The organism is Mucilaginibacter sp. GW822-FHT03E02, assembly GCF_058801545.1.
The window spans coordinates 57,672-173,014 of the sequence record NZ_JBXANJ010000002.1 but is presented as its reverse complement, the minus strand read 5'-3'; the positions used below and the strand labels follow the sequence as shown (position 1 = coordinate 173,014).

The window sequence follows — 115,343 nt, the reverse complement described above, 5'->3', positions numbered from 1 at the left end:
GGAAATTATAGGCGAGTTTTTGATGTTCCTATGGTCGCGGAAACGACTGTGGCTTTGGCCTTTATTTATTTTTCTGTTTATCCTAAGCCTGTTTTTGTTTCTGGCCCAGGGATCGGTATTGGCGCCTTTTATCTATAGCGTTTTTTAAGCCGGGTATGTACACGCTTGGAATCTCGGCATATTTTCATGATAGCGCGGCCTGCCTGTTAAACGATGATCACATTGTAGCCGCGGTACAGGAGGAACGTTTTAGCCGCAAAAAGAATGATGAAAGCTTCCCGCTGAATTCCATCCTTTACTGCCTCAGGGAAGCCAAAATAACGCTTGGCCAGGTAGATCATGTTGTTTTTTATGAAAAGCCATTCCTGAAATTCGAAAGACTTTTGGAAACCTACCTGGCTTTTGCCCCGGCAGGGTTTCTTTCATTTATGCAAGCCATGCCGGTATGGCTGAAGGACAAACTGTTTTTAAAGAAGAACCTCATTAAACAGTTAAAAAGCATTGATGGTAATTGGAACCCTAAAACAAATAAGCTGCTTTTTACCACGCACCACCAGTCACACGCGTCCTCGGCCTTTTATCCATCGCCGTTTACCAAAGCCGTAATACTAACAGCTGATGGCGTAGGGGAGTGGACAACCACTTCGGTAGCCATTGGTACCAATAACCGGATAGAACAGGTAAAAGAAATCAGTTTTCCCCACTCCATAGGTTTACTTTATTCGGCTTTTACCTATTACCTGGGCTTCAAAGTAAATTGTGATGAATACAAAGTAATGGGCCTTGCACCCTATGGTGAACCTGTATATATCGACCAAATCTTTAAACATCTGATAGATTTGCAAGATGACGGTTCCTTTCGCCTTAATATGCGCTACTTTAACTACTGCACAGGTCTCACCATGACCTCGTCAAACTTTCACCAACTATTTGGCCGTTTGCCAAGGACAGCCGGGGAAGAGCTCAGCCAGTTCCACATGGATATGGCATGCTCTATCCAGGCAGTAACCGAAAAGATCATGCTTACCCTAACATCGACATTACACCGGGAATACCAAATTGACGATTTGTGCATGGCCGGCGGTGTGGCACTAAATTGCGTGGCGAACGGGAAAATATTGAAACAGTCGGGCTTTAAACGGATTTGGGTCCAACCTGCCGCGGGGGACGCCGGTGGGGCATTGGGAGCGGCGTACGCGGTGTATTACGGGTACTCGCAGGATGCGCGAAAGGATACCGGGGGAGGTGATAAAATGCAGAATGCCCTATTGGGCCCGTCTTTTTCCAACGCTGAAATCAGGAAATGTTTGACAGAAAATGAGATCAGCTTTGAAGAGCTGTCAACAGAAAAGCTCAATAAAAAAGTAGCTGACCTGCTGGCTGATGGAAAAGTAGTCGGTTACTTTAAGGGGCGTATGGAATTTGGTCCGCGTGCCCTGGGAGTTCGTAGTATCCTGGCCGATCCGCGGAACGCAGCCATGCAAAGTATTTTAAACCAGAAGATTAAATTCCGGGAATCCTTTCGCCCATTTGCCCCTGCTGTTTTGGAAGAGCACGCAGCAGCATATTTTGAGTTGGCGGCTGCGAGTCCGTACATGTTGCTGGTAACAAGTGTTAAACAAGCGTTGCGGGCAGTGACTAATGAACGTGAAGATAAATTGAACGGTTTTGATAAACTAAAAATCAAGCGGTCGGCAATCCCCGCGGTAACCCACATCGACTATACCGCACGTTTGCAAACGGTTAATCCACAGCAAAATCCTGGGTTTTACAACCTGGTTCTGGCTTTTTACAAGTTAACTGGTTGCCCATGCCTGGTAAATACCTCTTTTAACCGTATGGATGAACCGATTGTAAATACACCCCAGCAAGCCCTTGCCTGTTTTAAAGGAACTGGCATGGACATTTTAGTATTGGAGGATTTTTTGTTGCAAAAATGAGTGGGTTGCTCAGCAGTGACATCGTCAAACTATAGTGGTTACACTTTGTCACATCATAACTACCTGCTGCAAAAATGCCTATGGAGAGACCTTTGCCAGAGTTTTTTTTTGAGCCTCATTAACTCGCTAAATATCAATAATATATAAAAACTTGTGTCCAATGGCGCGTTCTCCTGTATTGTTGAAGCATTACAGTTGGAGGTATCAAATCTGGTTGATGCTGCGGGAAAACATAGGTATGCATAATGATAAACATCACAACCACGCCAAAACTGTTGACTTTTGATAAACCGCCGTATGCCGTGTGAAGGACGGCGGCGGCTCCTTTGGGCGGTAAAAGAACAAGCGATTACATAGATAAATCTAAACCGTTCAAGTATATCATTTTTATAGGTCTTACCAATGGGGATTTCCAGTTCTTCTATCCATAGCCGGTTTTCGTGAATCCGCTTTACGATATCTATATTAATAACATATGACCTGTGCACCCTTACCAGGTTTTTAGCAAAAAGTAGTTTTTCTTCGACAAAACTTAGGTTTTCACTAAACAATACGGAGCCATTGCTGTCCGTTTCTCCGGCTTTTTGCCGGTTCTTATAAAAAAGCCTGCAATAACTACCGTCGGCCTTCAGGAACATGATGTCTTTTACCAGTATCTTTTTAAATCCCAGACCTTCTTTTACAAAAACACTTTCGTTGACGATGTACGGCGAATCGTTAACGGGCTTTATGGCCGGCTCCTGAACCTTTATGGCTTTAATGGCCAGATCAATAGCAATGGATACATCCAACCTGGTAAATGGCTTGGTGATGTATTGCACGGTATTGGTTTCGTAAATGGCCTTTTTCCTGAGATATTCGTCCTGGTTGTCGGTAATATAAATAATAGGGGCGGAGCTCATCTTCCTGATCCCGATAGCGGTCTCCACTCCGTTTGTAGCATCGGCCAAATGGATATCCATCATAATAATATCGGCAAAACCGGATTTGAAATTCTCCAGGTTTTTTTTGCCCGACGTAAAAATTGCACGCACCGCATAGCCCATGCCTTCCAGCATGCTCTTTAACGATTCGGCAATAATCAGCTCAAAGTTCACCGGACAACGCTACCTGGACGAATATCAGCGGGACGGCAAGCACTGGTTACACCAGTGACAACCTTACAACGACCACTTATTACCGCAGAACTGCAACAAGCAACGGCGTGAACGTAAATAGCTCAGACTTCCGGATTTTTATACTGGAACAATTTCAATTGCTGCCGGGTATCCGGAAGCTCTTTTTCTTCCCTCCCGTAAAATAACGCCATCATCCCAAACTGCTTATTCGTGATACCCAGGGGCCCTTAGCAGGTAATGTTTTTGGGCGCACTTAAGGGGAACATCTGCATGTTCGCGGCTTCGTAGCTGGGCGGATTTGGATAATAGACATTCCGGAGCGCTGCCATAGTTCCATTCGCTTCATAGTGATTTGTTTTTTTTTGATGGTGCGTACACCCGGAAACCATCCTGGCATAAAAAAGCCCCGTATTGTAAGACGAGGCACTTAATGTTTACACAACGGAATAATCCTTATTGCGATTTGCATTCAGTGTAAATATATATAATTTAAAAAAGCAAACCATAATGCATGAAGCATACCGTTATCGTTTTTGTATCTGACGAACACCACCTTATTTACCTGGCATCAAGAAAATTCTTGGCCTCTACCTCGGTATTACTGCTATCGGGTGGGCTTGCGTCGAGGAAGCTGAAGATGAGCATGAAGTATCATCTATCTTAAAAACGGGGGTACGCGTAAATCCGCCCACTACAGATGAGCAATCGAACTTTGAAAAAGGCAGGAAATTTTCATTAACCGCAGGCCACCAGGCTGGTAAAATGCTGAGGGAAAAAGGCATTGAGGCCTTACTGATTAACAGCAGATTATAAGGCAAAAAAGAGGGGAAAAGTTGTGTTTTAACAACCTTTCCGCTCAAGTAGCCCCTGGGGGAAGCTTTTCGAACTCCTTTTTAACAGATTTAAAACTGTTGGCAGCATCTTGACTTCAGTCAATATATTGATTTTCAACAATCTAATATTTTTCATGATTTTTAACGAGCGAGTTTTTACTTAACATAACATTTTTTGAGTGTTGCAACACGGACTTCTTTTCTTGTAAGAAAAGAAGCTAGAGAACCAAGTGAGAAACTGTTGATGTTTGGTTCGAATTCCATAAGGTTCACTTAAGGAAATACGCCACCAAGCCTGTTTATTTTTTTATGTCATAATAATCTCATAATCAGACTGTTAGTACGCAGTGAAAAGTGGTTCGACTTTTACTTTTTTAATTTTTATACCGTTTTTATTTTTACGAGGGAAAAACATATACGTCCGTTTCTAACGATCCCTGGCTGCACTACAAGCGGGTGATCTTCGACGATGCCAAATACGCGAAATATTGCGGCAACGATTTTTGGAACCGGTAGTTGCCAACGCGATTACTTGTCCCTGCTCATCAAAAGGACCGAAATCCCGCATAACCAGTGTTATTTTAAGGGTAGCGCAGCCATGGTAACCGATTATCACGCACTTCCGGTGCTCCGGCTTCCCGGCGGCATGGAGCTCACGCTGCTCAGCCTGGGGATAGAAAGCCTCCGGCAACTGGCCATCCGCTGGGAAGCAGAAAGCAAATACATCGATGATATAGAAGCTCTGAGGGAAGATTTCGCGGACGATACGCGTTACCAGCGCCCAGGCGTCCTCGGCGATGCCATCGACATTGAAAGCCTTCAGAATGCGATAGAAGTGCAGGGCCACAGCGTGGCCAATGAGTCGTCCATCGCCTTTATCGGGCGGTACGAAGACAAAAGAGGCCTGTGTTCCGGGGATGCGCCCAGTGACGCATTGCTCCGGGCGATCCTGCCAATGATTAGCCGCCAGGGGCAGGAAAAATTGCGTGTCGAAGCCTGGAAAGTCGCCCACCATGGCAGTAAGAAAAGTACCATTGCCGACCTTATGCTAAAGGTCAGCGCCAAAAATATCCTGATCTCTTCGGATGGCTCTAAGTACGGGCATCCAAATAAGGAAACGGTAGCCAAGCTATTTAAATATGGCGACCAGGAACTGGAGATCTTTTTCAATTACCGGACGATGTTTAACGCGGTCTGGGACAATGCGGATTATAAACGTGATTTCAACTACGCCACCAATTTCCCTGAAGACGGTCATGGGGTAACGCTAAGGCTTTAGGGACCTACTTTGTTACAACAGGCATCGCAATTTCTGCTGGTTGCACCGCAGTATTGTCCTGAATATTAACGATCACTTCGGCGCCCTTTTGCAGGTCATCGTGGATATTCCGGACGCCCTGACCATATAATTCCGTAGGATGTAGAGCACCAATTTGTGTAATTGGATTTTTAAAATCATTGTTTTTAGTCAATAAATTAGCATGGTCAAAGTGTTGCGGAATGATTTATTGTGTTCTCGGAATGACGTGGTCAATGACACCGGAATTTCCAATAAATGTACACTATGTCAATAAAAATGTATGATTTTGCAGCTGTTTTGGAAACTATTATGGGTTCATTTGTATTAACACAAGCAGACAAATAACATAACTAATATATGGCTGCCAGCATATTGAGCAAAAATATTTTAAAGCGCATAGCAATATTTAAAACAGGGGCTGCTATGACACCGTTTTATTAATATGTGGTTTACAATGCCTGTGCAACCAGAAGAAATTGATTAGGATATCCTTTAACCTGCCAGAAAAATAGCGCCTGTAATAAATTATGAGGAAACATATTCTTCTTGCCATCTTAATTTTGTGCTCTATACGTATTGCCCCTGCACAGCAGTCGCCTGTTAAATATGTAAACCCGTTGTTGGGAACTGCTACTTTGTGGGATGCTAAGGATGCAGGCTTTACACCTGCACATCGCGTTTGGGGGGCCGAAGTGTTTCCCGGATCATCGCTTCCCAATGCCATGGTCCAGCTAACGCCGGTTACGCAGTTTCACAGTGGCTCAGGCTATCAATATGAGGATACGGTGATATATGGGTTTGCCCATACCAGCAAAGGTCACTGGAATTTATGTAACATTCCTTTGCTGCCTGCTACAGGTGTTATAGCAGCCGACGATTATAAATCATCCTATGATCATAAAAATGAATCGGCCCATCCCGGTTATTACCAGGTTTATTTAAAGCGTTATGGCATTAATGCCGAATTAACCTCAACCCTGCGTTGTGCATTCCATAAATATACTTTTAAACATGGCGAAAGCAAAAAGTTAATTGCCGACCTGGCCATGGCCAATGAAAGGGTACGGAGCTGGAGTATAAGCCAGGATGGTAGCAATGCGTTTACAGGTTTCCAGCAATGCGGCGAAAAGATGTACTTCTACGCTGTTACTAATCATAAGATTAAAAAGATCGACTCGTTAAGAAAAGATGCTAAAATAGTGCCCGTTGTAAATTTTGTTAACGAAAATAAACCGCTTGAAATCCGGATCGGGTTTTCGTTTGTAAGCTTGAAAAATGCAAAGGAGAACCTGGAGAAGGAAATGCCGGGTAAAAGCTTTGACCAGGTAAGGGCGGATGCCGCTGAAACCTGGAATAAGCTACTCTCAAAAATTACGGTTACAGGCGGTACCGAACGTCAAAAGGGGCTGTTTTATTCGTGTTTATACCGCTCATTTTTATGGCCGGCCTTACGCAGCGATATTAATGGCGATTTTACCGATCAAGGCGGCAACGTAGTAAACAAGGGCTTCAATTACTACACAGAACCCTCGTTATGGGACGATTATCGCAACAAACTTATCTTGTTAGGCCTGCTCTCGCCCAAAGTAACGGCCGATGTTATTCAATCACTCATCGATAAGGGGGCAAAAAGCGGCTTTATGCCAACATTTTTTCATGGCGACCATGCATCTGTGTTTATAACGGGTTCGTACCTAAGGGGCATAAGAGGTTTTGATGTGAAAACAGCCTACACCATGATGTTAAAGAACGCCACTGTTGAAGGCACCAGGAAATATGTGGATGAGTACAACACCAGGGGCTATATAGCCGAACTTGATGTACCCCGGCCGGTTACCGAAACTGTAACCAAAGCTGCGGTCACTAAAACACTTGAATACGCTTATGATGATTACGCCGTCGCTTTGCTGGCAAAAGAATTGAAAGATACCGGTAGTTTCCGCATGTTAATGAAACGCACAGGCAATTACAAAAACGTATTTGATGCCTCAACAGGGTTCATGAGGGGTAGGCTGGCCAATGGTGAATGGGTTAAAAACTTTGATCCTTATTACCCATATTATGAATACATGTACCGCGAAGCCAATGCATGGCAATCGTCTTTTTTTGCCCCGCATGATGTAAAAGGACTTATCGGATTATATAAGAACAATAATGCCTTCGAAAAAAAGCTGGATTCGTTGTTTTCCCTTCCATGGAAAGGGTATGAGGTTTACAACATTTCGGGTTTTATTGGGCAATATTGCCAGGGTAACCAGCCCGATCATAGTTACCCGTTCCTGTACTATTTTGTTGGTAAACAGGAAAAATCGCAGGTGTTGCTGGATAGCATCATGAACCATTTTTATGATATGGGGAAACAGAAATTAGCCTATGCCGGTATGGACGATGCGGGTGAAATGTCGTCCTGGTATGTGTTTAATGCTATGGGTTTTTATCCGTTTTCACCTGCCGATCCCCAATATATCGTCTCTGTTCCTCTTTTTGATAAAGTAGAACTTAAGCTGGATAACAATAAAACGTTTACCATTTTGAAAAAGAATACAGGTAAAAAGATCGGTAGCCTTAGTTACGCAACTCATAAAATTGAAGATTATTTTATAACCGACAATGAGCTGAAACAAGGTGGCCAACTGGTAATAACCACCCGTTGACGGCATTTGATAACCGAAATTATCAATTAATAAAATGTTTCTTATTTAAAACTGTGGTTTATTCAATTTTGACAACGCATAGTATTTTTAGAGCGATGACGTGACTTACATTTTTAAAAATTGCCTTCCCCGGCAATTTTTACATCTGAAAAGTAAGTGAAAACAAATGGGTTTCTTATTTATATTTTTTGAAGGTATAAAGTTTTAAAATAAGTTTCTGATAATAAACAAAAGAAGGACGGTATGTTTAAAACATATCCTTAAATGTTTTAATGCCAGTGCCAATTGATTTTCCACCGAACGCTTGGAAATGTTGAGCCGTTCGGCTATCTCCTGGTTTGATAGGTGTTCAAATCTGCTTAACTCGAAAATTTCCTGGCATCTTTTGGGAAGTTTATCAAGATACAGACTTAACTCGTTGTCAATTTCTTTTTGCCTGATCCTCATTTCGCCGTCGTTGGTATGGCTGAAATTATCGGTGGCCAGATTATCTTTAAAAACTATTTCAAGCTTTACCGCTTTGCGGCGTTTATAGATCTGAAAACGCACTGAAGTTTGCATGAAATTAAAGAATGAAATAATCTCAAGTTCTTTTCTGCGGTTCCAGATGCTTACAAAAACATCGTTAACGGCCTCGGCACAAACTTCTTGGTCTTCCAGATAATAATGAGCTGTTTTATACAAGCTTATCCAGTAACGATCAAATAATATATTGAATGCCAACTTATCGTCCTTTCGTACGGAATTCCATAGATTAATATCTGTTTCTGAAGTATTTAGCATTATATCGGGATCTTAAAAATAAGAATAAAATGTTAAAAAACCTACAATAAAAAATAAAAAAATAATGTGTGTGAGTTTTTTGCTGAATAATGTACTATAGTTATATAAACCAAAAAATGTCGAAGCAGGATTTCATTTCACTGTACAAAAAGTTCCTTTCCGGCCAATGTTCTGACGAAGAAATCAGGCAACTGGAAAGCTACTATTCTGAAATAAAACTCATGGACAATGAATGGGAAAACTCCCTTGGCGATGAGCGGCGGATAAAGGAAATGATTATGTCAAAAATCAAAGCCAGCACAGATATTGACTATCACCAGACAACAAAGAAGCTGATATTTCAACCTTGGATATGGTATGCCGCATCCGTGTTTTTTGCTATAATTACCGGTATTTTTTCATTTCATTATTTAACAAAAGATAGAGCACCAAATCAAACAGCTGTCATTATTCGCCCGGGTAAAAACCAGGCTTATCTTACTCTTGCCAATGGAAAGTCTATTGTGCTGCATGATGCCAAAAATGGCCAGATAGCGGGAGTGTCGGGAGTTATTATAAAAAAAATAAACGACAGTGTTTTAACGTATTATGCAAATAATAGCGAAAAAATACATAAAAATACCGATAGCAATTCACTCACCATACCTCGCGGAGGGGTATTTCAAACGGTGCTGTCTGATGGTACAAAAGTGTGGCTAAATTCGGCCTCATCTTTAAAATATCCCGTGGCATTTGCCGGTAAAGAACGCCGGGTTACGCTCGTTGGCGAAGCTTATTTTGAAGTTGAAAAAAACAAGGCGATGCCATTTAAGGTATCGGTTAACGGCATGGATGTACAGGTTTTAGGTACTCATTTTAACGTGACGGGTTATCCGGAGGATGTCGGTGTAAAAACAACTTTGTTACAGGGCCGGGTTAGGTTGCATTCATCTGCCGGAAGCCAAAACCTGGTCCCCGGCCAGCAGGGGGTATACAATTATCATAATCGCGGTTTTGAGGTGATGCAGGTTAATACCGACGATATAGTAGCCTGGAAAGATGGTTTTTTTGTATTTGACAATGAAAACATTCAAAGCATTATGATGAAAATAGGCCGCTGGTACAACGTAGATGTGGTTTTTAAGAATAAAACAAGCCAAAACAACTTTGGCGGTACTATTTCGCGCTATAAAAATATTGATGCGGTGCTAAAGGCACTTGAGGCAACCGGATCTGTTCATTTCAAAATGGAAGGAAGGAGGGTAGTCGTTATGGATTAACCATTACATAAAGCTTCATAACGATCCTTAAAAAAAAGAGACCAGGAGTAGGTGGAAGTACTCCCGGTCAAAACACCTTTCGGCATTAAGGATCAATAACTGATTATTTCTTACAACCAATTAATTACTAACCTTAACCAAATGTATAAATTTTCGATTGCATTCCCGTGCAAAAGGGATTCCCGTATCCTATTAAAATTTTTGCTGATAATGAAACTCTCCTTTGTTTTATTGGTAACGGCATTGCTTCAGGTAAGCGCCGCTACCTATTCGCAAAACATAAGTCTGAAAGTGAAGGATGCTTCTCTGCTGGCTGTGTTTAAACAACTGCACCGCCAAAGCGGGGTGGAGTTTGTGTACGACAATCAGATGCTTAAAGAGGCCAGGCCTGTTAGCTTAATCGTCGTAAATCAGCCACTTATAAAAGTGCTTGATCAATGCTTTTCGCAGCAGGCTTTAAGCTATGAGATTGTTCAAAATATGATTGTAGTTAAAAGAAAAGCAAGTGGCGAAATGCCCGCTCAGGGCGCCGGCAGCCAAGTGTTACCCATAACTGTTACCGGCAAGGTTGTTGACGAAAAAGGTTTAGCGCTGCCAGGCGTAACTGTAAAGCTCAAAGACGGTACAACCGTTACCTCAACCCGTGGAGATGGTACCTATACTATTAGGGTGCCTGATGGAAGCGGCACACTTATTTTTACATTTATAGGTTACGCCACGCAGGAGGTACCTGTTAATAATGTCAAACAAATTAATGTGACCCTTAAAGAAACGTCAACCGGCCTTAACGATGTAGTAGTGGTGGGGTACGGGCAGCAAAAAAAAGTAAGCCTAATTGGTGCAATAAGCACCATAAAGGCCGAAGAATTGAAGCAGCCTGTTGCTAATCTATCCGATTTGATTGCCGGCCGTGTTGCCGGGGTTATAGGTGTGCAGCGTAGCGGCCAGCCAGGATATGACAATGCCGAAATCTACATCAGGGGCATATCTACATTCACAAGCAGCAGCCCCCTGGTGTTGGTTGATGGTGTTGAGCGGGAACTGTCTAACGTAGATCCTGAAGACATTGGCAGTTTCAGCATCCTTAAGGATGCATCGGCAACGGCTGTATACGGCGTACGTGGCGCAAACGGTGTTATCCTTATCCAAACCAAAAAAGGTAAAGTAGGCAAACCAACCATAAATGCCCAATATGACCAGGGAATTACCGAATTTACAAAAATACCTTCGTTTGCCGATGGCGTTACCTATATGCAAATGGCCAACGAAGCTTACAAAAGCAGTAACCCCGGTGATGCCCTGCCTAAATATTCTGCCGATCGTATCCAGAAGACAGCCGACGGTACCGACCCCGACCTTTATCCCAATGTGGATTGGTTTAAAATTTTGTTTAACAAAACTGGCCAAAACCGTCGGGCCAGGGTTAATGCCAACGGAGGATCCGAAAACGCGCAGTATTATCTGTCTGTTGGTTACTACAACGAAAACGGATTGTACAAAACAGATCAGCTGGCTAACTATAACTCGGCCATTAAGTTTGACAGGTATAACTTTACATCAAACCTTACATTAAATGTAACTAAATCAACCAAAGTAGATTTTGGCGCTTCGGGATGGATAAGCAATGGTAATTATCCCGGAAGTTCTGTTGACGCCATCTGGAGTTCGGCCTATATTATGCCGCCAATAGTAATTCCACCGGTATATTCAAACGGTTTGCATTCGCAAATCCGAACCGGCGATGTGCTCAATCCTTATAACCTGCTTACTCAAAGTGGGTATGTAAACGAATTCAGGAGTCAGTTGTGGAGCAATATCAGGGTAACCCAGGATTTAGGCACTATCCTTAAGGGCCTTTCGGCTACGGCTATGTATTCTTTTGATAATTACAACACGCACATCATCAGCCGTACAAAAACCGTTGATGGCTACCTGGCTACCGGGCGTGATGCCAATGGAAAGCTATTACTCGATAAAACATCTGTTGGCACAAGTTTTCTTGGTTATTCCAGAAGTAATGGTGGTACGCGCCAGTTTTATACAGAGGCTGCAATTAATTACACCAACACATTTGGTAAACATGCCGTTTCGGGGCTGATACTATACAATCAATCGGATAAAGAGGATGCCTTTGCAAACGATTTTATCAGTTCGATACCATATCGTTATATGGGGCTTGCAGGGCGTGTAACCTACGCCTACAATAATAAGTACCTGGCCGAAGCAAATTTTGGCTACAATGGTTCTGAAACTTTTGCACCCGACCACAGGTTTGGATTTTTTCCTTCATTTGGTCTTGGTTGGGTAATATCAGAGGAGTCTTTTTTTAAACCGCTGGCCGGTACCTTTCAGTTTTTGAAACTCAGGTATTCATATGGTGTGGTGGGTAATAGTAACATTGGCGGCCGACGCTTTGCCTACATCTCGACAGTAGGCGGCGGTAACGGTGGTTACTCCTACGGTCAAAATGGTACAGACCAAAACATCAGCGGGCTTGACATTGGCGATTACGCAGTAAGTGTTACCTGGGAAAAGGCAAAAAAACAAAATTTTGGCATTGAACTTAAAACATTGGATAATGCCGTTTCTTTAACTGCCGATGTTTTCCAGGAAAACCGCACAGGTATTTTTCGCCAGCGCGGCGATGTGCCAACCTATACGGGTATCAGAACTTTGCCTTATGCCAATCTTGGCGAAGTACATAATCGGGGTATCGACGCCACGCTCGACATTAATAAGCGGATAAATACCGACTGGCAATTAGGTTTCCGGGGCAATTTTACATGGAACAGGGCAAAGGTAATAAATGATGCCAACGCACCCTGGCCATACCCCTGGCAGCAGCGGATAGGTCGTAAACTGGGTCAGCGTTTTGGATATACCGACCTTGGTCTTTTTCAAAGCGATGCCGACGTAGCCAATAGCCCTTATCAAACCGGAACAAACAAGGCGGGTGATATTAAATATAAAGACCTTAACGGCGATGGTAAGATAGATAATTTTGATCAGGGCCCGATAGGTTATGGCAGCATCCCTGAGATTGTTTATGGCTTTGGGCCAACCATTAGTTATAAAGGCTTTGCTATTGCCGGCTGGTTTAAAGGCATCAGCAACGTAGATGTTTCGCTAAATGGCGATGGCCTGCAGCCGTTTAGCCAGGGTGGCGAGCGCGGTAACCTGCTTACCCAAATCACTGACCGCTGGACTCCCGGCAGCACTAATCCCCGCCCTTTTTATCCCCGCCTTACTTATGGTAACGACAATATGAACTATGCAAATAGTACCTGGTGGGTAAAAAATGGTGCCTTTATGCGCCTGCAAACCTTGCAGTTAAGCTATGATTTTGCCCGCTCGCCATGGCTGCGCCATACAGGCATGTCAAACCTAAGCCTATATTTTATAGGCTACAATTTGCTCACGGTAAGTGGATTTAAGCTTTGGGATGTAGAGCTGGGCGACGGTAGGGGAGCACAGTATCCTTTACTGAAAACATATAACCTGGGCATTAAATGCACATTTAAATAATCGTGATCATTCAATTATAATTAATTATGAAAAATACTATCATAAAATACAGTGCTGTAATGTTAACGGTTGTATTGCTTTTTAGCAGTGGCTGTAAAAAATATCTTGATCAGGTGCCCAATGACCGCGTTACCATCGAGCAAGTGTTTCAAAAAAAGGGACCATCAGAGCAGTACCTGGCTAATATATACAGCTATGTAGACGATCAATCAGAACAGTGGACACAAAACCCCTGGATGGGCAATGCCGATGAAATTGACGTAACATGGTCAAAATATATTATTTACGATCTCAATATCGGTAACATTGGCGCCAGTAACGCCATATTTGACAGGTGGGGTTATTATTACAGCGGTATTAGGGCGGCTACATATTTCCTTAACCATATTGATGGTAATGCCGAGATCCTGGCCCTGAACGGACAGCAACTGATTGATCAGTATAAAGCCGAAGCAAGATTTTTACGGGCCTATTACTACTTTCTGTTGATGCGCCAGTATGGCCCGGTAGTATTGGTGGGCGAAAAGGAAATCCCTGCCGATGCCAGCGCCGCAGATATGCAGCTACCCCGTAGTACATATGATGATTGTGTAAATTATGTAAGCAGCGAATTGGATAAAGCAGCTTCGGTGCTGCCACTTGTACCTTCAAATAACGGGCAGGCAAGCGATGTTCAATATGGGCGTGCTACGGTTGGTATGGCATTGGCCGTAAAAGCAAGGCTGTTATTATACGCTGCCAGCCCCTTATACAACGGCAATACAGATTATGCCTCATTTAAAACTGCGGATGGCAAGCCATTTATTAACCAAAGCTATGATGTGCAAAAATGGAAAAAGGCGGCTGATGCCGCTAAAGCGGTTATTGACCTGGGGTTATATCAGTTGTATAAAGATCCTGGCGGTAACCCTGTAAAATCATACCAGGGTGTGTTTTTACAACAGTGGAATTCGGAGCAAATATTTAACCGTAAAGCCAATAGCCTGCCCAACTGGGATACGCATTGTATGCCAAGGCAAGCCGGGGGCTGGGATGGTATAGGTGTAACGCAGGAGCAGGTAGATGCCTATTTTATGAGCGATGGTAAAACTATCCAGGAATCGTCGTTGTATTCAGAAACAGGCTATACTACGGTTAACGGCATACAAATATATAATATGTATGTAAACCGCGAACCCCGTTTTTATGCTTCGGTAACCTATAATAACAGCGTTTTTCAGGGTGGCAATATGCAATCGGCGTCGCCAATCAGCTTTTTTGTGAGTGGGCCAAACAGCAAAAACGGTCACCCAACTGATTTTACAAAAACGGGGTACCTGGTACGCAAAAATGTAGGCACCCAAACCAATTCGGGTTCTGGTGGTAACGGCGCCCAACAGGCGCGTCCGCTGGCGCTCTTTAGGCTTGGCGAGGTTTACCTTAACTATGCCGAGGCATTAAATGAAGTTAGCCCCGGCAGCCCTGATATTGTTAAATACCTAAACCTGATTAGGGAAAGAGCAGGGGTGCCGCAATATGGCACAGCAGCCCTGCCTTTGCCTCCAAGCCAGGCAGATATGCGCGCCCGCATCTGGCAGGAGCGCCGTGTTGAACTGGCCTTTGAAGCATTGCGCTGGTTTGATATCCGCCGTTGGAAAATAGCATCGCAGGTTATGGGCGATATGCATGGTATGAACATGAACAAGGATGGCGACGACTTTTATAAACGAACAGTTGTCAGTAAACATCTTTTCAGGGCACCGGCTTCGTATTGGTTCCCGATAAGCCAATATGATATGGATCGATCAAAGCTTATTGTTCAAAACCCCGGATGGTAATAACGCATTAATTTTTTAATACAAAAGTTATGACAACTAAAAAAATATTAAAATTCATTGGCCTGGCATGTAGTGTACAATGCATGTTTTTAATGAGCTGTAAGGATAATGTAGTATTGCCAAGTCAGCCGGTAGCAAGCTATAGCCGGGTTTATATGCCCGAAGCCGTAAATGGCCCGGTAGTTAAAACCTTTAAAATAACAGATACGGCCCAGGCGCTTATTTATGGCGCCGGTTTTGGAGGGCAGGATTTCCCGGGCAGCGATATCCCCGTTGGTTTTGCGGTAATACAAACCAAAGCAGATACTTTTAACATGGTTAATAATACGCACTACCCGCTGTTACCCGCCGATAGCTACACGCTATCTGCAACATCTGCCATTATCCCTAAAGGTATGGTTACAACCACTCCTCTAACTATCAGCGTAAAAACCAGTGGGGCGGGAGCAATGGATGCGTTAAAAACTTATATTTTACCTGTTAGTATTACCAATACCACTGTAAAAGTAAATGAGGCCCTGCTTACTACCTATTACATCCTGAAAGCCCAGCCCGATTTTAACGATTACCCCAATTATGACCGCGCCAACTGGGCCATCATTGGCTTTTCTTCGCAGGAAGCTAATGGCGAAGGACCTAATAATGGCCGGGCAATTTTTTCGCTCGATGGCAATACAGGCACTTTTTGGCACACGCAGTGGTCGGGAGGATCGCCCGGGCCGCCCCATTTTTTAGTTATTGATATGAAGGAGGTTAAAACGCTGCACGGCCTGTCATTTGTAGGCAGGCAGGGCGATGGCGGCGGTAAGCCCAACGAGGTTAATATACAGGTAAGCCTGGATAATGTTGCCTGGGTTGACGCAGGTACATTTAATCTGTTGAATAATAAGGACCTGCAAAAGCAATTTTTGCCTAACGGATTCAAAAACGCCCGTTACTTTAAGGTGATCGTTAATTCTGCCTATAACGGTTCCTATACCCAGATAGCGGAATTAAACGCCTTTTAAAAAAATGACACCCTATAGGTGGAAAATAAATAGCCCACCTATAGGGTTTACCGTTTTAAGTTTAGTAACAAAGCCCATTTCTGCCCACAACAAAAAATGCCAGGGTTGGCGCTTGTTAACAGAAATTTAATTTACGCACAACGCCACATCAAAAACATGTTTTTTACCTGGGAAACCCAGGTAGCGCTGTGCTGTTGCCATTATTTTTCATCGCAATGATTTCTGCAATTAAGAAAAACAATAGTATTACCCCCCCTATAAAGCAGGCAATATAGGCGAGACAGCTGCCCAGGCCACCATATCCAAATACCTTAACCCATATGCCCTATTATAACCAATCCAATTTTAAACAATCTATAAAAACAATCTTATGAAGAAAGATCATTTAAACAACCGCAATGTCATGCGGGGCCTAATCCCGCTTACTGCGGGCGTAATGCTCATGTTCCCGGCCTGTAAAAAAACAGAAGCCCCGCAGGCAAAACAAGCAACGGCAGATTCAAAGCATGAAGTTCATTTTAGTTCGGCTAACTCAGGCAATGCCGATGCTGCTTTTAATGCGTTTAACAGCGCATTTTTAGTAAACTCAGGTGGACAAACTTATTACAAAAAATCAATTAATGATGGCGCCGCTGATGGCACCTGGGTAGCATCGTTAGATATTTTGGTTGCCGAGGACGCTTATGAACGTACCGGTAGCACCGCACATAAAACATTAGTAAATAACCTGTGTAGCACCTGGCTGCAAAATACACCTCCACCCTGGACCTGGGACGGCTGGAACGATGATATAGGTTGGTTTTCGCTTGCGCTGATACGCGGCTACCAAATTACCGGTACCGCTAATTTTCTTACCCAGGCCAAGTATGGTTTTAACATGGCCTACAACCGTGGCTGGGACACACAATATAACGGAGGCGGCATTTGGGAGCAGCAACCCGATATGACACCTGCCGGCGAGTCGATAAGTAAAGAGGCGCTTTCAAATAACAGTTTGGGGAAAGTAGCTTGTTATATTTATCAGAGTACTCACGAGCAGGCATATCTGGATAAAGCTATACAGATTTATGATTGGGTATGGCATCACATATATAATTCAGCCACAGGCCAGGTATATACAGGTATAGATCGTGATAACGTTGTTAACCAGGGTTTGGCGGTTTATAACCAGGGTACATTTGTTGATTATGCCAATTTACTTTACCAGATTACCGGCAACATAAATTATTACAACGATGCCAAACGCACTATTGATTATGTTAAAAATAACATGACCACCAACGGTATTATTACCAACAGCGCCAGTTACCTCAATACCTGGGGCGACGAATTTGCCCGGGGGGTGGGGCACTTTGTGAGAGATAACCGCATGTGGAGCACTTACCATGCCTGGATGCTACAAAATGCCACCTCCATCTGGAGCCACCGCCGTACCGATTATAATATCACCTGGAACGGTTGGGATCAGCAAACGCCGGTTGATAATAGTTTGGCAACAAGCAAGTTTGCCAGTGCAGTAGCATGGCTACAATATACGCCGGCCACAATACCCGATGATATTGCCGGTACACATTTCATTGTAAGTAGTCAAAATGGCATAGCTGTTGATAACGCCAGCCAGAGTGGAAGCGGAACGGGTGTTGTGCTGTGGGGGGTAAATAGCGGGCTTAGCCAAAAATGGAATTTTACCCAAAACGAAGATAGTTCATGGAACATCATCAGCCAATACAGCTGGATGGCCCTGGATGTACCGGGAGGAGCTACTACCAACGGCTTGCAGCTTATTCAATATCCATCAAGCCGAAGTACCAACCAGCGTTGGTGGGTTGATAAGCAATCTGACGGCTCTTACAAAATATGGAACCAGGCAAGCAGCGGTGTGCTTGATAATTCAAGTTCATCGGTAAACGGCTACAAACTGGTACAATGGGGCTGGAATGGTGGGGCTGCCCAGCGCTGGAAGCTGCAATAGTATTTATTGCGGGTACGCTACTTTTAAAAAGACGGGGGGTAGCTGCCGTTGGCGTTGTAGCAATGATAAAATAATAACTCCAGGCTTTGGCCTCAATGCTCAACCGGCATTTTGGCTAAAGCCTTTGGTTTTGCTTCAATTATCTTATTTACTTTAGCCAATAAATAAAATTTATAAGGTAAATGCAACAGGCCACAAACCAGCTTAGCTTTTTTTTAATGATTGCATAAATTGCATTGGCGATTTACCGTATTCTTTTTTAAATGCCCTCGAAAAATTCGAATTACTTTGCAAGCCTATCCTGTCGGCAACCTCGTTCATGGTAATATCTTCGTGCGTCATAATCTGGATAGCTTTTTTTAACCTTACGGTACGAATAAAATCACCTACCGATTGATCGGAAATACTCTTGATTTTTTGATATAGCTTGGTGCGGCTCAAATACAAATGCCTGCATAAAAAGTCGACATCAAGGTTGGGGTCCTGCATGTTGTTTTCTATCAGTGTGATAAGCTTCTGGAAAAACTCCTTGTCTTTTTCTGAGTGTACAAGTTCTGTAGCCGCCGAAAGATAATCCCTGGTATAACGCTGTTTCAGCTTTTCGCCCTGTTCAAAAATATTATTAACGGTTAGCAATAAAAGATCAACACTAAGCGGTTTGGCAAAGTAAAAATCGGCACCCGATTCCATGCCCTCAATTTTTGTATCTAAAGCATCCTTTGCCGACAGGATAATAAAAGGGATATGGCTTGTTTCAAACTTATCTTTCACAAGCTTACAAAGCTCAATGCCATTCATACCGGGCATCATGATATCGCTGATAATCATATCCGGTACTTTTTCAGTTGCTATCTCAATAGCCGAGTTTCCGTCACCAGCCTCATAAATAATATAATAGTTTTCAAACGCTTTTTTCAAAAAGGTACGCAGTTCGTGGTTATCCTCAACCAATAAAATGTGTTTCCTGCTTTTTGAAGCAGGGCGTTCTCCGCTGCTTTCTTCATCGGGTAATGGCGGCAGGATAGCGTTATCTATCACCTCAAGCTGGGTTTCTATCTCTGTGCGGGAAACCGCTTTTTCGGCTTCATTGTAGTTTTCCTCGCCCCAGGGTATGCCAATGATAATTTCGGTGCCCTGGTAGCGCTCGCTGTAAACGTAAATATCGCCTTTATGTAATTGGGTAAGGCTTTTAACCATAGCCAAACCCACGCCCGAGCCCAAATGATTTTTGCTGATACGATAATAACGATCAAAAATGCGGGTGATAGATTCACCGGAGATGCCTATGCCGGTATCCGCAACACGTAAATAGATGTATTTTTTTGCCCGGTGATCTTTATTCAACAGCTCAAAGCCGGTGTTAAAAGCCGGTTTGAATTTATCCATATCAAAAAAAATATCGAACGATACCTTGCCGCCGCTATTGGTATACTTAAACGAGTTATTTAAAAGGTTGAAAAGGATTTTTTCTAATATCTGCACATCAAAATAGCCTGTTACCGGCGATACCCGGTTTTCGGTATGATCGGTCATTTCAAAGCTGATGCCTTTGCTAACAGCCAGGTTCTGAAATTCCCAGGCCATATCCTTACAAAACAGGTTCACAACCAGCGGCTGCACTTGCAGCTTTATAATGCTGTCAGATACCTTTTTAAAATTCATAAGCTCGCTGATGAGGTTGATAAGCCGTTTGGCATTCCTGAACATCAGTTGGTACGAATAATCCAAAGCCGGGTTTTTGTTCTGACTGATCAAATTTTCAAGCGGCCCGAGGATCAGGGTTAAAGGTGTACGAAACTCATGCGATACATTGGTGAAAAACATCAGTTGCTGCTGGTAAAGTTCTTCGCGCTGTTTGTGCATTTCCTCCCGCTTTTTTTCGTTGATGGCGTTAACCTCAATTTCCCGTTTAAGGCGGTACCAGCGGGCCTGGTATATGTAAATACCGGCAAGGGCAGATAGCGCCAGCAAAATGTAAACCACTTTTGCAAAGCCCGATTTCCACCAGGGCGGGGTTATGGCGATATCGGTTTCAACCCGGTTTTTACTCCATATGCCGTCATTATTGGTGGCCTCAACTATAAGGCGATAGCTGCTATAATCGAGGTTGCTATAGGCGGCGGAAGGCGTTTTTCCATCGGTGTATTTCCAGTCTTTATCATAACCGGTTAATTTATAGCGATACCTGCACTTTAAGGGGTTCGCAAAATGCATAGACGAAAAAAAGACCTGGAAATTATTTTGCAAGTAATTAAGTGTTAGTTTATTGCAATAGCCGATAGCTTGCGGAATAAGGTCTTGTGATATGCCCGGCTTTCCATAGCCCGGCTTTTTATTGTTGATCAAAATATCGGTTAAAACAGGCTGTGCGGCAATGATGTTGGGTTTAATTTGGTCGGGATAGAAATAATTGAGGCCGTTTATGCCGCCAAAATATAATCTGCCGTCGGCGCCTTTGTATGATGAGCCCACCTTGAAACTATTGCCCTGTAAGCCATCATTTTTATCATAGCGGATGAGTTTTCCGGTTGCCGGGTTAAAGCATTCCAGCCCGTTGCCGCCCATCCATAAGTTACCGGCATTGTCAATTTCCATGCTTTCCACATCATTAAAAATGCCGTAATCGCCGGCATAGGTTTTAATGGTAAAGGTGTTGGTTCCTGTATTTAACGTGAGTTTATCGAGCCCACCGCCGATGGTGCCTATCCAATAGTTGCTATCGTCCTGTTTAACTATGGGATAGGTATAATCAGAACTTAATGAATTGGGTTTTGCTGATGCCCTGTACTCAAAGCTTTGGGTTATATTTCCTTGTTTATCAACCAACAGGCGTTTTAAACCTTGCGTGCTGGATATAAACAATTGAGGTTTATTGGTATCGGCAAAAATAAAAAAGCCAACGCCATAGTATTTTACGTGGTAATAGTTTTTTTCATCTTTCCATACAACGCCAAACCTGTTTTGGTGGTTACCAAACCAAATATTTCCGTAGTAATCTTTGGTAAAAGTATCTATCACATAATCCGGAAATTTATCGGAGGTAGCAGGCTGCCACAGTGTTATGCCATCTGGTTTTAAAACCTGGATGCCACGTGCGCTGCCTATCCATAAATTATGATCGTTATCAAGCGTGAGCGCGGTTATTGCATCGTTTTTTAACCGTACAGGCGAGTTGTAGGAGTTGTAATAGCTAAACTTTTGCGTTTTTAAATTATAAAGGTTTAGCCCGTTGGCAGTGGTCCCTATCCACAGTTTATCGCCATCGGCCAGTACAGACCGGATATGATTGCCCGCCAATGAATTTTTAGCCTCGGCGTTATGCTGCAGGGTATGAAATAATTTTTCGTGAAGATCGCAATAGTTTAAGCCCCCGCCGAAAGTACAGATCCATAAACACTCGCTCCGGTCGATAAATATTTTGCTAAGCGAGTTGGAGTTTAAGCCCCGTTGCGGGCCTTTATTATTCACTACCTGAACCAGGTTCAGGTTAACATCAAGCCTGATGAGGTCCGAGCCGGTATTCAGCCAGTAATCAGAAGTGCCCGCTTCTGCAATATTCCAAATCTGATCTTTGTTTACCGTAATGTATTGCTTAATAAAAGTTAAGCTTTTAATCTGCGCGGAATTTTTTTCTTCGATACCCACCAGGAATAGTTTATTGCCCGACCCTAACAAAATATTGTTCCGGTTATCAAAATAAATGCGATGGAGTTGCTGATCGGGGAGGGCGGTTATGGGCAAATTTTTAAAATGATTATTTTTATCAAGTATCCAAAGTCCTTTATTGCTGGTTAGGTAAAAAAGGCCGTTTTTATCTAATGTTATATCTGAAAATACTACCCCCGGCGGCAAATTCAGCTTTTGCTCCGTAAGAATATTGTCTTTGATCTGATACAGTTTTAGCTGATCGCCGATAAAGCCGTAGATCCGGTTACCGGCTAATTTAAACATCTTATCAAAAGTAGGGACGTACTGTTTGTTTACCTCGCTGAAATCAAGGTACTTTTCTGTTTTGGGGTCAAAGCATTGTACGCCCCCTTCGGTACCGAGCCATATATTGCCATTGTCTTCGGCATAAAGGCACTTTACACGGTTTTTGAAGGAGTTATTAAGAGGCTCGTTGCCGTTGTAAAACTTTTTAACCGTGTAGCCGTCAAACCTGTCGAGCCCGAAATGGGTGGCAACCCAAATATAACCCTGCTTATCCTGTAAAATATCATTGGCATCGGTATGCGACAGGCCTTCATCAACGGTAAGATAGTTGAATTTGTAAGGGTACGCCTGGCTAAAGGCCTGGTGCGGCAACAGGCAATAGCAAAAAATAAATAATAAAGCCTTTATACACGTATGCTTATTTAACCAAAACAGGTTGTTTACATTCATTTATACTCAGTTTACGAACTAATGTAAAGTACATTTTTGTTTTGCAGGCAACCGGTTACCTGTTTTAATTGGTTTTGTATGCAACCCGAATTTACGGCCTTTGCAGCGGTTTTTTACGTACAGAAATATGCTAATCACAAAAATGATTTTATATGTCAGATAATTGAATACATCCGGCCTGAAATGTACCATGTGTTAATAAATATGTATATAATGACAATTTTGAAGCTTGAAATTTATATTTCTTTGCCCTTAATCAATATACAAAGCATAACCTATTTCAACTATTATAAATACCCATGTACCAATCCTCATTTAATAAACAACTCCTCAGGGTTTTATTGATCGTCATTTTTATTTTTAGCTATAAAGTAAGCTCCGGCTTTCAGCAGCAACCGGATAATGGCCTTTCGAAATCAGATACCGCCTCTGTTCCTAAAGAGATAGAAGATCCTGAAAATACCGGCATCAATAAAGAGGCCAGCCATGCTACTCTTATGCCTTACGCATCATTAAAAGAGGCTTTGGCCACAAACAGGCACGCGTCATCTTTTAGCCGTAGCCTGAACGGTTTGTGGAAATTTAACTGGGTGGACTGGCCGCAAAAACGTCCTGTCAATTTTTATAAACCAGGCTACGATGTATCAGGCTGGAAAGATATCAAAGTACCATCAAACTGGCAGGTTGAAGGGTACGGTACGCCTTACTACAGCAACTATACCTATATCTTCCAAAAAGATTTCCCGAGGGTGATGAGTACCCCGCCTTTAAAATATACTGCCTACAAAGAAAGGAACCCGGTGGGCAGCTACCGCCGCGATTTTACCGTGTCTGCTGAGTGGAACGGCCGCCGTATTTTTATAACCTTCGATGGCGTTGACGCGGGTTTTTTTATTTGGGTTAACGGTAAAAAAGTGGGCTACAGCGTAAATAGCCGCAACGCCGCCGAATTTGATCTGACTAAATATGTTAAACCCGGCAAAAATATTTTAGCCGTTGAGGTTTACCGCTTTACTACCGGCAGCTATCTTGAAGACCAGGATATGTGGCGCTTAAGCGGTATATTCAGGAATGTAACGCTGTGGAGCAGTCCGCAGGAACATATCAGGGATTATTTTGTAAAAACCAACCTTGATAAACAATATAAAAATGCCGATGTGCTGGTATCAGCCAAAATAAAAAACTACGGAACAGCCCCGGTTAAAGCCCGTTTATTGGACGTTGCTTTATACAACGGCGCTGTAGCTGTACCGGGCGCAATCGCCAAAAAAGCTATCCCGGCTTTAAAGCCCGGTGAGGAAGTAACGGTTGAAACCAGTTTCCATGTAAACAACCCGCAAAAATGGACTGCCGAAACGCCAAAGCTATACACTACAGTTGTAAAAATAAATGATGGCGCTAACACGGTAGAAACCATGTCGTCACGTACCGGTTTCAGAAATATCGAGATTAAGGGCCGCTTATTCCTGGTTAACGGAGTGCCAATTAAACTAAAAGGTGTAAATCGTCATGAAAACTGGCCAAATGACGGTCATGCGGTTACCGAGGAGCAAATGATAAGGGATATTGTGCTCATTAAACAAGCCAATTGTAACCACGTGCGCACCTGCCACTATTCTGACGACCCAAGATGGTATGAATTGTGCGATCAGTACGGAATTTACCTGGTTGCCGAGGCCAATTTGGAAAGCCATGGTGCATGGGATGAATTTAATGAAGAGCCCAGGATAAAAGCCGCACTTATTGATAGGAACGTTGCCAATGTAGAGAATTTTAAAAACCATCCTTCGGTTATTATCTGGTCGTTAGGTAACGAGTGTGGCAGTGGCGGCTCAAACTTCAGGGCTGTGCTGAAAGTGATCAAAGACATTGACAACACACGCCCAACGCACTACCAGGGTTTTGGTATCGGCAAAAACAATCCTGCCGATATGGACAGCGAGATGTACACCGATGTGGAGAACCTGGAAAAGCACGCAAATGATCAAACCCTGACTAAGCCGTTTTACTTATGCGAGTATGCGCACGCCATGTTCAACTCCATGGGCTCGGTTGATATTTATAACGACCTGTTTGATAAATACCCGCAACTATTAGGAGGCGCTATTTGGGAATGGCAGGACCAGGGTATTTACAATAACCGGGACCCGAAGCACCCGATCACCGCTTTTGGCGGCGGTTTTGGCGAGTATCCGAATGATCAGTATTTTATACATAAAGGCGTTGTGTTTTCGGATAGATCGTTAAAACCGCACTATCCCGAGTTAAAACATGCATACCAGTGGATCAGCATTCATCCGAAAGACCTGAAGAACGGTTTGGTTACCATTAAAAATCGCTACCAGTTTATTAACCTGAACGGCTTAACCGCCAAATGGGAAGTAACTGAAAATGGGACAGTTGTATCGTTGGGCCATTTAGCGCTTAAGGAGATTAAGCCGGGTGAAGAGATTGATGTCAAGGTTCCCTATAATGTTACACCTAAACCCGGAGCAGAATATTTCCTGAGGGTATCGTTTAGCCTGGCTGCCGATAAAATGTGGGCAAAAAAAGGATTTGAGGTTGCTGCTCAGCAACTGGAACTGCCCATAGCTATCGCGGCAGCTAAAGAACAACCCGCAACTGGTAAACTAACTTTATTAGATGCCAGCAATAATATCAAGGTAAAAGGCGAAGGTTTTAGCCTGGAATTTAATAAGGAAAAAGGTACTTTCTCGAAAATGGAGAAAGACGGCCAAAACGTTTTGCAGGACAACGGCGGCCCTATGTTGCACCTGTGGCGTGCGCCTCACCGTAAGGATGATATGTGGGCTTATGACGATTGGGTTAAATATGGCCTGAAAGAGATTGCCTGGAAAGCCGATGCAGTAAAAAGCATCCAGCCATCTGCCGGACAAGTGGAGATCACGGTAAACCTTACTGGTACCGGCAAACACGATTTTGTTGTTCATCACCAGGTAACTTATACCATAAACAGCTATGGCGTTATTAAAGCCGATAATAAAGTGAGCTTTAACGCCGATGCCAAACTGGTGCTGGCCAGGCTGGGTGTACGGTTGTTCCTGAAACAGGATATGGATCAATTTGAATATTTTGGCCGTGGCCCAATGGAAAACTATGCCGACAGGAAGAGTGGGTTTGATGTTGGCCATTACTTAAGCAGCATAGCGCAGCAGCAAACCCCATATGAAAAACCGATGGATTGTGGCAACCATGAAGATGTAAGGTGGGCTAATGTGAGCACTGCTAAAGGTACCGGAATAGCCGTTAAACAAACCGGTGAGCTGTTCCAGATAACCGCGCTGCCTTACAGTGATGAAGAAATGACAGACGTGGAGTACAAGATAGATTTGCCAAAAAGCAAAGGCACAGTATTATGCATCAGCCATAAAACTTTAGGTGTTGGCTCGTATGGTTGCGGCCCGCGCCCGCTGGAACAGTACAGAGTATATGCAAAAGACACCAGCTTCAGTTACCAAATTCAGTTATTCAGTAAAAAATAAGATTCTGATTAAATAGTTTAAATAGCGCAAAAGCGGGGAGCAGATATCATCATTTGCTCCCCGCTTTGCTGAATAATTGGTTGCAGCTATCGAGGGCCTTCACGATGTTATTGAGTTAACGTGAGGTCGATATAAGGGTCTGAGAATTGCTTAGGAGTTGATAGGATTTATATCTTATTGACATTTAAATATTTATAAATTTAAACTCTACCCCAATTATCCTTTTCCTTATCCCGAACTCATATTATTTTAACAAGAACAAGGTCTAACTGCATCAATCTTAAAAATGATATGAGTGGTTAGCATGTATATGGGCTAAAACATCTGCACGTATTTTTAATTTGCCTAATCATCTTATTGGCAATTTCATTGGCTGCTTTATTGTCAAGATTTTTGCCGTTAGCTGTGGGCGCTTTATTATCACACACTAAAAATGAGTTTGCACAAAGGCCTCTGGCTTAGTAATTGAAAACAACAGCATTAATATTTATGCACGGTCGTGATTTTAAATTCTTATGGTTTATGGGTATAAAATGATGTGTTTTACTGGTTTCGTAAATATGCGTTTAGCTGTGTGCAAACCAAAACGTTATTTAAGTACAGCAGCCCATCCGCCGTTGCGAGCCATTTTAATGGTTATTTTGTCGCCAGCTTTTACCTGCATGGTTTTAAGGCGGTAATCCATTGCCTGGCGGTCGGCGTTAATACCATCTTCAAAATAAGTCATGGAATATATTTTGCCTTTTTCTAAAAAGTCAAAGTTTAACTCCATTTCTCTTGTTTTTTCTTTACCATTGACTATACCGCCAATAAACCACTTTTCGCCTTTACGTTTAGCAACTACAGCTACCTCGCCAACATTAGCCACCAATGCTTTAGTTTCATCCCAGGTAGTTGGTACACTGGTAATAAACTCAGTACATTCTGAACTGCGATAATAAAGGGTAGGATTATCTGCCAGCATTTGTATACCGCTTTCAAAAACAACATATAAAGCAAGCTGGTTAACCCGGGTACCGATTGCTGCCGCATTTGGCCGTGCTGCGCTGTAAACCTCAGGTTGCATATTGATCATTGCACCCGGTGTAAAATCCATGGGGCCAACGGCATTGCGCATAAATGGAAGATAAACACTGTTATTCGGGTAGCAACCAGCCATTTGTTCCAATCCCCTCACACCTTCGTACGAAACCAGGTTTGGATATTTATACTCCAAACCTGAGGGCTTAAATGCGCCATGAAAATCAACAAATATTTGATTCCTGGCGGCCTCTTTTACTACATCTTCATAATAATTAACCATCCATTGATCGCTGCGGTCCATAAAATCGATCTTAACACCTTTTATTCCCCATTCATGAAAGGTTTTAAAGATGTCCATATTTTGGTGTACTGTTAACCAAGTTAGCCAAAGGATGATATCCACGTTCTTCATTTTGCCATACCGGATCAATTCTTTTAAATCAACTTTTGGATTTGGAGTATAGGGGTCGGCGGTGTTTTTAGCCCAGCCTTCGTCCATAACAATATATTTGATACCAAATTTTGAAGCAAAGTCTATATAGTATTTATAAGTCTCCAGGTTATAGCCCGATACAAAATTAACGTCAGGCCCGTAAGGTGCAGCATCGTTCCACCATTCCCAGCTTGCCTGTCCGGGTTTTATCCATGATGGGTCGTCAATGCTGCATTTTGTTGCCAGTTTTAGCGTCATTGTGTTTTCTATAAGCTGCTTATCGTCTTTTGTAATCACAAAACAGCGCCACGGGAATTTCCTGGTTCCGGTCGTTTTAGCAATATAATCCGCCGATTTTAAAATTTTCTGACTGCGATCTCCGTCTGGTCCAAACTCAAGCGGTGTTTTTGGAAAGGCACCCTGTGCGCCGTTATTTCCAGAGCCTTTAAGAAACATACCCGGGTAATCGGAAAGGTCAGATTCGCTGATTAATATTTTATATTGCGTTCTGGTATCAATTAGTACTGGAAGGTTAGCAATATTATCGTTTTGTTTCCAGTTAGTTGATTCAACGTGTTGGTAAGGTTCTTCATAAGCGGTTTTAAATCCGTTGTTCTGTTGTAAATGCAGTAGGTAGTTATCGGGGAAATTAATAGAGAAATCCTCGTTCATTACCTCTACCTCGTCTTTTTTACTGATGATAAACCGGTAAGCGGCACCATCATCAAAAACACGAAACTCCACCGCATAATTTCCTTTAAAGGTCATTAACAGATCGTTATAATTATTTTTAACGACGGCGTATTTTAACGGAACGTAGGGTTTTATTAACTCCTCAACTTTAGTTTTCTTTACCGATTTCAGTTTTGGATTTCCACCAAGTACATCATCTTTCAGCTCAAGTAATAAATGATTCTTTGTCAGCAGTTCCTTGTTGTTCCCCGATATCGAGTAATATATTTTATCGCCTAAACTGATCGATACTTTTATCTCGCCGTTGGGCGACGTCACGTCAATGCGCTTGTTTTGAGCAATCAGCTGGTTTGATAATCCCAAAAACAGGATAAAGTAAGCTGTAAGGTTAAAGGTACGATTCATGTTTTGTTGTTGGTTTATAGTTTTAAAAGCCATATTAAGTATAGCTTTCTGTTGTGTTCGTCAAAGTTTCAAGGCGGTTCTAATCTGTTTAGTTATTTGTCGGAAATTAATTCACCAGGATTATACGCGCTTAAGCACATTCGTATGACCGCTCGATCTGACCCTTCTAAGATCATTTACACTGCTTGCTTAAAAGTAGGCATAAACAAAATTTTAACTCTTTAACATCCCAGAAGAACGTAATCCTTTTAGCTGTTAAGACATACGGTTTGTGGTACAAATGTAAAGTTACAGCAGTCATTGAAGTTGCGCATTTGTACATATTTTTGTACCAGGAATATATAATCATGTTATTTTATCGAATCAACTTCAAATTGTTTTGCAGGAGTTTAAGACATTCATTTGCTTATTTGTCAATTAGTTACCTGTTTATTTAAGGATCGAAGCCCCATTAAAACCCATTGAGATTTTGTATTCTCCGAAAATTTGCACCATCGGTAAAGTCATAATTATTCAGATTGATCTTATGGTCTTTAACATTTGGGAATGAAGCGTTATCCCGTACGAACAAGAAATTTTGTAACACTGAGATAGTATCAATATGGCGAAAGCGCGTTGGCAGACAAGGAACCGGTTTGGGTAATTCCGAAAATTTAAATTTTGCGATACTTATTCCGAAGGTTTCCATCGAAAAAGATTGCGAAACATATCCACTTTATGGAATTAAACCTCAAACAGGCCGGACAGAATAGATGATAATGAAAATGATTTAGTCCTGGAAATTTAAAGAGTATTTGAAACAAATCCCCAAAAGGGATTAGAATACCTGAAAAATAATTCAAATTTCTGATTAATAGCACATTACTTGATAGCGGGAAGATTCTGACAGAAAAATGCCTTAGCTAAAAAAAACAATTAAACCTCTAACAGTCAAACTGTTAGAGGTTTAAACTTATTATAGTAGCCCAAAACTTACAAAAACGCGAACACTTTTGAGGCTGATTTGACTCTTGCGGCAACAATAAATGACGATACATGGGCCTCTAAATAGCATTTAAAGCCCGGTTGGAATGTCAACCGGGCTTTTATGCCTTTGTTCGTTTTTGTAGTTGATGGTTATTTTTAAATTATTGGGAGTAGACCCGATTATGGTTATGCAATCCCAAATTTTTTATTTTTTGTATCGATAATCGAAATACGGGGCGTTCGCAATCGTACGGTACCATGTCCGCAATCGTTACATTAATTCGAACCAATAAAATACAATTCGCTTTATATTAATAAGTTAATGGTTTGGAACAGGAATTGAAGTAAAGAATAACTTGAATGAATATATCTTCCATATCACTCCTTATGACCTGGTATTTCTGGGAGCAATATTTATAGGGCTCTCTTTTGCTCTACAGTTGGGATTCGCCAAAAGGATCAACCGGGCAGCAAACCGCTTTTTGAGTTTGGTCCTGGCAATAGTGGTCCTGTGGCTGCTTTGGATACTGGGTAGGGATATCGGTATTGATCGCTATTTTCCTCATTGGAGCTGGTTGCTGCTGCAATTTTCTTTGGCTTTAGGCCCACTTATTTTCTTTTATGTGCTCAAGATAACCCGGCCGGAGTATAAATTCCGGTTTAACGATCTGCTGCATTTAAGCCCGCTGTTGCTGGAGTTGGGTGCCCGGGCATTGGAGATAAAGGAAAGTATCAGCACGGGTGCAGCCACTTATCATACGCTGACCTTTCAGCAACTCGACCCTGTTTTACAATTGCTGGCTTTTCTTTCGGTCGGTGCCTACTTGTACGCGTCTCACAGGCTGATAGAACACTTTTACCGACGCCTGAAATTTACCGGGAATGACCGGTACCGCTATGAATTGCACTGGCTATATCGTTTGCTGACGGGTTTCGGCTTGTTATGGCTTTTGTGGATCCCTTTTACAGCAGTTGATTATTTTTACTACCACAACCATTTAAGCATCCATGCTTATTATCCTTTGTATCTTCTTTTAGCGGCAACGGCCATCTGGATGGCGGCGGTGGCTTTTTTAAGGCAGGAGGCCGGCGCGCTGATCGCCCCTGCTCCGTTTTTAAAGCCGCCGCTTCCTGCGGAAAACAAAGCAAAGGGGTGTTTGGCTAAAGAAAGCCATGAAAGAGAACGGCTAAGGGTATATTGTCATGTTCTCATAAGAGGTTAACTTTCATGCCTTAAAACTAACAAAATAGATTCAAATTATCTTTTATCTATTTTGTTATATCATAGTGTTCTATTTAATCATAGAAGTCAGGGTATCTACCATGGCAATACCTCACCAGACTCAGAAAAAGTGCCCGTTAGTCCATTGTCATCCAGCAGGGCTAATGCTACGCCTGTTTTCGCGCCGTCTTCAGGTGTAAGAGGCGCCTGGTCAGAGCCAAGGGATGTTTTAACCCAGCCAGGATTTGCTGCGTTTACTTTTATTTTAGTTTCGCGGAGTGCATTAGCCAGAAAAACTGTGAACTGGTTCAATGCCGTTTTTGACGCACTATAAGCATAAGGTTTTAAAGCGTATAACCAATGTTCTTTATCCAAATGAGCACCAAAGGAACCGGACAAGCTGCTGATGTTTACAATACGCCCTGCTTTGCTTTTTTTGATTGCGGCCAATAATGCCTGAGTCAGCTCTACGGTACCGAAATAATTAATATCAAAAGTATCCCGCAGGATTTGTATGGGTACAGTTTCCGTGTTATTTCCGAACCACGCGCCGTCTAAGAATACGGCTGCATTGTTGATTAGAATGTCCAAGACACCATATTCGCTTTCAATATATTTTCTAACGTCATCAATATCAGTCGGATTACTGATGTCAAGTTTAACAAAGGTGACATCTAATGATGCTTCTCTTAAGGCCGCTTCCGCTTTTTTACCTTCAGTTTCATTTCTTGCCCCTAATAAAACTTTGATGTTATGTTGTGCAAGTTGTTTCGCTGTTTCAAAACCAATGCCCTTATTGGCTCCGGTCACTAATGCTATCTTTGTCATATTTGCAAATTGTTTAATTACAATGCAAAGGTAGAGCGGATGGCGTAGCCAATGTTAGCGCAAATAAAACCGATCCTTACTAAAATCAAACTTTCTTGTCTCAGAGCTTTGATGCAGCAAACTATTCTTTACGTAGTTTTCTGTATTCTGTAGGAGAACTGCTGGCATGCTTTTTAAAAAATAAATTGAAATGTGACGGCTCCTCGAAGCCGAGTGCAGAGGAGATCTCCGCAATGTTCCAGTTGGTTAATTTTAATAAGATCTTAGCCTCCTGAACAAGTCTTGCAGCGATGATCTCTGTTACGGTACTTCCTTTAGATAATTTTACCTGGCGGTTCAAATAATTGGGATGGAGTGACAGGCTGTCTGCGAAATCCTTCGCGGTTTTAAATTTAATCGCATCCTGCGGGGATTCTATGGGAAACTGGGATTCTAATAATCTGATAAAGGAACAGGCAATAACTTCGGTTGTATTATTTGTTTTTACGAATGAGCTAACCGGGGCGAGCTTTTGTGCATTAAAAATGATTTCAAGTAAATAAGTGCGCTGAAGATTATCTTTAAAGGCGCTATTGGCTCGTGTTTCATCAAATATTTTAATGTAGATATCAATAAAATCTTTCGTTTGCTCATCTGTGAGCGAATAGATGTTCTGCCTTCCTGGTTTATAAATCGGGAATTCAAGTAAACGATAACCGCTGTTAGCCTTAGTAATAAACTCCTCTTTAAACATGCAGCTGATCCCGGCGTATCCCAAACCAGTCTCGTGAATCCCAAAAGGAATTTTGGTAGTGGTGAAAAGTAAGGAGTTACCCGAAATATCAATGTTTCTATCTTCAAATTCAAGTCGATATTCCCCCTGCAATAAAGTGGCGGTGTAAAATATCTTCCTGCTATATTTAAATGAAAAAACCGGGTTATCAGCTATGCCAAGATCCAGTATATGAAAATTATCTGCATCATTTTGAATGGTGCCTGGTATTGCAGAAGATTTTTGCGGGACGATAAAAGATTGAGCAGCTGATATTCTCATATACCAAAGTAATAAAAAAATAAATAAAAACCGTTGTTGGTATCACTCTCTGGGTCTCATAGCGAGAACTGACACGATTTAGCATTACTGATTAAGGGTAGAGGATGACTAAGTAAATCATTATTCCCGTTCCGTGACCTTTTTACGGTGATTTAAACCCCAGTCTTTCAAGGAATAAATGATCGGCGTCAGCGTATCAGCATATTGAGCCAATTGATAGGTGATCTTCACCGGGTAGCCATCGATCACAGTCCTGACGACCAAACGGTTCTGTTCGAGGTCTTTCAGTTCTTTGGCCAAAACTTTGGGCGTAATACCGGGGATACTTTGCTGTATATCGGTGAACCGATCGTTTCCAACGCCTACAGAAATAATAATGGGTAGTTTCCATTTACCATTGATCACTTCGAGTGCATCCCTCACAGGCTTTATCGTTTCGATGCAATCACAGTATACTTTTTTTGCTGCCATAAACGCTCATTAAAACTATTCCACTTTCCTTCGGGAAAGTACTATACAAAGGAAAGTAAAAATTCATCAATTTTGCAAAAGAATTTATTAAGGATTTAAAAGCAAACGTAATGAAAATAGGAATTATAGGCGCCGGTGCTATCGGCGGTACCATCGCAAAGAAATTGGCTATAGCCGGTCACGAGGTAAAGATTTACAGCCAGGGAGAGCAGCAGCGTTTGGAAGAAAGAGCCCTGGAGCTGGGCGTATCGGCATCCACTAAAGATCAAATCATAGCAGATGTCGAAGTACTTATCGTCTCCGTTCCCGCAATAGCTATCCCCGAATTATCAGATCTTATGGCAAAAGTTTCTGACAATGTGATCGTGATCGATACGTCGAACTATTACCCTTTCCGGGATGGCGAGATCGAAGACTTGAAGAATGGCAAAGTCGAGAGTGTATGGGTTTCAGAAACCCTGGGACGACCCGTGATCAAAGCTTTTAACAATTTACTGGCGCATAGCCTTGAACATGGCGGCAAATCTGAAGGTGCCAAAGGCCGGATCGCGATGGCGGTGTCGGGCGACGATCACCAGGCGAAAGAGGTAGTATCCGCCCTGATCAACAATACGGGTTTCGATGCTGTGGACGCCGGTACGCTGGCAGATTCCTGGAGGCACCAACCGGGCACTCCGGCCTATTGTACCGAATTGGGCGTGGCAGATCTCAGGCGAGCCCTCGTCAATGGCGACAAAGAAAATGCGCCAAACCTGCGGGATCGGGCTATTGGGAAATTTATGAAATTTTCAACACCGCCTACACATGAAGAAGTCGTAGCGCTTAACCGTTCATTGTTTCCTAAAACCCCTAAAAAGCATTGATCAGCAAAGGGGGGATATTAAATGAAAAGGATGATATCACAAATTGTGATGCCACCCTGATTCCTAATTAATTATTCCAGTTGTTTCTTCAAATCCTCTTTAAGGATTCGAATAAAACAAAAAACCCTCTAAATCAACAATTTAGAGGGTTTTACGAAGCGGTTAAACTTCATTTTGTGCGCCCACCTGGGCTCGAACCAGGGACCAAAAGATTATGAGTCTTCTACTCTAACCGACTGAGCTATAGGCGCGGTTATTTGTGTTTATTTAACGGGTGCAATTTTACATATTTGTAGTCAATTTACAAAACCCTTTATGCAAAATATCAAAAATATCATCTTCGACTACGGTAATGTTATCTTTAATATCGATTTCAGACGGGCTCAGCAAGGCTGGAACGAGTTGGGTATCAGTAATGCAGCTGAGTTTTTTGGTCATAAACAACAGGACGAAATTTTTGATAAATTTGATAGGGGAGAGGTGTCTGCCGGGGAGTTTAGAGACTATATCAGGCAAAAATCGGGCAATCATGGCCTTACAGATAGCCAAATAAATGACACGTGGAACAGTATGTTGCTCGGAATTGAGCCAGGGAACCACGAATTACTGTTGGATTTGAAAACAAAATACCGCACATTTTTATTGAGTAATATCAACGCTATCCATTATGATCACATTATGGCATACCTGAAAGATGATTTTGGGTTTGATGGCAACGATCACCTTTTCGAAAAAACGTATTACTCGCATCTTACCGGCAAGCGCAAGCCCGAAGCCAGGATATTCCAAATGGTATTGGATGAAAATAACCTGAACCCCGTCGAGACGCTTTTTATAGATGATAGTCCACAGCATTTGGAGGGTGCCCAAAAGCTGGGGATCCAGACACTTTTAATGACTAAGCCTGATACTATTCAGCAGTTTTTTAAACGATCGGGTTTATAACCGGAATTCAAATGGGGCTCGGTAACTTTATTGCACGGATATGTTAAAGGGGCCAATTAATTAGTTCAAATATTCGCGTTGATATTTGTTCCTGTAATCCATCGGAGACAGGCCGGTAATACGTTTAAATGTATTACGGAAAGCTTTATTATCGGTATAGCCAACGTTATACATTACCTCGTTAACATTATCGCGCGACCTTTCCAGGCTTACTTTGGCAGCTTCGATCTTTACCCGCTGAATGTATTCGGCTACGGTATTGGAGGTAGCTTTTTTAAAGCGGCGTTCCAGGTTGCGCCTGCCTAAGGCAAACATGGAGGCCAGTTGTTCGACGCTTATTTTTTCTGAATAGTTTTTCTCTATAAATTCCTGTGCTTTTTTTATCGGATCGTCTGAGTGGTCTTTTTGTCCCTGGAAAATAATAAATGATGATTGATTGGTACGTTCCATTTCGATAGCAAATACCTTTGAGCTTAAAATGGCCATATCGCGGCCAGCAAACTTTTCAATCAGGTACAAGATCAGGTTAAGGTAAGAGAAGGCACCGCCACTTGAGTAAATTCCCTGCTCGTCGGTAATGATTTTTTCGGTAACCAGGTTTACATCCGGGAACATCGTACGAAATTGGTTAGCAGCCATCCAGTGGGTGGCACAGCTTTTACCTTTCAGCAAGCCGGTTGAAGCCAGCAGGAATGCTCCCATACATAAACTGGCAATTTCGGCCCCGTTTTTATATTGATCAATTATCCAGGGGATAAATTCCTTGTTGTTTTCAATAGCGCTCCTTATTTCGCCGTCAAGCGCAGGGATAATGATCAGATCTGTTTTTTTAATATCCGAGATTAAAAGATGTGAATTTACGGTGAAACAACCACCACTGATTGGCGTTTCTTTTTGCAGGCCAACAAGCTCAACTTTAAAAACAGGATCTTTTCCCATTGATAAAAAGAACTGGTTTACCTGGGTAAATAACTGGCGCGAACCTTCAAGGCTGCCTAATATAGCGCCTTTGGGTATCAGGATAGATATATGCTTCATATCTCAAAAATATAATAAAGCGTTAATGCAAACAATAGTTTAATGTTTGTTGTTTTTTTTTCTGATACACTTATGATGTACACAGGCTAATACTATTACCAAAATAGTTAAGGCCGGTTGCCTCATTTTTTAATACCTACATGGCAGGAGACTGTTCATATATCGTCCATAACTGTTCGGGTGTGCTTCTTTTGGATGTCAGGATAATGGCCGAGTTTACTTTGCCCTTAATATCGGCCGGCGTTAGGTATAAATCGGTGCCTTTCAATTTAATAAGATAAGTATCTTTTTTTATGCCGATAAATTCATATTGCTGGTTAGGCGAAGCATCAACCAGGGGTTGCTCCTCAAATGCTACGTCGATATCGGCCTTTGTAACCGGTTGGAAAGTTTTGCTGGTGAGTAAGTTTTGTAGCTGGTAGCTAATTCCACCTGGAATTTTAAAATTCCAGGTCATGCATTTCCAATTTTCGGGATAGTAGGCAACCAAGGACGTGCCATTTTTTGATCCGGCATCCTTCACCCTTATCAGCATACCAGTTTGTACGTTTTTGATGGCATAGTTGCCTTTAATATCCTGGGCCGAACCAAAAAATGAGAGCGAAAGCTGAAAGCTCAGAAGCACTAATGTTTTTTTCATGGTTAGGTAAATGGTTAAACTATTAAACCAACCCTCAATTTAACCAAATTGTTTGATTATTGGCACACTTGGCTAAAAACAGTTTGGCATACCCGTAATTATGAAATTCGGCCGCAATTTGGAATATAGTTGCCTTGTTTGGCAGGTTTTTGGCGGATTTTTTAGGATATTTTGTCAGTATCCCTGGGTTGTGTCATGTTATATGACAAATTGGCAAAAAAAATGTCAAAAGGCTAAGGAGATAAAAATCGACAGTTAATAACCCTGTTTTTTTGTTGAAACAACAAATGAAGCCATATTTTTTCAGGTAAAAGGCTTTTTTGGAACATATTTTTCTTTTTCTTAAGGTGAAATACATCAATTTTTAGTTATGTCAGGTTTTTGTGACATGATTTTATTGATTTCGGATGATCGGAAATTTTACTTCTGAAAAAAAGAGTTTATTTTTTTATTGCTTCTTAAAGCATCTTTTTATTTTTCGAAATAGCCCTTCAAGTTTTATGAATTTTAAAATACCGCAATTTTATTTTTTTGCTTTTTAGCCTTTAAAAACCCGGCGATTTTTATGGCATGTTTTTAGTCGATGACTGTTCAGGAAACCGAAAATGTTTATCACTTAAGCCCATATAAATTAGGGATTTATGCGATTAACAATATGCTTCCTGGAGCTATTAATAATATATAAATCACTTAAAAAATTAAAACTATGTTAATCGTATTAGAAGTTGCCGCATTTTTAGCAGTTATTGTATTACCGTTAATTCCAGCTAAAAAAGTTGCGAAATAATTAGGTATCAATCCCCATCAATAATTTTATAATCATTAAAAAATTAAAATCATGTTAATCGTATTAGAAGTTGCCCTGTTTTTAGCAGTTATCATCGTTCCTTTGATCCCAGCTAAAAAAGTTGCGAAATAATTAAGCATTACATTTAGTTGTAAACAAAAGATGGATAGCGTTTAGGCTACCCATCTTTTTTGTTTTATAAGGATAGGTTTTTATTGCTGATTTAAATAAATATCCAATTGCCCGTACAGCTGTTGTTTATCACCCGGGCTTGGGGCGGCGTTGATTACTACGTTACCTGCTTTACTTGTAATAAGGTAACGGGGCATATAAACCATAGCAGTATCGTTGTCAAGTGCATTGTGGTATAAGTTGTCGTACGCTTTATCGTCCAGGAAAATATGGCTGCCGTCTATTTTATATTTTTCTATCTGTTGTTTCCACAAATACTGGTTTCCCCGGGATATATACAGGTAAGCTATGTTGGCGTTTGTTTTGTACCTCGATTTTAAGGGTTGGGTAAAGTTTTCAAACTCGGCCAGGCAGGGACCGCAGGTTGTGCCCCAAAAATCAACATACACCACTTTGCCTTTAAAATTATCGGCTATCAGTTTTTTAAACGAGACGTCGCCTTCATTAACGTTGATAAACTTTGCACCCTGTGGTGTATTCAGTGTCATCACCCACAAAAGTTTTAAACCTAAAAACACAATTGCCAGGCTAACTATGTGCAGCAATGGTTTAAGGAAGCCCGTTTTATTGCTCTTTACAAACTTTTTGAGCATATAGATACTGGCGATTAAGAACAACAGGCTAAAAAAAGCTTTAAATGCGACAAGTAATGTTAAAGCCTGGTTGCGCTCAAATGCTTTATCTAAAATTGCCGCTTTATCGTGCTTGCTAAAAGTGTAAACGTCCTGCACTGCGTAAATAACCTGTTCTCTTACTTCTGTTTGCCAGGCAAGATAATGCGTTCCGATATCGATTAATAGTAAGGGCACGAATGCCAGTAAGATGGCCCCGATCCAAAAGTTTACTGATCTGATCATGACTTATGCGATTATAACTTTCAAAATTCAATGCAGCTGATTTTGCATATAAGTTGCCCTGCCTGTAAGTTGAATGTTAGCAGTACTATCAAGCCGACCGGGATGGAACTGACTGGCGGGTTTTTCATCAACTTTAAGACTGCTTTTGCCCAGAAGTGAGTAGTTAAGCATACTAATACGATTGCTTTTTGTAACGCTTACATATGAGCTGTCTGCCGCCACTATATCCAGTTTTTTAATTGACAGGTTGTTTACCTGGTAATGACTGCCATCAGCAACATGCAGTTTTAAAGAATCGGCATTGTTTAGGTTGCCGGCTATAGTTACAAAAGCGAATTTAATATCAACAGATTGAACATCGTCTGCAAAAATCTTTACGATATCACCCTCATCATTCCAGTTCCTGGCGTTATTATCAAATTTGTCTCTTACCCGGAACGCTATAAACAACGTGTCGTTTTTTACCACAGTTTCCAGGTTCTCCTTTAAATCATTATTTACTGTTACTGTATTTGCGCCGGGATGTGTTGTTTGGTTGTTTTTGCCAATCCAGATGCGGGCCATCCACTGTTCAAAGCTGCCGGTTTGTTTCATCTTAAGCGATCCATCTATCACTATATGTTTAAACGCTGGCGAAACAGGCTTGGTAACAAATACGCTGTTATCCTGCGGGTACAGGTCGCGGTTAAAGTTACCTCTGTTGTACTGGACTTTAAGGAGCAGATTGTAGGCCAGTAATGATACCGGGATACAGGTAAAAAGTATGATGATTAATTTTGTGCTGGTTTTCATAAAATTGATATTAAGGTTTAGCTGTTAGGTTTATTTATAAATTCCTGGTACCTGCTTTGCAAATCGTTTCCGGGGATGCCAAGCATCTGCATTTTTTTAAACAGGAGGGGCAATTCTTCGTCCATAAACTGGTCTCGCCTTGTTTTCAGGATGTTTTTTGCAGCGTTGGCCTGCACAAAATAACCCATGCCACGTTTTGTGTAAATTATTTCCTGGGCTTGCAGGTGCTCATATGATCGCATTACTGTGTTGGGGTTTACCTCCAGCATAACGGCAAGCTCACGTACCGAAGGTATTTTTTCATCCTCCTGCCATACCTTTAGTTGTATTTTGTCGCACACATAATCTGCTATTTGCAGGTATATGGCTTGTGTATTGTTAAAATCCATGGTTTTTACCTTTGAGGGTTACAATTCTTTTTCTTTAAGCCTAAACCAGGTAATTAACCATAAAAAAGGTATGCTTATCACAAGCAGGGCGTAAAATGCTGCGTTGTATTTATTACGTACTTCCATGTTGTATGATATATAATTAACGCCGTTGTGCTTTTTCTTCACAAACCAGTTGTTAATCTCCATTTCGGAATAGGGCATTGCAGAGCGAATTCGTGTCCAGGTGGATTCTTTCACTTCTTTATGGCCTACAATATTGTGGTTTACATCGTAATAGGTTTCGCTGATGTTGGCAATAACAGGTTTTCCGGTATCTACAGTTACTATCTGCCGGGCAACCAAAGGATTTAAAATTATCACCCCAAAAAATACAACAATTACCAATATCGCCGATTTTATAAATACGTAGCGCTTAAACAACACCGAGCAAAATAGTGCCACACTTTGAAGTATCAGGAATATGAAAATAAATATCAATTCTTCCTGGTCCCCATTCACGGTGTACAGTAAGTTGTTACTACCAATCAGCTCTCGATCTATATAATGGCCAAAGGCTATTAAAGGGTATATTATGGCAACAAAACAAACCGGGAAAACAATGATACTATATATTGCGGCCACAACAAATTTTTCAATGGCCGATGCGGGGAGCATTAAAGCCTGGATGCCGGCATGTTTAGTATTAAACTGGCTTAAAATGGTGGTGGCAAAAATGCTTCCGGCTACTACCATACTTAAAAAAAACAGGTTTTTCTGGGAGCGCTTGTCAAAGCCTTCAAACGATGATATATTGTATATGATCAGGCCGGCAATGATCCCTGCCATGGCCAGCATACCTAATATGTAAAGTTGCTGGTTTTCGGCCCATTGCTTGCGTATCAGCAACCAAATTCTGTGTATTGAAACTTGCATGTTTTTTTAGTTAAATTGTGAAAGCACCTGTTGTTTTTCGGTAAGTACGGCGTTAAAAAACATCTCCATATCCAGCCTCGAGTTTTCTTTTTTGTGGTTAATGGCTACCACAGCGTAGCCTTTTAAGGCACCCTCGCTGTAAATGGGGCTGGCAACGTCGTCAAGGTTCATCACCTGCTTAAAGGCAAGTTTATCGGTTATGTTTTCTACCGGCTGGTTGAGGATAATTTGCTGGTCTTCCAGTATCATTACATAATCAATGAGGCTATCCAGATCTTTTACCTGGTGGGTACTGATGATAATGAGCTGATCATCCTTAATTACGCCGGCAATAATTTTGCGAAATTGTTTTTTGGATGGGATATCAAGACCATTGGTTGGCTCGTCCATCAGTAATACCTTTGCCTGTGTGGCCAGCGCGAAGCTTATTAACACTTTCTTTTTTTGACCATAACTCATACGCTGTAGTTTGTTGTCCTGCGGAATTTCAAACTCAGTTAAAAAGCGGTAAAACATGTCATGGTCAAACGCTGGGTAGAAGGGGGCATAAATACTGAGGTAGTTTTTGATAGATACGTTAGGCAGGTAAATTTCTTCGGGCAGCAGGTAAACCTGCTGTAAAAACTCTGGAGATCGCTGTGCCGGGTTTTGGCCGGCTACATCGCAGGAGCCGCTTAGCGGAAACAAAAGCCCGCAAATATTATGCAGCAAGCTGGATTTGCCTGCGCCGTTGCGCCCAAGTAGCCCGTAAATATGTCCCGGCTTTATGCGCAGGTTAAGGTTGTTAAGTACCAATTGATTTTTTTGGTACCCAAAGTTTAGGTGGTTAATGCTAATCATGGAGTTTAATTTAGTGTACTACTATATTAGTACACTGCAATGATAATACAGATTCATCACAACTCCAAATTTTAAATGAAATTTATTTTAGTATCAGGCACTTAGTATCAAGTCAGGACGAAAAGGAGAACAGCGATTGCGATAGATAGGGGATGTGAGATAAAGACAGCTAAGCTATAGTGGTTAAAACGTCGCTCAATAAAAAACGGATTAACGATTTGTTTCGCTAACCCTTTTTCTGGTTATTAATTTTTTTAACTGTTAATTTTCTAATACGGTAACTTTTACCGACGATTTGTTTTGTACGTCGTGGTAAATACGGTGGGTTGCTTTCTGGAAATCGGCATCGGTGGCCTGGTATATATCCACAAACTTTTGCGGGTTGCGGTCAACCAGCGGGAACCAGGAGTTTTGTACCTGGATCATAATGCGATGACCTTTCCTGAAGGTATGGCCAACATCGGGCAGTGCATATTTTACTTCGGTAACTTTACCGGGAACAAATGCTTCCGGTTTTTCGAACGAATTACGGAAACGCCCCCTGAACACTTCGCCACGGATAAGCATCTGGTAACCGGCAAGGGTTACATTTTTAGGATTGGGGTTTGCATTAGGGTAATCATCAGGGAAAACATCAATCAGCTTTACTACATAGTCGGCATCGGTACCGGTTGTTGATGCAAACAGATCGGCCATTACAGGGCCTGTCAGGGTCATATCTTCCGTAAGGGTATCTGTTTGGTAAACCTTAACATCGGGCCTGCGGCCGGCAAAACGTTGGTCGTCCAGCATATATTCGCGCGTACGGCCTTTTTGGATGCCGTCCTGGTAAGGTACGGGCGCATTCGGATCGCTTACATATTCGTCAAAACTATCAGTTGCCGATGGAGCAGTGAATGACAATTTGCCATCAGGCTGAAAGTAAAGTGTTTTTTCGGTGGTGTTTTTTGGCGGCCATGTTTCAAACTTTTTCCATTGGTTGCTGCCTGTTATGAATATGCTGGCCTCGGGTAACTCCATTTTGCCTTCATCTTTCAAATAGTAATTAAAAAACGGAAGTTCGATGTTTTCGCGGAACCATTCGGCTGTATTAGATCCGAAATTCTGATCGGCAAAAAGCGTAGCATCTTTGCTTTCCCATCCGCCGTGGAACCATGGACCCATAACCAGCATGTTTTTATGACTTTGCGGGTTTTGTTTTTCCAGTGCATCATACACATGCAAGGCACCAAAGCAATCTTCGGCGTCAAAAAAACCTCCGACAGTCATGGTAGCCGGTTTGATGTTGACTAAGTGCGGGCGGATGTTCATTGCTTTCCAAAATGCATCATAATTAGGGTGCGACATTAAATCGTTCCAGAATTTGATTGAATCGCCCATGTATTTCTTTTTGAAATTGGGCAACGCACCCATTTCCAGGTAAAATTTGTAGTTATCCTTAAATACAGGTTTAATATTGCTTTTAAATTCTTTTGGTGTAATAGGCTTGGGCCGCGGGATGCCAAAGCCACTGTAAAAGTTAAATGCATCCATCATCATAAACGCACCATTGTGGTGAAAATCGTCGCCTATAAACCAATCGGTAACCGGAGCCTGTGGCGATACAGCCTTCAATGCGGGGTGTGCGTTTGGCAACGAGGCACTGGAATAAAAGCCAGGGTAGGAGATACCTTCAATACCAACGCGGCCATTATTATTCGGCAGGTTTTTTACCAGCCAGTCAATAGTATCATAAGTATCGGTGCTTTCGTCAATATCGGTTTTGCTTTTTTTCTTATCCAAAATAGGGCGTACATCTACGTAGTCGCCTTCACTCATCCACCGGCCACGCACATCCTGGTAAACAAAAATATACCCTGCCCTGGCAAACAACATGTTTTGACCAAGTGTGCGCCTGTATTCGTTTTCGCCATAAGGGGCAACGGTATACGGCGTACGCGTCATCATGATGGGGTACTTTTTTGATTGATCTTTCGGCAGGTAAATGGAAGTGAAAAGTTTTTTACCGTCGCGCATGGTAATGTACTTTTCCATCTTGGTGTAATTGTCCTTGATATAGGTGGCATCGTCAGATGGCGGGACAGTTTGTGCGCCCGCAAGCGAACAGCATAAAGCAAGCCCTAAGCAGAGTAGCAGTTGTTTCATAAGTCAGTCAGTTAATTTAAACTGCAATTTAATAAATAAAGCCAGGTTTAGGCTGTTTGCCAACTTAATTGTTACAATGCGCCCGAAAATTATGCACGGTAAAACCGGCCAGGCTGTTTGCAAACTGGCTGGTTATTATATTAGGTGTTGTTACTTACCATCGTAAGCGTCCTGCAAATCCTTAACAATAAGCTTATCCATTTTCATCATGGCTTGCATAGCCCTTGCCGAGCCTTCACGGTCTGCTCCATATAAAACCTTGGTCAGGGTGTCGGGTACTATTTGCCACGACAGACCAAATTTATCTTTCAGCCATCCGCAGCGCGATTTTTGGCCACCTTCGGATAGTTTTTCCCAAAAGTAATCTACTTCTCCCTGGTGTTTACAATCAACAAACAACGATACTGCCTCGTTGAATTTAAACATCGGGCCGCCGTTAAGCGCCATAAACTGCTGGCCTGCCAAACTGAATGTACCCGTCATTAGTCTGCCTGTTTTGCCGGGGCCTGCATCGCCGTACCGCGCAAGGTCGCCTATGGCCGATCCTTCAAATACAGCAATATAAAAATTGATGGCTTCTTCGGCATTATTGTCGAACCATAAAAACGGGGTGATCTTTTGTCTGATTTCCATAATAGTAGGGTTGTTGAATTGATTTTGAATGATCAAATGTAGCCGTAAACCGGTCATATTAGTGCGGGCCGATCAAGACATTTTAGCGGGTCATATACGGCAATAGTTAAATTAATAAAAAGAAATAATGCAATTAATCAATAAGATATATTTTTCCCTGGGGTTATGATTTTAACAAAATTTAACATTTTGGATATGTTAAGCGCCTAAAAATCATTTTCTTCATGATTTCTTAATTCTTTAATGTTACGCTAACAATTCGGGCTTAACACTGCGGTAATAGTTTTGCAAGAAAAATAAACTTGCGATGGAAAAAAATTTACTCAAAGTTTCTCGATGGTTACTTATTATAATTGCCTCGGTATTTATATGCAGTAACCTGTACGCCCAGAATACAACAATTAGGGGTATTGTTTTGGATGAAAATAACCAGCCTTTTCCGGGGGTGGCTGTTCAGATTAAAGGAACCTCGACGGGTACGGTCACAGGCCGCGAAGGCCGTTTTACCATTGGTGCCTCAAAAGGCCAGGTTTTAACGTTTAAATTCCTCGGTTACGCACCGCAGGAGGTTGAAATTGGTACCGATCCCAATCTTTCGGTAACAATGAAAACCGATTCAAAAGCTTTAACGGAAGTTGTGGTGACAGCTTACGGTATAAAAAAAGAAGTAAGGAAAATTGGTTACTCTGTTCAGGAAGTTAAAGGCCCTGAATTGGTTAAAGCCCGTGAACCTAACCCTATCAACTCATTAGCAGGTAAAGTTGCCGGTTTAACAGTAGGTACCAATGCCGAATTATTGGGCAGGCCCGAAATTGTTTTACGTGGTAGCAAGGATTTGCTTTTTGTGGTTGACGGCAGCCCGATCAACTCGGATACCTGGAATATAAGCCCCGATGATATCGATACCTATACTATATTAAAAGGACCCAATGCCGCAGCATTGTATGGTTCAAGAGGTATAAACGGTGCAATTATTATTACTACTAAAAAAGGAACAAACGATAAAAAAGGTTGGGAAGTTAACTTAAACAGCAGCACTTTGTTTGAAGGTGGCCTTATTGCAGCGCCTGAAGCACAAACAGAATACGGACGCGGTAATGCTTACCATTATGAGTACCAGGCTAAAGATAACAGTAACGTTTATGTACCTGCTGCCGATGCTTTGTACGATAACGGCAACCGTTTAGGTGAATACGGTCCACGCTTTGAAGGCCAGTTATTGCGTCAGTACGATAGCCCTTACAATACCGTAACAGGTGTACGTACGCCAACTCCGTGGATTGCCCGTGGTAAAGACAACTTCGCTAATTTCAGACAAACAGGTATTATATCTACCAACAACCTGGCCGTTGCAGCAAGCGGTTCAAATTACAACATCAGGTTGTCATATACGCACCTTTACCAAAAAGGTATGTTCCCGAATACTAAGTTAAATTCTGACAACTTCAGCCTTAATTCGAGCTATAACATAACATCAAAGCTGAGCATTGATGGAAGTATGAACTTTAACAAACAGTATACTCCAAACATTCCTGATGTTAGCTACGGCCCAAACAGTTATATATACATGTTTAAAGTGTATGGGTCGGCAGATTATGACGTGCGCGACCTGAAAGATATTTACAAGGGCCCAATGGGCGTACCTAACCTGGTACAATATGCACAGGAATACGGCCGTTTGAATAACCCGTGGTTTATGGCCGAAAAATGGCTGCGTGGTCATGACAAGACTGATATTTATGCTTATTTGCGTTTAAACTACAAGATCTCTAAAGATCTTAATGTTAGTTTGCGTTCACAAGTATCTACCTGGAACCAGCAAAGAACAGAGCAGGTTCCGTCATCGGCCAACTTAAATGCTTACACACAATGGTATAAATTTGGCTGGTATGGTGATTATCGCCAAGATGACCGTAAGTTGTTTGAAAACAATACCGATTTACAGTTAAACTACAACAAAACCTTTGGCAAATTCATATTTACAGGTTTATTGGGTGCCAACTCGCGTTCATTTACCTACGATTCATTCTACGGTACAACACGCGCTTTGGCGATTCCGAACGTATACGGATTATCAAACTCTTTGCAACCTGCGCTTACCTATAACTGGAATTCAAAAATGCAGGTTTATAGCGGTTACTATTCATTTGATATTGCCTACGATAAGTACCTTAACGTAAACACTACAGGCCGGGTTGATAAATTGTCAACTTTTGCTTCCGGTCATGATACCTTCTTTTATCCATCAGTTTCATTGTCGACAGCAGTTTCTGACTATGTTGACCTGCCAGAAGCCATCAGTTTCTTAAAATTCCGCGCTTCTGAAGCGGTACTTAAAAGCGGTTTAACAATGTCAACTATTGGTACCGCTTATAAACAGGTTACAAACACAGGTGCAACCACAAACACATTACTGGGCTACGGTACTGAATTATATAGTTCATATGATGGACCAACTTATAGTAATCAGGATCTTGCATCTTATACAACATTATATAATAATTCTGCATCAGTAGGTTACTCAAATACCAAAGCCAACCCCGAATTAAAGTCCCTTAAAAGGATATCATACGAAGCGGGTATGGATATTAAATTCCTGCAAAATCGTTTAGGTTTGGATGTAACTTATTTTGATACACAGAATGGGCCGCAAATTTATCCGTTCCCGGTTGACCCGGCAACTGGTTTTACCGCTCAAAACGAAAACGCGGTTACTACAAAAAGAGCCGGTTGGGAAGTAGCATTAACAGGTTCTCCTTTCCGCAACAAAGACGGATTCTCATGGGACATTAATTTAAATTATTCTACATTTAAAGAAACGCTTTCATCAATTGGTTACGGAACCAACTCTACAATTGCACTTGTACCTAACCATAGCTTTGCAGTTGGCGATAGAGTTGATGAAGTATACGGAACTAAATTTTTAAGAGATGGTTCGGGTAACATTGTTTATGATGCAAGCGGTGCCTTATTAAAAGCTTCCGGATCAAACAGTCAGTTATATGGTGCATTAGGCCATTTAAATCCTGATTTTACCTTTGGTATCAACAACAGGTTCTCGTACAAAAACTTTAGCTTCAGTTTCCAGGTTGACGGCCGTATAGGCGGAGTGATTTACGATTATAACTATTATGCCGCCAGGCAGGGTGGTACTGATCTATCTACCGTTAACGGTGTAATTGGTGCCGCACGTTTAGCGGAGTGGCAATCAACCAAAACCGGTACACAAGCGCCAACTCCTTCATTATTAGGTAACGAAAGCGGTGCCGGTGTTACCATCACCAGTGGTACCCCTAAATATCAAAACGGTGTTATATCAAACTTAAGCGATCTTACATTCGCGCCTAATACCAAGGCAATAACTGTACAAGGTTATTTGAACGGTAACGTTAAATCTATCGATGAATCATTCATGATCAGCAGATCATTTGCCAAATTACGTGAAGTAACGCTTGGTTATAACGTTCCCTCTAAATACCTGAAAAACAGGGCTATCAAAGCGGTATCAATATCGTTGGTAGGCAGAAACCTTTTATATTTTGCAGCACGTAAGGACTTTGACATTGATCAATACGCTTCTGGTTTCGACTCGACTACCGGTACTACCGGTGGTGCCCAGGCTAATGGCGCATTACAAAGTACAACTGCCCGCAGGTATGGTTTCAACCTAAACGTAACATTCTAAAAATTTTATAAAACATATTTATAAAGATGAAAGCTTTTAAAATAATAACAGCAGCCGTTGTATTGACGATGTCGATCACGAGCTGTCAAAAGGGAGACCTTAACCTGAATCCCAACGCGGTTAACGCGAACTCGGCGATCCCGGTTTCACTAATCGTTAACCACCTTACCGCTATACTGGTTAGATCGGATGAGATGCCATTTGGTGGTGATGTTTATAAAAATAATCAGTTCCAGGTATCTAACTATGCTAAATATTGGGGCACTAATGAAGATAGCTGGTCATACAGCGCTCATAGTTACGAGATATTGAAGTATGCCGTGCAATTGGAGTTTCAGGCAAAAACGCAATTTGGTAACACAACTAACAAGTATTTTGCCATATCAAAGTTCTTTCGTGCGTACTCAGCAGTTTGGTTAGCACAAAGGGTAGGTGATATTCCGATGACCCAGGCAGGCGATATTGCAAATTATGTTACCCCGGCTTTTGATACACAGCACGATGTTTATAAAAACTCGTTGAAACTGCTGGACGATGCTAATGCTATTTTAGCAGCTCTGGGCTCACCAGGAACCGTTTTGGATGGTGGCGATATTTTTGCGTTAACCAACCTGCAATGGCAAAAAGTTATCAATACCTATAAATTAAGAGTATTGATAAGCCTGAGCAAAAGAGCTGATGACAACGCCGATTTAAACATCAAATCGCAGTTTGCCGCTATATTGGGTAACGCAGCTACCTATCCTATAATGACAAGCAATAGTGATAACGTTGTTTACAAATATACAACTGCAACTCCGTATCCTATTTTCGCTTCGGGTAGCAACTCATATAATAACTTTATGAATGTGGGTAAACCGGTATTGGATATTACAACATCTACCAAAGATCCGCGGACATATTTGATGGCTACTCCGGTGAAAACTACTGATGTTGGTAATTTTGCAAACTATATTGGTGCCGATCCGGGTACTGCGTTGGCTACATTGCAAAACGAAGGCCCTACCGGCAAATATTCGTTTTTTAACGCTCAACGTTACTTGGGTGATGCTACAGGCAGTAAAGCCGAGCCTTTTATTTTTATTGGTTATCCTGAAATGAGCTTTAATATTGCCGAAGGTATCAATAGGGGCTGGGTTGCAACACTTACCGCCGCTGATGCTAAAACCTGGTACGATAAAGGTATTGCTGCCTCGTTTAGTAACTTTGGTTTAAATGTTGCCACAAACTCAACAGTAACTATATCAGATGCAGCGGGTAAAAGTCTTGGTACTGTTACCACAGATAACGCCACATTCCTGGCCAATGTGAGCTACAATGTAGCGTCGCCAACTGCTGCCCTTGCTCAGATTTTACAACAAAAATATGTGGCCTTGTTCATGAACTCTGGCTGGGAAGCATTTCTTAACCACCGTCGTACCGGCTTACCTGCGCAATTTAGCGAAGGTGGCACTGGTATTGGCACTGCAGGCGGTAAGTTGCCGCGCCGTTGGTTATATCCTTTAGATGAGATTAATGCTAATGGTGCCAATTACCAAAAAGCAATAAGCAGCCAGTTTGGTGGAACTGATGATGTATTTAAAGACACATGGTTAACAAAATAAAATCAACCTAAACAATACACTTAAAAAACAGGGGCTTAGCAATAAGCACCCTGTTTTTTACATTAAAACCGATATGAAAAAACTACAATTATTATTAGTAGCTGCTTGTATTGCTACAGGTGTTAATGCGCAAGTTGCCGATAGCGCCAAACGCAAGGTTGAACTACAGGGCGCCGTAAATTTTCGCGATTTAGGTGGCTATACAACCAAAGACGGCCATCACTTAAAATGGGGCAAGGTTTACCGCAGTGCGGATATGAGCAAGCTTACCGATCAGGATTTGGTAGAGTTGAACAAAAGAAATATAGCCTATGATGTGGATTTACGCGGCGTACAGGAATCAAAACAGGCGCCAGATCGTATGAATCCAAATACCGACTATATTTTGTGCCCCGCCGGAAGCGAAAATGTTGGTAACATGATGAACAGCTTTAAAAATGTGAAGGGCAGCGGCGATTCTATCCTGTTAAATTACTACAGCAACATAGCGCCATTGGCCGATAGGTATAAACCCATGTTTGGTAAACTGTTAAACCTGCCGGCAGATAAAAGCCTTGTTTTTCATTGCACGGCAGGTAAAGACCGTACCGGTATAGGCGCAGCGTTAATTTTGTACAGTTTAGGCGTTCCTTATGAAACTATTATGGACGATTATAAAGCCACAAACTATTACCGCACTGCCGAGAACGCCAAAATGGAAAAGATGATGGTAAAAGCCATGAACATTGACGAAACTGTAGCCAAAAACGTAATGGCCGCCAACCCCGAATACCTTGATGCAACATTCAGCCAAATTAAAAAGCAATATGGCTCGGTTGATAACTATCTTAAAACCCAAATTGGATTGACCAACGACGATATTAAGAAGCTAAAAAAGAAATTTTTAGAATAGTACTTAAAAGCTGAAAGCCCAAAGCATAATGCTGAAAGCTTCAGATATGGATCAATTGGTTTCAATAATTAAAAGCTGCCGCTGCAATGGCGGCTTTTTTGTTGGCTTGAGTTTTATTGGTTAGCTTTATATCATTATACAACATAAACTTTATGATGAAAAAATATTTTGCAGTACTTATTGTTGCTGCTGCAGCGTGGCTAACTGCTTGTAAACAACCTCCAATTTCCCAGCCGGGCGATGTTACTTTAAGCAGCTATTTTAGCGATACCACCAGTGGTGTTAAAACAGGTGGCGTTCAAATAGTAACCATCAATACACCCAAGGGCAAGTTCCACGTTTGGACAAAAAAGCTGGGCAACAATCCTAAAATTAAATTGCTGCTGCTTAACGGCGGCCCTGGTGCCACACACGAATACTTTGAGTGTATGGAAAGCTTTTTGCCGGCCGAAGGCATCGAACTGGTTTATTATGACCAGTTGGGCTGTGGCAATTCCGACAATCCTAAAGATACATCCATGTGGAGCCTGCCCCGTTATGTTGAGGAGGTAGAACAGGTACGGCAGGCCTTAAAGCTGGATAGCAGTAATTTTTACCTGCTTGGCCACTCATGGGGCGGTATCCTGGCTATGGAGTATGCGCAAAAATATCAGCGTAATTTAAAAGGTCTTATCATTTCAAATATGATGATGAGCGTGCCGGACTACGGCAAATATGCTAATGATGTACTGGCGAAACAGTTTGACCCCAAAGTGCTGGCAAAAATCCGTGCTATTGAGGCCAAAGGCGATTTTAAGAATCCGGAATATATGCAATTGCTGCTGCCAAATTTTTATGCCAAACACATTTGCCGCATCCCGCTTGATCAATGGCCCGAACCGCTTAACAGGGCAATGGGTAAACTGAACGAATCGTTATATGTAACCATGCAAGGCCCAAGCGAATTTGGTGTAGCCGGCAAGCTGCTAAACTGGGATAGGATGGCCGACTTACCGAAAATAGCTGTACCAACGCTAAGCATCGGCGGTCAATATGATACCATGGACCCAAAGCACATGGAAAAAGTATCTCAGCTGGTACAAAACGGCAGTTATTTGTATTGCCCCAACGGAAGCCATATGAGTATGTACGATGACCAGCAAACCTACATGGCAGGCCTTATCAAATTTATAAAAGGAGTGGATGCCGGCGAAAAAAAAATAAGGTTTTAACATGTTCAGTATAAAAAGCTCCGGTTTCAAAAAAGCCGGAGCTTTTGGGTTTCAAAAAAACGTCAATAAATCATACTGCATATGAACGTGTTGCGGTTTTGTTGCGACTTGTAAAATATGACAATTGTTAAATATTTGATTTTTAAATAGTTAACATTTTTTGTTGTTTCACCTGTTGCGCAACACTACACTTTTTGAGAAATTAAAGACAGTATGTCTTGATTCTTTATTCTTGCCTCTTGATTCTTTCCCTGAAAAACGTTTTCGTAAAAAAATAAACCAACTGTTAATTGAAATCGTTTTAAAATAAGAGATTTGCCAAATACCTATTTATAAAACAAAAAATTTGTCGAAGATGATTTTCTCGCCTTACCTGAAATTTAAAAAGAGTATTTTCCTGTTTGCTTCACTGGTTGTAGTTAGCGGTACGGCTAATGCCCAACAAAACACTACAAAAACTCAAAAAGACGAAGTTGACTTTGTTAACCCACTGATAGGTACAGCCACTACCGGCTTTGCCAAAGGCCTTGATGGTGGTGGCACAATGCCCTGCGTAAATGTACCCTTTGCCATGACAAACTTTGTTGCCCAAACAGGCGAAAGCAAAATGGGCCGCATGTGTTATCAATACGAGGATAAAACCGTTATCGGTCTGCTGGCCACTCACCAGCCAACCGTTTGGATGGGCGATTATGGTTATGTATCTATTATGCCCCAGGTTGGTAACCTGCGTGTATTACCAAACGAACGAAAACTAAGCTACGATCATAAAGACGAGATAGCAAAGCCTTACTACTATTCGGTTAAGTTAAAGGCCGACAATAAAACCTTCATCAAATCAGAAATAGCGGGAGCAAATACCTGCGGCATGTTCCGGTTTACTTTTCCGGCTGCAGATAAGGCTCACCTTATTATCCAGGGCATAAACCTTAACCCGCAGCTTAAAGATTGGGCAAACGATTATGCTCCAAGACTTAAAAAGCTAAAAGGCTACGTTCATGTTGATACCATTAACAACGAAATTACCGGCTACAATCCCGACAGGCAATCAGCCCAGATAGGGCCGGAGCTTAAAAACTTTAAAGGCTATTTTATTATCAAATTTGATAAACAGATCCGTAAATACGGTACCTGGGATAACACCAACATTAAAAAAGGAAGTAAGGAACAATTTGGTACCCGCATGGGGGCTTTTATCTCTTTTAAAACAATAACCAATACCCAAATCAAAGTAGCAGTGGCTACCTCGTTCATCAGTATTGACCAGGCCCGCAACAATCTTAAAAAAGAAATTCCCGACTGGGATTTCGACAAAGTTGTAAAAACAACCCGCGATAACTGGCAACAACAATTAAAAGTGATACAGGTAAACGGCATTACTGCGGGCCAGAAAACCATATTTTACACCGCCCTTTACCATACCCTGTTGTTCCCAAGGCAATTTTCGGAGTATGGCCGGTATTACAGCGCGTTTGACGATAAGGTACATAGCGGTATTTCCTATAACGATTATTCGCTTTGGGATACTTTCCGCGCTTTGCACCCTTTGTTAACCCTGACCCAGCCCGAGCGGGTAAACGGTATGGTGAAATCCTTATTACAAATGTACCAGGAGGGCGGCTGGATGCCCATGTGGCCAAACCCAACCTATACCAATATTATGATAAGCACCCATGCCGATGCGGTGGTGGCCGATGCCTATGTAAAAGGTTTTCGCGGGTATAGTACCAAACTGGCTTATGAGGCCATGCATAAAGATGCTTTTACGGCTCCCGACGGTGATACACAAAAAAAATGGGGCGACCGCGATTTGTGGACGAGCTACGAAGCCCGTGGCGGCCTTATCAACTACCATAAACTGGGCTATGTTCCTGTTGATAAAACCCGCGAATCGGTTTCGCGGACTATTGAGTATGGTATTGACGACTATTGCGTAGCCCAGGTGGCCAAAGCTTTAGGTAAGGATGATGACTACAAACAGCTGATGGCCTGGAGCCAGAACTATAAAAACGTATATAACAGCGCTACCGGATTTATGGCGCCGCGCAACGCCAACGGACAATGGTCGGCCAAGCCGGATAGCGGGTTTACCGAAGGCACCAAGTGGACCTATACCTTTGGCGCCATGCAGGACGTGCCGGGCATGATAGCCCTTATGGGCGGCGAAAAAGCTTTTGCCGATAAACTATCCCATAACTTTACCGATGGTCACTACCGCGCCGATAATGAGCCTGGGCACCATTACATATACCTGTTTAACTATTGCGGTATGCCCTGGAAAACCCAGGAACTGGTAAGGCAAAACGTGGGCTGGCAAAATTACCGCAACGCCCCTGTAGGCATCAACGGTAATGATGATTGCGGCCAAACATCGGCCTGGTATATTTTTGGCACCATGGGTTTTTACCCGGTAACACCGGCATCGGGTATGTACAGCATCGGCGCGCCTCAATTCCCGTATATTGCCCTAAGCCTGCAAAATGGCAATAAACTGGTTATTAAAGCCACCGATCTATCTGCACAAAATAAATATGTGAAGGCAGTTACATTTGATGGCCAGCCCATAAAAAACCACATGATATCGCATGAGCAGATAAGCCACGGCGGAACATTGGAATTTAAGATGACAAGTGTGCCGCAAAAAGATTGATGCGACGAGCGGCTATGCAGATGTACAGATTTTTTCTCTTGCTGGTGGTCGGCGCAGAATATCGAAATAGAATTTAAATAAGTCACAGTTGATGAAAGAATTTATAAAAGATCAATTGAAAGTTGAAGTATCGGGCAGCCGGCATCTCATGGGCATAGCGGCGGCAAAAGCCGTTGCCGAAAAAATCAACCAATTGCTAAAAGCAAAGCAGTTCGTCAATCTCATTTTCGCGGCGGCGCCGTCGCAAAATGAGTTTTTGGATGAATTGCTGAAAAGGGATATAGATTGGACAAGTGTCAGGGCTTTTCACATGGATGAATACCTTAACCTGGATGCCGACGCACCACAAGGTTTTGGCAATTTTTTAAAAGCACGCTTGTTTGGCAAAGCGCCTTTTAAGGCGGTACATTATCTTAATGGCAACGCCGCCGATGCGGAGCAGGAATGTCTCCGTTATGCAGACTTGCTAAACCAATTCCCGCCGGATATTGTTTGTTTGGGTATTGGCGAAAATACGCACCTTGCTTTCAACGACCCGCATGTGGCCGATTTTAATGATCCACTGTTGGTTAAAATTGTCGATTTGGACAACGCCTGCCGCGTGCAGCAGGTAAATGATGGCTGTTTTGCCAGGATAGAAGATGTGCCCACCCATGCCTTAACGCTCACTATCCCGGCATTGATAAATACCCCTTTTGCATTTGCTATTGTGCCGGGCGAAAAAAAAGCAGATGCGGTTAATCATACGTTGAATGACGCAGTATCAGAAAAATACCCTTCAACAATATTACGAAGGCATCCTGATGCTACATTATTTGTTGATGATAAAAGTGGAACGTATATTTAAGCATCCCGTTAAAAAAATAAATTTGAGAAACGAAAGCAGCACCCGCTAAGATTGCGATTTCATGAAAAAGTTAATACCCGCTTTATTACTGTTATTTAGTTTAAACGCCGCTATCGCGCAGCAGGCAAAATCACCTTTTGCGGTGCGCGGTTTCCATCTCGATCTGCGCATCCAGGTAATGACCATGCCGGCGCTTAAAGCTTTTGCGTTAAAGCTAAGCCAAAACGGGATGAACACGCTGGTGATGGAGTGGGAGGGTACGTATCCTTTCGAAAAACACCCCTTGATACCCAACCGCTACGCTTACAGCAAGCTGGAAATTAAAAGCTTTATCCGCTACTGCGACAGCCTGGGTATTGATGTGATACCGCTGCAACAAAGTTTTGGCCACGTGGAATACATTTTACGGCACCAACGGTATAAAAACCTTCGCGAGGATCAAAAGGATGTATCGCAGGTGTGCCCCCTGGAAACGGATGGGGATAAAGCCCTGTTTACCGATTTATATACCGAACTTGCTGCCACACATACCTCTAAATATATCCACATCGGCGGCGATGAAACCTACCTGCTGGGGCACGATGCCAAATGTAAGGCCAAGGCCGAAAAAGAAGGTAAATCCAAACTATATACCGATTACATTAAAATGCTGTGCGAAATCGTGATAAAACTGGGCAAACGCCCCGTGCTTTGGGCCGATATCGCGCTGAAATATCCGGATGCCATTAAATCATTGCCCAAAGAAACCGTTTTTGTAGATTGGAACTATGGCTGGGATATGAGCTATTTTGGCAACCACCAAAAGTTGATGGAAAGCGGTTTCGAAATCTGGGGATCGCCGGCAATCCGGTCGAGCCCGGATAATTATAACCTCACCCTGTGGGAAAAACACCTGAAAAATATCAGCAATTTTATCCCGGCTGCAAGCAAACTGGGCTATAAAGGGATGGTCATGACGTCGTGGTCAACATCCGGCCAATATTCGGCAGTGTTTGAATCAGAAGCGGATATGGCCGAGCTGTATGCCATCAGGCACGTGTACCCACTGTCGGGGTTCAATATGTCTATAGCAGCCTATTTCGATGCCCTTAAAAGTAACCTGCCATTAAACATCACCAATTTTGTATACAGTTACGGCCAAAAGCAGTTCGGGTTTGATAGGGCCGGGGCCATATCATTTTGGGAAGCTCTTAAAACAACACCTTATGAAATACAACAGGGCGAGGTAAAATCGCCCGCACCATTATCGGTTAAACAATTGCTGGATAGTTGCACTGCGGCCCGCCAAAAGCTGTACGCCCTAAAGCCAACAAAAAATCAGCAGGAATTTGAGCACTTTAAATTAATGGCCGATATCAGGGTGTATTACCTCACGTACCAGGCTATCGAGAAGCAGGTGAATGAGGCGTCGTTTAATAATGTGCAAAAGCCCGCAGTAATTGCTGCGTTAAAGCAACTGTTGGCTACCTCAAAAAGCCTGGATGAAAGGTTTGAACAATTGAATAAAGATTTCCTGAACCCATCGGCCATCCGGGAGGAAAACGAACTGCGTAATATGAAAGTAATTGGTTTATTTGATAGGTTGGCAGGGGGTAAATAATTTGATAAAGCTACCTCTTTGCTACCGCGAGGTTTCACCTCGTGGTTAAACATGGTTTCAGCTTTCAGCTGAAATATTAATTGCTTTGTTTTTCTGCCGTTAAAAACTCCCGGTTAACACTTGATATCAGCAGTTTAAATGATGGCTCGGCCTTTGTATATTCAGCAAGTAGTTTGAACTGGTTTTTTGCCCGTACCAAATTATGACCCGGATACTGTGCGCCGTAGTAGCTATCGTTGTTTAAAAAGTCGGTTAAAAAGCGTAAGGCCTGCATGTAAATCATTAGTTTTCCCGAAAAAACGAATAGCTGTTTTTCAGCTTCCGTCAGGATATTGCCCATTTCGCTCATGTAACCTTTGTATATGGCGCGGAAAAAATCTTCACGGATGTGGATCTTATCCAGGTTAGTTTCCTCTTCATTTGCGGGGGATAGGTATGTACGCATCATATCGCCTACATCGCTTAAATAATAACCAGGCATAACGGTATCCAGGTCTACCAAACAAAGCGCATGGTTTTGGTTGTCAAACAATACATTATTGATTTTGGTATCATGATGAATGGCGCGTAAAGGGATCTCGTTATTAGATATCAGTTGGTTGTAGGTTTGCAATATTTGGTATTGATTGTAAACTTCCTTTATCTCGGTTGGGGCTTCTGCCAACCTAACAGGCAACGCGTTTTTAGATGCTGTTTCAAACTGATCGAACCGGAGCTTAAGGTTATGGAAATCTGATAGCGTGTATTGCAGCTGGCCGATATCAAAATCATTCAACAGGCGTGTAAACCGCCCAAATTGAACGGCTGCTTCAAAAGCTTCCTGCTTATCCTGCAAAAAATTAACCGTATGCGATCCATCGATAAAAGGGAACAACCTGTAAAATTTCCCCTCAGATGATTTTACCATAAAGTGATCATCAATGGTTTTTAACGGTGCAACAAAAAGATAACCGGGGTTATGTTTGCCCAGGTACGTTCGTACCAGCTCCAGGTTGTTGGCTATAAAACCGGGATTTTTAAAAACCGAAGTATTAATTTGCTGCAGGATATAGGCATCGCGATGGCCTTTAAGCTTATAAGTATGGTTTATTAAACCCGAACCAAAAGGCTGCACATCATAGTCGGCAGCGTTTAATCCAAAGCTTATCAGTATATCATCAAACATATTATATCCGGTTAACACATCAAACATACTTAAACAGTTAATGAAACTGCCACGCAAACGTTTGACCGTTTTTAATTTATTTTTTATTCTCGATCAGTTGCGATTCTATAATGATTTTGTAATAAGCGCTTTGCTCATTACTGCCCTTATCCTGGTGATGCAGCAAATCCATCAGGATATCAGCAGCTTTTTGTCCCTGCAGGTAAGGGAACTGCTCAACAGATGCTGCCGGGATGTTTTCCATATAATTGATTAATGGTAAATTGGCGTAGCTTACAAATTCAAGGTCTTTATTTATCCTGATGTTCAGTTTTTGCGCGTGTTTAATAGCAAATAAGGCTACATAATCGTTAAACGTAACCACGGCGGTGGGTTTCCTTTTGTTGGCCAGCAACTCGTCGAAAGCTTTTTTTGTGCCTTCCTCCGTTAAATCGCATGATACAATAAGCGATGGGTCAAATTTTAGGCGGTTTTTGGTCATGGCTTTAATATAGCCTTCTTTCCGCTCGCCGGTGGCCACCATAGTTTGGGGGCCATTGATCATGCCTATGGCACGGTGCCCTTTTTTTAACAGGAAACTAACAGCCTCGATAGTGCCAATTTCCATATTACAGGCCACATAGTGGATGTTGGCAATATTGGGTATCCTGTCAAAATAAACTACAGGGATGTTATACTTTTTGAGGTTTTCAAAATGCTGAAAAGACGAAGTGTTTTTGCCTACCGATACCAGCAGACCATCTACACGGTGATTTTTCATTTTCTCCACCAGTTCCTTTTCTTTCTGCTCATCATCATGTGATTGTGCAAGCAATACCGTGTAATTCTTTTTATAAGCGGCATCTTCAATGGCGCTAATGGCCGATGAAAAAAAGGCTTCAGAAAGTTCGGGCAAAATAACACCAATGGTGTGGGTTTTTCCCTTCTGTAAAAAAATGGCGGTTTGATTGGGTTCGTAGTTCAGTTCGGCCGCCAGTTTTTTAACTTTTGCCCTGGTACTCAGTCCGATACTGGGATGATCATGCAAGGCCCTTGAAACTGTAGATACCGAGATACCCAGCAGCTGGGCTATCTCTTTTATAGTAGTTGGCTTTGATTGCATTATCCTTTTGGTGTACTTGAAATAAAATTAAAGTTAGCAGATTATTATCAAATTATTGCCCGTTTGGCGGGTATTGCAAACGTTTGTGTGTTGTTTTCGGGGCCAGGTAACGTATTTTCAGGTGCTTAATTACTAATTTCATCACAGCAAGAAAAGTTTATTACAATTTGCTAATTTAAAATCTTTATCAGCCTAAAATATGAGCGGCAATACAATAACAGTAAAAAACTGGGGCACAGCCAATGGTCAGGATATTGCGCTTTATGAATTGCGCAATAAAAACGGCATGCAAGTATCCGTCACCAATTACGGTGCAGCTATCCAGGCCATTATAACGGGTGACCGGGATGGGATTATGGCCGATGTTGTTTTAGGCTATGATAATGTAGAAGGATACGTGAACGATCCTTATTACACCGGCGCTGTGGTAGGTCGTTTTGCAAACCGCATAGCAGGCGGCCTGGTAACGCTGGATGGCGTGCAACACCAGCTTACCGTTAAGCCGGGCGGCTTTCATCATCATGGGGGTGCAGTTGGCTTTAATAAAAAAGTTTGGGCAGCAAATCATTTTGTTCAAAAAGACAAAAATGGTGTAGTGCTCAGGTATATCAGCCCGGATGGTGAAGAAGGCTTCCCGGGCGAGCTGACCACGACAGTTACTTATACTTTGAACAACAAAAATCAATTGGAGGTGGCTTTTGAAGCCAAAACAAGTAAAACTACCTTGCTTAACCTTACCCAGCATGCTTATTTTAACCTCTCGGGATTGGCGGGCTCATCAATTTTAAATCATGAGTTAATGATGCCGTTAAAAAACTATTTACCGGTAAATAAGATGCACGTGCCTGTAGGCCATTTGGCAGCTGTTGAAAATACCCCGTTTGATTTTACACAGCCCACAGCCATAGGCAAAAGGATTGATGCCGGCAATGAGGAATTGAAACAGGGGCAGGGCTACGACAATACCTTTGTAATTAAACAACAAGCATCGGCCGAATTGGTTATGGCTGCCACTGTATCCGAACCGCAAAGCGGCAGAGTGCTTCATGTTTATACAACCGAACCATCGGTACATTTGTATACCGGCAATTTTATTGATGATAATTCTCCCGGTAAAAACGGGGCTAAATATATGCGCAGAAGCGGTTTCTGCCTGGAAACCCAACACTACCCCGATGCGCCAAACCATGCGCATTTCCCGACAACGGTATTGAAGCCCGGGGAAACTTTCAGCAGTAAAACTATTTTTGAATTTACAACTGATGCCATTTAAATGATAAAAATGGCCAGTTTTCAAACGTTTGCGTGGAAATACAGGATCTTATTTTTTACCAATATCATAAATGCCAGTACATTTATAAAGGATACCCGGTGGTATTTTATTGATAACCAAAAATGAAAAAAACAACCTTCTGCTGCTTTGCTTTTTTACTAAGTGTTTTTACGGTCACCATTTCGCTGGCGCAGGGTACAACTTCACAAGCGACCCAGTTAAGGCAGGTGATTCCCTTAGGTGGCAATGCCTGGGTAAACGCGCCCGATACCATTACGGATGAGGGCCTGGTGAATTGGAAGGATCCCAAATCAACCGCGAATGTCTATTTCAGGGTTTCGGTTGCGCAGGATATTAAAGTATCCTTAAGGCTACGGGTGCCACAGGGTGAAAGTAAGATCGGGATAAAAGCAGGCGAAAATTATATATTTAAAAAGGTAAGCAACCGGGCTTTTGATACCATTGAGATGGGGACGATCCATTTAAAGCATGCCGGTCATGTTAAAATTGAACTGAAGGGCATGAGTAAAACAGGCGCCGTTTATGCCGATGTAAGCGACCTCATCATCCAAACCAAACAGCCCGATGCCGATATAGCTTACGTAAAGCAAGGCAGTTCGTTCCACTTCGGCAGGAGGGGGCCATCAGTGCACCTGAGATTTACGGTTCCCGATGATAAAAAAACAAAAGTGAAATGGTTTTACAACCAGATAATTGTTCCTAAAGGGCAGGACGTTATTGGATCCTATTTTATGGCAGATGGTTTTGGCCAGGGATATTTTGGCATGCAGGTAAACTCAGCTACCGAACGCCGGGTGTTATTTTCTGTATGGAGCCCGTTTAATACCGAAGACCCCAAAAGCATTCCCGACAGCATGCGCATTAAATTGGTAAAAGGCGGTACTGGCGTACACATTGGCGAATTTGGTAACGAAGGATCGGGCGGGCAAAGTTATATGCACTTCCCCTGGGAAGCCGGGAAAGCCTACGGCTTTTTGTTAAAGGCCGAACCTGATCCTGCTAAAAATTCAACCACGTTTACTGCTTATTTTGAAGATGTTGCCGCCGGCAAATGGTTCCTGGTGGCCAGCTTTAACCGTCCGCAAAAAGCCACCTACCTCACCAGCCTTTACTCTTTTGTTGAGAATTTTGAGCCCGAAAATGGCGATAAAACCCGCAAAGCCCTGTTTACCAATCAATGGATAGGCGATAGTGAAAATACCTGGCAACAACTTACCGGGGCTGTGTACACGGGCGATGCAACCGCCAAAGCCAACTACCGGAAAGATTATGCAGGCGGCGTTGAAGGAGATAAATTTTACCTGCAAAACGGTGGTTTTTTTGATGGTTTCGTGAAACTGAACACGCCATTCAGCAGGGTAGCGGCAAGTGTAAAACCGCTTATTGACATTAATAAATTACCAGTTAAATGAAGAATTTAGAGTCAGGAAAAAATAATACAAGCGAATCGCAGATTCGCTTCAAAGATTAAAACAGCAAAAAAGATATTATATATATTGACTTTTTTGAGCTTATCTTGACTCTTGACTCTCAATACGCATTACCTGTTAAATAAAACTGATATATATATTAAAAATGGAAAGAAGAGAGTTTATAAAAACCGGCGCTATTGCAGCAGCCGGCTTCAGCATATTGCCGACTGGTAGTTTGTTTGCAGCTGCACAAGCCAAAGTAAGGCTTGGGTATATTGGTGTTGGTGCCCGCGGCATGAGCCACATTGCCGAAGGTTTGCTGCGCGATGACGTAGAAGTGGTAGCCATTTGTGATACCCAGGAGCATTCGCTGAAAATTTGCCGCGAATACATAGCCAAGAAAGGTCATGCCCCGGTAACCGAATACACCGGTGGGCTGGATGCCTACAAAAAACTTTTAGACCGTAAAGATATTGATGCGGTGATCATAGCCACACCATGGCAGTTTCATCATCCGCAGGCTATTGATGCCATGAAAGCCGGTAAATATGTAGGCTGCGAGGTCATTGCGGGCTTAACGGTAGACGAACATTGGGACATTGTGCACACCTCCGAAAAAACAGGAATGCCCTATATGACGCTGGAGAATGTTTGTTACCGCCGGGATGTAATGGCTGCACTTAATATGGCACGACAGGACCTTTTTGGCGAGATTATCCATTTGGAAGGCGGTTACCAGCACAATTTAAGGCCGGTATTATTTAACGACGGTAAAGGCAGTTACGGCAACACCGGGGTGGAATATGGCGCCAGGGCCCTAAGCGAAGCCCAATGGCGTACCCAGTTTAATATAGATGTGGATGGCGACATCTACCCAACCCATGGTGCAGGCCCTTGCATGCATTATGCTAACATCAACGCCGGTAACCGGTTTACCAACCTGGTATCTTTTAGCTCGAAGGCACGTGGTTTGGGTGCTTATATCGAAGAGTTATCGCCCGGCCACCCCAATGCTAAGATCAACTATAAAAATGGCGACGTAACCACCACCATGATCAATTGCGCCAATGGCGAAACCGTGTTGTTAAGCCACGATACGCATTTGCCGCGCCCGTATTCTTTAGGTTTCCGCGTGCAGGGTACCAAAGGGCTGTGGATGGATGTAAACAAAAGCGTTTATATCGACCATAAATCAAAAGAAGATGATTCATGGGAGCCGGCACAGCAATGGTTTGATAAATACGACCATCCACTATGGAAAAAGTACGAAAAGCTTGCCCAGGGTGCCGGCCACGGTGGCATGGACTGGTTTGTATTTAACGCCTTTATCGAATCGGTAAAAAACAAACGCCAAACACCTATTGACGTTTATGATTCGGTTACCATGAGCGTTATTACGCCATTATCAACCAAATCACTTAAAGACGGCAATGCAAGCGTGGCCTTTCCAGATTTTACAAAAGGCAAATGGAAGGACAGGAAAAACAGTTTCGCACTTGACGACAGTGGTTTTTAGTTAGTTTCTAAGTCTTTTCTTCAATCATATAATGTCATTGCTTAACCAGGCAATGACATTTTTTTTGCCCGGCTGGAACCAAAAGTTGACGGTCGGCCTCAATACTTCAATCTCCTCAAAATCAAAAAAATCCGCCACTCGTCCAAAACAGGAAGTTTTCGGCAGATTCCGGTAAAATCGTCCGGTAAAAACCGCTTAAAACATTGCAAATCTGTGTGTTTTGCTTTGTTGCGTAGCTGCAATTTGCTATTTATCAAACGTTTGCGTAGTTAAAGTTTGTGTTAAACAAACGTTTGCGCTGTGTTAAAACAGGCTTTTTCAAGGCTGTATATCTAATTTCCAATATTGAAAAACGAACAGAAACTATTCAAAACCAACAACAATTAATTAATACTAACACCAAAATGTATGATTAAAATTTACACACATCCTGATCCGGGCTTCACGCAAAGCAATCTTTTAAAAAAGAAGCTTTATGGTGCCCTTTTTAAAATGATATGCTGTTACCTGTTTGTATTGCTGCCCGTACTGGCCAGCGCGCAAACAGTTATTACTGGTAGCGTAAAAGATAAAGACGGACCTATCATAGGCGCAACAATTAGCGAAAAGGGCGTTAAAAACACCACATCGACAGACCTGGGCGGAAAGTTTAAAATTACCCTTAAAGGCAGCTCGAACATTTTAATTATATCCTATATAGGATACAAAACACAGGAACTTGCCGCCAGCGGAACTATAAATGTAATCCTGCAGGAAGACCTTAACAAACTGAACGAGGTTGTAGTTGTAGGTTACGGCTCGGTTAAAAAAAGCGACCTTACCGGTTCTGTAAGCTCGGTAAAAGCCGATGACCTTAACTTAGGGGGTACAACTTCAAACCTGGGCCAGGCCATACAGGGTAAAGCTGCCGGTGTGCAGGTGCAACAATCAAGCTTTGCACCGGGTGGCACCATATCTATTACCATACGTGGCGGTAACTCTATTAATACCAGCAACTCGCCATTATATGTAGTTGATGGTTTTATTACCGATAACGGTAACCAGATTAATCCAAATGATATTGATGATATCCAGATCCTGAAGGATGCATCGGCAACCGCTATCTACGGCTCGCGTGGTGGTAACGGTGTTGTTTTGATCACTACCAAAAAAGGAAAAATTGGTAGAGTAGCCGTTGATGCCGATGTTTCAAACGGTCAGCAATATTTAACTTACCATCCGTCGTTATTAAACGGACAGCAGTACACCGATATTCAAAATGTTACGGCTATTGAAGATGGCAAGCCTGCTATATTCCCTTCAAACTTTCCGCTGGCCAATACCAACTGGTTAAAAGCTGCAACCCAGAATGCAACGGTACAAAACCGCAACTTAAGCATTAGCAGCGCCGATAAGGATTCAAAAATTTATGTATCTGGTAATTACCTGAAACAACTGGGCGTATTAAAAGGTACCAGCCTTGAAAGGTATACCGCGAGGATAGGTGCTGAGAAAACCCTGAATGAAAACCTGAAATTAGGCGCCAATTTTTACGGCGCAAGCTCAAATTCAACCCTGCAATCATACTCCGGCGATATTACCGCGCCATTGTTTGGCCTGTTAACTGCTCAACCCAATATCCCGGTTTACAATGCCGATGGCAGTTACTACGTTTACCAGGGTAAAAACAACGCCCTTGCATCTCTTTTGGAGCCAACTAATAAAAATGGCAGCAAGCTGATAAACGGTAACGTTTCCTTAGATTATATTTTGTTTAAAGGCTTAACCTACCACTTAGGCGCAGGCAGCGAGTATAGCCAGGTTACGGCAGGCCAGTATACGCCAAGAACTTTGGTTGCCGGTAAAGCAAATGGCGGTATAGCTTCCGAGCAAATGTCGACTGCTTTCAGGTGGTTGGTTGAAAACTATTTGACCTATAAATACAATTTAAAAGACCATGCGTTTACCTTATTGGTAGGTAATTCCAATCAAAGGGATGTTTCCGAATCATTAGGGGCAGGTGCAAAGGGTTTCCCTACAGACGTGTTCCTGTACTATAATTTAAGTGCAGGTTCAACAGTTAACGGCTATAGCAGCGGCAAATCAGAATCGTCACTAACCGATTATTACGGCAGGTTAAACTATGCTTATAAAGATAAGATCCTGGCAACGTTTACTTTAAGGGACGATGCTTCATCTAAATTTGGCAGCAACTTCAGGCATGGTATCTTCCCTTCAGGTGCTTTGGCATATAAGCTTGAAGATGAGAATTTTATCAAGAGCCTAAATACATTCTCGAGCCTGAAATTACGGGTTAGCTACGGTGTTACCGGTAACGACAGGATTAACAATTATCAATACCTGAGCACATTTGGCAACTACAGCACGGTGCTTAGTCCCGGCGGTCCTTTACAGGTAGGTATCGAGCCTTCCAGCTTATCAAACCCTAACTTAAAATGGGAAAGTACGGCGCAGTTAGATGCCGGTTTAGACATGGGCTTTGCCGATGGCCGCATTAACGCCACTATCGATGTTTATCGTAAAAAAACTTCAGACCTGTTAATCAATCTTCCTATTGGTCAATGGTGGGGCTTTAATACCCAACTGGTAAACGGCGGTGCTATCGAAAACAGGGGGATCGAACTTGGTATCAATACCAACAACATCCGGTCTAACGGCTTTTCATGGAACAGCAGTTTTAACATCTCGTACAATAAACAAAAAGCTTTAGACCTGGGCGGTATTAAAACCATCAGCAGCAACACAGCTAACCCGAGCGGTACGGTATCCGGCCGTGAATTTTCGAGGCTGGAAGTAGGGCAGGAATTAGGCATGTTATATGGCTATGTTTATGCAGGTGTACTTAAAACCGGCGAAACCTACTCGCCGCAGCCAAATTCAAAAGCAGGCGATCCCAAATATGTGGATGTAAACGGCGATGGCGTAATAACACCGGCCGATCAAAAATACCTGGGTAACTCAAACCCTCACTACAGCATGGGTTTTGGTAACGATTTTCATTACAAAGGTTTCGACCTGAACATCTTTATCCAGGGTGCATTTGGTTACAAATTGTTTAACATGAACAGGCTGGTGCTGGAATCAACCACAAGTACCGATGCGTTGAACAGGTTTGTTGCCGGTAAAAACGAAAATACAGATATCCCGCGCGAAGGTTATTTCCTGAGCACTTATGGCGGTTATGTAAACTCCCGTTTTGTTGAAGATGCGTCTTACGCCCGTTTAAAATCAGTTTCGTTAGGTTATAGTTTCCCATCGTCGTTATTTCAGCATATCAAAATTGTGCAGGGAATAAGGCTTTATGCCGAAGCCCAGAACCTGGTTACCGTAACCGGCTATAAAGGAACCGACCCCGAGGTGAACGTTCATACCGGCAACACATCCGGCGGTTTGGATTTTAACTCGTTCCCGGCTTTCAGAACTTTTGCTTTTGGTATTAAAGTGTCTGTTCATTAATCATTATAAATCATCCCTCAACGGATCAACATAAAATTAAAGCAAATGAAAAAATATAGTATTTCCCTAATCATAGCGGCGGTTTGTTTGCAGTTCTCCTGCAATAAAAACCTCGACCCTAAGGTATATAGCAGCTTAACCAGTACCAATGCTTTCCGCACCCAATCTGATGCGGTAGCGGCTGTAAACGCTGTTTACGCACGTTTAAAAGGCCCGGCTGTTGGCGATAACTTTGACTATTGGACAGTAAGGCACTTTGCCCTTACGGATTTGACAACCGACGTAGGCCACTGTAGCTACAGCGGCGACCCTGGTCAGCTTTCACTTGTTCAATGGAACTCGGCAAACGGTTTGTTAGCCGAGGATTGGAAACAGATTTATAAACTTGTTGCCGATGCCAACAACGCCATCTACAATCTTTCGGCAATGACCACCATCAGCGACGATGCTAAAAATCAGTTTCTGTCCGAAATTAAATTTTTACGCGCCGTTGCTTATCTTGACCTTACCGATGCCTGGGGACCTGTGGTTTTGGTTACCGAGAAAGATGTTGCTAACCCTAAATACACCAGTCAGCCGCCGGTTACGCCTGTTGCCACTATTGATGCGCTGCTTATAGCAGATTTGCAAGCTGCCATAAGCACTTTGCCTGCTAATTATGCCGGTAACAAATATTACTCAACCAATGATGTTGGCCGGGCTACCAAAGGTGCTGCCATGACATTATTGGCCAAGCTATACCTGCGCGAAAAACAATGGCAAAAAGCTGCCGACCTGGCCAAGCAGGTAATGGATTTAAACATATACCAGTTGTACCCCAGCTATTCGGGTTTGTTTAAGGAAGATAACAAATGGTGTTCAGAAAACATATTTTCGGTGTTGAGCGATGCCAATGTTAACGGTACCGAGTTATTAAACCACTTTGGGCCACTTAACCACCCAGTACTTACCGACAGGTGGCAGTACTACGCCGTAACCTGGGATTTTTATAACAGCTATGGCGATGAAGACGACCGTAAAAAAATGTTCTTTACACAATACGAAGGCGTTGATGGATTAACCCACAAAGAAGCGCCAACTTTGGGTGCTACACCTCCCGCGGGCGTTTTATACATGCCGGATGTTGCTACCATGAAATATGCCGACCCTAATGGCGCAAATACCTATTATGATGGCCACAGTGTTGATATTTTACGCTACGCCGATGTGTTATTAAGCAGGGCAGAGGCATTGAATGAGTTAGGTGGGCCAACAACCGAGGCCGTTGGCCTGGTAAACCAGGTTAAAGCGCGTTCGCACGCCAAGCAATTGGTTGCCGCCTCGCTTACCCAGGCTACTTTCCGCGACGCGCTATTGCAGGAGCGTGGCTGGGAGCTTTATTATGAAGGCAAACGCAGGGCCGATTTAATGCGCTTTGGTAAATACGATGTAGTTGTAAATGCATACCTGAAACGTACCGGCCAAACACAAACCGTACAATTACCGCGCGATCAGTATTTCCCGTATCCGCTTAACCAGGTTACTATTAACCCTAATTTGAACAACTCGGGCAGGCAGCAATAAAAACCCGGGTATTATCAGCTTAAAAGAATATACGGTTTAAAAAGCCGTATATTCTTCATTTATTTAGTACGATGAGTATAAAAGACAGGTTTTTTGCAGGATGTTGGCTAATGATGGCCATGTTGATAGGTACGGTCGTTTTTAGCGGATGCGGTAACGGGCAAATTATTGAACAGGTAAATGTTGGCTTGCATAATAACAACGAGTTAAAGATCCAGGTTGATGTAACAACTTCAAAAGCTGCCGATATACGTGTAAAATACTGGGCCGATGTGCCTAAAAGTATCGGGTTTTATACTCCGGTATCAAAAGCTAATACTAAACATTCGTTTATACTTACCAATATCGCGCCCGATACCAAATACTTTTATAACATCATAACCCTGCAAAACGGGGTGGAAAAAGTAAGTAAAACATACGATTTTAAATCGCACCAGTTACCGCTTTTTTTAAAGGATCAGTTTAAAGCAAAAACCGCCGAAAAAACGACACTGCCTGTTGAGTTTAATGATGGCCTGATGCTCATCAATAAACGCTACGCACCCGGCATAGCCTATTTGGTTGATTCGTGGGGAAACATCAGGTGGTACCACATGATAGATAGGGTTGGCTTTAAGGTGATTAACTTTACAAAAGATAATACGTTACTTTCTATTTTAGGCCGTAATGACGAGCCTACCAGCTACGGCAGCGAGATATTGGAAATTAACCTGCTGGGCGATACCTTACTGCACCTTAAAAAGGGCCAGGGCGATTTTAAGCAAACCATACACCATGAGATTTTAAAAAATGATAAAGGGCAGATAGTCACCCTTTTTGTGGATCAAAAGATCATGGATTTAACCGGCATTGGCGGTGCCCAAAAAGATACCGTTAATGGCGATGGTATTATGGTGATGGATACCAAAGGCAAACAGCTTTATAAATGGAGCGTGTTTGATGTGCTCGATCCGCTGAAAGATAAAAAACTGCTAAAAACCAAAAAAGACTGGATGCACGCCAACAGCCTGAATTATGATACAGACGGGAATTACCTCATGTCGTTTTACAACAACGGCCAGATATGGAAGATTGATGCCAAAACGGGCAAAGTGATTTATAAGTTTGGCAAAGGCGGCGATATTGCCATGCCTGCTGAATGTAATTTTACCCAGGCACACGCTGCCCACATCAATGCAAAAGGCGAACTGATGTTTTTTGACAACGGGGTAGAAAAACACCAGTCAGGTGTGTTTGCGATGAAGATTGACGAAAAAAATAAAACCTCGAAGATTGATACACACTTCCAGCTGCCCAAACAAATTTTTAACGGCAGGATGGGCAGTGCATACCTGGTAAATGATACCACTACGTTGGTGTGCTGTTCAAAAAGGCACATCATAGTATTAACCAACAACAAAGGCGTTTTGCAGTGGACTATGGAAACATCGGTACCAACTTATCGCGCCGGCTTTATCAAATACAAACAGCTCGATCCGTATTTAAAACCATTAAGTATATCCTGGTGATGATTAAGTATATTAAAGTGAATAAAAAATATCAATATGTAGTAACCTTGTTTGCCATTTTTGTTTTGGCAAATAGCGTGCAATTGTTTTCGTCCTGCAACGCAAATGGCGGTACACCAGCAGGTACTACAGACTCTTTGACAACAGCATCCGATAGCCTGGTAAGTATTGATACCGCGAAGATACCACATGGCAAATATGGCGATGCGGTGAAGTATGGCAGGCAGCTGATGTTGCACACCGCGTATTACATTGGCCCTAATGGTGTTAATGGCCATTATACCGGTAATAAAATGAATTGTACCAATTGCCACCGGGATGCAGGCACACGCCCCTATGCTTTTAATTTGGTAAGGTCGTTTAAAGATTATCCGCAGTATCGTGCAAGGGAAGGCCGCATTTTATCGCTGGCCGAACGGATTAACAACTGCGTAATGCGGCCAAACCTGGGCAGGCCTTTGCCGCTGGACAGCAGGGAGATGGTATCAATAATGGCCTACTTAAAATTCCTGAGCGATTCATCACACATTGATGCCCGCACCAAAGGACTAAAAAATATGACGGTTGAACTGCCAGATGTAGCGGCATCATCTGATCATGGCGAGAAGCTTTACGAACAGCATTGCGAACGTTGCCACGCAAAAAACGGAGAAGGCAAAATGGCTTTTGATAACGTTGCATACCAATACCCGCCGGTATGGGGGCTACTGGCATATCGCCCGGGCTCCAGCATGCACCGTGTGGTTAAACTGGCGCAATGGTTAAAGGCCAATATGCCTTATGATAAAACCACGCCCGGCACTACGTTTTTAACGGATGCCGAAGCGTTGGATATAGCAGCTTATGTAAATGATGATAAAAAACATCAGCGGCCTGCTGCCAAAACAACCAAAGAGGAGGATTATCCTAACCACGAAGAAAAAGCAATTGATTATGATAAAGGCCCGTTTAAAGATCCTTTTTCAGAACAACAACATAAATACGGGCCCTATAAACCAATTATTGATTACTGGGAAGGTAAGGGCATTACGCCGGTTATTTAATATTGGCGAGGGGTTTTTAAGAAATAGAGATGGGGATTTGTGGGGTTCCTTCAATGAGGGAAGGAGCGAAGTTATCAAGTTAAGAAAAACAGAAGTGAAAAAATAATATCGAACACTGAATTTCGAATATCCAACGCCGAAGTTTTTCTTTCGTTATTCGAAATTGGATATTCGGTGTTCGATATTAAATCCAACTTTATTCCTTAACTTAATAGGATTGGCGATGGGTTTTAACTCCTTACTACGAATAAATTGGATTGACTACCTGATATTATATTAAAAGTACTGACTAAATTTAAACCATGAAAAAACAACTTTTCGCCATCATTTTTCTGTTAGGTGGTTTTACGGCTTCGGCACAAAAAATACCTTATACCAATTGCGAAAAATGCTGGCTACCCGATTCGTTAGGAAATCACCGGGTAGTATTATCATACACCGGCTCGCCTGTGGCAATAGCGGTTGCAGATATCCCCTGGAGAAGACGTGATGCTAACCCGCAGGATAAGCGGATTATTTTGGTTGACGCAAAAACAAACAAAAAAATAACCAACGTATACGTAAACGATATCACCCGGGAAAATGGTAAAATAACTTTTGAACCAACTTCGGGAACGGGTACTTATTATGTTTACTATATGCCTTACAAAAATGAAGGCCGTTCTAACTATCCAAGGGGAGTTTATTTAAAGCCCGAAAAAACGGCCTCGAATGAATGGATGCAAAAGGCGTCTACCTATAATGCTGTCACCGGGGCTACTGTTAAGGCTTTTCAATCCATCGATGCTTTCAATAGCTTTTACCCGATGGAGGTGATCGCCACCAAAGCAGAGACTGACGCTTTGATCGGCAAAAATAAAAAAGAGGCCTTCCTGGTTTTTCCGGAAGACAGGTTAAACGCCATCCGTATGACCAAAGATTTGCCACAACGATGGATAGAACCTGGGCCGCAAAACAAATATACGGGTGTAGCTGCCCGGGGCGAAAACTTTGCCTTTCAGTTGGGTGTTTACGCCTTGCAGAACATCGAAAATGTAAAGGTTACATTCGGTAACCTTACTTCGCCGGCTGGCAAAACCATCCCTGCATCGGCGTTGTTTTGTATTAACACAGGCGGCACCACTTATGATGCTAAACCGCTAACCAAAACCGTAAATGTATCACAGGGCGATATCCAGGCTTTATGGTGCGGTGTTGATGTGCCCGTTTCAGCTTTACCATCAATTTATACAGGTAAAGCTACTATCCAGGCGGATGGGAAAGCTGCTAAAGTGATTACGATATCTATAAAAGTAAACAGTAAAATATTAAAAGATGGCGGCGTAAATGAGCCATATAAAATGACCCGCCTGGGTTGGTTAAATTCAACCATGGCGCAGCAAAATACGGTAATTGCACCGTACACACCATTAACAGTTGATGGCAATACCATTAGCCTGCTGGGCAGAAAGGTGGAAGTAAATAAAGATGGTTTCCCTAAACAGGTACAAACTTACTTCACGCCCGAAATGACCGAATATGCCGCCACGCCAAATAACCTGCTTACCGAAGGCATTCACTTTCATTTTATAAACGCCAACGGCAAAAAAATTAACCTGAAAAGCCAGGGCGTGCAATTCGGTAAAAAAGAAGCAGGTACAGTACAGTGGACAGCGGTAAGCGCAAATGATAGCCTGCAAATGGATGTATCCGCATCGCTGGAGTTTGACGGCTTTATGGCCTATACAGTAAAGGTGAAGGCCTTACTGGATGTAAGTTTAAAGGAGATAAATATGCATATCCCCCTTAAAAAAGACTTTGCCAAATACATGATGGGCCTTGGCCAAAAGGGTGGAGATCGTCCTGAAAATTTTGAGTGGAAATGGGATGTGGCCCATAAAAACCAGGATGGCGCCTGGGTTGGCAACGTAAACGGTGGTTTGCAATATTCGCTGCGCGATGAAAAATATGTTCGTCCGCTCAATACCAATTTCTACCTGCAAAAACCATTAATCCTGCCATCATCATGGGGCAATGACAATAAAGGCGGTATCAAAATTGCCTTTGATGGTAAGGCGGTGCTGGTAAACAACTACAGCGGCGAACGGAATTTGAAAAAAGGAGAGGAGTTGTACTACAACTTTACCTTGCTTATTACCCCCTTCCATACCATAAATACTGATTTTCAGTGGGCCACCAGGTTTTATCATGCTTACAAACCTATTGATACTATTAAGGCAGCAGGTGCAAGCTTAATAAACATTCACCATGCTACGGCTATCAACCCAACTATCAACTACCCTTTTATCGCCTGGCATAAAATGAAGGCCTATGATGATTCGGCCCATTCGGCAGGGTTAAAAGTAAAAATTTACAACACCATACGCGAGCTATCCAACCATGCTTATGAAACCTTCGCGCTCCGGAGCCTTGGGCACGAAATTTATTCGCCAGGCAAAGGTGGGGGCTTCAGCTGGCTACAGGAACACGTTGGCGACGATTACATTGCCGCCTGGTTTGTACCTGAAATTAAGGATGCGGCCATAATTAACAGTGGCATGAACCGCTGGCACAATTACTATGTAGAAGGCATGAACTGGCTTACCCAAAACGTAGGCATCGATGGTATTTATTTAGACGATGTGGCCTTTGACCGTGTAACCATGAAACGTGTTAAGCGCGTACTTACTAAGGACGGACATCCTGGCATAATTGATCTTCACTCGGCCAATCAATACAACAAAAGTGATGGCTTTAATAACAGTGCCAACCTGTATATGGAGCATTTTCCATATCTGAACCGCCTGTGGTTTGGCGAATATTTTGATTACGAAAAGAACGACCCCGATTTTTTCCTGACCGAGGTGAGCGGTATCCCGTTTGGTTTAATGGGCGAAATGTTACAAGGCGGTGGTAATAAATGGCGGGGCATGGTGTACGGGATGACCAACCGCATGCCCTGGAGCGATGGCGCCGATCCGCGGCCGATATGGAAAGCCTGGGATAACTTTGGTATGAAAGGTACTAAAATGATAGGTTACTGGGTTGATGATAACCCGGTGAAAACTGATAAAACTAAAGTACTGGCAACTGTTTACCAGAAGACAGGAGCCGTTATGGTTTCGATAGCGAGTTGGGAAGATACCGATACTGATTTTAAACTGGCTATCGATTGGAAGAAACTGGGCATCGATCCTGCAAAAGCGACCATCACAGCGCCGGAGATTAAAAGCTTTCAGCCGGCTAAAACGTTTGGTTTGGATGACAGGATTCCGGTTGAAAAAGGAAAAGGCTGGTTGTTAGTCATTAGGTAAAAAACTGGCTGATAAAATGATTGCCGCCGGTATACATTTGCATGCCAGTGGCAATCATTTCCATTACGACTGTCTATTTACCGCCTATCTTAAATTCAGCACTTAGCTTTTTATCCGCCGAGTTACTGCCCAGAATCAGCTTATAATCTCCCGGATAAAGTTTCCAGCCGTGTTTTTGTATGTCCCATTTCTGCAATTCTTTCACCGGTATTTTTATGGTTACCAATTGCTGGTTTCCTTTGCCAACACTTACTCTTTTAAAGCCTTTTAGTTCTTTAACCGGCATCCTGTCAAGGGCCGGGTATTTAATATAAGCCTGCACAACTTCATCGGCATCCATATTACCCGTGTTTTTTACTTTAACAGTAACACTGATGGTATCCTTAGCAGCATATTGCTTAGTCGGCGCAGAAGTGGCCTCATAATTAAACGAAGTATAGCTTAAGCCAAACCCAAATGGATATTGCACGGCGCCGCCAAAGTAACGGTAGGTACGGCCTTTCATGCTATAGCTGGTATATTCGGGTAAATCCTTAACCGAATTATAAAAGGTAAGCGGCAGGTGCCCCGAGGGGCTTATCTTTCCAAAAATAATATCGGCCAGCGCGTTACCACCCTGCTCACCAGGGTACCAGGCGTATATGATGGCGTCGGCATACGGCGCTATAGCGGCTACATCTACATCGCTGCCGGCGGTTATTACAGCTATGATAGGTTTCTTAACCCCCTTGCGTAATTCTCGCATAAAGGCTATTTCGCTTGCAGGCAGGCTTAGCGTCTTTTTGTCGCCGCCAGATTCGGCCAGGAAAGCATCCCCGGCTTCACCTTCCAATACAGGTGATAAACCTATTACGGCGATGGTTACATCGGCATTACCCGCACCCCAGATACCGCCAAAATGGGTGGTGTCGCGATAATCGCAGCCCAGGTCATATTCTACACGGGTGCCCTTATCCACATTGCCGGTAATACCCTCTACAAAGTTTACTACTTTGCTGCTCACACCATGGTAACTGCCAACCATGGCATCTAAAGCGGCCGCGTTGGGCCCTAAAACCATAAAGCTGGTATATTGCCCTTGTTTAAATGGCAATACATTATTATCGTTTTTTAACAATACCATACTTTGTTGGGCAACCTTACGGGCAAGGGCAATATGAGCCTCGTTGTGAATACTATCAGCACCGTAATTTTTAAAAGGAGCCGCGCCGCCTTCGTCAAAAAAGCCTAATTTAAACTGGGTTTTCAGTATACGCGACAGGGCTACATCAACTTCTTTTTCTGTAAGTAGTTTTTGTTGTACCGCCTTCACCAGGTCGCCCTGGAAAACCGACGAACAATCCAGGTCGATACCGGCCTTTATACCTGCGGCCGCCGTTTCAACAGCTGTTGGGATGGTTTTGTGGGCTAAAAAAACATCGTCAAGTGCGCCGCAATCAGTCACCACGTGGCCTTTAAAGCCCCATTCAGTCCTTAAAATATCGGTTACCAGGTTTTTATTTACAGAGTTTGGTACGCCGTTAATACTGTTATAAGCCGTCATCACAGATTCTACACCAGAATTTACCAGCGCGTGGAACGCATATAGGTACGTTTCGCGCATGTCCTTTTCATCAACAATAGCATCAAAGGAATCGCGGGTAGCTTCGGGGCCGCTATGCGCCGCAAAATGTTTGGCAGTAGCGGCCGCTTTCAGATAACGGCTATCTTTGCCCTGCATCCCGTGTACAAATGCCGATCCTATGTGCGCCGTTAAAAACGGGTCTTCGCCGTAGGTTTCCTGCCCGCGTCCCCATCGTGGATCGCGAAAAATGTTGATATTGGGTGTCCAGAAGGTGAGGCCCATATATTGCAAACGGCGCCCTAATGATGTGGATACGTTGTATTTGGCCCTCGCCTCAGTCGAAATTGCGTCGGCCACGGAATCTACCAGTTTTTCATTAAACGTTGCCGCCATACCAATGGCCTGCGGAAATATGGTGGCATCGCCTGCGCGTGCTACGCCGTGTAGGCCTTCGTTCCACCAGTTGTACGCAGGTATATCTAAACGTGGTACTGCCTTGCTCCTGTAGCCCAATAAGGATACCTTTTCTTCTAATGTCAATTTAGATATCAAATCCTTTATTCTGGTATCAATCGATTGCGAAGCATCTTTATAAACAGGCGTATTTTGCGCCATGGCAGATAACGACGATAATATTAACGCGCAACCTGATAAACAGGCGGCGCTCTTTTTCATGATGATATGTGTAATATATTTCATTCGAAGGCAGATATTTATGCAGATAGATGAGTTTTATTTAACAAGCGGCAATATACCAGCTTTTTTTATTTTGGTGATGATGGCGTTACCAACTTTTTTCCCTTGTGAGTTGCCATTTTCTATACTTTGCATATAGTGGATGCCGCCATAAAAACGCGACATTGACGCTTCGGCTGCCGCCTGGCGGAATGACTTGAAATCGCGCTGGCCGCTGCCAAAAGGAATCTCGGTGTTGTCGGTATAGGCAAAATTATCGCCCAGCAAATAGGTTAGCATTTCGGCCGATGCGTTGGAGATAACGGCATGGCCGCTGGTGTATTCCGGGAAAGGCGGGGTTTGTAATACGGGTTGCCACTTAACATCCATGTACCGGTTAATAAAAGTTTCGGGGCGGATTCGGTTACTGGTAAATTTTTCTTCCCAACAGCTGATGAAGGCATCCATCAGCGTAACGCCCACTAAGGTTGTTACCTCGATAGAATGGTCAAAATCAAGCCCTGCCTGGCGGGTTACCAAACCAGTTACGTGCATCCAATGCCCACCCGGACTGATCTTTTTATAGCCAATAGCCATATGGCCGGATGTGGTGATGGCAAATGGGTTACAGTCCCAAAACAAGGCAATGTTAATTTGCTCTGTCGAAAGGTGTTTTGATACATCGTATACCGCCTTTACCTGTTTGTAAAATGCCGATGAGGTATCTTTACTGAAAGGGATTAATGGAGCGGGCTTGTATTGATTGGCCGAATCAATCACCATTGTGCGGATGGTTTTCCAGTTGGGCTCCAGGGCTTCAAAATATCCCGGCGGGGTAGGGTACCATTTACTTTCGTCTTTTATAGGGGTATATCTCTTTAGTGCACTCAGCTGGCTGTAATGGTCTGTTTTTGAAAACGCGACTGATGCCGCAGAGGCCAACTTTGCTACTTTAATGGAGTTTTGAATGATGGTGGAGTCTATATTTGTTTTTTTCAGCAACTGCACAAAGGCATCCTGGTCATCAGTCATCATAAACCCTGATGGCAACAGCAGTTTGGCAGTTTCCAGGATGCTGTAAAAAGCGGCAATTTTATAGTCGTATTTTAAGCGGATGGTATCCAAGGTACTGTTGGCCTTGTAATCTTTGATGATTTTTTGCAGTTCGGGAATATTCTTATTGTTGGCAGCTACAATATTATAGGCGCCCAGCATCACATAAGCATAGTAACGCGCGGCGATAGGAGGGCCAACCACATCATGTACCATCACCATGGTTACTGCGTTTACCGCATGGTCTGGCTGCAAATAATCGGGATAATTATTGTTAGTGTTTTGCGCGTAGCATTGATGTGCAATCAACGTGCAAAATATCAGGAGCGATTTTTTTAAGTAATTCATTATTCTTTATAAAATTGAAGCGGCCCGTCGCTTACGCCTATCAGTAAATATAATGTATTGTTGATGCTGACCTCCACTGCCGATTTTACATCGCCGATAACCGAAAGTCCTGATGTTGACTGATTAACGTATGTAAAACCGCCTTTGCCATCCCCTTTTAACAGACAGCCATAATTTGCGTCAATACTGCCAATTTTCAGGCGGTTGTCCGAGTGATTACCCAATAAAAGGATATCAATATGTCCATCGTGGTCAAAATCGCCTGTCAGTATCTGGCTTGCTGGGGCAAACTGTGCTTCTGTTGGTAAAGCTGCCGACGTGAATTTGCCATTAATGTTGAGATACAATGTTGTCTGCATATTATTGATGCTCAATTTTCCGGCTTTGGCCATATTATCGGCACTAAAAACCTCATTAATAGTAGCGTCCGCATACATTTTGTACGAGTTGAATTTGCGACGCATAGGATAAATCTGCTCGTTTAACTCATCGCGACTCACAAAAGGGTAGCTTTTACCCTGGATATAAAAATTAAAGAACGGATCGATAGAGCCATTGCCGTCAACATCGGTAAAATACATTTCGGCGGGCTCTTTGTCTGTGGCTTTAATCTGGGTGTTTAGCCCAAGGTTGCCGGCTATCAGGTCTGGTTTGCCGTCACCGTTTACATCGGCAAAGGCAATTTTGTTCCAGAATCCTTTTTGCGGGGTATTAAAATAATCAGCGGTTTTATCGGTAAATCCATCTTTGGTGTTGATGAAGATACTTATCGGCATAAATTCACCGCATAAAACCAGGTCTTTTCGGCCATCGTTATTCAGGTCTATCCATTGGGCATCGGTTACCATGCCAATTTTATCAAATGGCGCAACCACAGTTGTAAACTTACCTTTGCCATCGTTGACCAATAGATAACTTTGCGGGGCAACGGGGTATTGGCCAGGTATTACGCGGCCACCTATAAACAAGTCAATATCGCCATCACCATCAAAATCGCATGCCTTTACTACCGATTTGCTGTTGGCATTCATTACCGGCAGGGCAGTAGGCGATAGCACAAACCGCCCATTACCCTCGTTTATATAAAGTTCGTCCTGTAAATCGGCGGTGTTTGGTTCATATAAGGAATAGCCGCCTTTTGCAATGTACAAATCGACTTTACCATCGCCATTGGCGTCAAAAAAAGCAGCAGCCGCTGTTGTGCCTATGTTATCTGTGCCGCCCCGAATTATGTCTTTAGCCAGGTACTTTCCGCCGGCTTGTTGAAGATATATTTTGCCAGGGCTATCTTTTTCGCCACTTACAAATAAATCTTCCAGGCCATCACCATTTACATCGGCTTTGGTAATAGCCGGCGCGGTTTTGGAATACATAAACAGCATCAATAACTGGCGTTTAAAATCGTTCAGTGTAATTTCTTCGGGTTTGAATTCAATAACAGGCTCGGCGTGCTTAAATATGGTCTTCTTTACTTCGGCAGTTTGGCCTGAGAATTTTCCACTTGGATCATAGGTAACAGTAAGTAACTGATTGGCATTTACATCCTTTAGTAATTGGGTGAAGTTATCGGGCCAAATAATCTGGATAGAATCAACTTTCTTTAGATCTCCTAAACCAAAATTTAGCGTGGTTGATACACACGATAAGTATCCCCGGTTTGGGTTTACCTCCTGGTATTGGATGTTTTTGCCGTTATATACGTTTACTTTGGCACCTATGGCATTAGTGTTTTTACCTGTGCCTTTTAATTTTACCGCAATGTACGAAGTGTTATTTGCCTCGCGACTGGTGTTTTGGTAGATGGATGCCGGCTGATTGATATTGTTTACCACCAGGTCAAGGTCTCCATCGTTATCCAGATCGGCGTATACGGCGCCGCTTGATATATTTTGCTGGTTGAGGCCCCATTCTACCTGTTTATTGGTGAAGGTAAGGTCGTGGTTGTTTTTGAAAATATAGTCGGGTACGGCGGTTGAAGGCATGGCCATCACCAGGTCCATCAGGCGGAATGGTTCGGCAGCCATTGCTTTTTTTATTTTGTAATCGCCCCAGTAACGTAAAAAATCTTTATTGGTGTAGTCTCTTAAATATCCATTGGTGATAAATATGTCTTTGTATCCATCGTTGTCAAAATCGGCAATAAGGGGGCACCAGCTCCAGTCGGTGTTTGATAAGCCTGCCAGCTGTGCTATTTCGCTAAATGTGCCGTCGCCATTGTTTAGCTGTAGCATATTGCGCATATATTGTTTGTAAAGTCCCTGGTTTTGCATCAGCGCAAAGGACTCGTAGTTTTCTTCCAGTTGAAGTGATTTTTGCCGGTGGTTATCCTCGGGCAACATATCAAGTGTCATAATGTCGGGCAGGCCGTCATTATTAAAATCGGCAATATCTACGCCCATCGAAAAGTGCGACATGTGCCTTAGCATTTCTTTTGATTTTTCGGCAAAAGTACCGTTGTGGTTATTAATGTAAATGTAGTCGGGTTCGTTGTAATCGTTGGTTACGTATATATCGGGCCATCCGTCCTTATTAATATCGGCTATAGCCACGCCCAGCCCAAAGGTGAGCGGATTTTGTACTATCCCGAAGGCTTTTGATACATCTGTAAAATGCCCGTTATCATTGCGGAATAGTTTGTTGCTGGCCAGATCGTCGGTTTGATCTTTATACCGGGCCAGTTCCATGTTGTCAATCTTTTTAATATTGTGGTTAAGCAGGAACATGTCCAGGTCGCCATCATTATCATAGTCAAAAAACACGGCCTGGGTACTATATCCCGGGTCGGCTAAACCGTATTCTTTCGCTTGCTCTTTAAATTTGCTATTGCCCTGGTTTATAAATAACTGGTTGCTCCGGGTGGCATTATCAGTTTTGCCCGAGTAGCATACGTAAATATCCAGTAGCCCGTCGCCATTAACATCGGCCATGGTAACACCGGTTTTCCAGGAGTCCGGTCGGCCGCCCAAATCAGGACTCGCACTATCGGTTATATCCTTAAACTTCATGTGCCCCAGGTTAAGATAAAGCTTGTTGGATTTCATATTCCCGGTAAACATCAAGTCGGGCAGACCATCATTGTTGATATCACCAACCGCTACACCACCACCATTATAAAAATACTCGTATGATAACACGTTGAGCGATTCGGTCTCGTTGATATCGTTGCTGAATTTGATATTGGTTTCCTTACTACTCAACAGCTTGAATAAAGGCTGCTGGGCATAGGAGGGAAGCACCGAAAAACTAAACGCAACAGTTACTAAAGTGGGTAAACCTACACAGCGTTTTAAGAAATATGAATTAAACAGGGACATAAATACTTTAATTAAAACTTATGTTTTGAGTACACAGTTCTAAAAAGATTGTTAAACAATATAGCGGTAGTAAAAGCAAACAGGGAGGCAATATTGCCTCCCTGTTTGTTTAGAAAAATGGATTTTATTTATCCCACCAAACCTTGGCAACAAAAGTATCGCCACCAGAAAGTTTAGCAACAGCAGCCTTGTAGTTTGCGGCATTTGTTGATGGTAAACCAACAGGGTAAGGTATCCTTCTTGGAATTGTAGAAACAGCAAACTGATTTGGATAAGTAACCGGTGTTAATACAGGATATCCTGATCTTCTCCAGTTAGCCCAGGTTTCATTGAAGTTAAATGTTGTTGATGTTTCAACATAATACTCCATATTAATTTGCTGTAATGCAGTAGCAGCAACCAAAGGGTGTGTGGCAACATATGCAGTTATGTCTGCAGCCGGAACAACTGAGCCAAACTGACTCAAAGTTTCCATGTCAGCTTTAAGCGCATTAGCATAATGTGTAGCGGCAGAACCGGTAGCCCAGCCTCTTGAAGCAGCTTCGGCTAATAAAAGTTCTGATTCGCCATAAGTTAATAACATGTTGTTACGGTTACGATCGTAATATACTGCAAACTGCGGACGTGAATATTTGCCATCAGGTGCAGCAACATCATCTTTAACAGTAGGGTCTTTCGGGCTGGTGCCAGGATAACCTGGCGCTTTTGAAATGTCGGTTGCGCCACCTTTTTGGTCATAACCATTAGGCATCCCTATTTGTAAGGAGGCTGTAGTTATACCAGGAGCTTCATTTTCATTAGCTTTTTTACCTGTACCTGAAGATATTTCTGCAACAGCACTAATACGCGGATCGCTGCTTGATTTCATGAAGCTAATCAATGTATTTGACCAGCGTACCTCCCTGAAGTCATCAGTTACTAACAATGCCGCAGCATCGCTGTTACCATTGCCATTGCTGTAATCAGCTTTTGCCTTCGCGTTATCTGCAATACTGCTCATGGTTCCACCAGTATATGCCATCTCTGCATATTTTTGGGCGGTAGCAGCATCAACTTTTGTTAAGCGCATAGCAGCACGTAACATTAAGGAATAGCCTAACTTTTTCCACTGGCTGACATTACCACTATAGAATAAATCGGAGGTAGGGCCGGCTTTTGATACATCCAATGCGGTTGTGGCAGCCGCTAATTGGCTAAGCATAGATGTATAAATGGCTTGCTGGCTATCAAAAACCGGTGTTGTTATGCCCGATTTAGCCTGGCCTTCCTGTGAAAAAGGCATGTCGCCATAAGCGTCAGTTATACGCTCTAATATCAGCATACGTAAAATTGTACCACAGTTATCAAGGTTAGCATAAGCCGCGTTACCCTTAATGAGGTTTTTCATTTCGTCAACCAGGGTTGCAGCTTCGTAGCTGGTATTCCAGGTTCTTTCATAATATCCGGTACCACTACCTGCGTATATGTATTTATCGCCGTTTCCGTAATAATCATAAGTACCGGCTAATGACTGAGACCACATACTTTGATACAACAACTGATCATAACCGCTATTAGAAAAATGAATTTGAGCCTGGGATATAAAAAAGTTTGGATTAATTAAAGCCGCGCTTACTTTGGTTGGATCGGTATTAATTGCATCAAAGTTTTTAGTACAACCCGCTATAAAGGTGGCACCAGCAAGCAGGCAACTATATATAAGTCGTTTTTTCATCTCTGTTATTTTTTTAATTTAAAGTTTACATTAAACCCATACGTTTTAACTGCAGGTACGCTTGTACCCTCAATACCGGCATAATTGATTCCAGGAGCAAAGTTTGATTCCGGATCAATATTGTCAGTATGTTTCATTATAGTCCATAAATTCCTGGCTACCAATGAGAAAGTTATTGAGCTGAATGGAGTGCTGGCTATAGTTGTTTTAGGGATAGAATAGCCTAAAGATACCTGGCGCAGTTTAATAAAGCTGCCGTCCAAAGCATTTACTGCTGATACGGTACGAGCCAGGCCTTGATAATAAGTTTCGGCAGGTACATTAACTGTATTAGTAGCGCCCGATTCGGTTACACCAGCACCAACAACACCAGATTCACGGCCAACAAGGGTCATTTTGTCTAAACCGCGATAAATGCTGTAATAACTTGTTGCCGACAATACCTTGTTACCAAAACGATAGTCAATAAGGAACGAGAAATTAAAGTTTTTGTAGTTGAAATCGTTATTTAAACCACCATAAATTTTAGGTGTTACGCTTCCTACCGGGATACGGCCTGTAGCTTCGGGAATACCGTTGGCATCAAATATAATTTTGCCGCTGGCATCGCGTTTGTAATCATTGGCCAAAATTTGCGGGCCAGACATACCTACAACAAAAGCAGTTGTGGCGTTTAAAGGGCGGTAAGTACCTAAACCTAAATTTGAATTGGTAGCATCGGTAGATAGAACTTTGTTTTTAACGTATGTAAAGTTAAAAGCCGGAGTCCAGCTAAAGCTGCTGCTTTTTATAGGTGAGCCATGTATCTCAACTTCGATACCCTTATTTTGGGTAGCTGCAGTAGCCACATACACGTGTCTGTAACCTGATGAAATATCAACAGAACTGTTAAGGATTTCATCTTTAGTTTTCCTGTCAAAATAAGCTACATCCAAACCTAAGCGGTCATTAAAAAACTTCAATTCGGCACCAGCTTCTAACTCTCTTAATAAAAATGGTTTTAAAAATAAGTTTGCAAGCTGGTCGCTAAATGTAGCGGCACTAACGCCATTTATGGAGTTTGCAATGCTATAGGTGATTTTATTAGCAAAATTGGGGGCAGTATTACTTGATTTAGCATACGAAAGGCGTAATTTTCCAAAATCAAGTCCATCTATATGAGCCAGATCAGAGAATATAAAGCTTGCCGAAACTGATGGCGTAAATATTCCAGGACCTACAGATTTAGATATACTACTATAGTAATCATAACGACCGCTTGTACCCAATACAAGGTAGTCTTTTATAGCAAAATCAGCAGTGTAAAATAATGAGTTTACCTGTAAGTTACTTACAGTAGTAGTGTTACTGTTTCTGCTCGGTAAATTTGAAATATCATAAAAATAAGGTATGATGAAGTTACCACCGCTTATTTCTGTGCCTGATCCATTACTTTTACGGATGTTACCACCCACTGTTACGTCAACATTTAACAGGTTTTTAATAACATCGTGTTTAGCACCTAATAATACGTCAGTATTTAACTCGGTAATTTGAGTGGTTTGTTCATCAATGCTACCGTTACCACTTATATAAGCAGTACCTGTTGGCGTAATACCTACTCTGTTATCGTGTATTTTATCATAACCAACGCGGCCTTGCACATATGCCCATGGGGTAATAGCATACCTGGCAGATATTGAAGTAATTAAACGCTCTCTTTGTGTATTGGTTACAAAGTTATAAGCAGCAAAATAGGGGTTAGTTACATAAATATCGTTATTCCACTGTAACTCAGAACCTGATGAGGTTGTGCCCGGAGCTAATATACTTTGAGCCTCGTTTGGTGCCAAAAATTGCACGTTATTAGGATTACCCGGACCATCGCTTAAGCCTGAACGGTTTTTGGCGTTATCCAAAATGTAATTGGCGATAAGATTAATATCCAGGTTTTTAATTACAGTTTGAGAACCGTTAAAGTTAAAAGTTTTCCTGTTAAGCCCACTGTTTGGTGTAACAGAGTGGTTGTTCATGTCAGATAATGATAAACGAAATGCTCCGGTCTCATTACCACCAGTTAATGCAACAGTGTTGGTAAAAGTACCGCCTACTTTATAAAACTTAGTATAATCGTCACTGGTTTTTGAGTAAGCATAACTTTTGCCATTAAACTGAGGTACTTGTGAACCATCCAGTTTTGCACCCCAGGCTAAGTTACCCGAGCTTAATGCATCGGCAGTACTGGCCGGTTTTAAACCGTTTTCTCCTTGTCCGTATGTGGTCTGGAAATCGGTGTTATCTGCAACTTTATCAAACTGGTAATTTGAATTATATTCAAGACCAAAGCCTGAATTTTTCTTCCCTGATTTGGTAGTAATCAAAATAACACCATTAACTGCACGTGTACCGTAAAGCGCAGATGCTGCCTGACCTTTCAAAACTGTCATCGTTTCAATGTCATCCGGGTTTATGTTGGAAATACCATCGCCAAAATCCGCACCACCCCATTCGCCCGATTGGCCTCTTTGGGTATTATCCATTGGTACACCATTAATAACAAATAATGGCCCGGAAGCTGTAAGACTGGTTACACCGCGCAGTAAAATACGTGCTGATGAACCTGGCCCACCGTTGGTACCACTGATGCTTAAACCTGCAACACGGCCTTCTAATGAATAAGCAACGTTTGTTTCTTTAGCTTTGTCCAATAAATTACCGTTAACTGTTGATACGGCGTAACCTAATTTTTTAGCATCCTTTTTGATACCCAAGGCCGTTACAACAACTTCGTTCAGGCTTTTAGCAGATACGGTAAGTTTTACAGATAACTCGCTTTTGCCGGCTACAGGAACTTCCTGGTTTTCGTAACCTAAAAAAGAAAATATAAGCACAGCGTTAGCAGGCGCATTGATAGAGAAGTTACCATTGGCATCAGTTATAGTGCCTGTGGTTGTTCCTTTTATCCTTACCGAAACGCCAGGTGCCGGCGTGCCGTTTTCGTCAATTACTTTACCTTTTACTACCGCAGCATTTACAACCTCATTTTTTTGAGAGATAACGATCAGGTTGTTTTCAAGTTGGGTGTAGGTAAAGTCGGAATTTGCCAAAAGCTTATTCAAAACCGACGTAACTTCTTCGTTTTGTACATTAAGCGTTATCTTTTTGGTTGAAGGTATTTTACGCTCGCTGAAAACGAAGTGGTAGTTAGTCTGCTTTTGAATAGCAGAGATAACCTTACTAAAATCTGCCGATTTTATGTTAAAGGTGACTTTTTGTTGCGAGTAGACATTTGCAATGGATTGCAGACTAAAGGCTACTACTAAAATAAATGTCAATTTCATTATTAATATGGACTTAAATAGCCAATAGTTATCTCTTACACCCTTGGGGTGTTTAAAATATTTCATACTTTTACTTAATTAAAGGTGACTTGATTAAATGGCAATGTTCTGTTCGAGAGAGCATTGCATGATTAACTAACAGATCTTCATCTTCGCGGGAGTTACCTCTGGTAATTCCCGTTTTTTTTTGTGGTATGTAAAGCTTTCTTTATGTCATAGGCTTGTTTACTGGCTATATTAGGTTAATAAATGTATATGGTTTCATTTTTGTACTTGTATGAAAATGGTTCGATCATTTGCAAGGCTTTTAATGCCTGCAAAATGTTTTCTTTTTCAAAAACACCGGTGAAATGGTAGTCTTTTGCATCTGCATTTTTAAAATTGATTTTGATACCATACCAGCGTTCCATTTTATTGGCAATTTCGGCAAAGTCTTCATCCTTAAAAATCAGGCGGTTGTTTACCCATGAGGTTTCAACCACCGTGGTATCATTTGATTTTAAATATGTGAGATTGGTAAGCGCGTAACTTGTTTTTGCTGTATCAGGCGTTTGGGCTACTAAGTTGCTGCTGATGGTATGCCTTTTAAACGTAGTGCTTTTTAAAATAAGCTTTTCGTTAGGCTTAAGGATGATCCTATCCGAAGGCCTGTCGGCCAGGGTAACCTCTATCGATCCGCGGATTAGTGTTGTTTCGCTTGCAATATCGTTTTTATATGATTTTACATTAAAGGCAGTGCCAACAACCCTGATGCTCATTTTGCCGGCATGTACTATAAAGGGATGCTGATGATCTTTGGCCACATCAAAAAAAGCTTCACCATTAAGGTAAACCTCGCGGGTAGGGCCTTTAAATGATGGCGGATATTTTAAAGTGGTCTCGGAATTCAGCGTTACAATGGATCCGTCGCTTAAATAAATTTTAGATTTTACACGGCTTGGTGTTTTTTTCTGCTGAAGGCTGGCCAGGTTCAGGCTTGTCTGATCATACCCCTTTAAATAATAAGTAACAGATAAGCCAATCCCGATTACTAATAATGCCGCCAGGCTACGTAAAATAACGATCATGCGCCGGGTTTTAAAGCCTTCAGCAGGCGTTTCATTAGCCGGTTGTTCTTCAGTTGCAGGTACCTCTATCTTAGATAAGATACGCTGAAACATCAGATCTGTATTTGAATACAGTTCTTCGTTTTTTACCCAATAGGTTTTAAAGAAAGCGCTTTGTTGCCTGCAAGCATCATCGTTTGCTACCAGAAAATTGAATTCCTCCAATTCTGCAGCATTCATCTCATCCGAGAGCTTTTTTGTGAGCAGTTCAATAAATCTTTCGTTAACCATCTTTTCTCGCCTTAAACAGGCTTGTTTTTAGATAGGACAATAGTTTTTTTAAAATTGCCTACAAGCTTTGAAAAAAAATTTAAAAAGAATTCCTATAACAACGAAAGCCCCATGATGTCATGGTCAGAAGATGCCCTCTCTGATGATTTAGATGCAAGTTGATGCGCAGCAAGAATGATGCTTAATTTTTTCATTGCTCTAAATAACTGGGTTTGTACTGTGCGGGGAGATATGTTTAAAATTTCGGCAACCTCTTTATATTTCATGCCATCCTCTTTAATTAATTTAAAAATGATACATGCCTGTTGAGGGAGCGAAGCGATAGCTTTATCTAATAAGAAATGGAGTTCTTTGCGTTCCAATTCCTTTTCAGGATCAAAAGTATTTACAAACTCAACTTCGTCCGAAGCTTCTATTTGTACAAGATGGATATTGGAGAATTTTTTTAGATAATTGAATGATTGATTTTTTACCGCTACAAACAAATATGTTTCGGGGTTGGTAACTTCGGTAAGGCTTTTACGGGATTCCCAACACTTGATAAATACATCGGATACGATATCTTCAGCGGCTTCTTTCTGGCGAATGTAAAAAATACAGAACTTGATAAGCCGGGTATTTAAATTATGAAACAATAACTCAAATGCTTTGATATCGTCATCAAAACAAAGCCGTTTCCATAACCCCGAAGTATCTGTTTTAGAAATTTTCAATAGTTTAATAGTTAAGTGTTGCTCAAAACAATTATCGTGATGCAATGTAACAATTTGATAACAAAAACAAGCATTTATTTTAATTTTAACAACTTTTTTACTGTAAACCAAGCTAACTCAAAATAAATTCACTTAGTGTGTAGGCAAATTGGCCGTAAAAGTTGTCAATAGTGTGTTTTAGGGCCGTTTTGAGTGGTTTTAAAATGTTTAATTGACATTTTATGTTGCTGTTTTGGTAGAAATGTATATAAATATAGTAGGCAATTGATACTTTTTTAACATTTTTGACCCTTGTTTAGTCTTGTATTAGTTACACTAAGTGTGCTTTTTTATAATTTAATACTCAAAAAAAATTGGTAAAAATACCCGAATTTTATCCTGTATTTATTGGATTTTATCAGATTTACTTTTGAGGTGCGTTAATTGGTTACTTTAATAAAGAAACAAAAAATAAATATATAAATGAAAAAACTTCTGTTTTTTATCGCATTCCTTCTACCTATAGGTAAGATTATGGCGCAACAGCATAATATGTCAAAAGATTATGTGGTACCTGATGATTCGCTGGTGCAAAAAAATCTTCATAAATGGCAGGGCCTTAAGTTTGGGCTGTTTATGCACTGGGGCACTTACAGCCAATGGGGGGTAGTTGAAAGCTGGAGTATTTGCCCCGAAGATGAGGGATGGACACAACGCCGCGGGCCTTATGGCGCCGATTATAACGGGTATAAAAAAGCCTACGAAAATTTACAAACTACTTTTAATCCAACCAAATTCAACCCAGAGAAATGGGTAGCCGCAGCCAAATACGCCGGGATGAAATACGTGGTGTTCACAACTAAACATCATGATGGCTTTAGCATGTTTGATACAAAACAAACAGATTATAAAGTAACCAGTACAAAAACACCTTTTTCAACCAATCCGCGCAGTAATGTGGCCAAAGAAGTTTTCAATGCTTTTAGTAAAGAGAATTTTATGATAGGCGCTTATTTTTCAAAGCCGGACTGGCATACAGAATATTATTGGTGGCCATATTTTCCACCTAAGGACAGGAATGTAAACTATGATCCGGCAAAATATCCCGAGCGCTGGCAAAAGTTTAAGGACTTTACCTTTAACCAGATACAGGAATTGATGACCGATTATGGTAAAGTTGATATTTTATGGCTGGATGGCGGATGGGTAAGGCCAAAAAACACAATCGATGCCGCCGTTGACTGGCAACGTACCATTCCGTATGACCAGGATATTGATATGGCAAAAATAGCCAAAGCGGCCAGGATTAAGCAACCGGGCCTTATCGTTGTTGATCGCACGGTAGCCGGGCAATATGAAAATTATACCACACCTGAGCAACAGGTACCCGATGCTCCGCTTGATCATCCATGGGAAAGCTGTATCACCATGGGCAATTCCTGGAGTTATGTGCCGGGCGACCACTATAAATCAGCCAACGAAATAGTAACCCTGCTGGTGAAAATTATTTCACGCGGCGGTAACCTGCTTATGAATATTGGCCCCGGCCCCGATGGCGATTGGGATCCGGTAGCTTACAGCCGCCTTAAACAAATTGGCGACTGGATGAAAATTAACGCTGAAGGTATTTATAGTTCGGATGCCATAGCACCGTACTCTGAGGGAAATACTTATTATACTAAAGCAGGAAATAGCGTTTACGCCTTTGTGTTGGCCCCCAAAGACCAGGATGATGTGGTATTGCCCGAAAAAGTTGCTTTGCACCTGACAGCTAAAAGCAAAGTGAAAAAAATAAGCTTGCTGGGTGTTAAAGCAAAAGTTAAATACACCCTGGGCGAGGGTGTGATAAATATAACCATACCTTCATTGTTGCAAACACAATCAGGTTTAAAACAAGCAGCGGTATTTAAAATTCAATATTAACATTTACTACATCATATACTAAACTATAAAAAATGCCCCTAACTTTAATTTACAGGCCGGCAAAGCTAAAACTGCTTGTTACGCTGGCTCTGTTACTACCCTTTGTTAATATATACGCCCAAAGTAGTTACGAACTAAATTCCGGCTGGAAGTGTGCGCCTGTAAGCAGCGTAAAAGAAGGCGGAACTGCGCTATCAACTCCAGTATTTAACACTACAGCCTGGATGCCGGCTACGGTACCGGGAACAGTGTTGACCACGTTATTAAACAACCAAAAAGTGCCCGATCCATTTTGGGGCATGAATAATGAGCATATAGCCGATATTTATAAAACCGGCGCCGATTATTATACCTATTGGTTTACCAAAGATTTTAAAGAAATGCCGGCAACTGGCAGCAACCAGGTTTACCTTAATTTTAGGGGAATAAACTACAGTTGCGATATTTATTTGAATGGGCATAAGCTGAACAAAACAGTTCAAAAAGGGATGTTTTTGCGGTTTAACTACAATATAACTCCTTATCTTGCAAAAAATGGAGATAACCGCCTGGCAGTATTGGTGCACCCGCCAGATGTTGTTGGTAACCCAAATGGTGGCCAGGGCGGCGACGGTACAATTGCGCGTAACGTTGGTTTACAATACACTGCCGGATGGGATTGGATACAGCCCATGCGTGACAGGAACACCGGTATATGGGACAAAGTAACCATTCAAAAAACAGGTGCAGTACGTATTGCAGATGAACATATTGTTACACTGGTACCAGGCGTGAGGCTTTCGGACGGGGCACAACAGCCAGCCGTTATTAAAGTAGCGGCCGAATTAAGCAACCCGACGCCGGCAACTGTTAACGGCTCACTAAGTTTTGAACTGGATGGTAAAACCATCTCAAAAGCAGTTAGTCTGAAACCAAACTCCACCATCAATGTCAGTTTTGCCGATTATGGCCTCCCCAATCCTAAACTTTGGTGGCCAAACGGTTACGGCGACCAGCATCTTTATAATTTCAAGTTAAAGTTTACCGCGGCGGGTAAGGCTGTTTCAGATCAGCATCAGCTTAATATAGGGGTACGGCAACTGACAAGTGAATATAACGAACATACCGGCAGCCGCCAGATTATGGTTAATGGCCAGAAAATTTTTATCAAGGGTGGTAACTGGGTAATATCTGATGCCATGCTGCGCCTTTCGGATCTGCGTTATGATGCCGAAGTGCGTTATCATCGTGATATGAACCTGAACCTGATCAGGGTGTGGGGTGGGGCCATGATTGAGCGCCCTGAGTTTTTTGAGGCCTGTGATAAATACGGTATCCTGGTTTTCCAGGATTTGTGGGGATCTGGTGACTGTAACGGCCGCTGGCAGGATCCGCAAAAACTGGACGACCAATGGACACGCCGCCAATACCCTGATGATCACGGGTTGTTCCTGCGTTCGGCAATTGACCAGATAAAAATGGTGCGCAATTATGCCTCATTGGCCATTTGGTGCGGCGGTAATGAGATAACCCCGCCCGAGGATATCCTTACCGCTTTGCGCGATACCATTTTGCCAAAATTGGATAATACCCGTTGGTTTGTTGATTATTCCAACTCCGACAGCATGTCGCACAATGTATTGGGTGGTAACGGCGACGGGCCTTATGGTATTCAGCCGTTGTCGGTATTCTGGGAGTTTAAAACTTTTCCATTCAATTCCGAAGTTGGCTCGGTTGGCGTTGGCGATTATGAATCATTGAAACGTTTTATACCCACAGCCAACATGGTACCACCCGTTTATGACGAAGAGACCCACAAAACAAAAACAGACAGCGTTTGGGATTATCATAAATATATAGGCTATGATACCGCCATCAATAAATATGGTAAAGCCAAAAATGCTGCCGATTTTGCCATGAAAGCCCAACTGGTTAACTACGACCAGTATCGCGGCCTTGCCGAAGGTTTTACGTCGCATATGTGGGATTGGTATACAGGTTTCATCATCTGGAAAACCCAAAACCCATGGACAGCCATGCGTGGCCAGATGTATGATTATTACCTTGACCCTAATGCCTGCTTATATGGCTTGCATAACGGCAGTGCGCCATTCCATATCATGTACAACCCAATTAACGGAATGGTAATGGTGGCCAACAATACATTTAAAGCACGCCGCAGTATGATGATGGTAGTAAAAACATATGATATGGATGGCAAAGAAAATTTGCTTACCCAGGTTTTTGCTGATATAAACGCCAGTACTGTTAAAAAGTACTTTTCTATAAAAGGCACGGTTGATAAGCTGGCCGCAAAGGAAGGCGTTTTTCTGTCGTTACAACTGCTGGATGAAAACAAAAAAGTAATTACTGATAATACGTACTGGATTCCGGATAACAAAGGAGGATTTTCAGGTCTGCAAAAAATGAAATCCGAGGAATTATCGGTTAAAGCAAAATATATAAAACCAGGCAGGGTAGAAGTTACGTTAGTTAACAAAGAAAATAGTGTACTTGCCTTTTTTAACAGGATATCGTTAATAGATGCGGATAGCAAAACAAGGGTACTGCCGGCATTTTATAGTGATAATTATGTTACAGTGTTGCCCGGAGAAGAAAAAAAGTTAATTATTGATTATAATGCACCCACATCTAAGAAAAAGCTTGAAGTGAGCATTAATGGGTGGAATGCCTCAAATGTTCCGCGAACGATAAGTATTGACGAATAGAAACGAATATGAAAATCAGACCGGTCATCATAACAGCACTTTTCCTGCTAACCCTGATGATCGGTCTGAATTCATTTACCATGTACTCCGTTGCTGCAAAGCCGAAGAGGCACACCGCCGATGATAACGGTAAAGCTTTATTTACTGTTTTTTGTGCCAGCTGTCATATGTTGCCCGATCCGGCGAGCTTAACTAAACATATATGGACACAGCATGTATTGCCTGTTATGGCTGCCCGAATGGGAATTATTTATCCAGGCTATAACCCGCTGCGGGGCTTATCAGACGAAGAAAAGGCAATTGTTAACAAACATAACATTATTCCCAATCAGCCTGTATTAACACAGGAGGAGTGGGGCAAGCTTGTAAAATACATTACCGATCTGGCACCTGACACTGTTACGGTTGATGAAAGCCGGCTAACCCGCAATAGCCCACTAAAACAGTTTACCCGGCAAGATATCCAGGTGAGCGCTGACGGACCTTCAATGATAACCGGATTGGGGTACGATGCGGCAAACAAAACTTTGTGGATAGGTAATTTTTTTAACGAAGTGCTTACCTGGAAATATAATGTCGGGGTAACTAAAACCATCCAAACCAAAAGCCCGGTTGTTGATTTCAATTTTTATAAGGGCGACACCTACTTTACGGAAATAGGAAAGTTATACCCTTCCGAATTGAGCCTGGGTGCATATGTTAATTACAAAGATAGCGCCAGCACAACGCTGTTAAGCTCATTGCACCGCCCGGTGCATACCCAGATTGAAGATCTGAACAACGATGGTGTGCCCGAGATCATCGTTTGTAATTTTGGTAACAAATCAGGTGGCCTTTCATTGTTTAAAAAAAATAAAACGGGCAAGTATACCGAGGATGTGCTGCTGCCACTGCCGGGGGCCATTAAATGCTATATAAAAGATATGGATGGCGATGGCAAAAAGGATATTGTTGCTATGTTTTCGCAAGGTGATGAAAGTGTCTATATATTTTATCAGAAAGATAACCTTAAGTTTAAAGCCAAACGTGTGTTGCGTTTTCCGCCTGATTATGGCACCACCGACATGACACTTGTTGACTATAACCACGACGGCCTGATGGATATTGTAACCGTACATGGCGACAATGCAGATTATTCGCAGATATTGAAAGCCTATCATGGCATTCGCATCAATATTAACCAGGGCGGCGGTGTTTTTAAAGAACAGTTTTTTTATCCCATATATGGTGTAACCCGTGTGGTGGCAGAAGACTTTGACAAAGATGGCGATATCGATTTTGCCTGCAGCGCTTTTTTCCCCGACTTTGGTAAGCTGGTTGATGAATCGTTTGTTTACCTCGAAAATATAGACGCAAAAAAATTCAGCTTCAAATCCTACACACTTAAAAGCGAGATCCCACTAAAGTCACTCACACTCGAAAAAGCAGATATTGACGGCGACGGTGATATTGACCTCATTGCCGGTAATTTTGCCCAAAGCCCCGGCGCCGTGCCTGATGCGCTTGACGAAAAGTGGAAAAATGCTAAGTATGGCATTACTATTTTTTTGAATCAGCTTTATCAGCCTAAAAAGTAGTTGAATTGCAGGTAAACCAAGTGGCTGGGGCGATTTATCTCCAACATAGAAAAAACAGGCATAAATAAAAAAGCCGGCCTCAGTTTAACGAGAGCCGGCTTTACTATATATATTTAATCAGGAAGTTTTTAATGAACAGCGAAGGCCTTTACAAAGGTGCCTGTGGCATCAAATACAACTACATACTTGGTGCTGTTGGAGGTGATCTCTACATCATACCCTTTAACAACACCGCTTTCACTATGCGAAAAAGCTTTATCAAAAACATAACCGGGATAAGTGGTTGTTAAATAGGTTGTGATGGCAGACGGCAGGTTTGCTGCAGTAACCGCAACGTGAGCGCCAACGTGTTTATCAATTTGTATGCGTTTTATTAGCGTTCCTGTTGCCTTAATAACTGTTATAAAGAGGCCATTGTTTTTGCTTACTAATGCGTATGCACTATCTGGCGTAATGGATGCATGCAGCAAAGTATCTGTGGGGTAAGTAGTTTTAAAATAGCTGGTTACTGCAGCTGGCAAAGCTGTTAACGCTATGGTATCACGGTGTTTACCATCCCTGTTATCAAACGGGCCGCCATGGTGCCATCCCGGGCCTTGTAAATCATGGCCGTCGCGTTGCTCAAGGGTACTTACAAATACACCGGCGGCGGTAAATTTAAGCCCAACCAATGCGCTGTTGTATTTAATTACCACAATGTAGTTAATAACTGTTTTGGCACTATCGGTAATTGCATATGCTTTTTTAAACGTGTAGCCGCTGTAACTTGCGGTAAGGTAAGTGCCAATAGCTGTCGGTAGCGCGCTAAATGCAACCGAGTCTTTTTTATCATGATGGCCAAAGCAGCCAACCATATATACCGAGTCGGTTGTACCCGATGCCAGGCTGATGGCAATAGCGCCTGTTGATGCAATGGTGGAAGAAGTTGGGGTTGTAGTTGTTGTTTTAGATCCGCTTTCTTTTTGACATGAAGCAAAACCGAACATAACAGCAAGCGCCAATACCCATGAATAAGTAATTTTCGTTTTCATCTGGATTTATTTTGATTAATAATTGTACCCAATATGATTATCGGGATTGTTATTTAAAATTACCCTTGATGAGGGTTACCAGGCAACAATGTGTCGATAAAACGCGGTTATTTATCGATGAATGAATTTTACTGTTAATTATTCTTTAACCCAATAACACGACCTACATAATTTGTCAAATACTCGTTTTTTATAAAAAAGTCGAGGCTGAAAATGGTGCGGTAATCTTGTGTAGTATTAGGATTTGCTACCTGCGTAAGATTACCTGTGCTTGATGTAACATAGGTATAAGTAAAACCCTGGTTGGTTTTTAAAGTAACTGTTGTATTGGTGGGCAAAGAGACAGCGGCGACCGCAAGCTTGTCTTCAATAGTACTAACTGATGGTGTACCCGTATCAAATAAAAAGATAGCATCAATGGTTTTACCGTTATAAGTTAACGTTCCTTCAATATAAGGGTTGTAACTGTATTTTGACAATAATGGGTGCATGATAAACCCGGCTGATGATAAATCAGCACTGGTTAATCCAACAGTAAGTAAGTTGGAAACATACGTAGGTGTGCCCAGGAACGACGTGCTACTTAAGGTTGACAGTTTAAAGCCGCTGGTTAGGCCGGTACCGTAAGAATATGATTTTAACGGGCTCGATATATTGGAATTTGTGTTGCTTGTTCCTGTTCCTACCCCAAAAACGTCTGCCGAATGCGCGGGATATATGTTACCCTTGCTGTCTTTTATTTTGTAATATAAAAAAAATGGAACCCGTTTTAATTCCAGACTTCCTAATGAATTACCAACAGTAACGTTGGCATAAGCTAAATTTCCGTATTCTATTGTAGTACCTGTTGCATCTCCGTAACTGATGGTTGATGTTTTTGAGGTTACGGTGATGCCACTTACCACTGTTGAGTCGCCCGTAACTGTAATGCCTGTAGATGTTATCATCGACGCCGGTAAAATATCGGTAGCATCCATGGTCATCCCTGGCGAACCTGTGTCAAATATGCAGCCGTAATTCATGGGTTGTGTGCCTATTTTTGTAAGTGAGCCTATTTTTGTAATCGGTATCAATAATCTTTTATCGCTACCGCTGGCATATTCATACAAACCAATTGTTGCCGGGGTTGCATTTACAACGGCACTTGTTTTATCTTTTTTGCAGGAACTAAAAGTTATAATTATTAAAAGGCAGCCAATAAGCTGAGTTTTTAAAAGTAAATATTTTATTTTCATATATAACTTATATACGGTAATAGTACGTTAATAGTTGGCCAATGATTTACGCAGAAGGATTACTAACACTTCAAGGCCAATCAAAAGTATAATGCCGGTCGGAAAAAAATGCAGTGAATCGATAAATAGCCATATTTTACCGATTAATCAATTACAGCGGTTTAACCCATCGCTGCTGGAAGCATCGGCAGGCTTAATAACCAGTGCACGTTCGAAAAGTGGTTTGGCATCTGTTTTTTTGCCGGCCATTAGTGTACTCCAGGCCAGCATGTGGTTACCATCATAATCAAAAGGATAAAGGGTTACAACTACCCTGAAACATCTTATAGCGGCATCATATTGTTTGCGGTTATAATAAATTACACCGGCCCAGTAATTAGCCTGGGTATTTTGCGGGTCGATTTTTAAAATAGCCAGGTATTGTTCAAGTACTTTATCCCAGCTTTGTAAAAACGACAGGGGCTTTACATAGCCAAACTTAGGTTCAATGGCACCCGGTTTTATACTGATGGCTTTTTGATAATAGGCTTGCGAAGCTGTATAGTTTTTGTTTAGGTAATGCAGCCAGCCTAAACGGATATTCACCTCGTAACTATTGTCGCTCAGGTAGGGATAAATATCGTTGATAGCAGCAGTATAATTCTTATTCTGCTCATTTACATAGCTATTACGAAATGCTTTTTGCAGCACAGCATTAGTTTGGGCCTGTAGCTGTACCACAAATAAAATTAAAATTACTGCTATAAACGTTTTTTTTAAAATTTCCATATCATACCTAACGTAACAGAATTTTGGTTATAGTTTACAGAACGGTAAATATCCGTCTTCTTTTCATAAATGTAGTTTAAATTCAACAGGGCGTGGGCGTTTAACTGGTAAAAAACGGTTTCGCCGGATTTAAATTTTGTTGGGTCGATAGAATTATATACATAAAGGCCATCAGCATCCAAATAATCGTCCTGGTTGCCAAATGTTACCGATGTTTCAAGCCAGGTTTTGTTAAATGCTTTAAAGCCCAATGCCTGGCTGTATATAAAACTGTTGGTGCCGCTTAAGTTTAATACCGATGCCCTGCTTGTTGTATATAAATTAAGATTGCCCAAGGGATAAAAACTTAGCCTGGTATTATATTGTTTTAATGTTTTGTTTATCAATCGGCCAAAATTAACATCTGCCTGCAAGTCAACAAAACGGCCACTGTATTTTATTCCTAATAATCCTAAATTACTATTGTTGACGCTACCCCGGTAAGTAGTGTAAATGTAATGATACGACCAGATGAGGTTTAAGCGCTGGCTAAGCCACAATTGCGCCCTGACAAAATATTCTGTTTGCCGATCTGTTTTGCCCGATAGATATTTGTCCGCGTCCTTGTCGTAAAATAACGACCGGAATATGTTTTGACTGAAAAACATGAACGACTGATCTAACTGCAAACGCCACGACAGGCGGTTACTTAATCCAACACGTTCAAAAAAGCCATTATCGCGCTGGCTATTGTTGGGCAGTTTTAGGCCGCTTTCCAGTTCTGCATCAATTAACCCAAATGGAGAAAGTTTGAGAGAACGCCGGGTTGCCGTATCCAGTTTCCCGGCGTTATATGATGCGCCAAGGTGGTTATTTAAATAGGTATTACAGTAATAAGCATACAGGCGCGCGGTAAAATTTGCCGAATCATTATTTAATACCCTGTCAAATTGTTGGATAGCCGCCTTGTAGTTTCCGGTTATCATATACGCATACCCAATCTTAAAACGCAGGCCGGGGAAATCAACACTATCGGCAATGGCTTTGTTGCCGAATACAATCATTTGTTTCCAATCGCCGGCATTGTACAGTTGTTCGGCGGTACTATCAGCAACGGCAAATTTGTTATCCTGCGCTTTAGCGGCCAACGCAACAAATAAAGTAAAAATCAGTATTAGTTTTTTGTACCCCATTTTGCTGTGATGTTTTTGCCATTTGAATTGATGCTGAAAGAAATCAGATTGCCGTGATCTACATAAACGCTCGCGTCTGTACCCCCGTTTTTTTTACCGGCTATTTCGGTATCAATTTTAGATGTGATAGTTACTCCATTTTTATTAACCAGGTTGTAGTTATTGTAATTGATATTAATAAACCTGTAAAAAGGCGCCATAATATCCTGTATCCAAAGTAAGGGCTTATTGGCTGTTATATTTAGCGGTAGTTTATCATTTATCGGCATTCCTTCGGTATTGTTAAAAATAACTTTAAAAGCGGCCAGGTAAAAGTTATACAGCATCGACTTTTTATCGCCGTAAAAGCTTGTAAAATAAAACATAACGCCATTATTGATAAAATAGGCAACTGCACCTGTTGTTTTGCTATAGATGTACGATTGGCCTAATACATCTTTAAAAACCTCCCAATCTTCGGCAATACCATTTTCGGATACCAGGCTTGCAATATATCCTGGTTGAAAATCGAATGCCTTTTTAATTTGGGTGTCAATTTCAGGATTGCCAACAAGCTCGCCCTCTGTAGGTATCGTATGGCTTATTAATCTGTTTTTATTTTCAGCCCGGCTAATATAGTGGGATATGGGATAACTCAACGTCCTCGACCCAATGTAAGGCGTTGCCTGCAATTGAAAATGTAAATGTGGTTCCGGAGACCGGCCCGAATTACCACACAGGCCCAGTAAGTCACCTGTTTTTACAAGATCACCGGGCTTAACTTTTATCGAATTTTTTTTGAGGTGCGATACTTTGGAATAGAAGTCTGCCGCGTGACGGATCACTACGGTGTTTCCCCAGTTTTCTTTGAGGTTTTGTTTGCCGATGGCGTTATCTTCTATATTGTTTACAACCTGTTCAACAACGCCGGCGGCACAAGCCAAAACAGGTTTGTTAAAGCAGTAAAAATGTTCGGGCAAGGTACCCGGATACTGAAATGTGTTATGTTCATCATCGCTGATCACAAAATCCAGCGCCTGGCCCCAGTCTCCTTTGTGTGTTATGTTGCCATCGTATCCCTGCGACACAGTCCAATACCCCATAAAGGGCAGGTTTAGTTTGTAATATTTAAGGTCGTTTAACCGTTCCTCCTGGTTTAAAAACTGATAAAGGTTTCGTTCTGGCGAATAGTGCTGGAAAACAACTAACTGCAATTTGTTGCTGGCATGCCGCAGTTTTAAAAAATATAACAGGCTAATGTTGACGATGCAAAATGGAAGTGAAAATACCGGCAAAGCGTGTACCGACATAAAACCTGTTAAGCCATTAATGATAAGAAACCCTATTGGGATGCTCAAAATTGCCAGCAAATAGGAGCGGAGGGAGGGGATTGTGAAAAAACTTCCAATAGCTACCGCGGCCATCATAAAATTGGCTCCTAAATGATAATAGCTGATACCTTCCGGGTAGGTATGCGTGAGTCCGTTAATACCAATTGCGCTTATAAAGCTGATGATAAGCAAGCTAAAAGCAATGCGCGAATGAATAAGCATCCCTACACTGATAAGCATCCCCGCAATGATATTATGCTGAAATAACACCGCGCTTAATGAGCGGAAGAAAAGACACACAAATTGCGGCAATTCCGTAGCAAGGTAACCCTCAATGCCTGCCATGTGGTTACCAGGGCCGGCATAAATCTCTTCTAACAGATAACTGTCTTTTTGCTGCAGGCCCATAGCGAAAATACTATTAGATGCCAGTAGTACCAGCCAAAACACAAGTACAAACGGCAGCGATAACATAGGCAACCCCAGCGTACCTAACCGTGTGGAGATAATAATTGTGGCAACTATTACAGCACAGCATGCAACAAAAAGCCACAGCAAAAACATAACATTTACATTGTAAAATGCGCCGAAGGCAATGCCTAACAACAGGCAGTTAAAACTATAAATACCCAGTTGCAGGTTGTCGGCATCAAACTTTAACAACCGGCATACTATTAATGAGAAAATAACGCAACCTAACCCGGCAAAGCCAGATACAGGATTAAAAAAAGAAACCAACAGCAAAATGATCCCTAATATCCGGTTCTGCGAAAAAAACAGTACCGAGTAGGAACTAACTACCGATTTTATAAATGCTGTGGTTTGCTTCACTTGCTGGCTTTTAAATGTTCGGGCATAAGCTCGGGCCCTTCTGTATATTCAAGTGTTTCGTTGCTGCGGATAAGGTGGGTACGTTGCTGTTCATCTATTAAAACCACAGCAGGCCTAAGCGTAATAAACTGCATCCACTGCGTTATGTTGTAAGCGCCAACCTTGTGTACTACCACGTTATCTCCCGGGTTAAGCAGCGGCAGGTTAATGCTTTCCCTTATTACATCAATATTCATGCATAGCGGCCCGTAAACCACCATGTTTTCTGTATGCGGTGCAAAGTCCTGTGCGGGGCTTATCTGGTGCTCATACCAAAACGAGGTGAATAAAATATTTACACCAAAATTCATAATAGCAGCCCTTTTACCGTTACTTAAGCGTTTATTGGCTATAACGGTACCCAGCAGAAAACCGGCGTCGTCAATCAATAACCTGCCGCTTTCCAGTATAAGTAAAGGTAAATCGTCATTTGCAAAACCAAAATTCAGCATCACCGATGTAATAGCCTCGGCAAAATCATCAACAGACGGCACCGTATCATGCCCGGGCAAATAGGCGCCTTTTAAAGTATTGGTTGATGGGAAACCACCACCCATATCAATATATTCTATTTTATGACCCAATTGCGTTTGGCAGCGCATAGCCAAATCACATAATTTAGTTGCCGCAATGCCGTAGGCTGCGGTTGTAAGCATATAAGTGCCTATGTGGCAATGTAACCCGGCCAGTTGTAGCTTGTCCGAATCAATTACCTTTGATAATGCTGTCCATGCTTCACCATTTTCATAATTAAAACCAAAACGGTCCCAAAGCGGGTATACGCCGGTATCCATATTTACGCGGATAGCAACGCGTGGTTTATTGGCCAGATTGTTGCTTAATGCAAGCAGTTGGTTAAGCTCTTCAAAATGATCTATGTGGATAAGCGAATCGTTTTCAATAGCCAGTTGTAATTCGTCATTTGATTTGCCAGGCCCGTTAAAAATAATTTTACTGCCCGGCACGCCGTTGCCTAATGCTTTTTGATATTCAAAACCGGATACAACTTCGGCCCAGCTGCCTTCCTGGTGAAATACCTGGCAAACGGCATTCAGGTAATTGGTTTTATAACTCCACGCAAATTGCACCTTCGGATAACGGGTACTGAAAGCCCGGTATGCCGAACGGTAGTTTTTACGGATCTGTTTTTCTGACAATACAAAAACCGGCGATCCGTATTGGTCAATCAACGTTTTAACAGAAACGCCCTCGATGCTTTTAACAGGCTGTATGCCGGTGCGTGTGCCAAACTTGTTCATCACGCCGGCGTGCAGTTTTTTAATATATGGCTTTTCGTATTTCAGCTTTTCCATTGTAATCAAATTATAATTCGCCAAATACCGAGATGTGTTGAAAATCGCTGATATCGGCAATATGGTCCCATGAATACCGCACAAACAACTTACCAGCCTGGTAATCGGTGTATGGTAAAACATCATCGCCCAAAGCCATTTTTACCATGGCTTCGGGCTGGTTTTGGCCGGCAGCGGCTGTTAAATAAATCCATGCCGGAAACCGCGGGTTAATTTCTAATATATATAAATGCCCGTCGGCATTGCTCATGATCTCCATTTCGTAACCACCTTTCCAATTGGTTGCTTTAGCAAAATTGCCGGCCAGTTCAATCAGCTTATCTTCCTTGATGGTAACTCCGGCCCAGGCTTTGCCTTTATCGGTAATATATAGTTTCCGCATGGCCACTACGGTGGTATTGTTGCCTTTACCATCGCCCAGCGCGGCTATATTTATTTCGGTACCGGTTATGTATTGCTGGGCTATTACCGGTACTCCCCATGCTGCATTAAGCTGATGAAAGGCTTTAAGGGCCTGGTCCATGGTATATACCACATAGGCATCATAAAACTTCCCTTTTATTACCATGGGGAAGTTGAATTCATCTGCCGCTTTTTTCAGGTCGTCGGCATGGTATATTTTATGATCAGCAGGAACATGAAACCCATTTTTTGTTCCAAAATCTTTCAAATTTACTTTATCCCGCAGGGCCAGTTGTTGTTGCGAAGGTAGCAAAGTAGCTATGCCCATTTGCTGTAACTGCGGCGCTATCTTGATAAAATTAAACAGCTCCGAATCAAAATTTGGAATGATAACATCCAGATTTTCCTGCTGATGGATATACCCCAATCGTTCTAATAACGCACCGGTACCTTCTGTTGGGTAAGGTATTTGATAGGTTTTGTTTACATATTCCCGTAAATAAATCCCTGGCTCCAACGACTCATAGGATAAGCCGATAACTCTTAATCCTGCCCCAAAAGCCTCCCTTAATGAACGGATAACCGCCATGCCTGGCCCTGGGTTGTCATTGGCGTTAAGGCCGGTAACTGCAATACATAAGTTACTGTACTTGTTTGGCATTATCCATCAGTTTCAAGCAGGTTTGCTTCCTTTAGCTGTACCATCCAGTCTTCCCAGTCAAGATCCAGCTGGCGCTCACTTACGTTATACCTGTTCAGGATATCTTGCTTTATCTCACTTTCTGTTTTGCCACTTTTCATAGCCAATAACAGCAGTGCAGCGATGGCATTTCCCGAAAAAGAATCGCCGGTTGCAGGGTTAAAAATAAACCCGTTTTCGCTGGTAGCTATGTTACTTTTAATTTTCATTTATAATTGCAGGTACAGTAAATAATAAAAGGCTAAACTTAATAGGTTTAAGTGGGTTTTACAAAATTGATATTTTCGGTTGATTAGGTTGGATTGAGTTGATTAGGTTAAATTCAGTTGATCCAAGTCCATTATCTTACTCCAATTCGATTAACTTACTCCAACCCAATTACGATGCCATCAAATATTCCATCCGTGATGCCAGTAATTCCATATCCAATGGTTTTACAAATAAAGCATCGCATTTGTATGATTCCAGCTCGGCCTTTTTGCTTTTGAAAGCTGTAACCACAATTATGGGCACCTGCCTCAATTGCTCATCGTCCTTAAAATCCTGGCAAACTAACGCGCAATCCATATCCAGCAGTAAATAATCTAAAATGATCAAATCTGGATGTATCACCTTTGCTTTATCATAAATGGCATTAGGATCATAAGTAAGGTGCACATCAAAATCGCCATAATACATAATATCATCAATTACAGATAACATTCTGCTGTTTTTATCTAAAATCAGGATCTTCTTTTTGCTGCCTGTAGTTTTCATCTGTTAGGGGATTAAATAAGTTTATAGTATAAAAATCGCCTTAATGCCGCTGTTAAAAAACAATGTGTCGGTTAATACCCCCAATGTGCCGATGAACCGGTTAAAAGGCAATCATTTAGACCAGTCTTTGATGAAATCGGCGTAATTGGTGCCTATAGGAAGCTCGATATTGCGCAATTTTACCTTGCGGTTGTATATCGACCTGATTTGAGCCTTTGCCACTACAAAACTCCGGTGGATGCGGACGAACTGGGTGGCCGGTATTTTTTCGATCATGCTTTTTAGCGACATCAACGTAAGAACAGGCTTTTCGGCACTGAGCAGGTGGATTTTAATATAATCCTGCATACTCTCGATGTATTCGATATCCCTGATGCCAATTTTTATCACCCGGTATTCCGAATGCACATAAATGTGTTCATCCTCGGCACTGTGATCGGTATGTTTAAATTGGTAATAATCAATGGCTTTATGCACGGCCGCGCCAAAGCGGTTGCTGTTGATGGGTTTCAGCAGGTAATCCAACGCCTCCAATTCAAAACCTTCAAACGCGAATTTTTTATAAGCCGTGGTAAATATAATCATCGGCTTTTCGTCCAATGAGCGCACCAGGTCAACCCCGGTTATGTCGGGCATATTAATATCTACAAACAGCACATCAACCGGGTTCCTTTTCAGGTACTCGGCACCCGAAATGGCGTCTTCAAAAGTATTTACCATCTTTAGGGACGGATAATCTAATACATATTTTTTGATGATCTCCAGCGCCAGCGGCTCATCATCAATGGCTACACATTTTAACTGCATAATGATATTTAATTAAAGCTAAAAGCTGAATGCATAAGGCAAAAAGCTTGGGGTATTTTGTCAATTTAAAATGAGTGTTAGTCTTAAGTCTGGAGTCTTAAGCTCTAAGTCCTGAAAAGACAAATTTCGACTTATGGCTTCCGACTTTGTACTTATAACTTAAGCGTCGATTTCCAGCTCAACCCTAAACATTGCGGCTTCCTGGCTAATGTTTAGCCTGTGCCTGCCCGGGTAAATATGCTGTAACCGCTGCCTTGTATTGGTAATGCCGATGCCCTTGCGGCTGCTTGCAGGGCGGTTATCAAATATGGTATTCTCGCAGGTGAATAATATTTTGTCGTCGGTTACTTTTAAGTTTATGCTGATTACCGAAGGTTCGTGCTTGCTTACGCCGTATTTAAACACGTTTTCAATAAACGTCATCAGTACCAACGGGGGCACTTTCTTTTGTGCCATATCGCCATAAAAGTTAAAATCCAACTTGGTTTTTTTTCCTAAGCGCAGCTTTTGTAAATCAATATAATCGTTAATGCAATCTATCTCGCTTTGCAGTAATACAAAATCCTCAGTTACCTCATCCGTTACGTAACGCATAATATTGGAAAGTTTCATAATACTTTCCGAGGTGTGTTCACTATCGGTTACCGATAAAGCATAAATATTATTGAGCGTATTGAACAAAAAATGAGGATTGATTTGTGCCTTGAGGAAAGATAGCTCGGCATGGGTTTTCTCCGCTTCGGCCCTGATCACCATTTGCTCTGTAAGCTGCCACTTTTGCACCGTACTCATAGCTATGCCCAAACCTATTACAATAATAAAAATAAACAAGCCTACCATATCAATATTACCCGATTGATGAATAAAAATGATTTGGTTGGACGGTTTTTTCAGGCTGGGGTCCTGCATCCTTAAATCCTCATGAGGCAGCGGCCCGAAAGGAAGATTTTTTGGGTCGGCATTACCACTATCGGCCCCGGGCATCAATTGCGGACCTATAGGGGCAGTGGTGCTTTGTTTTTCTTTGAGTAAATTATGTAAAAGCAGGTTATCAAACGGCTGCAAAAAGTATACGCAGCCCGACAGTAGTAATACGATTAACCCGTAAATAATATATTTTTTATGGAATACAAACCTTGGTACCAGGTACCAGGCATTAAAGTAAAACATGAAAATATAGGTAAGACAAAACAACCAGTAATAGGGCGATAAAATAACGTTGTAGGTGCTACTGCTGCTTTGCTGCGTACGGTTCATGAATAACAACGGAAAGCCAAAGAATACCAGCCAGCCGGCTGCATGAATGAATATATTAGTGGCTTTTTTAGAAACGATCATCTGGTTAAAAAATTTATTAAATATAGCAGCCGTTGCAATGCCAATTATTGATCATGTTAAAATAGTTAAACTCAGTTAATCATTTGTTTTTCATTTGGGTGGTTCTGCGGGGTTTAAATAAGCGCCCCGGAATTAACCACGGGGCGCTTGCAACCTTATGAAAAAAAACAGAACACAGTAGCCGGAAGATGTCCCGATATCCCGGCCACTGATTCAAAGGTGATAAATGACCGGGCAAGGGGCAACCGTTTATCGGTGAACCGTGGTTTTGTATAGATGAATGGTTAAAAAGGCGCTGACGAAATAGACAAGGCTTATATAAATACAAGCGGGAGGGAAGCCCGTAAAGAAATATATTACTCTTTAAGCGCGCTATCCCAATGCTCGGCTATTTTGCCGTTTTCTATACGAAGCATATCAAACCAGGTGGTGGTATATTTTTTGTCTTTTGCTTTTGGATCGGGGCGTTCATCCTTGAAACTAAGCACCACCAGGTTACCTTCGGCAACTATCGAAATCAGCGGAGCTTTGACTGTGGCCTGGATAGTTAAAGGTTTGGCAAACTTGGAAAAGAAATTAATAAACCCTTGCCGCCCGGTAGGTACATTGGGGTTATGCTGAATGTAGGTAGGCAGCAGGTATTTTGCGGCAAGGTCAAGATGGCCGCCTTCAAGCACCTCGCGCCAAAAATCATAAACCAGTTTTTTGTTTTTGGCAAGTTGGGGGTCTTTGCTGTATAACATAGCCTTTTGGTCTTGCCCAAACGAATGAAAAGCCAATAAAAGTGTGAATACGAAGAATAAGCCTGCTTTTTTCATGATTTTATAATTGATGGTTAAAGATATTGATTTTTAAAAGTTCTGCCAGCCAAAAACAGCTGTGTCTTTTTGATAAACTAAATAGAAATTTGAGTACTTAAACGTCGTCGCCTTAAGTGTTTTTACGCTTTTTGATTGGAAATTAATCCCTATCAAAAATTATTACATAAATTGCTGGAAATCTTATCTTAATGAAACAAATAATGCCCCTCATTATTGCTGTGCATATTGCTGCTCACCTGTATGCACAGGCGCCGGCAACACCAAAAAAGCCGGTAATTGATACTTATTTTGGCATGCAGGTTACCGACAACTACCGCTGGCTTGAAGATACCAAAGACACTACCGTTCAAAGATGGTTTAAGGCGCAAGCCGACTACACCAACAGCATCATAGATAAAATTCCCGGCCGGGACAGTTTGGTAAAAACGCTGAAGTATTATGACTCGTTGGAGCCGTTTAAAATAAGTGGCTTGAAGAAAAAGGGTGGTCGTTATTTTTACAAAAAAACCATTACCGGGCAAAATGTTGGCAAATTGTATTACCGCCCTGGCGAAACGGGAACGGAAATTTTATTGTACGACCCCAAGCCGGTAAAAGGGAAACAATATTCTATCAACTATTTTTTGCCGAGCGATGACGGTAAAAAAATAGCTTTTGGGGTATCTGTAAGCGGATCAGAAACATCAACCATCCATGTGATGAATGTAGATACTAAAACGCTGTATCCTGAAACTATCTACCCATCGTGGTTTGGAGTAAGCGGATGGTCGCCGGATGGTATGGGCTTTATTTACACATTACAAAATAACGGCGACAATACCGCGGAAAGTTCAATGACCGATACCCGCGTTATGTACCACGTGGTTGGCACAAAAGCATCGGCAGATAAACTGATTTTTAGCCGGATAAAATATCCTAACTTGCCCATTAAAACAGAAGATATTTGCCGGATAACCTACACAGCCGGCCATAATTATATTGTGGCATCGTTAGATGGTGTTAACCAGGATGTAAACGCTTTTTATGCGCCGGCTACCGAATTATTAAAACCCATTATAAGCTGGAAGCGGTTGTTTAAAACAGAGGATCATGTGACTGATTATTTTTTTAACGGCGCCGATATATACATGCTTACTTATGAGGGAGCCACAAAATTTAAAATCACCAAAACCAATATCAATAACCTGGATGTTGCCGATGCCGAAACTGTAATTCCCGAACTTGCGGCTACTATAGATAACATAAGCAGGAGTAAAGACTATATGTATTTTACCACTAATGACGGTATTAACTCAACTGCCTACCAATACAATTTTGCAAAACGGAACTCTGCCCAAATTACATTACCCTTTACCGGTCAGGCTTACGTAAATCCCCTGGAAGTGACCAGTAATGACGTGTTGCTGGGCCTAACCTCGTGGAAGCAGCCGTTTACCATTTACAATTATAACCCGCTTACAGGCAAACAAAAGTTAGCCCCGTGGACACCTAAATTGAAATATCCTGGTATAAGCGATATTATGGTAGAGGAAAAAGAAATTAAAGGGCTGGATGGAACCATGGTGCCGCTTACCATTATGTACAACAAAAATGTTAAACTGGATGGTAACGCAATTTGCTATATGACAGGGTATGGCGCCTATGGCGTTTCATCAACCCCGTATTTTAGTATTTATGAACTGGCGCTGATGAATAAAGGGGTGGTAGTTGCCGAAACCCACGTACGCGGCGGGGGCGAAAAAGGGCAGTTGTGGTACAAAGCCGGCTTCAAGAAAGCCAAACATAATACCTGGCAGGATTTTAATGCATCGGGACAATACCTGGTAGATAACCATTATACAAGCGCTAAGCACCTGATAGGCGAGGGGACCAGCGCCGGTGGTATTTTAATAGGCCGTGCCATTACCGAGCGCCCCGACCTTTATGCTGCAGCCATTAGTAATGTAAGTTGCAGTAACGCCCTGCGGATGGAAAATTCGCCAAACGGATTAAACAATACCAAGGAGTTTGGTACCGTAAAGGACTCGGTTGAATCGCGGGCATTATACCAGATGGATGCCTTGCAGCATGTTAAAGACGGCACGGCTTATCCGGCTGTGATTTGTGTAGGAGGGATGAATGACCCACGTGTTATTGTTTGGCAACCGGGAAAGTTTGCGGCGGCTTTGCAAAATGCTACATCATCAGGTAAACCGGTATTAATGTCGGTAAATTACAACAACGGCCACTTTACGGAGAACAAAGAAATTGCCTATCGTAACTTTGCCACACAATACGCCTTTGCTTTATGGCAGGCCGGGCACCCGGATTTTCAGCCGGCACAATAGCTTATAAATTAAACCTTACCGGTTAATCGAAGTCCGGCTTACATATTGCTCATGAAAAATACTCGCATTGTTCTATCCCTGCTGTTTTTTGCGTTTTGCAAACCGGCAGCGGCCCAGGTACACACTTTTGATGTGGGCCTGCGCTTTCAAAAAAGCATCGGCCTTTACTATGAAAACGGGATAACCGGCCAGTACAACCTCACCCGGCGCTGGGCATTGGGCGTAACGTATGTAACCAGCAGGCTGGGTACTGCCTGGGGCACCAACGCCATAAAGCAAGATAATGTATTGGTATCCGGCACTTATAAATTCCGACCCGCGCATGCGCTTCAGCCGTTCCTGCGGGGAAACCTCGGTTATTTTACTGCCGATTATGGTTCGCCGATGTTTGATAGTTTACCACATACCTCGGCTATCGCTTCGGTTGATGGTGGCCTGTCATATCAATTCAAACTTCCGGTAAAAGTAAACCTTTCATTGGGCTATAACGCAATTACAGGTAACGGTGCATCGGGCGCAGGTACATTATACCCGGTATTTTACCAGTTAAGTGTAACCTATAACATAGCAAAGCTGTAACGCCATGAAGAAAATCATACTCATTATATTATCTGCCGTATTATTATTTCCGGCTTGCAAAAAAGACCCTAAATTTACGGCAGACATGCTGGGCGGAAGCAGCGAACTTTACGATCCATCGTTTTACACACCCGAAAAATATCTTGTTTCGGCTGCAAAGCCCAATCCAACGCCGGATGAAGCTAAAAAACCGGTCATCATTGTTGTGCACGGTTACAGTGCTACTACTTTTGAATGGAATGAGTTCCGGACGTGGGCCGGTGGTCGAACAGATTTCGCTATTTCACAAGTATTACTGGGTGGCCACGGGTTAGATTATATCAACTTTAAAAGTGCTACCTGGCAAGTATGGAAGCAGCCTATAATGGACGAATATAGTAAGCTGGAGCAGCAAGGCTATACCAATATCAGCCTTGCAGGTTCATCAACAGGGGCAACGCTCATATTGGAAATGCTGGCAGATGGTTATTTCAATAACCACATTAAACCTAAGCATGTATTTATGGTTGATCCTATCATTATTCCGGCCAATAAAACTTTATCACTTGTAGATCCGCTGGGGCCGGTTATTGGTTACACCACCGTTGATAACTCCGTAGGCGAGGAAAAGTATTACTTTCATTACAGGCCATACGAATCGTTACAACAGTTAAACAATGTAATTAACATAGTGCGCAAGCAATTACAAGATGGTGTTACACTGCCGGCCAATTGCACTTTAAAAGTATTTAAAGCCGATAAAGATGATACGGCCGACCCTGTAAGCGCGGTTTTGATATATCTTGGCGCAAAAACAAGCACCGGTGCAAAAATAAATGTACAATTGGTGAATTCGCGCCTGCACGTTTTTACCCGCCTTACGCTTCGTGATCCCGCGCCAACAACGCAGGATGTGAAAAACCAAACAGATGCCTTTACCGATATAGCCAATACCATAACACATTAAAGTACCTGTGTGCTTTTACGATTAAGTGCCAGGTATTCACAATATTGTTGCAATGAAATAAACTGTGTAATTCATATATTCGGCATAACTTCCTACGTTATGATAAATAAAAAAATACAATCGTTATTTATGGCGATAGTCCTTCCCGTCATGGCTCTCGCTCAAAACATAAAAGTAGTCACCAACCAGGTAGGCTACGAGGATACACAGGCAAAAAAGGCTATCATAGTTGCTGATAAAAAATACGCCGTCAGTTCATTTGAGTTGCTTGATGAGGCTGATAAAACCGTTTTTGCCGGCAAGCCAATATTCAATGGCCAGGTGAAAGGCTGGAAAGGCCGGGAGTTTTATACAATTGACTTTAGCAGCTTTAACACCGCTGGTAATTACAGGGTACAGGTTGATTTGCCGGGTAAAAAAATCACTTCATATCCGTTCAAAATTGGTAAAAATGTATTAGAGCAAGCTACCATGAGCGATGTGGTTTATTACTTCAAAGGCCAGCGCAGCGCGGGCGAAATTGATAAGGCCGACCATCACCTGCTTTTGGCCGGCAAAACTACCGATACGGTTGACGCCCACGGTGGCTGGTATGATGCAACCGGCGATTACGGAAAACACCTTTCGCATTTGTCGTTCTCGCTGTATTTTAATCCGCAGCAAATATCATTGGTTGTTTATAGCCTGTTTAAAACAAACGAGTTGCTTAATGAAAAAAAGGTGACTGATTTCAGACAGATCAACCGCCGGGTTTTGGACGAGGCCGTTTATGGTGCCGATTACCTTGTACGAATGCAAGCAAAAAATGGCTCCTTCTATCGGTCGGTATCCGCTCCTGGCCCCGGTAAATTGGCAAAGGATAGGGTAATCCGGGCCGAAGATGCATCTTACCGCATCAAGCAAACTAAAGATCAAACCTTAAAAAATGATGCTAAAAATAACGATTGGCACCGCTACCAGGCCAGTTACCGGTCGGGCGGGGGAATTGCTATTGCAGCACTGGCTATGGCATCTACCTCAAAAGTAAACGGCGATTTTACCAATGCTCAATATTTACAGGCTGCCGAAAAAGCCTTTACATTTCTGGAGGCCAACAATAAACTCATGACCTTTGATGGCAAGGAAAATATCCTCGATGATTACTGTGCTTTAAGTGCAGCCACCGAGTTGTATAAAGCCAGTAAAAAGCCGGAATACTTGCTTGCTGCTACTAAACGTGCCAATAACTTATTGGATCGTTTAGTAGCCTGGAAGGATTATAAAAACTACTGGCGCGCTGATAGTACCGACAGGCCGTTCTTCCACCCATCAGATGCGGGTTTGCCGGTAATCAGCCTGGTTTATTATTATCCTTATGCCGATGCGGAGATGCAGGCATCTATAAAAAAAATCATTAAAAGCTCATTTGAGTTTGAGTTGAAGGTGACAAATGAAGTGAACAATCCGTTTGGCTATAGCCGCCAGCTGGTGCAGGATACTTTAGGTAACAGGCGTACATCGTTTTTCTTTCCGCAGGGTAGTGATGCTTCGCCATGGTGGCAGGGCGAAAACGCGCGTTTAGCCTCAATGGCAACGGCTGCGAGGCTTGCCGCAGGTTTATTTACTGATGATAAATTATTTCATGATCAATTGGAAACTTTTGCCGTCGATCAGCTGAATTGGGTGCTTGGGCTTAATCCCTTTGATGCCAGTATGCTGCAAGGCACGGGGCATAATAATCCGGCTTATGGCTTCTTTGGTACATTTGAATATACCAATGCACCCGGTGGCATTGTAAATGGCATTACATCGGGCCTGTATGATGAAAACGATATCGACTTTAACTTGTCATATGCCCAGATTCACAAGGACTACGACTGGCGTTGGGCCGAGCAGTGGCTGCCGCACACCGCCTGGTACTTGCTTGCTGTTGCACTGCACGAGTAATAAATTAATGATAACAATATCCATGAAAAAAAGACTATTCCTTATTACACTCATTGTTTTTGCCTCGGTTGGTTTGAAAGCCCAGCCTAAACATTTTAAGGTTTTGGCTTTATATGAGAACGGCGGCCACCATATAGCGTTTTCAAAACGTGCAATTGTATGGTTGGATAAACTGGCTGCCGAAAAAGGGTTTACTATTGATTATATCCAAAAGCCAGATAAAATTGACGATGAATTTTTAAGCCATTACCAGTTGTTTTTGCAATTGGATTATGTACCCTACGGCTGGCCCGATAAAGCCGCTGCCGCTTTTAAAAAATATATTACCGAAGGCAGGGGCGGATGGGTTGGTTTTCATCATGCCACCTTATTGGGAGAGTTTGATGGTTTTCACGAATGGCAATGGTTTTCGGATTTTATGGGGGGCATTGGCTGGAAAAATTATATAGGAACTTTTGCCAAAGGCACGGTGAATGTGGAGGATAAACAGCATCCGGTTATGAAGGGCGTGCCCGCGTCCTTCCGGATTGAACAGGAGGAGTGGTATACTTATGATAAAAGCCCCCGGCCGAATGTACACGTATTGGCAAGTGTTGATGAATCGACCTATGATCCACAGGGTGATATAAAAATGGGTGATCACCCCGTGGTGTGGACTAATGAGCATGTTAAAGCCCGGAATGTTTATATATTCATGGGCCATTCACCAAACCTGTTTGATAACCCTGTTTGGGTAAAGTTGGTTACCAATTCTATTTTCTGGGCGGCGGGGGAATAAACAAACATGTGTTATTTAGCATCCAGCTTTTCATCTATCGCATCCAGTAAATATTCCTTTTTGTCGTCAGCATATTCCCAGAACATTACGCCAGCCATTTGGTGATCAACCATATACTGGCATTTGTTTTTTACCGACCACTCATCATCAAAAGAGATGAACTGTTTGGTGCTTGCTTTAAACAGGTAAGGGGCACCGGCTGTGCTATCGCGATAATAAACAAACCCATTGCGGTTAAACAGGCTATCCTTAAGGCGCGTATATCCGCCGGCGGGTACCCGCCCGCTGGTTTTCATGCCTATGCCATTATGTGCCGGATCGTTTACAATAACAGACCGGCCGTAAAACGCAATCCCCATTACCAGTTTGCTCGCGGGTACGCCCTGGGCAAGATAATCAGACACCGCCATATCTGCCGAATTGAGGGTTTTATATTTATCAGATGCAAACAGGTTAGTATGATGTACGGCCATGCCCAAACTATCCTGCAAATAATCATAGGTCATTAGGTTAATGTAATTGAGGTATGAGGCTACTTTTGCCATTTCGGTATGTTGTAAAAAACGCTTAAAGCCACCGGTTGCAGCCGTTAGCAGTTTTTTATTGCCTGTTTCTTTTTCAAGCACATCAAGTTCCCTTCTTAAATCCTCAAACATTAGGGTGTAGTTATGCTCATCTTCTTTACGCACCACGTTATTATCGCCCTGTAGACCAGGGTATTCCCAGTCGATATCAACGCCGTCCAGTTTGTATTTTCTGATGATATCAACCGCGCTGGCCGCAAAGGCTTTACGTGAAGTATCGGTTAGGGCCGCGTCTGAGAAATTTTTGCTCCAGGTCCAGCCGCCAACAGATATCAGGATCTTTAGGTCGGGATTTTTCTTTTTTAACAACAAAAGATTGCGGAAGTTGACAGTATCGGTTTTTTCGTGCGTAAGCCACGCCCGGTTATTGCGCACATTTACAAATGCATAATTAATATGGGTAAGCTTTTCCGGGTTTACCATGCTCATATCGGTAATGCCTTTGTAGCCGCCAACGTAGCCAATAACTACATATCTGTGCTTTTTAACCTGGGCTTTAAGGGTAAAGGCTGGTATTAAAAAAGCTAATAAGCAAAGCAGTACCTTTGGAATCGCGGCTTTTTTTGAAATTAAAGAGTTCATTATTAGGTTATTTGAATTGTGATATTGGATTATATGATGCTATATTTTTAAGCGTAAGCGCTTCTTTTCCATTAAACCAACCAGGGCAATCAGTATAAATCCGGTAGCCATAGAACGCGCCAGCCCAATGGCTCCATTATTAAATATATCGGGATACTTTAGGTGAAAAAGTTTCAATATATACACCTGGAAATAGGGCATCAGGTAACAGGTAAGTGTACTGGTGCCGGCAGGCCATATCAGTTTAAACCAGTTCTTTTTACCCTTAACATCTACCAGGTAAATCATTAGCTCAAAAACCAATATGGTTATACCACTGCAGATAAAGATCCAGGCGGGGGTAGAGCGTATTTTTGAAATCCCATCAGCATAAGGGCGGATTAACAGACCGAATACAATTAATAGTAATCCTGTTGCGCCAAATATTACCCACAATAATTGCGTTTTATTTTTTGATACAAGCAACGCATAAATCTCGGAGATCATAACACCACCCATTACCAAACATACCGCCGACGCATCGCCCAGTACCGGGATTTTAAATTTGAAAACACCGGCATGCCTGGCAATATTTATAGCTACAAAAGTCAGCAGGATAATTATCAGGATATTCATTTTTCCTTTGGCCAGCAGGTACACCAGCGCACATACCAGGTAGGCCCAGCCTATGATGCCCAAAATACCCCACCAGTAAGGGCGCATACCCTGTATCACCCCGTCCTCGCCACCTTTGTAAATAACGGCCATAGCAATAAGCAGCAAAATCCCTGCGCCTGTCAGGGTATATCGTTTTGCTTTGGCCATAGTTTCCGGATAGTCAAGCCAGAT

General features: G+C 42.3%; 79 protein-coding genes and 1 tRNA gene (2 of these 80 cut by a window edge). 38 read left to right on the top strand and 42 right to left on the bottom strand.

The window, feature by feature from the left end:
- Together AC1RM2_RS27740 and AC1RM2_RS27735 are read left to right on the top strand one after the other, a co-directional pair.
- On the top strand, nucleotides 1-148 hold the 3' portion of the coding sequence (locus AC1RM2_RS27740) for a DUF5989 family protein (protein WP_477361908.1). It extends 2 nt beyond the left edge of the window; the window shows 148 of its 150 coding nt (coding positions 3-150); the start codon is cut by the window's left edge — 1 of its three bases falls inside, at nucleotide 1; its stop codon occupies nucleotides 146-148.
- Between the two features lie 7 nt (nucleotides 149-155).
- Nucleotides 156-1,940 (top strand): carbamoyltransferase family protein, encoded by a 1,785-nt coding sequence (locus AC1RM2_RS27735; protein WP_492988406.1) that lies wholly within the window; start codon nucleotides 156-158, stop codon nucleotides 1,938-1,940.
- Nucleotides 1,941-1,999: 59 nt separating this feature from the next.
- Here AC1RM2_RS27735 and AC1RM2_RS27730 read toward each other — a convergent pair whose 3' ends face one another.
- Nucleotides 2,000-3,037 carry a LytR/AlgR family response regulator transcription factor gene (locus tag AC1RM2_RS27730; protein ID WP_492988405.1) on the bottom strand — a complete coding sequence of 346 codons (1,038 nt, stop codon included), beginning with the start codon at nucleotides 3,035-3,037 and terminating at the stop codon, nucleotides 2,000-2,002.
- A gap of 23 nt (nucleotides 3,038-3,060) precedes the next feature.
- Between AC1RM2_RS27730 and AC1RM2_RS27725 the strand changes: the two genes are divergently transcribed.
- From AC1RM2_RS27725 to AC1RM2_RS27715, 3 genes are all read left to right on the top strand, one after another.
- On the top strand, nucleotides 3,061-3,243 hold the full coding sequence (locus AC1RM2_RS27725; RefSeq protein ID WP_492989288.1) for a hypothetical protein: 183 nt from the start codon (nucleotides 3,061-3,063) through the stop codon (nucleotides 3,241-3,243).
- A 326-nt stretch (nucleotides 3,244-3,569) separates the two neighbouring features.
- Nucleotides 3,570-3,722 (top strand): hypothetical protein, encoded by a 153-nt coding sequence (locus tag AC1RM2_RS27720; protein WP_492988404.1) that lies wholly within the window; start codon nucleotides 3,570-3,572, stop codon nucleotides 3,720-3,722.
- Nucleotides 3,723-4,489: 767 nt separating this feature from the next.
- On the top strand, nucleotides 4,490-5,170 hold the full coding sequence (locus tag AC1RM2_RS27715; protein ID WP_492988403.1) for a ComEC/Rec2 family competence protein: 681 nt from the start codon (nucleotides 4,490-4,492) through the stop codon (nucleotides 5,168-5,170).
- Between the two features lie 4 nt (nucleotides 5,171-5,174).
- On the opposite strand, the gene AC1RM2_RS27710 is transcribed toward AC1RM2_RS27715, so the two are convergent.
- Nucleotides 5,175-5,363: a hypothetical protein gene (locus AC1RM2_RS27710; protein ID WP_492988402.1), complete on the bottom strand. Its 189-nt coding sequence runs from the start codon at nucleotides 5,361-5,363 to the stop codon at nucleotides 5,175-5,177.
- Nucleotides 5,364-5,718: 355 nt separating this feature from the next.
- On the opposite strand from AC1RM2_RS27710, the gene AC1RM2_RS27705 reads away from it, so the two are divergent.
- Nucleotides 5,719-7,845, top strand: a complete 2,127-nt coding sequence (locus tag AC1RM2_RS27705; RefSeq protein WP_492988401.1) for a GH92 family glycosyl hydrolase — start codon at nucleotides 5,719-5,721, stop codon at nucleotides 7,843-7,845.
- Between the two features lie 204 nt (nucleotides 7,846-8,049).
- Here AC1RM2_RS27705 and AC1RM2_RS27700 read toward each other — a convergent pair whose 3' ends face one another.
- Nucleotides 8,050-8,628, bottom strand: coding sequence for a sigma-70 family RNA polymerase sigma factor (locus tag AC1RM2_RS27700; RefSeq protein WP_492988400.1), 579 nt, complete (start codon nucleotides 8,626-8,628; stop codon nucleotides 8,050-8,052).
- A 116-nt stretch (nucleotides 8,629-8,744) separates the two neighbouring features.
- On the opposite strand from AC1RM2_RS27700, the gene AC1RM2_RS27695 reads away from it, so the two are divergent.
- The 5 genes from AC1RM2_RS27695 (at nucleotide 8,745) to AC1RM2_RS27675 (ending at nucleotide 18,208) form a co-directional block, all read left to right on the top strand.
- Nucleotides 8,745-9,887 carry a FecR family protein gene (locus AC1RM2_RS27695; protein ID WP_492988399.1) on the top strand — a complete coding sequence of 381 codons (1,143 nt, stop codon included), beginning with the start codon at nucleotides 8,745-8,747 and terminating at the stop codon, nucleotides 9,885-9,887.
- Nucleotides 9,888-10,097: 210 nt separating this feature from the next.
- Nucleotides 10,098-13,412, top strand: coding sequence for a TonB-dependent receptor (locus AC1RM2_RS27690; RefSeq protein ID WP_492988398.1), 3,315 nt, complete (start codon nucleotides 10,098-10,100; stop codon nucleotides 13,410-13,412).
- A 26-nt stretch (nucleotides 13,413-13,438) separates the two neighbouring features.
- Complete coding sequence (locus AC1RM2_RS27685) at nucleotides 13,439-15,229, top strand: RagB/SusD family nutrient uptake outer membrane protein (protein WP_492988397.1); 1,791 nt, start codon at nucleotides 13,439-13,441, stop codon at nucleotides 15,227-15,229.
- Between the two features lie 29 nt (nucleotides 15,230-15,258).
- Nucleotides 15,259-16,236 (top strand): discoidin domain-containing protein, encoded by a 978-nt coding sequence (locus AC1RM2_RS27680; RefSeq protein WP_492988396.1) that lies wholly within the window; start codon nucleotides 15,259-15,261, stop codon nucleotides 16,234-16,236.
- 370 nt (nucleotides 16,237-16,606) lie between these two features.
- A complete protein-coding gene (locus AC1RM2_RS27675) occupies nucleotides 16,607-18,208 on the top strand; it encodes an RICIN domain-containing protein (protein WP_492988395.1) in 1,602 nt (533 codons plus the stop codon).
- Nucleotides 18,209-18,412: 204 nt separating this feature from the next.
- Here AC1RM2_RS27675 and AC1RM2_RS27670 read toward each other — a convergent pair whose 3' ends face one another.
- Complete coding sequence (locus tag AC1RM2_RS27670; RefSeq protein ID WP_492988394.1) at nucleotides 18,413-22,591, bottom strand: hybrid sensor histidine kinase/response regulator transcription factor; 4,179 nt, start codon at nucleotides 22,589-22,591, stop codon at nucleotides 18,413-18,415.
- A gap of 299 nt (nucleotides 22,592-22,890) precedes the next feature.
- Here AC1RM2_RS27670 and AC1RM2_RS27665 point away from each other — a divergent pair, with 299 nt between their 5' ends.
- Nucleotides 22,891-26,094: a glycoside hydrolase family 2 TIM barrel-domain containing protein gene (locus tag AC1RM2_RS27665; RefSeq protein WP_492988393.1), complete on the top strand. Its 3,204-nt coding sequence runs from the start codon at nucleotides 22,891-22,893 to the stop codon at nucleotides 26,092-26,094.
- 589 nt (nucleotides 26,095-26,683) lie between these two features.
- On the opposite strand, the gene AC1RM2_RS27660 is transcribed toward AC1RM2_RS27665, so the two are convergent.
- Both AC1RM2_RS27660 and AC1RM2_RS27655 read right to left on the bottom strand, forming a co-directional pair.
- Nucleotides 26,684-28,648 (bottom strand): glycoside hydrolase family 97 protein, encoded by a 1,965-nt coding sequence (locus AC1RM2_RS27660; protein WP_492988392.1) that lies wholly within the window; start codon nucleotides 28,646-28,648, stop codon nucleotides 26,684-26,686.
- A 1,400-nt stretch (nucleotides 28,649-30,048) separates the two neighbouring features.
- Entirely contained in the window at nucleotides 30,049-30,180 is a 132-nt protein-coding gene (locus tag AC1RM2_RS27655; RefSeq protein ID WP_492988391.1) for a hypothetical protein, read from the bottom strand.
- A 57-nt stretch (nucleotides 30,181-30,237) separates the two neighbouring features.
- Between AC1RM2_RS27655 and AC1RM2_RS27650 the strand changes: the two genes are divergently transcribed.
- Nucleotides 30,238-30,837: a hypothetical protein gene (locus AC1RM2_RS27650; protein ID WP_492988390.1), complete on the top strand. Its 600-nt coding sequence runs from the start codon at nucleotides 30,238-30,240 to the stop codon at nucleotides 30,835-30,837.
- A 95-nt stretch (nucleotides 30,838-30,932) separates the two neighbouring features.
- Here the strand turns inward: AC1RM2_RS27650 and AC1RM2_RS27645 are convergent, their stop codons facing one another.
- The 3 genes from AC1RM2_RS27645 to AC1RM2_RS27635 form a co-directional block, all read right to left on the bottom strand.
- Nucleotides 30,933-31,664 carry an SDR family oxidoreductase gene (locus AC1RM2_RS27645; protein ID WP_492988389.1) on the bottom strand — a complete coding sequence of 244 codons (732 nt, stop codon included), beginning with the start codon at nucleotides 31,662-31,664 and terminating at the stop codon, nucleotides 30,933-30,935.
- 121 nt (nucleotides 31,665-31,785) lie between these two features.
- Nucleotides 31,786-32,697 (bottom strand): helix-turn-helix domain-containing protein, encoded by a 912-nt coding sequence (locus AC1RM2_RS27640; RefSeq protein ID WP_492988388.1) that lies wholly within the window; start codon nucleotides 32,695-32,697, stop codon nucleotides 31,786-31,788.
- A gap of 120 nt (nucleotides 32,698-32,817) precedes the next feature.
- Complete coding sequence (locus tag AC1RM2_RS27635) at nucleotides 32,818-33,168, bottom strand: winged helix-turn-helix transcriptional regulator (protein WP_492988387.1); 351 nt, start codon at nucleotides 33,166-33,168, stop codon at nucleotides 32,818-32,820.
- A gap of 65 nt (nucleotides 33,169-33,233) precedes the next feature.
- On the opposite strand from AC1RM2_RS27635, the gene AC1RM2_RS27630 reads away from it, so the two are divergent.
- Complete coding sequence (locus tag AC1RM2_RS27630) at nucleotides 33,234-34,031, top strand: NADPH-dependent F420 reductase (protein ID WP_492989287.1); 798 nt, start codon at nucleotides 33,234-33,236, stop codon at nucleotides 34,029-34,031.
- Between the two features lie 177 nt (nucleotides 34,032-34,208).
- Here AC1RM2_RS27630 and AC1RM2_RS27625 read toward each other — a convergent pair.
- A tRNA-Ile gene (locus tag AC1RM2_RS27625) sits at nucleotides 34,209-34,282 on the bottom strand.
- A 64-nt stretch (nucleotides 34,283-34,346) separates the two neighbouring features.
- Between AC1RM2_RS27625 and AC1RM2_RS27620 the strand changes: the two genes are divergently transcribed.
- The gene (locus AC1RM2_RS27620) at nucleotides 34,347-34,976 is read left to right on the top strand and encodes an HAD family hydrolase (RefSeq protein ID WP_492988386.1); all 630 of its coding nucleotides are present in this window, start codon (nucleotides 34,347-34,349) and stop codon (nucleotides 34,974-34,976) included.
- A gap of 60 nt (nucleotides 34,977-35,036) precedes the next feature.
- On the opposite strand, the gene AC1RM2_RS27615 is transcribed toward AC1RM2_RS27620, so the two are convergent.
- The 9 genes from AC1RM2_RS27615 to AC1RM2_RS27575 all read right to left on the bottom strand — a co-directional run bounded on the left by AC1RM2_RS27615 (nucleotide 35,037) and on the right by AC1RM2_RS27575 (nucleotide 44,204).
- Nucleotides 35,037-36,014, bottom strand: coding sequence for a GlxA family transcriptional regulator (locus AC1RM2_RS27615; protein WP_492988385.1), 978 nt, complete (start codon nucleotides 36,012-36,014; stop codon nucleotides 35,037-35,039).
- A gap of 136 nt (nucleotides 36,015-36,150) precedes the next feature.
- Nucleotides 36,151-36,654 carry an RICIN domain-containing protein gene (locus AC1RM2_RS27610; protein WP_492988384.1) on the bottom strand — a complete coding sequence of 168 codons (504 nt, stop codon included), beginning with the start codon at nucleotides 36,652-36,654 and terminating at the stop codon, nucleotides 36,151-36,153.
- Nucleotides 36,655-37,653: 999 nt separating this feature from the next.
- Nucleotides 37,654-38,490 (bottom strand): TlpA family protein disulfide reductase, encoded by an 837-nt coding sequence (locus tag AC1RM2_RS27605; RefSeq protein WP_492988383.1) that lies wholly within the window; start codon nucleotides 38,488-38,490, stop codon nucleotides 37,654-37,656.
- 27 nt (nucleotides 38,491-38,517) lie between these two features.
- Nucleotides 38,518-39,282, bottom strand: a complete 765-nt coding sequence (locus AC1RM2_RS27600; RefSeq protein ID WP_492988382.1) for a hypothetical protein — start codon at nucleotides 39,280-39,282, stop codon at nucleotides 38,518-38,520.
- Nucleotides 39,283-39,299: 17 nt separating this feature from the next.
- Complete coding sequence (locus AC1RM2_RS27595) at nucleotides 39,300-39,671, bottom strand: GntR family transcriptional regulator (protein WP_492988381.1); 372 nt, start codon at nucleotides 39,669-39,671, stop codon at nucleotides 39,300-39,302.
- An 18-nt stretch (nucleotides 39,672-39,689) separates the two neighbouring features.
- The gene (locus AC1RM2_RS27590) at nucleotides 39,690-40,586 is read right to left on the bottom strand and encodes a hypothetical protein (protein ID WP_492988380.1); all 897 of its coding nucleotides are present in this window, start codon (nucleotides 40,584-40,586) and stop codon (nucleotides 39,690-39,692) included.
- Between the two features lie 6 nt (nucleotides 40,587-40,592).
- Nucleotides 40,593-41,426 carry an ABC transporter ATP-binding protein gene (locus tag AC1RM2_RS27585; protein WP_492988379.1) on the bottom strand — a complete coding sequence of 278 codons (834 nt, stop codon included), beginning with the start codon at nucleotides 41,424-41,426 and terminating at the stop codon, nucleotides 40,593-40,595.
- Nucleotides 41,427-41,687: 261 nt separating this feature from the next.
- Entirely contained in the window at nucleotides 41,688-43,571 is a 1,884-nt protein-coding gene (locus tag AC1RM2_RS27580) for a CocE/NonD family hydrolase (RefSeq protein ID WP_492988378.1), read from the bottom strand.
- 150 nt (nucleotides 43,572-43,721) lie between these two features.
- Nucleotides 43,722-44,204, bottom strand: a complete 483-nt coding sequence (locus tag AC1RM2_RS27575; protein WP_492988377.1) for a VOC family protein — start codon at nucleotides 44,202-44,204, stop codon at nucleotides 43,722-43,724.
- 307 nt (nucleotides 44,205-44,511) lie between these two features.
- On the opposite strand from AC1RM2_RS27575, the gene AC1RM2_RS27570 reads away from it, so the two are divergent.
- The 7 genes from AC1RM2_RS27570 to AC1RM2_RS27540 all read left to right on the top strand — a co-directional run bounded on the left by AC1RM2_RS27570 (nucleotide 44,512) and on the right by AC1RM2_RS27540 (nucleotide 56,693).
- The gene (locus AC1RM2_RS27570) at nucleotides 44,512-47,889 is read left to right on the top strand and encodes a SusC/RagA family TonB-linked outer membrane protein (RefSeq protein ID WP_492988376.1); all 3,378 of its coding nucleotides are present in this window, start codon (nucleotides 44,512-44,514) and stop codon (nucleotides 47,887-47,889) included.
- A 26-nt stretch (nucleotides 47,890-47,915) separates the two neighbouring features.
- Nucleotides 47,916-49,493, top strand: coding sequence for a SusD/RagB family nutrient-binding outer membrane lipoprotein (locus AC1RM2_RS27565; RefSeq protein WP_492988375.1), 1,578 nt, complete (start codon nucleotides 47,916-47,918; stop codon nucleotides 49,491-49,493).
- A 73-nt stretch (nucleotides 49,494-49,566) separates the two neighbouring features.
- Entirely contained in the window at nucleotides 49,567-50,385 is an 819-nt protein-coding gene (locus AC1RM2_RS27560; protein ID WP_492988374.1) for a tyrosine-protein phosphatase, read from the top strand.
- 152 nt (nucleotides 50,386-50,537) lie between these two features.
- Nucleotides 50,538-51,596, top strand: a complete 1,059-nt coding sequence (locus AC1RM2_RS27555) for a proline iminopeptidase-family hydrolase (RefSeq protein ID WP_492988373.1) — start codon at nucleotides 50,538-50,540, stop codon at nucleotides 51,594-51,596.
- Nucleotides 51,597-51,951: 355 nt separating this feature from the next.
- Entirely contained in the window at nucleotides 51,952-54,246 is a 2,295-nt protein-coding gene (locus AC1RM2_RS27550) for a GH92 family glycosyl hydrolase (protein ID WP_492989286.1), read from the top strand.
- 91 nt (nucleotides 54,247-54,337) lie between these two features.
- The gene (locus AC1RM2_RS27545) at nucleotides 54,338-55,093 is read left to right on the top strand and encodes a glucosamine-6-phosphate deaminase (protein WP_492988372.1); all 756 of its coding nucleotides are present in this window, start codon (nucleotides 54,338-54,340) and stop codon (nucleotides 55,091-55,093) included.
- Between the two features lie 61 nt (nucleotides 55,094-55,154).
- Entirely contained in the window at nucleotides 55,155-56,693 is a 1,539-nt protein-coding gene (locus AC1RM2_RS27540; RefSeq protein ID WP_492988371.1) for a beta-N-acetylhexosaminidase, read from the top strand.
- A 76-nt stretch (nucleotides 56,694-56,769) separates the two neighbouring features.
- Here AC1RM2_RS27540 and AC1RM2_RS27535 read toward each other — a convergent pair whose 3' ends face one another.
- Both AC1RM2_RS27535 and AC1RM2_RS27530 read right to left on the bottom strand, forming a co-directional pair.
- Nucleotides 56,770-57,858, bottom strand: coding sequence for a phosphotransferase enzyme family protein (locus AC1RM2_RS27535; protein ID WP_492988370.1), 1,089 nt, complete (start codon nucleotides 57,856-57,858; stop codon nucleotides 56,770-56,772).
- A gap of 76 nt (nucleotides 57,859-57,934) precedes the next feature.
- Nucleotides 57,935-58,960 (bottom strand): LacI family DNA-binding transcriptional regulator, encoded by a 1,026-nt coding sequence (locus tag AC1RM2_RS27530; RefSeq protein WP_492988369.1) that lies wholly within the window; start codon nucleotides 58,958-58,960, stop codon nucleotides 57,935-57,937.
- 199 nt (nucleotides 58,961-59,159) lie between these two features.
- Between AC1RM2_RS27530 and AC1RM2_RS27525 the strand changes: the two genes are divergently transcribed.
- From AC1RM2_RS27525 to AC1RM2_RS27490, 8 genes are all read left to right on the top strand, one after another.
- Nucleotides 59,160-60,233, top strand: coding sequence for an aldose epimerase family protein (locus AC1RM2_RS27525; RefSeq protein ID WP_492988368.1), 1,074 nt, complete (start codon nucleotides 59,160-59,162; stop codon nucleotides 60,231-60,233).
- 122 nt (nucleotides 60,234-60,355) lie between these two features.
- The gene (locus tag AC1RM2_RS27520) at nucleotides 60,356-61,666 is read left to right on the top strand and encodes a DUF3472 domain-containing protein (protein WP_492988367.1); all 1,311 of its coding nucleotides are present in this window, start codon (nucleotides 60,356-60,358) and stop codon (nucleotides 61,664-61,666) included.
- Nucleotides 61,667-61,829: 163 nt separating this feature from the next.
- The gene (locus AC1RM2_RS27515) at nucleotides 61,830-63,182 is read left to right on the top strand and encodes a Gfo/Idh/MocA family protein (protein WP_492988366.1); all 1,353 of its coding nucleotides are present in this window, start codon (nucleotides 61,830-61,832) and stop codon (nucleotides 63,180-63,182) included.
- Nucleotides 63,183-63,590: 408 nt separating this feature from the next.
- Entirely contained in the window at nucleotides 63,591-66,638 is a 3,048-nt protein-coding gene (locus AC1RM2_RS27510; protein WP_492988365.1) for a SusC/RagA family TonB-linked outer membrane protein, read from the top strand.
- A gap of 45 nt (nucleotides 66,639-66,683) precedes the next feature.
- Nucleotides 66,684-68,201, top strand: a complete 1,518-nt coding sequence (locus AC1RM2_RS27505) for a RagB/SusD family nutrient uptake outer membrane protein (protein WP_492988364.1) — start codon at nucleotides 66,684-66,686, stop codon at nucleotides 68,199-68,201.
- A 71-nt stretch (nucleotides 68,202-68,272) separates the two neighbouring features.
- Complete coding sequence (locus AC1RM2_RS27500; RefSeq protein WP_492988363.1) at nucleotides 68,273-69,709, top strand: aryl-sulfate sulfotransferase; 1,437 nt, start codon at nucleotides 68,273-68,275, stop codon at nucleotides 69,707-69,709.
- Nucleotides 69,709-70,752, top strand: coding sequence for a c-type cytochrome (locus tag AC1RM2_RS27495; RefSeq protein ID WP_492988362.1), 1,044 nt, complete (start codon nucleotides 69,709-69,711; stop codon nucleotides 70,750-70,752). The genes AC1RM2_RS27500 and AC1RM2_RS27495 overlap by 1 nt, the downstream gene beginning before the upstream one ends.
- Before the next feature lie 302 nt (nucleotides 70,753-71,054).
- Nucleotides 71,055-74,045 (top strand): glycoside hydrolase domain-containing protein, encoded by a 2,991-nt coding sequence (locus AC1RM2_RS27490; RefSeq protein WP_492988361.1) that lies wholly within the window; start codon nucleotides 71,055-71,057, stop codon nucleotides 74,043-74,045.
- A gap of 73 nt (nucleotides 74,046-74,118) precedes the next feature.
- Here the strand turns inward: AC1RM2_RS27490 and AC1RM2_RS27485 are convergent, their stop codons facing one another.
- The 7 genes from AC1RM2_RS27485 to AC1RM2_RS27455 form a co-directional block, all read right to left on the bottom strand.
- Entirely contained in the window at nucleotides 74,119-76,284 is a 2,166-nt protein-coding gene (locus AC1RM2_RS27485; RefSeq protein WP_492988360.1) for a glycoside hydrolase family 3 N-terminal domain-containing protein, read from the bottom strand.
- A 57-nt stretch (nucleotides 76,285-76,341) separates the two neighbouring features.
- Nucleotides 76,342-77,685, bottom strand: a complete 1,344-nt coding sequence (locus tag AC1RM2_RS27480; protein WP_492988359.1) for a vanadium-dependent haloperoxidase — start codon at nucleotides 77,683-77,685, stop codon at nucleotides 76,342-76,344.
- Nucleotides 77,685-80,999: a VCBS repeat-containing protein gene (locus AC1RM2_RS27475; RefSeq protein ID WP_492988358.1), complete on the bottom strand. Its 3,315-nt coding sequence runs from the start codon at nucleotides 80,997-80,999 to the stop codon at nucleotides 77,685-77,687. The genes AC1RM2_RS27480 and AC1RM2_RS27475 overlap by 1 nt, the downstream gene beginning before the upstream one ends.
- Before the next feature lie 124 nt (nucleotides 81,000-81,123).
- A complete protein-coding gene (locus AC1RM2_RS27470; protein WP_492988357.1) occupies nucleotides 81,124-82,713 on the bottom strand; it encodes a SusD/RagB family nutrient-binding outer membrane lipoprotein in 1,590 nt (529 codons plus the stop codon).
- A 5-nt stretch (nucleotides 82,714-82,718) separates the two neighbouring features.
- Nucleotides 82,719-86,033, bottom strand: coding sequence for a SusC/RagA family TonB-linked outer membrane protein (locus tag AC1RM2_RS27465; RefSeq protein ID WP_492988356.1), 3,315 nt, complete (start codon nucleotides 86,031-86,033; stop codon nucleotides 82,719-82,721).
- A gap of 242 nt (nucleotides 86,034-86,275) precedes the next feature.
- A complete protein-coding gene (locus tag AC1RM2_RS27460; protein WP_492988355.1) occupies nucleotides 86,276-87,370 on the bottom strand; it encodes a FecR family protein in 1,095 nt (364 codons plus the stop codon).
- A gap of 92 nt (nucleotides 87,371-87,462) precedes the next feature.
- Nucleotides 87,463-88,083: an RNA polymerase sigma-70 factor gene (locus AC1RM2_RS27455; protein ID WP_492988354.1), complete on the bottom strand. Its 621-nt coding sequence runs from the start codon at nucleotides 88,081-88,083 to the stop codon at nucleotides 87,463-87,465.
- Nucleotides 88,084-88,545: 462 nt separating this feature from the next.
- On the opposite strand from AC1RM2_RS27455, the gene AC1RM2_RS27450 reads away from it, so the two are divergent.
- The 3 genes from AC1RM2_RS27450 to AC1RM2_RS27440 are packed head-to-tail and all read left to right on the top strand — an operon-like array spanning nucleotide 88,546 to nucleotide 94,270.
- A complete protein-coding gene (locus AC1RM2_RS27450; RefSeq protein ID WP_492988353.1) occupies nucleotides 88,546-89,985 on the top strand; it encodes an alpha-L-fucosidase in 1,440 nt (479 codons plus the stop codon).
- Nucleotides 89,986-90,017: 32 nt separating this feature from the next.
- The gene (locus AC1RM2_RS27445; RefSeq protein ID WP_492988352.1) at nucleotides 90,018-92,693 is read left to right on the top strand and encodes a glycoside hydrolase family 2 protein; all 2,676 of its coding nucleotides are present in this window, start codon (nucleotides 90,018-90,020) and stop codon (nucleotides 92,691-92,693) included.
- Nucleotides 92,694-92,701: 8 nt separating this feature from the next.
- The gene (locus AC1RM2_RS27440) at nucleotides 92,702-94,270 is read left to right on the top strand and encodes an FG-GAP-like repeat-containing protein (protein WP_492988351.1); all 1,569 of its coding nucleotides are present in this window, start codon (nucleotides 92,702-92,704) and stop codon (nucleotides 94,268-94,270) included.
- Between the two features lie 128 nt (nucleotides 94,271-94,398).
- Here the strand turns inward: AC1RM2_RS27440 and AC1RM2_RS27435 are convergent, their stop codons facing one another.
- From AC1RM2_RS27435 to AC1RM2_RS27380, 12 genes are all read right to left on the bottom strand, one after another.
- Complete coding sequence (locus AC1RM2_RS27435) at nucleotides 94,399-95,301, bottom strand: PepSY-like domain-containing protein (RefSeq protein ID WP_492988350.1); 903 nt, start codon at nucleotides 95,299-95,301, stop codon at nucleotides 94,399-94,401.
- A gap of 134 nt (nucleotides 95,302-95,435) precedes the next feature.
- Complete coding sequence (locus AC1RM2_RS27430; protein ID WP_492988349.1) at nucleotides 95,436-96,536, bottom strand: pepsin/retropepsin-like aspartic protease family protein; 1,101 nt, start codon at nucleotides 96,534-96,536, stop codon at nucleotides 95,436-95,438.
- 147 nt (nucleotides 96,537-96,683) lie between these two features.
- Nucleotides 96,684-97,304 carry a tetratricopeptide repeat protein gene (locus tag AC1RM2_RS27425; RefSeq protein WP_492988348.1) on the bottom strand — a complete coding sequence of 207 codons (621 nt, stop codon included), beginning with the start codon at nucleotides 97,302-97,304 and terminating at the stop codon, nucleotides 96,684-96,686.
- Entirely contained in the window at nucleotides 97,292-98,476 is a 1,185-nt protein-coding gene (locus tag AC1RM2_RS27420; protein WP_492988347.1) for a tetratricopeptide repeat protein, read from the bottom strand. The genes AC1RM2_RS27425 and AC1RM2_RS27420 overlap by 13 nt, the downstream gene beginning before the upstream one ends.
- Nucleotides 98,458-100,617: an urea transporter gene (locus tag AC1RM2_RS27415; protein ID WP_492988346.1), complete on the bottom strand. Its 2,160-nt coding sequence runs from the start codon at nucleotides 100,615-100,617 to the stop codon at nucleotides 98,458-98,460. The genes AC1RM2_RS27420 and AC1RM2_RS27415 overlap by 19 nt, the downstream gene beginning before the upstream one ends.
- Nucleotides 100,614-101,969, bottom strand: a complete 1,356-nt coding sequence (locus tag AC1RM2_RS27410; RefSeq protein ID WP_492988345.1) for a hypothetical protein — start codon at nucleotides 101,967-101,969, stop codon at nucleotides 100,614-100,616. The genes AC1RM2_RS27415 and AC1RM2_RS27410 overlap by 4 nt, the downstream gene beginning before the upstream one ends.
- Before the next feature lie 10 nt (nucleotides 101,970-101,979).
- The gene (locus AC1RM2_RS27405) at nucleotides 101,980-103,032 is read right to left on the bottom strand and encodes an ATP-grasp domain-containing protein (protein ID WP_492988344.1); all 1,053 of its coding nucleotides are present in this window, start codon (nucleotides 103,030-103,032) and stop codon (nucleotides 101,980-101,982) included.
- Complete coding sequence (locus AC1RM2_RS27400; protein ID WP_492988343.1) at nucleotides 103,032-103,280, bottom strand: PqqD family peptide modification chaperone; 249 nt, start codon at nucleotides 103,278-103,280, stop codon at nucleotides 103,032-103,034. Before AC1RM2_RS27400 ends, AC1RM2_RS27405 begins: the two co-directional genes overlap by 1 nt.
- 169 nt (nucleotides 103,281-103,449) lie before the next feature.
- Entirely contained in the window at nucleotides 103,450-103,827 is a 378-nt protein-coding gene (locus AC1RM2_RS27395) for a response regulator (protein WP_090649982.1), read from the bottom strand.
- Nucleotides 103,828-103,938: 111 nt separating this feature from the next.
- Nucleotides 103,939-104,634, bottom strand: coding sequence for a LytR/AlgR family response regulator transcription factor (locus tag AC1RM2_RS27390; RefSeq protein WP_492988341.1), 696 nt, complete (start codon nucleotides 104,632-104,634; stop codon nucleotides 103,939-103,941).
- Between the two features lie 159 nt (nucleotides 104,635-104,793).
- The gene (locus AC1RM2_RS27385; RefSeq protein ID WP_492988340.1) at nucleotides 104,794-105,972 is read right to left on the bottom strand and encodes a sensor histidine kinase; all 1,179 of its coding nucleotides are present in this window, start codon (nucleotides 105,970-105,972) and stop codon (nucleotides 104,794-104,796) included.
- Nucleotides 105,973-106,328: 356 nt separating this feature from the next.
- A complete protein-coding gene (locus AC1RM2_RS27380; protein WP_492988339.1) occupies nucleotides 106,329-106,790 on the bottom strand; it encodes a nuclear transport factor 2 family protein in 462 nt (153 codons plus the stop codon).
- Between the two features lie 191 nt (nucleotides 106,791-106,981).
- Between AC1RM2_RS27380 and AC1RM2_RS27375 the strand changes: the two genes are divergently transcribed.
- From AC1RM2_RS27375 to AC1RM2_RS27355, 5 genes are all read left to right on the top strand, one after another.
- The gene (locus tag AC1RM2_RS27375) at nucleotides 106,982-109,120 is read left to right on the top strand and encodes a prolyl oligopeptidase family serine peptidase (RefSeq protein ID WP_492988338.1); all 2,139 of its coding nucleotides are present in this window, start codon (nucleotides 106,982-106,984) and stop codon (nucleotides 109,118-109,120) included.
- 51 nt (nucleotides 109,121-109,171) lie between these two features.
- Entirely contained in the window at nucleotides 109,172-109,699 is a 528-nt protein-coding gene (locus AC1RM2_RS27370) for a hypothetical protein (protein ID WP_492988337.1), read from the top strand.
- A gap of 4 nt (nucleotides 109,700-109,703) precedes the next feature.
- On the top strand, nucleotides 109,704-110,645 hold the full coding sequence (locus AC1RM2_RS27365) for an alpha/beta hydrolase (protein WP_492988336.1): 942 nt from the start codon (nucleotides 109,704-109,706) through the stop codon (nucleotides 110,643-110,645).
- Between the two features lie 99 nt (nucleotides 110,646-110,744).
- Nucleotides 110,745-112,571 carry a glycoside hydrolase family 9 protein gene (locus AC1RM2_RS27360; protein ID WP_492988335.1) on the top strand — a complete coding sequence of 609 codons (1,827 nt, stop codon included), beginning with the start codon at nucleotides 110,745-110,747 and terminating at the stop codon, nucleotides 112,569-112,571.
- Nucleotides 112,572-112,593: 22 nt separating this feature from the next.
- Nucleotides 112,594-113,349 (top strand): ThuA domain-containing protein, encoded by a 756-nt coding sequence (locus AC1RM2_RS27355; RefSeq protein ID WP_492988334.1) that lies wholly within the window; start codon nucleotides 112,594-112,596, stop codon nucleotides 113,347-113,349.
- An 11-nt stretch (nucleotides 113,350-113,360) separates the two neighbouring features.
- On the opposite strand, the gene AC1RM2_RS27350 is transcribed toward AC1RM2_RS27355, so the two are convergent.
- Nucleotides 113,361-114,515 (bottom strand): glycoside hydrolase family 18 protein, encoded by a 1,155-nt coding sequence (locus AC1RM2_RS27350; RefSeq protein WP_492988333.1) that lies wholly within the window; start codon nucleotides 114,513-114,515, stop codon nucleotides 113,361-113,363.
- A 39-nt stretch (nucleotides 114,516-114,554) separates the two neighbouring features.
- Nucleotides 114,555-115,343: the 3' portion of a DUF5009 domain-containing protein gene (locus AC1RM2_RS27345; RefSeq protein ID WP_492988332.1), read on the bottom strand. 387 nt of this gene lie beyond the right edge of the window; only the last 789 of its 1,176 coding nucleotides appear in the window; its start codon lies off the right edge, out of view; it ends in the stop codon at nucleotides 114,555-114,557.

Excerpts from the sequence above, each read along its gene's own strand:
- AC1RM2_RS27735 (WP_492988406.1), top strand. The coding sequence starts at position 156 with ATGTACACGCTTGGAATCTCGGCATATTTTCATGATAGCGCGGCCTGC.
- AC1RM2_RS27720 (WP_492988404.1), top strand. The coding sequence starts at position 3,570 with ATGAAGCATACCGTTATCGTTTTTGTATCTGACGAACACCACCTTATT.
- AC1RM2_RS27715 (WP_492988403.1), top strand. The coding sequence starts at position 4,490 with ATGGTAACCGATTATCACGCACTTCCGGTGCTCCGGCTTCCCGGCGGC.
- AC1RM2_RS27705 (WP_492988401.1), top strand. The coding sequence starts at position 5,719 with ATGAGGAAACATATTCTTCTTGCCATCTTAATTTTGTGCTCTATACGT.
- AC1RM2_RS27700 (WP_492988400.1), bottom strand. The coding sequence starts at position 8,628 with ATGCTAAATACTTCAGAAACAGATATTAATCTATGGAATTCCGTACGA.
- AC1RM2_RS27695 (WP_492988399.1), top strand. The coding sequence starts at position 8,745 with ATGTCGAAGCAGGATTTCATTTCACTGTACAAAAAGTTCCTTTCCGGC.
- AC1RM2_RS27690 (WP_492988398.1), top strand. The coding sequence starts at position 10,098 with ATGAAACTCTCCTTTGTTTTATTGGTAACGGCATTGCTTCAGGTAAGC.
- AC1RM2_RS27685 (WP_492988397.1), top strand. The coding sequence starts at position 13,439 with ATGAAAAATACTATCATAAAATACAGTGCTGTAATGTTAACGGTTGTA.
- AC1RM2_RS27680 (WP_492988396.1), top strand. The coding sequence starts at position 15,259 with ATGACAACTAAAAAAATATTAAAATTCATTGGCCTGGCATGTAGTGTA.
- AC1RM2_RS27675 (WP_492988395.1), top strand. The coding sequence starts at position 16,607 with ATGAAGAAAGATCATTTAAACAACCGCAATGTCATGCGGGGCCTAATC.
- AC1RM2_RS27670 (WP_492988394.1), bottom strand. The coding sequence starts at position 22,591 with ATGAATGTAAACAACCTGTTTTGGTTAAATAAGCATACGTGTATAAAG.
- AC1RM2_RS27665 (WP_492988393.1), top strand. The coding sequence starts at position 22,891 with ATGTACCAATCCTCATTTAATAAACAACTCCTCAGGGTTTTATTGATC.
- AC1RM2_RS27660 (WP_492988392.1), bottom strand. The coding sequence starts at position 28,648 with ATGAATCGTACCTTTAACCTTACAGCTTACTTTATCCTGTTTTTGGGA.
- AC1RM2_RS27655 (WP_492988391.1), bottom strand. The coding sequence starts at position 30,180 with ATGAGGAAAATAGCGATCAATACCGATATCCCTACCCAGTATCCAAAG.
- AC1RM2_RS27645 (WP_492988389.1), bottom strand. The coding sequence starts at position 31,664 with ATGACAAAGATAGCATTAGTGACCGGAGCCAATAAGGGCATTGGTTTT.
- AC1RM2_RS27640 (WP_492988388.1), bottom strand. The coding sequence starts at position 32,697 with ATGAGAATATCAGCTGCTCAATCTTTTATCGTCCCGCAAAAATCTTCT.
- AC1RM2_RS27635 (WP_492988387.1), bottom strand. The coding sequence starts at position 33,168 with ATGGCAGCAAAAAAAGTATACTGTGATTGCATCGAAACGATAAAGCCT.
- AC1RM2_RS27620 (WP_492988386.1), top strand. The coding sequence starts at position 34,347 with ATGCAAAATATCAAAAATATCATCTTCGACTACGGTAATGTTATCTTT.
- AC1RM2_RS27615 (WP_492988385.1), bottom strand. The coding sequence starts at position 36,014 with ATGAAGCATATATCTATCCTGATACCCAAAGGCGCTATATTAGGCAGC.
- AC1RM2_RS27610 (WP_492988384.1), bottom strand. The coding sequence starts at position 36,654 with ATGAAAAAAACATTAGTGCTTCTGAGCTTTCAGCTTTCGCTCTCATTT.
- AC1RM2_RS27605 (WP_492988383.1), bottom strand. The coding sequence starts at position 38,490 with ATGATCAGATCAGTAAACTTTTGGATCGGGGCCATCTTACTGGCATTC.
- AC1RM2_RS27600 (WP_492988382.1), bottom strand. The coding sequence starts at position 39,282 with ATGAAAACCAGCACAAAATTAATCATCATACTTTTTACCTGTATCCCG.
- AC1RM2_RS27595 (WP_492988381.1), bottom strand. The coding sequence starts at position 39,671 with ATGGATTTTAACAATACACAAGCCATATACCTGCAAATAGCAGATTAT.
- AC1RM2_RS27590 (WP_492988380.1), bottom strand. The coding sequence starts at position 40,586 with ATGCAAGTTTCAATACACAGAATTTGGTTGCTGATACGCAAGCAATGG.
- AC1RM2_RS27585 (WP_492988379.1), bottom strand. The coding sequence starts at position 41,426 with ATGATTAGCATTAACCACCTAAACTTTGGGTACCAAAAAAATCAATTG.
- AC1RM2_RS27580 (WP_492988378.1), bottom strand. The coding sequence starts at position 43,571 with ATGAAACAACTGCTACTCTGCTTAGGGCTTGCTTTATGCTGTTCGCTT.
- AC1RM2_RS27575 (WP_492988377.1), bottom strand. The coding sequence starts at position 44,204 with ATGGAAATCAGACAAAAGATCACCCCGTTTTTATGGTTCGACAATAAT.
- AC1RM2_RS27570 (WP_492988376.1), top strand. The coding sequence starts at position 44,512 with ATGGAAAAAAATTTACTCAAAGTTTCTCGATGGTTACTTATTATAATT.
- AC1RM2_RS27565 (WP_492988375.1), top strand. The coding sequence starts at position 47,916 with ATGAAAGCTTTTAAAATAATAACAGCAGCCGTTGTATTGACGATGTCG.
- AC1RM2_RS27560 (WP_492988374.1), top strand. The coding sequence starts at position 49,567 with ATGAAAAAACTACAATTATTATTAGTAGCTGCTTGTATTGCTACAGGT.
- AC1RM2_RS27555 (WP_492988373.1), top strand. The coding sequence starts at position 50,538 with ATGATGAAAAAATATTTTGCAGTACTTATTGTTGCTGCTGCAGCGTGG.
- AC1RM2_RS27550 (WP_492989286.1), top strand. The coding sequence starts at position 51,952 with ATGATTTTCTCGCCTTACCTGAAATTTAAAAAGAGTATTTTCCTGTTT.
- AC1RM2_RS27545 (WP_492988372.1), top strand. The coding sequence starts at position 54,338 with ATGAAAGAATTTATAAAAGATCAATTGAAAGTTGAAGTATCGGGCAGC.
- AC1RM2_RS27540 (WP_492988371.1), top strand. The coding sequence starts at position 55,155 with ATGAAAAAGTTAATACCCGCTTTATTACTGTTATTTAGTTTAAACGCC.
- AC1RM2_RS27535 (WP_492988370.1), bottom strand. The coding sequence starts at position 57,858 with ATGTTTGATGATATACTGATAAGCTTTGGATTAAACGCTGCCGACTAT.
- AC1RM2_RS27530 (WP_492988369.1), bottom strand. The coding sequence starts at position 58,960 with ATGCAATCAAAGCCAACTACTATAAAAGAGATAGCCCAGCTGCTGGGT.
- AC1RM2_RS27525 (WP_492988368.1), top strand. The coding sequence starts at position 59,160 with ATGAGCGGCAATACAATAACAGTAAAAAACTGGGGCACAGCCAATGGT.
- AC1RM2_RS27520 (WP_492988367.1), top strand. The coding sequence starts at position 60,356 with ATGAAAAAAACAACCTTCTGCTGCTTTGCTTTTTTACTAAGTGTTTTT.
- AC1RM2_RS27515 (WP_492988366.1), top strand. The coding sequence starts at position 61,830 with ATGGAAAGAAGAGAGTTTATAAAAACCGGCGCTATTGCAGCAGCCGGC.
- AC1RM2_RS27510 (WP_492988365.1), top strand. The coding sequence starts at position 63,591 with ATGATTAAAATTTACACACATCCTGATCCGGGCTTCACGCAAAGCAAT.
- AC1RM2_RS27505 (WP_492988364.1), top strand. The coding sequence starts at position 66,684 with ATGAAAAAATATAGTATTTCCCTAATCATAGCGGCGGTTTGTTTGCAG.
- AC1RM2_RS27500 (WP_492988363.1), top strand. The coding sequence starts at position 68,273 with ATGAGTATAAAAGACAGGTTTTTTGCAGGATGTTGGCTAATGATGGCC.
- AC1RM2_RS27495 (WP_492988362.1), top strand. The coding sequence starts at position 69,709 with ATGATTAAGTATATTAAAGTGAATAAAAAATATCAATATGTAGTAACC.
- AC1RM2_RS27490 (WP_492988361.1), top strand. The coding sequence starts at position 71,055 with ATGAAAAAACAACTTTTCGCCATCATTTTTCTGTTAGGTGGTTTTACG.
- AC1RM2_RS27485 (WP_492988360.1), bottom strand. The coding sequence starts at position 76,284 with ATGAAAAAGAGCGCCGCCTGTTTATCAGGTTGCGCGTTAATATTATCG.
- AC1RM2_RS27480 (WP_492988359.1), bottom strand. The coding sequence starts at position 77,685 with ATGAATTACTTAAAAAAATCGCTCCTGATATTTTGCACGTTGATTGCA.
- AC1RM2_RS27475 (WP_492988358.1), bottom strand. The coding sequence starts at position 80,999 with ATGTCCCTGTTTAATTCATATTTCTTAAAACGCTGTGTAGGTTTACCC.
- AC1RM2_RS27470 (WP_492988357.1), bottom strand. The coding sequence starts at position 82,713 with ATGAAAAAACGACTTATATATAGTTGCCTGCTTGCTGGTGCCACCTTT.
- AC1RM2_RS27465 (WP_492988356.1), bottom strand. The coding sequence starts at position 86,033 with ATGAAATTGACATTTATTTTAGTAGTAGCCTTTAGTCTGCAATCCATT.
- AC1RM2_RS27460 (WP_492988355.1), bottom strand. The coding sequence starts at position 87,370 with ATGGTTAACGAAAGATTTATTGAACTGCTCACAAAAAAGCTCTCGGAT.
- AC1RM2_RS27450 (WP_492988353.1), top strand. The coding sequence starts at position 88,546 with ATGAAAAAACTTCTGTTTTTTATCGCATTCCTTCTACCTATAGGTAAG.
- AC1RM2_RS27445 (WP_492988352.1), top strand. The coding sequence starts at position 90,018 with ATGCCCCTAACTTTAATTTACAGGCCGGCAAAGCTAAAACTGCTTGTT.
- AC1RM2_RS27440 (WP_492988351.1), top strand. The coding sequence starts at position 92,702 with ATGAAAATCAGACCGGTCATCATAACAGCACTTTTCCTGCTAACCCTG.
- AC1RM2_RS27435 (WP_492988350.1), bottom strand. The coding sequence starts at position 95,301 with ATGAAAACGAAAATTACTTATTCATGGGTATTGGCGCTTGCTGTTATG.
- AC1RM2_RS27430 (WP_492988349.1), bottom strand. The coding sequence starts at position 96,536 with ATGAAAATAAAATATTTACTTTTAAAAACTCAGCTTATTGGCTGCCTT.
- AC1RM2_RS27425 (WP_492988348.1), bottom strand. The coding sequence starts at position 97,304 with ATGGAAATTTTAAAAAAAACGTTTATAGCAGTAATTTTAATTTTATTT.
- AC1RM2_RS27420 (WP_492988347.1), bottom strand. The coding sequence starts at position 98,476 with ATGGGGTACAAAAAACTAATACTGATTTTTACTTTATTTGTTGCGTTG.
- AC1RM2_RS27410 (WP_492988345.1), bottom strand. The coding sequence starts at position 101,969 with ATGGAAAAGCTGAAATACGAAAAGCCATATATTAAAAAACTGCACGCC.
- AC1RM2_RS27405 (WP_492988344.1), bottom strand. The coding sequence starts at position 103,032 with ATGCCAAACAAGTACAGTAACTTATGTATTGCAGTTACCGGCCTTAAC.
- AC1RM2_RS27400 (WP_492988343.1), bottom strand. The coding sequence starts at position 103,280 with ATGAAAATTAAAAGTAACATAGCTACCAGCGAAAACGGGTTTATTTTT.
- AC1RM2_RS27395 (WP_090649982.1), bottom strand. The coding sequence starts at position 103,827 with ATGAAAACTACAGGCAGCAAAAAGAAGATCCTGATTTTAGATAAAAAC.
- AC1RM2_RS27390 (WP_492988341.1), bottom strand. The coding sequence starts at position 104,634 with ATGCAGTTAAAATGTGTAGCCATTGATGATGAGCCGCTGGCGCTGGAG.
- AC1RM2_RS27385 (WP_492988340.1), bottom strand. The coding sequence starts at position 105,972 with ATGATCGTTTCTAAAAAAGCCACTAATATATTCATTCATGCAGCCGGC.
- AC1RM2_RS27380 (WP_492988339.1), bottom strand. The coding sequence starts at position 106,790 with ATGAAAAAAGCAGGCTTATTCTTCGTATTCACACTTTTATTGGCTTTT.
- AC1RM2_RS27375 (WP_492988338.1), top strand. The coding sequence starts at position 106,982 with ATGAAACAAATAATGCCCCTCATTATTGCTGTGCATATTGCTGCTCAC.
- AC1RM2_RS27370 (WP_492988337.1), top strand. The coding sequence starts at position 109,172 with ATGAAAAATACTCGCATTGTTCTATCCCTGCTGTTTTTTGCGTTTTGC.
- AC1RM2_RS27365 (WP_492988336.1), top strand. The coding sequence starts at position 109,704 with ATGAAGAAAATCATACTCATTATATTATCTGCCGTATTATTATTTCCG.
- AC1RM2_RS27360 (WP_492988335.1), top strand. The coding sequence starts at position 110,745 with ATGATAAATAAAAAAATACAATCGTTATTTATGGCGATAGTCCTTCCC.
- AC1RM2_RS27355 (WP_492988334.1), top strand. The coding sequence starts at position 112,594 with ATGAAAAAAAGACTATTCCTTATTACACTCATTGTTTTTGCCTCGGTT.
- AC1RM2_RS27350 (WP_492988333.1), bottom strand. The coding sequence starts at position 114,515 with ATGAACTCTTTAATTTCAAAAAAAGCCGCGATTCCAAAGGTACTGCTT.